Origin of the sequence: Corynebacterium neomassiliense, assembly GCF_900626215.1 — a bacterium.
Taxonomy (GTDB): domain Bacteria; phylum Actinomycetota; class Actinomycetes; order Mycobacteriales; family Mycobacteriaceae; genus Corynebacterium; species Corynebacterium neomassiliense.
In genome coordinates, this window is the sequence record NZ_LR131106.1 from 629515 (window position 1) to 744857 (window position 115343).

Here is a 115343-nt window from a genome sequence, read left to right on the forward strand (position 1 = left end):
GCTGCGCTACGGTCTCGACGACGGCATGCCGCGGACCCTCGACCAGATCGGCAGGAGTTTCGGGCTTTCCCGTGAGCGGGTGCGCCAGATCGAGCGGGAGGTCATGGCGAAACTGCGGGAGGGCGAGCGTGCGGACAAGCTCCGTGAGTACGCGGTGTAGCGACTGCGGAGACACGGTGTAGTTTTGACGCAGGGACCTTCCGGCAAGCCCGGTCCCGACCATATTTCCGTCCTGTCCGGTGCCGGTGCCGGACCGGTGCACCCGTCGGTGGCGTCTCCGTTGACGGAAGGACGCCAACGGAAACCAGGGGAATTCTGCGCCGCGGTGTCCCTCCCCGGCACCGGTGACGCCGGTGAAGCCCCTGAACCGTGTACCTTATGGGTGATCGCCAGTTCTAGTCAGTACGACTATCAGAGAAAGGCCGTTGTCGAGTGAAGGATCTCGTCGATACCACTGAGATGTACCTCCGGACCATCTTCGAACTGGAGGAGGAGGGCATCCCGCCGCTGCGTGCGCGCATCGCCGAGCGGCTGGAGCAGTCCGGACCGACGGTCAGTCAGACTGTTGCCCGGATGGAGCGTGACGGTCTGCTCTGGATCGCCGACGACCGTTCCCTCAAGTTGACCGAGAAAGGCCGGGCCCATGCGACTTCGGTCATGCGTAAGCACCGCCTGGCAGAACGTCTGCTGCTCGACGTGATCGGACTTCCCTGGGAGTCCGTGCACGAGGAGGCGTGCCGGTGGGAGCACGTCATGGGCGACGAGGTGGAGAAGAAGCTGCTCAACGTCCTCTCCGACCACGAGACCTCGCCGTTCGGAAATCCTGTTCCCGGGCTCGAGAAGATCGGGGCGGCTTCCGTCCAGAATCCCCCGAACTCTCACCGCGCCTCTGATCTGGATCTGAGCACCCCGACCACGGTGCGGATCGTGAGTTTCAACGAGATCGTCCAGGTCGAGCGCAAGATCATCACCCGCCTCGGCCAGTACGGTATCCGTCCCGGATCTGTCGTGACCGTGCAGGACACCCCTGACGGGCTGTCCATCACCTCGGAGGCGGGTACGGTGACGGTCCCTGACGAACTCGGTCACGCTATCCGGGTCATCGTCGAGGAAGGCCTGAACTGACATGCCGTTGAGCAGCGGAGCTCATGTTCTTGTCACAGGTGGCGCCGGCTATGTCGGCAGTGTCTGTGCCACGGTCCTGGTGGAGAAAGGGTACCGGGTGACCGTGGTCGATGATCTGTCGACCGGTAACCGTGAGGCTGTACCGCCTGCCGCGGAGTTCATCGAGGGCGACGTCCTGGACGCCGCGCCGGGTGTGCTTGCTGACGACTGTGCCGCCGTCTTCCACTTCGCGGCGAAGTCCCTCGTCGGCGAATCGGTGGTCTCCCCCGCGAAGTACTGGTCGGGCAATGTCGTCACTACGTTGCGTCTGCTCGACCTGATGAGGGCGGCGGGGGTGGACAACCTGGTCTTCTCCTCGACTGCGGCGTGCTACGGAGAGCCGGAGACTGTTCCCATCACAGAGGATGCCCCCACCGCTCCGACGAACCCCTACGGTGCCTCGAAGCTGACGATCGACAACATCATCACCTCGTACGCGAACGCCTACGGACTGGGCGCCACCAGTCTGCGCTATTTCAATGTTGCCGGGGCCTACGGCAGTGTCGGTGAGAACCGTGCCGTGGAGACCCACCTGATTCCCCTGGTGCTCCAGGTGGCCCTCGGTGCCCGTGACAAGATCCTGATTTTCGGCGACGACTGGCCCACCGCTGACGGCACCTGTGTGCGTGACTACATCCACATCCGCGACCTGGCAGATGCACATCTTCTTGCTGCATCCTCGAACATCCCCGGGGTGCACCGGATCTTCAATCTCGGGTCCGGTGACGGCTTCAGCGTCCGCCAGGTCGTCGACACGTGCCGCGAAGTGACAGGCCGTCCCATTCCTGCTGAGGTTGCCCCGCGACGTGGCGGAGACCCCGCGACCCTGATCGCCTCCTCCGCCCGGGCAGTCTCGGAACTGGGCTGGAATCCCACCAGATCCGATATCACCACGATCGTCTCAGACGCATGGGCGTTCACCTCCGCACTCGGCGATCGAGCTCATTTCGCACGTCGTTGACCTCCTGACGGTCGAGGACACGATCGAGCACACCCGCCAGCTCCTCCAGCGCGCTTCCCGGGCACCTGGACGCTGCCCGGTCAACGAGTTCGATACCCCTGTCCAGCATCTGGGACACCACAGGGGACGGACCGCCCCTCTCCGCCGCCTCCATGACCGGCCCCGCCAGCGCCAGGGTCCGCTCAGCCCGCCTCAGACCGTGACGCAGATCTCTGCCCCGTCCGGTCATCCACCGGTAGCGGTAACGGCCCGTGATCTCGGCGACCGCCCTGTGTGACGCACGGTGTGCCAGCACTCCACCCGAACTGCACCACGCTGCGACGGCGAGCAGAGCCAGCGCACGCTGTCGCAGCAGCCCCCGGGAAAGTCCCGCGGTGACGGTGAGGAGAGTTCTCACCGCCGCTCCGCGCGGCCCTGCCGCCAGAACCGCGAACACCGGATACATGTCGTCGCGGTCACATGCCGCGGCAACGAACGTCGCGACACCCTCAGTCTCCAGCAGGCTCACGACACATCCGATCTGTTCCGCCACGGCCTCCCCCGGGTTTTCCCGGTCAGTCACCCCGGCCCCGGTCCCGCCTGCTTCCGCCCCCGGGGCTGCCTGCTTCCGCCCCTGACCCCGCTGTGCCCCGCGGTGCGTACCTCTTTTGGGCGTCCGGTCGCTGCAGTGTTGCTCGAGAAGCTCACCGAGATCATCGACAAGAGAACACAGACCGGCGATGTCACGGTAGCCGGAGGTGTCCGCCGGGAACTCCTCCCAGCGGGGTTCGTCGACCCAGCTGGCCGGGAGTCTGTCCACCAGTGTCACCGGAATCTCCCGTGTATCCAGCTGCTCGTTGAACTCCTGTTGTCCCGGAACCCGGGACCGGCCGTCACCGACAGTCGGGCTGTCAGCCGGATCCGGGAGCCTTCCCCCTGCCCCCCGTCCAGGCGAGCAGGCTGCCCCGTTCCCGGCCCCGTCGAGAGGTATCTCCCACCACAGTGCCCCCGCGCACAGGTCGGTGGCGACAAACCCCGCGACGACCCGGATCCCCGCCTCCCTGAACCTCTCCGCCGCAGCGTCGACGAGCGGTCCGGCGTCTCCACCGACGACCGCGATGACGACCCCGCACTCCGACCGCCCCCGGTTTGCACGTTCCAGGGCCACGGTCGCCGACAGGACCGATTCTTCAGTGAGGTCCGCCCGGATCACCGGCCCCACCTCCGATGAACTCCCGCAACGCTCCGGGGTGTCCCCGGCGTCCCCCTGTGGTCGGCTCAGCCCCAGGAATATCATCGAGTTCTCCGGCCGGAATCCCAGCATGCCGGGTACCGCGGCAAGCAGTGCCCCGCTGTCACCCCCGAGGTCGATGTTCCTGGCGGGGCGTCCACCGGCGCCGGGCGGACGAGGTGGAATAGCATCCGCGTCGTTTCTGTTGTCAGATGTGTAGGTCATGGGGCGATCATCCCCGACCGACAGGCCCCTTTTCTCCGGCGCCGCTGCATTCCCGCAGGGCCCTGTGGACAATCGGGTTCCTGTGGACTGAGGACTGAGGTTGGTACGCTTGGCGGGCCATCACCGGCACAACCGCCGGGTGACCGCCGACGGTAACCGAGCGAAAGGAGCAGCGGACAATGTCCGAGAACAACCGCATGTACGAGCTTGAGTACCCCGCACCCGGCGCCCGGGACGAGGCTGCCGGCGGAGTACCGCTCATCATCGCCCTCCAGGGCTACGCCGACGCAGGTCAGGGCGTCTACCAGGCCTCCCAGCATCTCCTGCAGGCGCTGGAGCACAGGCAGGTGGCGACCTTCGACGTCGACGAGCTGATCGACTACCGCTCGCGGCGTCCCGGTGTCACCATCGACAGAAGCAGGCTGACCTCCTCGGAGGACCTGTCGCTGACCCTGCACCGGCTCGAAGATTCCGCCGGTGAACCCTTCCTCCTCCTCGAAGGCCCTGAACCGGACCTGAGGTGGAACGCGTTCAGCAGGGCGGTCACCGAACTGAGCTCGCACCTCGGTGTGAACCGTGCAGTCGCCCTCTACTCGGCACCCATGACGGTCCCGCACACCCGCCCGCTGGTCATTTCCGCCCACGCCTCCGATCCTGCACTGGTCGCCGAACTCCAGCAGTGGGAGGCACGGATGATCATACCGGGGTCCGCGGCGCTCAGGATCGAACTGTCCCTGGGCCGTGCCGGTGTGGACGCCGTGGGCCTGACCGCCCATGTCCCCCACTACATCGCCGCCTCCGACTACCCGGAATCCGCCTGGGCACTGCTGCACACCGTCGAACAGGTCGCGGGTCTCCAGCTGCCGTTGCGGTCACTGCAGGCGGACATGGAGAAGGTCCGGGGCCAGCTCGCGGAGCAGGTCGAGGAGTCCGGTGAGATCGCCACGGTGGTCGCCGCGCTGGAACGTCAGTACGACAACGAGATGGCACGGCTGCGCCGGCGCCGGGAGAACAGTCTCCTTGCCCCCGGTCAGGACGTCCCCTCCGGTGACGAGATCGGCGCGGAGGCCGAACGTTTCCTCGCCGGTATTGCCGGTGACGGAAACGAGGACGGAGCCGGAGACGGGGACGCCGACGGCTCCGACATCAACGGCGTCAACGGCGACAGGCCCTCCGGCGACGACGGTGACGACGCAGGCGACGGCCCGCGGGACAGCTCCGGGTCCTGAGAGACGTCGGCGGTCGGGGAAGGGCCGGAGTGTGGCGTCCTTCCCTTCCCTCCCCTTCCCTCCCCCCCCGGAGCGCTCCCACGAAGGACGGCCGAGGAAGCTGTCCTGTCCTGACTGTACGGTGGTGACCGTGAACCCCGTGAACTCCGACTCCACCGTTCCCGCCACTCTCGCCGATCTGCTGCCGGACCTGGCGGAGGTTCCGGAGTCCCTGCTCGACGATGTGACGTTGGAGTCCTTCCTGGGATGGGCCCAGGACAGGAGCATCACCCTCTACCCCGCACAGGAAGAGGCCGCCACGGCGCTCGCCGCCGGGGACAACGTGATTCTCGCCACCCCCACCGGGTCGGGGAAGTCCCTGGTCGCCACGGCGGCCCACTTCATCGCCCTGGCGCACGGGAAGAGAACCTTCTACACGGCCCCGATCAAGGCTCTGGTCAGCGAGAAATTCTTCTCCCTGTGCGAGATCTTCGGGCCCGACAAGGTCGGGATGATGACCGGTGACGCCACAGTCAACGGCAGAGCTCCGATCATCTGCGCCACCGCGGAAATCGTGGCGAACATCGCACTGCGTGACGGTGCGGACGCCGACATCGACCAGGTGGTCATGGACGAGTTCCACTACTACTCGGAGCCGGACCGCGGCTGGGCCTGGCAGGTGCCGCTGCTGGAGCTGCACCGAGCACAGTTCCTCCTCATGAGCGCGACCCTCGGGGACACGACCTGGCTCGAGAAGGACCTGGAGAAGCGGACGGGCCGCACCAGTACCACCGTCTCGAGTTCCACCCGGCCGGTCCCCCTGGACTTCCACTATGTCTACACTCCCGTCCATGAGACCGTGGAGGAACTTCTCGCCGACGGTAAAGCCCCCGTGTACCTGGTCCATTTCTCACAGCGGGAGGCCGCCGAACGGGCACAGTCGCTGACCAGTCTCAGCCTTCTGGGCGACCGGACCCGTTCGAAAGAGCGAAAGGCCGCGATCGCGGCGGCGATCGGCGACTTCCGGTTCTCATCCGCTTTCGGTAAGACGCTCTCCGGCCTGATCCGCAAGGGAATCGGCGTCCACCATGCAGGCATGCTGCCGAAATACCGGAGGCTGGTCGAGCGCCTCGCCCAGCAGGGACTGCTCACCGTGATCTGCGGCACCGACACCCTCGGCGTCGGTATCAACGTCCCCATCCGTACGGTGCTGCTCACAGGACTCGCGAAGTACGACGGCGTGCGCCACCGGGTCCTGAAGTCACGGGAGTTCCACCAGATCGCGGGGCGTGCCGGACGTGCAGGTTACGACACCGAGGGCACCGTCATCGTCGAGGCTCCCGACCACGAGATCGAGAACTACCGTCTCCGCCAGAAGGCCGGTACCGACCCGAAGAAGCTGAAGAAGCTACGCAAGAAGCACGCCCCCGAGGGGAGAGCGACCTGGTCGGAGTCGACTTTCACCCGCCTGACCACCGCCGAGCCCGAAGAGCTGGTCAGTCAGTTCCGCATGACCAATGCGATGCTGATCAACGTCATCGCGCGCGAGCAGTGGACGTACGCGGCTCTCAGAGACCTGCTGCGGGGCAACCACGACACACGGGCGAAACAGAACCGTGAGATACTCACGACCGTTGACCTCTACCGGGGTCTGCTGAGGGCCGGCATCGTCGAGGAGTATCCGGCGGACACCCCGTCAGGCAAGGACGCCAGACTGACCCGTGACCTGCAGAGAGACTTCGCTCTCAACCAGCCGTTGTCTCCGTTCGCCCTCGCAGCTCTCCAGCTGCTCGACCCGGAGTCCCCCACCTACGCCCTGGACGTGATCAGCACCTTCGAGGCTATCCTCGACGACCCGGGCCAGATCCTCCAGGCCCAGCAACGGGCCCGCCGTGGTGAGGAGATCGCTGCACTCAAGGCCGAAGGGGTGGACTACACCGAGCGCACCGCGATCGTGGAGGAGATCACCTGGGACATGCCGTTGAGGGAGGAGCTGGAGCAGGCCTACGAGATCTTCTGCGGGACAAACCCCTGGGCCCGGGATTTCCGCATCTCACCGAAGTCCGTGCTCCGTGAGATGGTCGAGAAGGCGATGACGTTCTCCGACCTCGTCGCGACCTATTCACTGGCCAGGTCCGAAGGCGTCGTCCTGCGCTACCTCACGGACGCGTGGAGAACCCTGACCCACAGTGTGCCCCCGGAACGCAGGTCGGAGGAGCTGGAGGACATTCTCGTCTGGCTCGGTGAACTGCTCCGCCAGGTGGATTCGTCACTGGTCGACGAATGGGCGGCGATGTCCGACCCGGACGCGCCCGTGTCCGCCGAACAGGTCGCCGAACACGCTTTCGGTGTGGGCGAGACTCCCCGGCTGTCGTCGAATCCGCGGGCGCTGCGACGGATGGTGCGCAACCACATGTTCCGGCATGTGGAACTGTTCGCCCTCGAGCGGGAGGAGGAACTTGCGGAACTGGACAGTTACCTGGAGTTCGCGCCGGACTGGCCCGCCGAGCTGGACGCCTGGTTCGACGAGTACGACGACCTCGGCACCGGACAGTCCGCACGCTCCGGTGACCTGGTCATCATCACTGAAGGTGCGGAGCCGCGCACGCTCGCGGTCCGGCAGATCCTCGATGATCCCGCCGGCGACCACGGCTGGGCCTTCCTGGGGACAGTCGACCTGGACGCCACCGACGAGGCCGGGGAGGTACGGCTGCGCAGCCTCGAGGTCATACGCGGCTGAGTCGGCGTTCGAGGATCCGTCGACTCTCCGTCACCGAGTCGGTGAACGCCTTCCCGAGGCAGTCCGCGATGACCTTGAAGTCTTCGGTTCTGCTGGAACTGGCCCGGTAGCACAGTGAGACTGACCGGCCGGCAGCAGCCGCGCCACCGGCGAAGGTCGCCAGCTCCAGTCCCGGTCTGTCGCACTCGGCGGCCACCGCACTGAGCGGGACGAGGGTGCTGCCCAGCCCCCCGATGACACACTGGACGATCGTCGACAGGCTGGCTGCCCTGGTCACCGCCTGGGCGGGGTCCCGGCGCAGTGCAGCGGTCCGGCACAGGTCGAGGATCTGGTCCCGGAGACAGTGGCCGTCATCGAGCAGGAGCAGGTCGAGCCCGTCAAGGTCGTCGACGGTCAGGTCGCGGCGTCCTGCCAACGGGTGTCCCGCAGGCACCACGAGGACAAATTCTTCGTCGTAGACGTGGATGCTCTCGGTGCCCGACGAGGTGATCTGGCTGGCGACGACCGCAGCGTCCAGGCCACCGTAGCGGAGAGAGTCGACGAGGTTGTCAGTCTTCTCCTCGACGATGCGGAGCTGGAGTTCTGGGGCGACCTCCGGCATTCGTCTCAGCAGGGCGGGAAGCAGGAAGGGAGCGACTGTGGGGATCATGCCGAGGTTCATCGGGCCGACCAGACCACCCTGGGCTCCTCTGGCGTGACTGACGAACGCCTCCAGGCTGTCGAGCGTCGCCTGGGCGTAGGGCAGGAGAGTCACGCCCACGGGGGTGACGATCACCCGTCTGGTGGACCGTTCAATGAGTTGCACCCCGAGCCCCTGTTCGAGTGCGGCGAGAGCCTGTGACAGCGACGGTTGGGAGATGCCGAGCTTCTGTGCCGCGGTCCCGAAGTGTCCGTTCTCCGCGATGGTGACGAAAGTGCGCAGCTGGGAGACCGTGGGGCGATACTCTCTATTGGCCATACCTATGAAGTTACCCTCCCCCGCAACTGACAACCTATCCGCACCAACATATAGCCACCTCTTATTTACGAACATGTGAAATATCGGGTTTGCCTTTGCATGAGGCGGTGTCCCGTGGCATAATCGGAGTCGGTTCAAGATCAAGCGTCTTACGCCTTAGGAGGCAAATACCGTGTCCATCCTCACCGTCGGTGAAAAGTTCCCGGAGTTCGAGCTCACCGCCCTCAAGGGCGGCGACCTCCACGAAGCCAACGCCCAGTCCCCCGACGACTACTTCGAGACCGTCAGCCTCGGCAAGTACCAGGGCAAGTGGAAGGTGATCTTCTTCTACCCCAAGGACTTCACCTTCGTCTGCCCCACCGAGATCGCCGCCTTCGGCAAGCTTGACGAGGACTTCCAGGACCGCGACACGCAGATCCTCGGCGGCTCCACGGACAACGAGTTCGCCCACTTCAACTGGCGCGCCACCCACCCGGACCTGAAGACGGTCCCGTTCCCGATGTTCGCCGACGTCCGCCACGACCTCATCCGCGCACTCGGTGTCGAGAACGCCGCCGGTGTGGCCGACCGCGCGACCTTCATCGTCGACCCGGACAACGTGATCCAGTTCGTCTCCGTCACCCCGGACGCTGTGGGCCGTAACGTCGACGAGGTCCTCCGCGTGCTCGACGCCCTGCAGTCCGAAGAGGTCTGCGCCTGCAACTGGCAGGCCAACGACCCCACCAAGAACATCGACAAGCTCGAGGTCGTCCAGGAGGCTCTGAAGTAATGTCCGTCGACAACCTGAAGTCCGGCCTCCCGGAGTACGCCAAGGACCTCAAGCTGAACCTCGGCACCCTGGTGCGCTCCACCGAGCTCAGCGAGCAGCAGCTCTGGGGCACCTTCGTCGCCACCGCTGCAGCCACCCGCAACGACCAGGTCATCTCGGAGGTCACGGAGGAGGCGAAGACCCACCTCTCCGACGAGGCCTACAACGCCGCACTGGCCGCCGCGTCCATCATGGCGATGAACAATGTCGCCTACCGTGCCCGCGGCTGGCTCGGCGACGACTACTCCCAGGTCCGGATGGGCCTGCGGATGAACGTCATCTCCAAGCCGGGTATCGAGAAGGCCGACTTCGAGCTCTTCTCTCTGGCAGTGTCCACCATTAACGGATGTGAGCACTGCACGGTGGCACACGAGCACACCGTCCGCGAAGAAGGACTGACCAAGGAGCAGGTCTTCGAGGCAGTCAAGATCGCCGCGACCGTCGCAGGTGTCGCACAGGCACTGCAGATCGCCGACGCCAGCTGACCTCCTGACCTGCACAGGTCCACCGGGCCGGACACCACCATGGTGTCCGGCCTCTGTCATGCCCGGACCTCCTGCACCACAGCCTGGAGCATTTCCGGTCAGTCCACACAGCAGGTTCACCGGTTGTTCCCGGGGCATTTGTTCGCCGTCCTCTTCCCCGTCGGCACACGGCAACCCGGGGTCCGTAGTCTCCGGCAACGGTTCACGACGACCTGACAGAAGACGTGACGACTGCACGACCGACGACTGCACGACCGACGACTGCACGACCGACGACTACGGGAAGAGAACGCCAGTGGCACTGCTCCGACGAAACCTGCTCGCCAAATTAGACTTCACCTCCGGCAGGTCCCACCGCACCTGCGTCTACAAATGCGGGGACGCCTGCTCGAAACCGGTCCCCAACACATCCGACAACCCTTACTTCCGCGACATCGTCCGCCGCGAGTTCGACCGGCGCGCCCTGCTCCGGGGATTCGGGGCCGCCGCCGTCGCCCTCGGCGGTACCGGTTTCCTCGCCGCCTGCGGACAGGAGACCTCCTCGGCGACGGCAACAGCTCCGGGGACGGCCACGGGCAGCGGCGGTACCCCGACCCCCGCCGGACTGAGGTTCGACATGGTCGCCCCGAACACCAGGGACGCCGTGACAGTACCGACCGGGTACAGCAGTGACGTCGTGATCCGGTGGGGTGACCCGGTACTCCACGGTGCCGCCGACTGGTCTGTCGACAACCAGACCCCGGAGAATGCCGCGAAGCAGTTCGGCTACAACTGCGATTTCGCCGAACTCCTGCCTGTCGACGGTGAGAAGAACAGGTTCCTGCTGGTCTCCAATCACGAGTACACCACCCCCCAACAGATGTTCCGCGGCTATGACGCGGACAACCCGACCAGGGAGCAGGTCGACATCGAACTGGCCAGCCACGGACTCTCTGTCGTCGAGGTTGCCGGCAACGACACCGACGGACGACTGCGTCCGGTCATCGGCCGGTACAACCGGCGGATCACCGGGACCACCGAGTTCCTGATCACCGGGCCGGCAGCAGGTTCGGACCTGCTGAAGACTTCAGCCGACCCCACCGGGACCAGGGTCCTGGGGACCCTCAACAACTGCGCAGGAAGCGTCACCCCCTGGGGCACGGTGCTGTCCGGCGAGGAGAATGTCGACCAGTACTTCGCCGGTGGTGGACGAGCGCAGGGGAAGGACGCCAGAGAGCGCTTCGCCCGCTACGGCATGGAGGACGATGAGACCGCCCGCAGGTGGGAGCGCTTCCACAGCCGGTTCGACATCACCAGGGAGTCCAACGAGGCCCACAGGTTCAACTGGGTCATCGAGGTCGATCCCTGGGACCCGCAGTCCACACCGGTGAAGCACACCGCACTCGGCCGTTTCAAGCATGAAGCGGCGGCGGTGCATGTCACCGACGACGGAACTGTCGTCGCCTACTCCGGCGACGACTCCCGCTTCGAGTACATCTACAAGTTCGTCTCCTCCCGCAGGTACATCGCAGGTTCCGGTCCCGGGGACACGGCGGCACGCAGGGAGAACATGAAGGCACTGGATGAAGGCACCCTCTACGTCGCAGTGTATGAAGGCAACTCCGCGGACTTCACCGAGAACACCCTCCCGGAGGACGGTGCCTTCGACGGCACCGGTCGCTGGGTGAAACTGGCCACCTGTCACCCGGATGCAACGGTGACGTCCCACATCGAGGGGATGAGCGGGGAGGAGGTCCTCGTCTTCACCCGTACAGCGGCCGACAGAGCAGGCGCTACCAAGATGGACCGTCCCGAGGACGTCCAGGTGCACCCGTCCAGCGGGAAAGTCTATGCAGCTCTGACCAACAACGCCTACCGCGGTGCCGCCCGTCCCGGTAAGGACGACGAACCTGCCATGGAGTACGCCCCGGTCAAGGAGAACAAGAACGGCTACGTGCTCGAGATGGACGACGACCACGCCGGGGAGTCATTCTCCTGGAACCTTCTCCTGGTCTGCGGTGACCCCGGTGCCGCAGAGACCTACTTCGGAGGTTTCGACAAGTCCAGCGTCTCCCCCATATCCTGCCCGGACAATCTGGCCTTCGACCCCGGAGGAAACCTGTGGGTGTCCACCGACGGCAACGCACTGGAGTCCAATGATGGCCTCTTCGCGGTCGCTCTCGAGGGACCTGCGCGGGGCCTGACCAAGCAGTTCCTCACCGTACCGGCAGGTGCGGAGACCTGTGGGCCGGTCGTCACGGAGCGGCGGGTGCTGGTCAATGTCCAGCACCCGGGGGAGGATGAGGAGGCGACGGTCGAATCCACCACGTCACACTGGCCCGACGGCGGAAACTCACTGGCACGGCCGTCCACTGTGGTGGTGTGGAAAGACGACTACGGCGCGATCGGCCACTGACCCCGGTGGTAGAATCACCGGGTGGTATCCGAGGACAGAAAGTCAGATTCCCCAGCACGCAAGGGTTCCGGGCGGCGGAGGAGACGGCGTCCTTCCGGTGACGGCAGGGCCGGTACTGCGGGGCCGGTCCGCCACAACCTTGCCCGGAACCTGCACTTTCCCGAGCAGCTTCCCGTGTCCGCCCGCCGTGACGAGATCATGGAGGCCATAAAAGACCACCAGGTGGTCATCGTCGCCGGCGAGACCGGTTCGGGCAAGACCACCCAGCTGCCCAAGATGTGCCTGGCCCTCGGCCGTGGCGCCCGTGGCAGAATCGGTCACACCCAGCCGCGCCGCATCGCAGCCCGGTCGGTCGCCGACCGTATCGCCGACGAACTCGGTGAGAAGGTCGGCGAACCGGGGGGCCGGGTGGGCTACAAGATCCGGTTCGACGACACCGTCTCCGACTCCACCGCCGTCAAACTCATGACCGACGGCATCCTTCTGGCCGAGATCCAGCATGACCGGCTCCTCCGTGAGTACGACACGATCATCATCGACGAGGCACACGAGCGCAGCCTCAACATCGACTTCCTGCTGGGCTATCTCCGCGAGATCCTCCCCCGCCGACCGGACCTGAAGGTGATCGTCACCTCCGCGACCATCGACCCGGAGTCCTTCGCGACACATTTCGCCGACGACCGGGGCAGGCCGGCACCGGTCATCGAAGTGTCCGGGCGAACGTATCCCGTGGAGATCCGGTACCGTCCGCTGGTCCGCACCGTCGGTACCGACGGTGACGGTGAAGGGGGCAGGGAGGTCGAGACTGATCCGCTCGACGGACTGCTCGACGCCGTCCGCGAACTCACGGCTGAGGGCCCCGGTGACATTCTCTGCTTCTTCTCCGGGGAGAGGGAGATCAGGGACGCCGCCGACGCCCTGGGGGACGCCGGTTTCCGCAGCACCGACATTCTCCCCCTGTTCGGCCGGATGTCCTCGGCCGAACAGCACCGTGTGTTCTCCACCGGGCCACGTCGCCGGATCATCCTGGCGACCAATATCGCCGAGACCTCACTGACCGTCCCGGGGATCAGGTATGTCATCGACACCGGATATGCGCGCATCTCCCGCTACTCCCACCGGACGAAGGTGCAGCGGCTCCCGGTCGAGAAGATCAGTCAGGCCTCGGCGCGGCAACGGTCCGGTCGGTGCGGGCGTACCGCGGACGGCATCGCGATCAGACTGTATTCCGAGGAGGATTTCGAGGCACGCCCGGAGTTCACTGACCCTGAGATTCTGCGAACCCACCTGTCCAGTGTCATTCTCTCCATGGCGTCACTGGGACTCGGGGACATCGCCGACTTCCCGTTCCTTCAGCCCCCGGACAAGCGCTCGGTCCGCGACGGGGTTCAACTGCTCCAGGAACTCGGCGCTTTCGCGCCCGGAGGCTCGGACCGTTCCTCTGACCGTCCTCTCACCGACATCGGCCGGTACATGGCGAGGATCCCGACTGACCCACGGCTGGCACGGATCCTCGTCGCCGCCCACGAGAACAATGTGCTCGAGCAGATCGCGGTGATCGTGGCCGCCCTGAGTATCCAGGATGTCCGCGAGCGTCCCATGGAGAAACAGGCGCAGGCGGACCAGGCGCACGCCCGCTACAGGGCGGACTCGGACTTCATGTCCCTGCTGATCCTGTGGAACCATCTCCAGCAGAACCGTCGCACACTGTCGGGAAACCAGTTCAGGCAGCTGTGCAGGCGGGAGTTCATCCACTATGTCCGGGTCCGGGAGTGGATCGACCTTGTCCGCCAGTTCCTCACGGTCATCCAGGACCTGCGCTGGAAGGTCCCGAACATCCGGCATGTCCGTGACCTCACATTCGACCTGGACCGGGGCGGGACCACCGCACTGGCGGAGGATGACATCCACAGGTCCCTGTTGGCGGGTCTGCTGACCAACACCGGTATGAGGGAGGGTGCGAGCAGGCAGTACACGGGTACCCGCAGCACCCGGTTCGTCATCCACCCGTCGTCGTATCTCGCGAAGAAGCCTCCGCAGTGGGTGATGGCGGCCGAGCTGGTGGAGACGTCGCAGGTCTTCGCCCGGACTGTTGCGCCCCTGGTGCCCGAGTGGGTCGAGGATGTCGCCCCGCACATGGTGAAGTACACCTATTCGGAACCCCACTGGTCGTCGAAGCGGGGGGCTGCGATGGTGCACGAGAAGGCACTTCTGCTGGGCCTGCCCGTGGTGACTGACCGGCTGGTCCCACTGTCGCGGGTCGATCCTGAGGCCGCCCGGGAGACGTTCATCCGCTCGGCGCTTGTCGAAGGTGACTGGCACACAAGGCACGGGTTCTTCCACCACAACCGGGAGCTCCTGGAGAATGCCACACGACTGGAGGAGAAGGCCAGGCGGCGCGACATCGTCGTCGACGACGACGCCCTCTTCGCCTTCTACGATGCCCGGATCCCGGCGTCCGTGGTCTCCGCGAGGCACTTCGACTCCTGGTGGAAGAAGGCGCGTCACAGCACACCGGACCTGCTGGGCTTCAACGAGGACGCCCTGATCAGTTCGGACCGTGAGGCGGCGGAGGCACGCGAGTTCCCCGACACCTGGCGTCAGGGCGATGTCGAGTACGAACTCGACTACGTGTTCCGTCCCGGTGACCCGGCGGACGGGATCACCATGAAGGTGCCTCTGCCGCTGCTGGCGGGCCTGGACGACACGGACACCAGGTGGCTGGTGGCGGGAATGAGAGAGGAACTGTGCGTCGCGCTCATCCGTACACTCCCGAAACCTCTGCGCAGGAGTGTGGTGCCGGCCGGGGAGTTCGCACGGGCGGCTCTGGCCCGGATGACCCCCTACGACGGTCCGGTGGACCGGGCTCTCGCCGATGCGCTGCGGAGCCTGGGAGGTACGGGAATCAGTGCCTCCGACTTCGACTGGTCCCGGGTTCCGGACCATCTGCGCATGTGCTTCGCTGCCGTGGACCGCAGGGGCAAGATCATCGCCCGGTCGCGGGATCTGTCAGACCTTCAGCAGCAGCTGGCCGGGGACATCACCCGCTCGATCGCTGCAGTCACCTCGAGACGGTCGGGTGCCCACGGTTCGGCTCCCGCGCCGTCGGACGCCGCGACACACCGGCGCGGGAAAGGTGCCGCCCGGGTCGGGGACGGCGGGAAACACAACGGCAGAGGGTCTGCAGGTGGCGGTGCCGGTGTGCTCGCCCATGAGAACCGGTGGAGTGCGGACGGGATCGGTACGGTGCCCGAAACCGTGGACTCGGTGGTTGACGGGCAGCCGGTGACCGCCTATCCCGCACTCGTCCTCACCGACGACGGGGTGGACCTCCGGGCGTTCCCCACCGCGAAAGCCGCTGCGGGGGCGCAGTTCTCGGCGGTCCTGGAGCTCATGTTGCGGGAGTGCAGGGTTCAGCCGAAGCAGATGGTGAAGGGGCTGCCTCTGCGTCAGCGCGTCGCGGTGGAGAACTACCCGTACGGTGGTCCGGAGGCTTTCGTCGAGGACTGCAGGGTTCTGGTGTGCCGGGACCTTCTCACGGAGTTCGGTCCGGTGATCCGTGATCCTGACCGGTGTGCCGGGGCGGTGGCGGCGGCACGGGACCGCGGTCCGGGTCTGGTGCGGCAGACTGTCGTGGCCGTGGCACCGGCTGCGCTGGCTGTGGCGGACATGACTTCGGAGCTGGACGGTTGGGAGGGGGATTCGATCGGGGACATGCGTTCCCAGCTCGAGTTTTTCCTGGGGCCGCACCGGATCGCGCGAAACGGTGTCGCCCGTCTCCGCCACGTGCCACGTTATGTCGAGGCGATGAAGGCACGCCTGTCGATGCTGGAGCATGATCCGGACAGGGAGGCTGACCTCGCCGACCAGATCAGGGAGTGCCAGGACGCCCTGAAAGCGACCCGGGACCGCCTGCCGGACGCCAGGGCCGCGTCACCGCAGATCAAGGATGTGGAGTGGCTGATCGAGGAGCTCCGGGTGGCGTTGTTCGCCCAGAATCTCGGGACCACCCGCACGGCAAGTGTCCAGCGGGTCCACAAGGCCCTGCAGAAGATCCGGTGACGTGGTGACCTTCTCCCCCCTGTGACGGCCGTGTCGGGGTCAGGGTGTTCGCCTCAGCGGAGCTTTCCGCCTGTCACCGGGGTCTGACGTCGGTGGCGGTCTCCGGCGCCCTGTCTTCATCTGCACTGCCGCTGCCGGATCTGCTGTCCGGGTGCCTGCCGGAGTCGCTGTGCTGGTCGCGGAGCATACGGATCTCGTTCTCGAAGTCCTCGGCGCTGCGAAAGGACTTGTAGACCGAGGCGAATCTCAGGTAGGCCACCTCGTCAAGCTTGCGCAGGGGGTCCAGAATCGCCAGGCCGATGTCGTTCGCCGCGACCTGGGATCCGTGGGTTGCCCGAATGGACTGCTCCACCTCATGTGCCAGCACCTTGAGGTCGTCCTCGGACACGGACAGTCCCTGGCACGCCCGCCCGACACCTCTGATGACTTTGTCACGGCTGAACTCCTCGGTGACGCCGTTGCGCTTGGTGACGAGAAGGACTGATCGTTCTATGGTGGTGAACCGGGTTCCGCACCGGGTGCATTCTCGTCGTCGGCGGATGGCTGACCCGGATTCCACGGTCCTCGAATCCAGGACTCGGGAACGCTGGGAACGGCAGGACGGGCAGAGCACTGGGTTGTTCTCCTGGACACTGGAGGAAACTGGCGGACCTGTCCGATCGTAGCGTGGTCCGTCTCCGACGCCCCAGTCCGTCAGCGCCCCTGCGGATTTGTGGAGCCGGACCCTGTTTCAGTGAACACGGCGTTCAGTCGGGAGGATTCCTGGGCGGGTACCGTTCTGACATGACCGGCCGAATCTGCCGGCACCGTGTCCGTGGCAGTGCCGTCCGTTGCCGTGAGCAGCGGGCTCAGACCGATGAGGAGCACCGATGTCAGCCCACCGAGGAGAACCATCCCGGGTGAGGTGAGAACAACCGACGCACGGCGCCGGATACGCCCCGCCAACCCCATGTCATCGAACGGATGTTCCCTACGGCACGTGACCGTCCCGCATGATTCCCCCGACCGACGACGCGGACCGGCGGCCACTCCGTGGCCCGCCGTGTTCGAACCCTCGATCCCGGCTACCGTGGACCATTCCGGACGCGTGACGACTCTGCGGCCGGGCTCTACAACGGCGGGCCTGGTGGTGATCAGTGGTGATGTCATGACTGGCTCTCCTCTCAACGACTGCTGTCCGGGTCTGTACCGCCCGGACTGTGGTGACAGTCGATCATCTCTACCGGACGACAGACGCCATTTTCTTCTCGAACATCGTACATGTGTTCGACTCCGTCCGGACAATCGGAAATCTAGCACAGATGTTCGACATCGTCCAGGTTCGGGGGCACCTTTTCGAACATGTTGGTAGGGAAACAGCAGTTGTTGCTGTAGGGTCGGTATGGTCAGTACCCGAAAGACCACGAGCTTCACGACCTTCACGAAGAGCACGAAGAGCACGAAGAGCACGGAAGGTACGGAGGGTTCCGAAGGTACGGAGACACGGCCGCAGGTACGGAGCCCGCGCGCGAAGCCCCGACGGTGTCACGACCGCGGGGTCGCGGCGGACGGCGTGGCGGTGGCGGTGAACTCACCGGGCCGGACGGGATCGACGGGACACTACGGTGCTCGGTCGGCGGGTGCGCCGGCCGGTACACACGATGCGAGCCAGGAGCGGAACAACGATGGCACAGACCAATCAGTCGGACGGGACCGCGGAGACCGGAGTCCGTCGGGGACGACCCCGGGGCTCCGTGACTGCCAGGGGGACAGACACCTCTGACGGCAGAGGCCGGGAGAAGCTCTCGGAGCGTCAGCGCCGGATCCTCGACGTCATCAAGGACGGCATCCAGTTCCGCGGCTATCCGCCCAGCATCCGGGAGATCTGCGACGCTGTCGGTCTGAACTCCACCTCATCCGTGTCCTACCATCTCAAGGAGCTTGAGAGGAAAGGCTATCTGCGCAGGGAGGGAAACAAGCCACGCGCGGTCGACATCCGCGGCCTCGGTCCGGTCGATTCATCGGCGAAGCCCGGGCCCAAGCCGGCTGCTCCTGTGCCCGGGAGCTTGTCCGAGGACATGCCTGAGCCGAGGTTCGTACCCGTGGTGGGCCAGATCGCTGCAGGCAGTCCGATTCTCGCCGAACAGCACGTGGAAGGCCATTTTCCCCTGCCCAGGGAGCTTGTCGGCAGCGGAGAGCTCTTCCTGCTGCAGGTCATCGGAGAATCCATGCAGGACGCCGGGATCCTCAACGGTGACTGGGTCGTCGTCCGCTCCCAGGCCACCGCGGAACTCGGTGACTTCGTCGCCGCGATGATCGACGGCGAAGCAACCGTCAAGGAGTTCCATCCGAGTGACGGGACCGTGTGGCTGCTGCCGCACAACCCGTACTTCGAGCCGATCCGGGGCGATGAGGCGCAGATCCTCGGACGCGTTGTGGCGGTACTCCGAAAGATCTGATTCCGGTGGCAGGCCGGAAAGTGCCCCGGCAGTGTCCCCGGGGCAGTCCCGGGTTCAGCGTCCGATGACGGCGGCCGCTGCTGTCCGCGCCTCCTCCGCGCCCTCTGCATTGAGTGCGGCAGCAGCCATGTTGCGGCAGGTCACGAAGTCAACCTCGCCCAGCTGCGCGCCCACCGCCGCCAGGGCAGGCGTGGCCGCTGACAGGGAGTTCACCCCCAGGCCGGTGAGAACGCACGCCAACAGAGGGTCCGCCGCCGCTTCGCCGCAGACCCCCACCGCCGTCCGGGTCACAGAACCCGCCCTGCACGTTGTGTGCACCAGGTGGAGCACCGCCGGCTGCCATGGGTCGGTGAGATAGGCCAGCGACGATGACAACCGGTCCGCAGCCATCGTGTACTGGGTCAGGTCATTCGTACCAATCGACACGAAGTCGAGGTAGGACATGATCTTCTCCGCCATCAACGCAGCCGCCGGAACCTCGATCATCGCGCCGGCGGTCAGTCCCCGTTCATGGCACAGCTGGGCAAACCACTTCGCCTCATAGACTGTCGCCACCATCGGCGCCATCACCCAGGTCTGCGCCGTGGAGGAGGTTCTCCCGGACAGCTCCAGACCCCTGGAGATGCCGTCCAGCTGTCTTTCCAGCAGCTGCGTGTTACCCCGGGCGATTCTCAGGCCGCGAACCCCGAGAGCAGGATTGTCCTCGTCCTCAGCGTTGACGAACGGTACCGGTTTGTCTGATCCGGCATCGAGGGTGCGAACTACCACCTTCCCCTCGGGGAAGGCACGGAACACTTCCGCGTACCTTTCAGCCTGCTGGTCGACGCTCGGTTCCGAGGTCTCGCTGAGGAAGCACAGTTCGGTGCGGAACAGCCCTATCCCCTCTGCCACCGACGCCGCGGCCTGCTCGGCGGTCACACCGTCCTGCACGTTGGCCAGCAACTGCACCCGCTGTCCGTCGGACGTCTGTGCGGGTCCGGTCCAGGACCGCACCTTCTCTGAGAAGCGCGCGGCCGCGTCAACCCTGGACCGTGCCTCCTCCGGGTCCACACCTGTCTCGACCGTCCCCTCCCCTCCGTCAACCACGACGGCGGTACCTTCCGTGACCGTCTGAAGGGCAGGTCCGGTGGCGACCACGCAGGGAATGTCCAGTTGCCGGGCGATGATGGCCGTGTGACTGGTGGCGCCACCCTTCTCGGTGACGACCGCGACAATCAGATCGGGATCGAGTGTGGCCGTGTCGGCGGGGGCGAGATCGTCCGCCAGCAGCACGTGCGGACTGTCGACCTGGGGGATCCCCGGCTCCGGCTCGCCCCTGAGTTCGGCGATGACCCGGTCCCTGACGTCGGCGAGGTCGGTCACCCGCTCCGCCATGACACCTCCCGCCTTGCGGAACATGACGATGAAGTCCTCGGTCGCCTGGCGGACCGCGTAGACCGCGGTCTGTCCCGCGGCAACCGACTTCTTCACTTTCCTCGCCCAGGCACGGTCACGGGCGATGGCGACGGTGGCCTCGAGAACCTGTCTGGCGTGACCGTCGACATTGTGAGACCGGGCCGCGAGACGGTCCGCGACGGTGTCGACCGCGGCTGTGAAGGCCTCGAACTCGGAGTCCCTCCGGTCCTCCGGGACAGTCTCGGTCGGCTCCGGAAGTTCAGGACGTTCCGTCACCCATGTCACGGGGGCGTAGACCACCCCCGGGACAACAGACCGGCCGCGGACAGTTCCCTGCCCGGACCCGTCCGGCCCGGTGGACGGGACCGGTGGCTGTGCCGCGGAGGATGCTGAGGAAGCTTCTGTCTGGGTCACTGGCCTATCCCCTTTTCTCTGTAATGACAGGTGCTCATGAGGTGCTGATCGGTTGCTGACAGATTCTGACGGGCGCTGCTCATGTACCGTCCGACGGGTCTTCTTCTCCGCGGCCCGCAGCCGCTACGCACGCCGCCGCGGACGCCACCGGCACCTGCTTCGACCGGAGGCGACCACTCCGCACACTTTGCCGGAGATCCGGTACGGTGCGGCACAGCGCAGTGCTGTCTGCCGCCCAGGGTACCCGTACCCCCGGCAGGTGGTCCCCTACCTGCCCGGTACGCCGGGACCTGCCGTAACGTCGTCACCCCCTGCCACCCCTGTCGTGGGCCCCCGGGGGAATCCTGTGGAGGTCGTCCCACCTATGATCGGGGGCGTCCCAGGGTCTGCCGGTCATCCGAGTCCGCCCGGCGTACACCACCCGCCCCACTCCGCCCATCTCCCATCTCCCAGCGCCCATCTCACAGAACATCTGAATCGAGCACAGTGAACTCCGAAGAACGCCGCCGCCAGATCGCGTCCCTGACCGCCGTCCACGGCCGGGTCACCGTCGTCGAACTCGCCGAACGCTTCGACGTGACCCCGGAGACGATCCGTCGTGACCTCACCGTCCTCGACGAGGACGGGGCACTGCACCGGGTCCACGGCGGGGCTGTCCCGACCAACACCTTCCAGACCCGCGAGACGGCCATCGAGGAACGCAGGGGTGCCGCCACCGAGGCGAAGATCCGCATCGGTCAGGCCGCAACCACCCTGCTTCCGGAGGAGGGCACGGTATTCCTTGACGCCGGCACGACCACCGCCATGCTAGCCAACGCCATCGCGGAGGACCCGCGGCTGGGCCGGCGGATCACCTTCATCACCAACTGTCTTCCCATCGCGGTACGGCTGGGCGGCGCGGGGATACGCGACGTCCAGCTTCTCGGCGGTCATATCAGGGCGATCACCCAGGCCGTGGTCGGTGACATCACCCTGAGGGCGATCGGGATCAACCACGCCGACATAGCGTTCATCGGCACCAACGCCCTGTCCCTGGCACACGGTCTGTCCACTGCGGACGCCCGTGAGGCGGCGGTGAAGCGGGCGATGATCGCCAACGCCGACCGGGTGGTGACGATGTGTGACTCGACGAAGTTCGGCCGCGACTACCTCGTCAGCTTCGCCCCGGTGTCCGAGATCGATGCTGTCGTCACCGACTCCGGCATACCCTCCCAGTACCTCGGGGCCCTCGAACGTGAGGAGATCGACGTCATCAGGGCCTGAGAGCCGGGCCCCGGTGCCGTCTGTCCCGACGGAGCAGAGTCCGCCGGCGTGTCAGGGCCGCTCCCGGCACGCGTTGGAAGTCCCGGCGGCAGATCCGGTATCCGTATACCCTGGTTGCGTCATCTTCCCACACCTACAGAGAAGGACCCTGAGCACATGGCATCCACCACCGTCACCGTCGGATCGACCGTCGGGCTCCATGCCCGCCCCGCCACCGTCATCGCTGAAGCGGCCGCAGCCTACGACGACGAGATCCTCATCTCCCTCGTCGACGGTGACGAGGACGACGAGCCGGCCGACGCCACCTCGTCACTGATGATCATGGCGCTCGGAGCCGAGCACGGGGACTCCGTCACCGTGTCCTCCGACGACGCCGACGCCGTCGCAGCGATCGCCGCCCTCGTGGAGAAGAACCTCGACGAGGAGTGACCTCCGTTCCCTGCGGGGTCCTTTCCCCGGCTACCGGTCCAACGTGTATCCCCGGACCCCGGTGTCCCGTCCTTCTCCGAGGTGCTCGTAGAGCCACTTCAGCAGAGGGTAGCCGACGAGGATGCCGACGGACCCCCAGGCGATTCCCTCCAGTTCCAGACCACCGACGGTGAGGGTGAGATTGCCGATTCCTGCGATCATCGCCACCGCCGCCGTGGTCAGGTTCAGCGGATGGGAGAGGTTCACCCTGTTCTCCTGCCAGATCTTCACCCCGAGCAATCCGATCATGCCGTAGAGCACCATCGCCGCACCCCCGAGGACACCGGTGGGGATGGTCTGGATCACAGCCCCGAACTTCGGGACAAATGCCAGTACCGCCGCGGTGAGGGCAGCGACCCAGTAGGCCGCCGTCGAGTACACACGGGAGGACGCCATCACCCCGATGTTCTCGGCGTACGTCGTCGTTCCCGATCCGCCGAATCCTCCGGCCAGCGCCGTGGCCACACCGTCGGCCATCAGGGCCGGACCAGCCTGGTCGTCGAGGTTACGGCCGGTCATTCCCGCCACCGCCTTGACGTGGCCCACATTCTCCGCGATGAGCACGATGATCACGGGCAGGGTCAGCAGCAGGGCATCCAACTGGAATGTCGGGTGGTGGAACTCGGGCAGACCCACCCAGGAGGCCCGGGACACCCGGTCGAGCGCGTCGGAGTCCACCGCACCGGTCAGCGCGGCGAACACCCAGCCGACCAGGACCCCCACCAGGATCCCGAGACGGCCGAACATTCCCCGGCCCCCGATGCTGACCACCAGTATCGCCACCATCGTCACTGCGGCCACCAGCGGCTGCTCCTGGAAGTTCCCGGTGGCACTCGGTGCCAGGTTGAGTCCGATCATCGCGACAACGGCGCCGGTCACCGCCGGGGGCATCACTGCATCGATGATGCCGCGTCCCACCACTGTCACGAGCAGTCCGATTCCGAACAGGACCAGACCCACCACGATGATCCCGCCGAGCTGCACTGCGAAGCCGTCGGCCTGGGTGGCGGTCAGCGGGGCGATGAAGGCGAAGGAGCTGCCCAGGTAGGAGGGAACGCGGTTGCGGGTCATCAGCAGGAACACCATGGTGCCCACCCCTGAGAACAGGAGCGTGGTCGTCACCGGAAAACCTGTGATGGTCGGCACCAGAAGGGTGGAACCGAACATCGCGATCACGTGCTGCATCCCGATGCCGATCGTGCGCGGCCAGTTCAGCCGCTCATCCGGGGCCACCACCGCTCCGGGACGCACATGGCGTCCGTCACCGTGGAGTGTCCAGCCGAAGGGACTCCGGCGCACCGGTGCCTGTCCCACGGATCCACGGGTGTGTGGGGCGTTACCGGACCCACTTCGACCGTCGGCGGGTTGTCCGGATACCGGGTTCACGGGGCCGGAGGAATCCCCCGACGGTGTCTCGCGTGGTTCATTCACGCACGACAGTCTATGACCCGACCACGAAGGGGGCGAGTTCAGCCGCGAGAACCTGCGGCAGTCGGACATCCAGCACGGTCCCCTCCCCCGTGTACTCCTCGCCCAGTACCGTCCCCAGTTCATGGACCCTGGCGACCACGTCGCCCCGGGAGAACGGCACCGACAGTGTGACCCGACGGTCCATTGCATTGAGGTGGAGTTCGAGACTGCTCTCCAGTTCCGCGACACCCTCACCGGTGGCGGCCGAGACGAAGACGACGTCGTCGAGCCGGTTGCGCAGGTCCGCCAGTACCAGCGGGTCTGCGGCGTCCACCTTGTTCACCACGAGAATCTCAGGGGGTGCGTCCTCACCTGTCTCCACGGCGATCTCGCCGATGACCTTGTTCACGGCGGCGATCTGCTCCATCGGGAACGGGTCTGACCCGTCGACGACGTGCAGGACGATGTCGGCGGCCATGACCTCCTCCAACGTGGAGCGGAACGACTCGACCAGCTGCGTCGGCAGGTAGCGTATGAAACCGACCGTGTCAGAGAAGATCACCGTCCTGCCGTCGGCGAGAGTGGCCCTCCGGGTCGTCGGGTCGAGGGTGGCGAACAGGGCGTCCTCCACCAGAACTCCGGCACCGGTGAGTGCGTTGAGGAGGGAGGACTTTCCCGCGTTCGTGTAACCGGCGATGGCCACCTGCGCCACCGCGGAGGAGTCACGCCGGCGACGCTTGATGTCACGGGCCTTCTTCATTCCGGCGATGTCCCGCCGCAGTTTCGCCATGTCATTGCGGATTCGCTGACGGTCTGCCTCGATCTTCGTCTCGCCGGGACCGCGCAGTCCGACACCGCCGTTGGATCCCGCACGACCTCCGGCCTGGCGTGACAGTGCACCACCCCAGCCGCGCACCCTGGTGATCAGGTACTCCAGCTGTGCGAGCTGGACCTGGGCCCGGCCTTCCCTGGACTTGGCGTGCTGGGCGAAGATGTCGAGGATCAGCATGGTCCGGTCGATGACCTTGACGTCGAGGAGCTTCTCCAACGCGATCATCTGGCCGGGGCTGAGCTCGCCGTCGGCGACGACCGTGTCCGCACCGGTCTCCACGACCACCTGTCTGAGCTCCTCGACCTTCCCCGAACCGATGTAGGTTCCGGAGTCCGGCTTGTCCCGGCGCTGGTAGAGCATGTCAACCACCTCGGACCCGGCGGTCTCCGCCAGGGCACGCAGTTCGGAGAGCCGGGCCTCGACCTGTTCGACACTTCCCTGGGTCCACACTCCGACGAGGACGACCCGCTCCAGACGGAGTCTCCGGTACTCGACGTCGTAACCGTCCGACTGCTCGGTGGTGTGATCCTGGTTACCGCGGGTAAGCCGACGCAGGCTCGTCCTCTGCTCCAGGTCAAGTTCGCCCACCGTCGGGGCACCGGAGGTCGCCGTGTGTTCACTGCTGCTCATATCGTTCATTACCCACCATCTTTGCACGGATCACCCCGGGGGCGGTCGGAGGTGCCTGTGCCCGCCTGCGCAGCTCCGACGCCCCGGCACCGGATGCGGACTCCCCGGGCGGGCGTAGGGGGGGTTACTATATGCTGCATGATTCCGGAACTCAGAAGTGTGGGGATGGACTTCGCCCGCTGGCAGGATGCCCTGGAGGCCGCTTACGGCACCGGTGCGCTGCGGGTCACCGGCGAAGTCCGTGACGGTCAGGTCCTCCAGTACGACGACCCGAGCGGAGCCCGCCTGGTGATCCTGGCTACGCCCCCCTACGGTTCATTCGCCAGCTTCAGCGGTGGCGTCACAGCCACCTCGCATCTGTCGATGGTCAACGACATCATAGGGCTGGTCGATGTCGTGGCGGACAGTCCCGTCCTGCAGATCAGTGCCCGGGAAGCTCCCGTGCTGTCGACCGTGACCGCCACTGTCGCCCAGGGGCCGATGCTCGCCGAGGAGGGTGAGCTGCGCTACCGGCAGGTCCAGCTCACCGCTCTGGCTGCCCGGGTCGGTGTGTACCGGACACGTGATGAGGCGGTCCGTGCCGGTATCCTCACTGTCGGACAGGTGGACTCGACCGGGGCCTCCGACCTCAGTTCGGGTGCCGTCGCCCCCCACGCCGGGGCCAGGGTGACCGTCGAGATCACCGGCTCCGAGCTGCGGACCACCGCCCTGACCGGACAGCCGTTCTGGGTGTGCACGGTCTCCGCACCGTTCGACTTCACCGTGGTGGTACCTGCGGACCGGGGGTCCACCGCACAGGATGCTCCGCCCGCAGGCACTGTCCTGTCCGGTGACGTGCAGTTCACCCTCACCACCGTCGACCCTGTCACCTGCGGGGGAGGATGCGGAGACGGTTGCGGTGGAGGCTGCGGAGGGTCGTGTGGCTAGAAGGCGTGTCCCCGTTGTTCCGGTGGTCGTGGGCGCGGCGGCCGGAATGCTGCTGCTCATCAACAACTACGGTTACCAGGGGATCCTGCTGTCGGTGACTCTCGGAGCCTTCCTGGCTTTCCTGCTGTTCCGCAGGGACTCGGAGCGGGAACTCGAGTCGCTGCGGAACTCCATCGGACATTCCGCCACCGACATCTCACGGATCCTCGGACAGTGGCATGACTTCCACCTCTCCAGGGCCCCTGAGCATGTCCGCGACAGGGTGCTGCACCGTCCCTGTCTGCTGGACAGGGACTGCGGGGTGGAGAGCGTGCAGCGGTTCCACGATGCCGTGAAATCGGCCGAGGAGTTCCTCCACGGGCTGCCCGCACGGGTGCAGCAGGCGACCTCGGTCTCCTCCCTGACCGCCGTACTCAGGGAGGCTGACCACCAGGCGGACCGCCTCGCCGCCCTGTGGTCCCGGGCCCGGAGGGACACCGGCATCGCCGACGTCGGCTGACCCGTATCAGTGGAACGGCAGGTCCGTCGTCTCCACGGTGCCGCGGAACAGCAGTCGTGACGGCCCCCGAAGCTCCGATCCCTCCGGAGAGACGGTCACCCTGACCTCCCCGCCGGGGACGTGGACGGTGACCTGTCCCTCTCGACGTCCGGCATCGTGCAGCGCCGCAACCGCCGCCGCAACCGTCCCTGTACCGCAGGACAGGGTCTCCCCCACCCCCCGTTCGTGGACCCGCATGTGCACCTCGTCACCGGACAGCGGGGTCACCAGCTCCAGGTTGACCCCGTCCGGGAAGAACCCGGCGTCCCACTCCGGCATGTCCCCGACCGGGAGCGAGGCCAGCCGGCCGGGGGTGAGCCCCGCGACGACGCAGGCCAGATGCGGATTACCCATGTCCACGCCCGTGCCCCGGTACTCCACCCCCGCCAGGGTCGCCGTGGACCCCCCGAGAACGACCGGTGCCCCCATGTCCACGCTCACGTCGGCCGCTGACCCCCGGACATCATGCAGCTGCAGTTCCCGTCGCCCCGCGCGAGTTCCTATCACTGTCCGGTCCGCCTGGGTCAGTCCCAGGTCGGCGAGCACATGGCCGAACACACGGACGCCGTTCCCGCACATCTCGGCGACCGAACCGTCGGCGTTGCGGTAGTCCATGAACCAGTCCTCGCGGCTGACCCCGTCGGGCACGGCGTCGATGACACCGGCGTCCAACAGTGCACCGGTGGTCGCCACCCGGATCACCCCGTCGCCCCCGATCCCACGGTGCCGGTCCGCCAGACCGCGGACCAGATCGGCCGTGAGATCGACGGCCACCCCGGGGTCGGGGACGATGACGAAGTCGTTGCCCGTGCCGTGGCCTTTGATGAAGTCGAGTGCACCCATGGCGTCGATCCTACGTCGCCCGGCACCGGCAGCTCATCCGGGGATCCCCGCCTGTTCCACCCTCAGCCTGGCCTGTCCGACCGGGTCAGGTCCGGACGCGTCGATCCACAGGATGCGCGGGTCACGTCGGAACCATGCCCGCTGGCGGCGGGCGTAGCGTCGCGTCCCGGTGACCGTGGCGTCCACCGCCTCGTCGAAGGTGAGCTCCCCGGCGAGGTGGCCGAGCATCTGGGAGTATCCGATCGCCTTCCCCGCCGTGGATTCGCGGTGCAGTCCCCGGTCGACCAGATGCCGGACCTCGTCGAGCAGGCCGTCCTCCACCATCGTCCGGACACGCGCCTCCAGACGCGGGTTGAGCCAGTCCGCGTCCGCCCTCATCCCGAGCAGCAGGGCATTCCACCTCGGTGGCCTGCTCCTGGCAGGCTGGGACGCCGCGAACGGCCTGCCCGTCAGTTCGATGACCTCCAACGCCCGCACGGTGCGCCGCGGGTCCTTCCTCTCGATGACCTCCGCAGCGGCAGGGTCCCTCCGGGCAAGCTCGTCGTGCAACGCCTCCACGCCGACACGTTCCAGTTCCCTCTCCCACTTCGCGCGCACCACCGGATCAGTGGGAGGCAGGTTCCAGTCGTCGAGCAGTGCCTGCACGTACATCATCGACCCGCCGACAATGACAGGGGTACGGCCCCGCCGCCGAATATCCTCCACCACCTCGACGGCGGCGTCCCGGTAGGCTGCGACCGACGCCGTCTGCGTCACCTCGAGAACGTCGAAGAGGTGGTGGGGGATGCCCCGGCGCCGGTCGACGGGCAGCTTCGCTGTCCCGATGTCCATGCCCCGGTAGAGCTGCATGGAGTCGATGTTCACGATCTCACCGTCGTAGTACCCGGCCAGGTCCAGCGCGGCAGCGGTCTTTCCGCTGCCGGTGGGACCGGTGACCACCACGGGCCGGGGGCCCCCGTGTGACTCTGCGGCGGACCCTGCGGGCACTGCCCCGGCCGGTGGTACCTGGACGCCGTCGGTCGCCTCGACTGCTGGGGACGCTGGTTCGTGGAGAGGCCCGGACATGCCCCCGACTGTACAAACAGTCCCGCCGTGGACCGGAACCGGGGCACCGGGGTCGTATCCCCCTCTGACATAATGACGGTTGTCCCGTGGATTCCCGGACGGGGCCTGCGGCCCCGGGCCTCCCCCGTTGCCGCAGGCCCCGTCCGTCGGTCCACTTCCCAGAACTGTGGAGGCTCTCACCATGAACGCACCCAAACCCGGAGCACGACCGACTCCCGGGGCCATGCCGGGCGCCGGTCGCCGGGTCACCGCACGTCCCTCCGGACGTCCCGGTTCCACCGACCCCGGCAGGTTCGGCAGGATCGACGACACCGGCGCAGTCTGGGTCCGCACCTCCGACGGCGAACGAAAGGTCGGGGAATGGCAGGCGGGCACGCCCTCGGAGGGCCTCGCGCACTTCGCCCGTCGCTTTGACGACCTCCTCGCCGACGTGCAGCTCCTGGAGGCGCGCCTGGCGTCCCACCCGGAAGAGGCCGACCGTCTCGCCGCGGACGCCCGTGCCGTCAGGGAGAGCCTGTCCACCGCGGCCGTGGTCGGCGACCTCGACAGTCTGGCGGCCGGCCTGGACGAGTTCATCTCACGTGCGGACGCCACCGCCGAGCGGAACACGGTCGACGAGCAGGTCCGCCGGGAATCCGCGGCACAGCGTAAGGAAGAGCTGGTCGCTGAAGTCACCGCGCTCGGCACCGGCGACAATCCCGACTGGAAGGCTGCGGGCGACCGAATCCACACCGTGCTCGACGAGTGGAAGTCCCTGCCGCGCACGGACAGTGCCACCGATGACGCACTGTGGGACCGGTTCCGCGACGCCCGTGACGGTTTCCACGAACGACGCAGCGCACACTTCGCGGAACTGGACAGGAACCGGGACCGGGTCCGCAGGGTCAAGGAAGACCTCGTCGCCCGCGCCGAAGCACTCCAGGATTCGACCGACTGGGCGGAAACCTCGCGCGCCTACCGGGATCTCATGGCCGAGTGGAAAGCCGCCGGCCGTGCGCGCCGGGCCGACGACGACCGGCTGTGGGAGCGCTTCCGGACTGCCCAGGACAGGTTCTTCGGCGCCAGGGACGCTGACAGGGCAGAGAAGGACGCCGAGTTCGAGGAGAACGCCCGCATCAGACAGGCACTGCTGGACGAGTATTCCCCGCGGATCGACCCGGCCACCGGTCTCGACCGGGCACGGGCCCTGCTCCGTGAACTGCAGGACAGGTGGGACGCGACCGGTTTCGTGCCCCGTGACAGGATCGCGGAGTTCGACGGCAAGATCGCAGAGATTGAGGCCCGCGTCTCCGACTACGTCGACCGGCAGTGGCGGGCCACGGATCCCGAGGCCCTCGCCCGGGTCGGTCAGTTCCGCAGGAAGGCCGAGGAGTTCGCCGCGGACGCCGACGCCGCGGAGAAGGCGGGGAAGACCGCCAGGGCAGCAGAACTGCGGACTCAGGCCGACCAGTGGTCAGAGTGGGCGGACGCCGCCGCCGCGGCAGTCTCAGACTGACACACGGGCGCGGACGGCGTCAGGCCGGGTCAGCTCCCGGCTCACCTCCGGCAGGCGCCGCGGCGTCCCCCTTCCTGTCCTCCCCGCTGTCGCGCCTTTCCCCGCTGTCCCCGGCGGCAGCCGCGCGGCGTTGCCGCCTGACCGCCGCCCTCTTCCGCCGGTCGTCGACCAGACGGTCGGCCGGGACCGGAGGCTGTCCGACCCTCAGCACCTGCTGTGCCGCCTTCGACTTCTCGTCCCGGTCCGCCTCCCGCCGACGCCGGGCGTTGAACGCCGCCTGGACGGCAGTCCGGCGGAACAGGCGGGTCGACAGTGCCACGACGATGACGAACATTCCCAGACCTGCCAGGAACATGCCCACCGACGGGCCCGAGCCCGGTTCCTCCGGCCCGCGGGAGTTACGCATGCCCACCGCGAGGAAGCAGTAGAAGGTGCCCACCCCGCAGATCACCCAGTTGACCCAGGCCACCAGAGAGGATCTCGATATCGCGGTCGCCGGTGCCAGCAGAAGCCCTCCGACGAAGTAGAGCCACACGAAGACCCGCTCCGGCATTGTCGTGAGGAACTCGTCGGAACGGTCGGAGAACAGCAGCACGTCGAATCCGCGTACCTGCCCCGAGTGGGGAAGAAACAGGGCGACGAGAACGAGCACCACGCCGAAGAACAGTGGAGCGGTAGCCGACCCCAGCACGATGGTGCCCGCAGCCTGCCGTTCCGCCTTGGCGAGGTCTCCGCCGGCGGCCTCGGTGAGACTGTCGACCCTGGCAGCGACCGCCTCATCACGGCGTCGCTGCCGCTCCTCGACGGACAGTTTCTCCACGTCACTCACAACCGCACCCTCCTTCAGACCCTGAACAGCACATGTCCCCGACGCTACCCTGTCCGGCCGACTGCCCGACCGGCACGGCGGCCGGCGCGCCGATGCGCGGCAACCCCAGTCCCACCCCCACCGGGGCGGTGGTCGGTGTACGGCCGGCCTCGGACATGTCACCGGCCCGGGTGCGGCGGTGGGTCAGGACGCCACCGTCAGCGGTGAGGAAGTGGGGTGCCGATCCGGTGACCGTCACCTCCACCACATCTCCGGGGCGTATCCGACCGTCACCGCCCGTCGGGATGAAGTGCACCAGGCGTCCGTCCCTGGCCCTTCCGCTCATCCGCTTCGTGCGGTCGTTCTTGCGTCCGCCGCCCTCCTGCACCAGCAGTTCGACGGTCCGTCCGATCTGGGCGGCGTTCTCCTCGGCACTGATACGTTCCTGGAGGGAGATCAGCCTCTCGTACCGGTCCTGCACCACCGCCTTGGGCACCTGCGCGTCAAGCTCTGCTGCAGGTGTCCCGGGCCGCGGGGAGTACTGGAAAGTGTAGGCACTGGTGAAACGCGCTTCCTCGACCACCCGGAGAGTGTCCTGGAAGTCCTCCTCGGTTTCTCCGGGGAACCCGACAATGATGTCGGTGGTGATCGAGGCGTCCGGGAGTCTCTGCCGGACCTTTTCCAGGATCCCGAGGAACCTGCGGGTCCGGTAGGAACGCCTCATCGCCTTCAGCACCCGGTCCGAACCTGACTGCAGTGGCATGTGGAGCTGGGGGCAGACCACAGGAGTCTCCGCCATCGCGTCGATGACGTCGTCGGTGAACTCCGCGGGGTGGGGGCTGGTGAAGCGCAGCCGTTCCAGGCCGTCGATGTCTCCGCAGGCGCGCAGCAGCCGGGAGAAGGCACTGCGGTCACGCTCCATCGACGGGTCGGAGAAGTGCACACCGTAGGCGTTGACGTTCTGCCCCAGCAGGGTCACCTCTGTCACGCCCTGGTCGACGAGGGCCCGGACCTCGGCGAGGATGTCGCCGGGGCGGCGGTCCTGTTCCCTGCCCCGCAACGAGGGAACAATGCAGAAGGTGCAGGTGTTGTTGCACCCCACCGACACACTCACCCATCCCGCGTAGGCGGACTCCCGTTTGGCGGGCAGCACGGAGGGGAACTGCTCGAGTGAGTCGGCGATCTCGACCTCGGCACGCCGGTTGTGGGCGCTGCGGGCCAGCAGGGCCGGAAGTGAGCCCATGTTGTGGGTGCCGAAGACGACGTCGACCCACGGAGCGCGGGAAACCACCGCCTCCTTGTCCTTCTGTGCCATGCAGCCGCCCACGGCGATCTGCATTCCCGGATGGGCGTCCTTGACTTTCCTGAGCTGACCGAGGGTCCCGTAGAGCCGGTTGTCGGCGTTCTCCCTGACCGCACAGGTGTTGAAGACGATGACGTCCGGGGTACCGTCACCGACCGGGTGCGCGGCGCCCTCCCCGGCTGCCCCGCCTCCGTCCGGGCGGTCCACGTTGCGGGCGGCGGTCAGCGGGACATAGCCGCTGTCCTCCAGCAGACCGGACAGCCGCTCGGAATCGTGCACGTTCATCTGGCAGCCGAAGGTCCGGACCTCGTAGGTTCTCGGGCGCGAACCTGCCGCCGGTTCCGCCGGCGTCACCGGCGTCGAAGTGTTCTGGTAGTCAACCACGACCAGCCATCCTAGTGCAGGTCGAGCCGCGGTCCGAACGGCAACGACGGACCCTGCATGGTGTTTCACACTCGTTAAAACTGATGGGTTGCATCACATGTCAGAAGGCCGTCGGTAAACTACACCTATGACAGCAACAGAGAATGCCCACAGCATGATCCGGCTGGCCGGGGTGAACAAGTACTTCGGTGACTACCATGCCCTCAAGGACATCAACCTCGACATCCCTGCGGGACAGGTCGTCGTTCTCCTCGGACCCTCGGGATCCGGGAAATCGACACTCTGCCGGACCATCAACCGCCTCGAGACCATCGACGAAGGCGAGATCTACATCGACGGAGTACTGCTGCCCGAGGAAGGTCGGCAGCTCGCCCAGCTGCGCTCCGAGGTCGGCATGTGCTTCCAGCAGTTCAACCTCTTCAGCCACATGACGATCCTGGACAATGTCACCCTCGCACCGATGAAGGTCCGGGGTGAGTCCCGCCGGGACGCCGAGAAGCACGCCAGGGAGCTGCTCACCCGGGTCGGCATCGAGGCCCAGGCGGACAAGTACCCCGCCCAGCTCTCAGGTGGCCAGCAGCAGCGCGTGGCCATCGCCCGGTCCCTGGCGATGAAGCCGAAGGTCATGCTCTTCGACGAGCCGACCTCTGCCCTGGACCCCGAAATGATCAACGAGGTCCTCGACGTCATGGCGTCACTGGCCCGGGACGGCATGACGATGGTGTGCGTCACCCACGAGATGGGATTCGCGCGGAAGGTCGCCGACCGGGTGCTCTTCCTCGCTGACGGTGCCATCGTCGAGGACACCACGCCCGCGAAGTTCTTCTCCGATCCGGAGAGCGACCGTGCCCGGGACTTCCTCGCGAAGATCCTCGGCCACTAGGAGGAGTGCACATGGCTACCCATCCGGCTCTGCGCAGGATCGCGGCCGCTGTCATCGTCGCCGCTTCGGCGGTGGGACTGGCGTCCTGCGGATCCTCGGAACCCCGTTCCCTCCTCGACGACATCCGTGACGGACATGTCACACTCGGCACGAAGTTCGACCAGCCCGGCCTGGGGGAACGGACCCCGGACAAGCAGTACGTGGGCGTCGACACCGACGTCTCCAGGTACGTCGTGAACTACATCGCCGAGAAGAACGGCTGGGACGAACCCGAGATCACCTGGCGCGAGACACCCTCGTCCCAGCGTGAGACCCTGATCAACAACGGCGAAGTCAACATGATCGCCGCAACCTACTCGATCAACGCCGGCAGGCTCAAGGCGGTCGACTTCGGCGGCCCGTACCTGGTCACCCACCAGGCACTGCTGGTCAGAGGGGACACCGGGATCAACGGCCTGGAAGACCTCGCCGACGGTACCCGGCTGTGCTCGGTCTCGGGCTCGACCCCCGCCCAGAAAGTCAAGGAGGCACTGCCGAAAGTCCAGCTGCAGGAGTTCGACACCTACGCCGCCTGCGCCGAGGGTGTGAAGCAGGGAGTGGTTGACGCCCTGACCACCGACGCCACGATCCTGGCCGGATTCGCCCACCGCTACCGGGAACGGTACGGAGACGACTTCAAGGTCGTGGAACTGAAGAACCCCGACGGATCCTACTGGACCGACGAGAACTACGGCATCGGCATCCCCAAGGGGGACGGTGCGGACAAGGAGGCCGTGAACGAGGCGCTCAGCGAAATGTGGAACTCCGGTGAGTTCCGCCGGATCGTCGACAGGAACCTCGGCGGGGACTTCGATCCGGGTACCCGGCCGGACATCGGCGATCTCTCCTTCGTGGACTCGAAATAGAAAGGGAGGTGACGTAAACAATGAATTCCGAACTATGGGCGGAGATGGCCCCTCAGCTGTGGCCGGTGTTCTGGATGACCATCAAACTCACGGTGGTTTCCGCGGTCGGGGCGCTGATTCTCGGCACAGTCCTCACCGCGATGCGGGTATGCCCCGTCGGCATCCTGCGCACGGTCGCGACCGTGTACATCAACGTCGTCCGTAACACCCCGCTGACGCTGATCATCCTCATCGTCTCGCTGGGCCTCTACTACAACCTGAACCTCCTGCTCGCCAACAATTCGAGCCCGAAGTTCATCGAACAGCAGAACTTCCGTCTGGCTGTGCTGGCGTTCGTGGCCTACACCTCGACCTTCGTGGCGGAATCTCTGCGCTCCGGCATCAACACAATTCCTTTCGGGCAGGCCGAGGCGGCCCGTTCGCTGGGGCTGACTTTCATGCAGAACTTCCGCTACGTGATCCTCCCCCAGGCGGTGCGGGGATCTATTGTCCCGCTGGGCAACACACTTATCGCGCTGACGAAGAACACCACCATCGCTTCGGTGATCGGCGTGTCGGAGGCGTCACTGCTGATGAAGACCATGACCGAGAACTACGCCAGCGACATCCTCTGGATCTTCGCGATCATCGCTGCCGGGTTCATGATTCTCACCCTGCCCACCGGACTCATCTTCGGCTGGGCGGGCAAACGATGGGCGGTGAAGCGCTGATGTCAACCACCCGCGCAACAGTTCTCTATGACGCTCCGGGGCCCCGCGCAGTCCGGGTCAACCGGATTCTCACCGCGGTCGTGTCGGTGGTCCTGGTCGCACTGCTCGTCGCCGTACTGTGGGCCCTCGGCAACAAGGGGCAGCTGGACGGCGACAAGTGGGACATCTTCCTCAAGGGCAGCTCCTGGACGACGTACATCATCCCGGGGCTGTGGGCGACTGTGAAGGCCGCCGTTCTCTCCATCATCTTCGCTCTCATCGTCGGTGCCGTGCTCGGAATCGGACGGTTGTCCACTCACCGGTCTGTCCGTGCGGTCTGTTCGGTGATCGTCGAGGTGTTCAGGGCCATTCCGGTCCTGGTTCTCATGCTCTTCGCCTACACCGTCTTCGGCGAGTGGGGGCTGTTCCCGTCCTCACAGCTCGGTTTCGCCGCCGTGGTGTTCGGGCTGACCATGTACAACGGGTCCGTCATCGCCGAGACTCTGCGCTCCGGAATCGGTTCGCTGCCGAAGGGTCAGTCGGAGGCCGCCTACTCGCTCGGACTGACCTGGGGTCAGACGATGACGAAGATCCTGCTGCCGCAGGCGGTGGCTGCGATGATGCCCGCGATCATCTCCCAGATGGTCATCGCACTGAAGGACTCCGCACTCGGCTACATGATCGGGTTCGTCGAGGTCGTCCGGTCCGGCCGCCAGCTCGGAGAGTACTACGGGGCGATGCTTCCCTCGCTGCTCGTCATCGCGGCGATCATGATCTTGATCAACTTCGGTCTCACGAAACTCGCCGAACGTATCGAGCAGCAGCTTCGTGCGGGACGGGCGCGGCGTAACCCGATCGCGAAAGTTCCCCACCAGCACGCGCACCAGGGCATCGAGACCAAGGACGAAGCTTTCGTCGACTGGCACGACCCTGCCCACAAGGACCTGCGAAACACCTCCGAGTAGGGGCAGGTCACCGGTGAGGACCCCGCGTTCGCGCGCGGGGTCCGTGTCCCGTCAGCTCCACGCCTCTGTCTGGTCCGCACCCCGTGAGCTCACTGTCCGTTGTTCCTGTCCTGGCCGCGCAGCTCACGGATCCGCGAGTCGAGCGCGGACCGGGCCGCAGTGAGGCTCTCCCCCTGCGGGAAACCCCGCCGTGCCGCGACTCCTACAATGCGTCGCAGCATCCTGTCGTAGTCCGCTCTGTCTGCGGGTGCTGTCCTGATCGTCGCCGCCTTCTTTCCTACGAGCGCGTGGAGGATTTCCCGTTGGTCGTCGACAGTGATCTGCCCCAGTGCCTCCTCGATGACCGTGGAGGACACCCCTTTGTCCCTCAGCTCCCGACGTAACACCGCGATCGACCGCTGGCGGGTGTGCGCGCGTTGGCGAACCCACTCGGTTGCGAAACGACGGTCATCGAGCATCCCGTTGTCGAGACAGCGGCGGATCACGGTGTCGACAAGTCGCGGATCCTCCCCCGGTTCCAGTGCGTCCGTGAGCCGGTCCCTCAGTTCCGCCTCCGACCTGTCACGGTGACTGATCAGTCGGTTGGCTTTGGACACCAACGGTGCCAGCCTCTTCTCCAGACCGGTGTCCACCAACGGGGCACCACGGCCCACGGCCGCCACCGCTTCTCGAAGGCGACTCACCAGTTCCGGGTCGGGACCGGTCCCGGAGCCTGCAGCGGGGCCGGTACTCCCCCCGACTGCGCTTCCTCTCCCGTCATTCCCCTTCTCCACGGTGAGGTCGTCCCCCTTCTAGTCGTCGTCCTCGTCGTCGAAAGTCGGAACGACGTTGATCGGCTCGTCCTCGGAAGGATCGAGACCCGGTACATCCTGGGGCACGTCCGGATCATCCGTGGTTCCCGCATAGGGGCCGACCTTCAGCGCCCTCATGATCCCGTCCTCAAGTTCAGCGGAAAGATCCGGATTCTCCTTGAGGAACTCGCGCGCCTTCTCCTTGCCCTGCCCCAGCTGGTCACCTTTGTACGTGTACCAGGAACCTGACTTCTTCACCAGGCCGTTCTCCACGCCGAGATCGATGATGGAGCCCTCGCGGGAGATCCCTTCGCCGTAAAGGATGTCGAACTCGGCGATCTTGAACGGCGGCGAGACCTTGTTCTTCACGATCTTCATCTTCGTGCGGTTACCCACGGCATCCTGACCGTCCTTCAGGGTCTGGATCCGCCGGACATCACACCGGACCGAGGCGTAGAACTTGAGTGCCTTGCCACCGGTCGTCGTCTCCGGGGAACCGAACATCACACCGATCTTCTCACGCAGCTGGTTGATGAAGATGGCGGTGGTGCCGGTCTGGTTGAGGGCACCCGTCATCTTCCGCAGCGCCTGGCTCATCAACCGCGCCTGGAGACCGACGTGGCTGTCTCCCATGTCGCCCTCGATCTCAGCCTTCGGTGTCAGTGCGGCGACAGAGTCCACCACGATGATCGCGATGGCCCCGGAACGCACCAGCATGTCAGCGATCTCGAGGGCCTGTTCACCCGTGTCCGGCTGGGAGACCAGCAGATTGTCCGTGTCGACTCCGAGCTTGCGGGCATACTCCGGGTCGAGCGCGTGTTCGGCGTCGATGAACGCAGCGATGCCACCGGCACGCTGTGCTTCAGCGATGGCGTGAAGCGCGACCGTGGTCTTGCCGGACGATTCCGGACCGTAGATCTCGACGATCCTTCCCCGCGGGAATCCCCCGATCCCCAGGGCCACGTTGATCGCGATGTTGCCGGAGGAGATGACCTGGATCGGCGGTCGCTCATCATCACCGAGGCGCATCACGGCACCCTTGCCGAAGTCCTTCTCTATCTGCGCCATCGCCAGATCGAGAGCCTTCTGCCTGTCGGCGCCCGTGCCACCCGGACTCTTCTTCTTTGCAGCCATGTTTCTCCTTCAGTGTGTGGGGGCACGGACCGTGAGGACGACCCCGGGTCTGCCCGGTCGGGCCTGGCCCACCTTCTCCAGACTCCGTGGAGCCCGTCGTGGTTCACTCCGGTTCTACCGACGTCCCCGGACCGGTACCGACATTACACGAACTCCTGTTCGAATGTCACACCTTCGTCAGTCGTCGTCGCCGAGACGCCTCTCCTCCGGGACATCGAAGTCCTCGCACAGCGCCCACCACACCTCGCGGAGGTCATGCCCCTGTTCCATGAGCCGGGCCGGAGTGTCCCCGAGGCCGGTGAGGACGTGTGACCGGGCGATCCAGGAACCGAAGGAGTCCCCGAACTCCCCGGTGACCAACCGGTCGAATTCCGTACGACGCATACCCCCACGCTAACAGAGAGGGACCGGCAGGCGGACCGCATGTCCCGGACCGGCGCGGTCGGGGAAACTTGAACGGTGTACAAGACCCGGGTTACACTGCTCTGCATGTCAAGAACACAAGCTCCCTCCCGGCGTATCGGAGCCGCGGATATCGCTGTCATCGCAGCTTTCGCGGCCCTGATCATCGTGCTCGGCGGCGTCACCGTCCCGGTCGGCAGTGCAGGTGTACCCATCGTCCTGCAGAACATGGGCGTGGCCATGGCCGGAATGATCCTCGGCCGGCGGCGCGGCGGGCTGGCCGTTCTCCTCTTCCTCGCCGTCGGATTCCTCGGCGTCCCGAACATGGCGGGGTGGACCCCCGCCCTCACCGCCGTGGCAGGACCCACTGTGGGCTACATCGTCGGCTACGCCGTCATCGGCTTCGTCGTCGGTGCCCTGTGCGATCTCGCACCCCGGCGCCCCGCGGGTGTCCGGCTCGCGTGGTTCACCGCCGCCGGCGCCGTCGGTGTGGCGATCTCCTACTTCTGCGGTGCCGTCGGCCTCACCCTGCGTACAGACGTCGACTTCTGGTCAGCTTTCGTCTCCAACGGTGCCTTCCTCCCAGGGGACATCGCCAAGACCGTCGTCGCCGCCCTGGTGTCCACCGCTGTTCTGCGTGCCGTCCCGGACCTCGACCGTGGCCGTCGACCCCGGTCCTCCCGGACGGAGAGTCGGGAGGACGCCACCGCCGACGCCGCCCCGGCCGTCTGAGATGGACAACTCCCCCGCTGTGCCGTCCCCTCCCGCTCTCAGAGAGCCGGTGACGTTCTCCGCCGCCGGAGTCACCGTCGACGACACCGTCCTGCTACACCCGGTGACCTGCACCCTGGCCGAACGCCGCATCAGCATCATCGGGGCGAACGGGTCCGGGAAATCCACCTTCATCAGGCTCATCAACGGTCTCACGACGGCAACCACAGGACGTGTGACCGTCGACGGTCTCGACGTGGCACGCAGGGGCAGGCAGGTTCGGCGGAAAGTGGGATTCCTCTTCTCCGACCCCGACAACCAGATCATCATGCCCACAGTCGCCGAAGACATTGCCTTCTCACTGCGGGGTACCGGACTTGACCGGAACGCAACCAGACAGGCGGTCTCCGAGGCCCTGGCCGACGTCGGCCTCTCCGGAAAAGAGGAACAGTCACCACACCTGTTGTCCGGAGGAGAGAAGCAGATGCTCGCACTGGCGTCCGTCACCGCGTTGCGGCCCGCCGTAATCGTCGCCGACGAACCTACCGGGCTGCTCGACCTGGTGAACCGGAACCGGCTCCGCGAGAAGTTCCGGGCGCTTCCCCAGCAGCTCATCGTGGTCACGCACGATCTGGAACTCGCCGCCGACGCTGACCGCACCCTGTGCATCGACGACGGTCGTGTCATCGACGACGGCGCCCCCTCCGATGTCATCGCCGCCTACACCGCCCGGATGGACATCCGGGCGCGGGAGGTCGGGAACCGGTGATCAGCCCCTCACGCGTGCCGCTCGGGCTCTACGTCCCCGGGGACAGCCCGGTCCACAGGACACCACCCGGGGTGAAGATCGCGGTGCTCACGGTCTACCTCATCGCCACGGCAGTGCTGGTGGACTCCTGGCCTGTCGCCGCAGGATGTCTGGCCGCCGTGGCGGTGGCGGCGACAGTTGTCGCGGGAATTCCGGCGCGCATCCTGGTGCGTCAGATGTCCGGGGTGCTGCCGGTACTGGCCGCGGTAGGTCTGCTGCTGTGGTGGCGCAGTTCCGGCCCGGAGGCTGCGACCACCGTACTCGTCCTCGCGGCATCGGTGTCCGCTGCCGTCCTCGTCACCCTCACCACGCGGGTCACCGCCATGCTCGGGACCTTCGACCGTGTCCTCGCCCCGCTCGCCCGCGTCGGCGTGCCCGTGGACCAGATCAGTCTGGCACTCACACTGACTCTCCGGCTGATACCCCTGCAGGTCCAGATGGTCGGTGAAGTCCTGGACGCCAGGAAGGCGCGGGGATCCCGGTCGGCGGCGTTCTCCCCCGTCGCCTTCGGTGTGCCGGTCATCGTCCGGACCATCCTGAGGGCCAGGGGTGTGGCGGACGCCCTGAGGGCCCGAGGTGCCGCCGACTGATCTTCCCCGGCGTCCATCCCTCCTGAACTGCACCGGCAGGTCCGTTCAACGACCGGGCCGGTTCGGCCCGGGTAGTCTCACTCGCCCCGCAGCTGGCGCATCCGCTCGGCCACGGCGTCCGCGCTGACGTTCTGCGCCGTGGGCTGGGCGGGATCGGACTGGGCCTGGCCGATCGCCTGACGGTCTGCGCCGCCTACAGCACCGGGGGTTCCGGTCGAGGAGTTCATCTCGGCGCGCAGCTGTTCCAGCCTGGAATGTCCGGCCATCTGGACTCCTGCCTGCTCGACCTCCGCCATACGTCCCTGCACGGAGTTCTGCGCGAGCTCCGCTTGACCGAGGGCGTTGGCGTAACGACGTTCGATCTTCTCCCGGACCTGGTCGAGGTTGGGGGTGTCTCCCCCGGCGACCCGGTCCATCGTCTGAAGCGACTCAGCGACCTTCTCCTGCATCTTGGCCTGCTCCAGCTGGCTGAGCAGCTTCGTACGCTCCGCCGCCTTCTGCTGGAGCTGCATGGCGTTGCGTTCGACGGCCTTCTTGGCCTGGGCTGCCTGCTGCAGAGCCTGGTCGTGGAGGGTCTTGAGATCCTCGACGGACTGCTCGGCGGTGACCAGCTGGGCGGCGAAAGCTTCAGCGGCGTTCTCGTACTCGGTCGCCTTCTGCGCGTCACCTGCGGCCCTCGCCTTGTCCGCGAGTGTCAGTGCCTGCTTCGTGTTGGCCTGAAGCTTCTCCACGTCCGCAAGCTGACGGTTCAGCTTCATCTCGATCTGACGCTGATTCCCGATCACCGCCGCGGCCTGCTGGGACAGGGCCCGGTGCTGGTTCTGGGCCTCCTGGATGGCCTGTTCGATCTGCACCTTGGGATCGGCGTTCTCCTCGATCTTCGAGTCGAACAGGGCCATGAGGTACTTCCAGGCCTTGGTGAACGGGTTAGCCATCGGTTACTACGTCTCCTTCGGGGGAATACTCACAGGTCACAACGGGCAGAGTATATCAGTGCACCCGGTCGGCGCGGTTGCTGTCCATACCCGCGGCCAGCTCGGCGGCCGCGACATCGAAGGCCATCATCTCCGCGGCCTCGAGGATCACCGTGGAGACCTGCACACCGAGAGCGTGGCAGATGCTCGCCAGCAGCTCGGAGGAGACCTCCTTTCTGCCGCGCTCCAGTTCCGAGAGATACCCGGGGCTGACGCTGGCGGCGACCGCAAGGTCACGGAGGGTCCGGCGGGAGTCTTCACGGAAGGCCCGGAGTGTGGTCCCCAGGGCCTCCCGCAGCAGCGGCTCGGTCACTGCAGGGGCCACAGCGGGGTTCACCTCCGGAGCAGCGCCGGTGACAGGCCGGCGCTGTGCCGCGACGGTGGTGACGTGGTGGGTGGTGGCTCCGGACCTCAGTTCCGGACGCCTGGGCTCGAGTAGTGTCGTGTGGTTTGCCATCACAACCCCCAACGGACGATGGAGCGATTATGTTCCCGCGATACTACCAGTCCACCGGGAGACCGCAGCACGGAGCACACAGGTGTGTGGCGTCCGCCCCCTGCCGCCATGTCCACGCTCTCCACCCGGTCCGGCCCGTCCGGCCGGTCGACCCTCTCCCCGGTGACCGTCCGCCGGCAGTCACTGTCAGGAACGACCGTCAATGTCACCGACCGCCTGCACAAGAGCCTCAAGGGCTCGCAGCACCGTGTACCACCGGACCGCGGACCTGAGCTCACGGGAGGACGCCCCGCCGGCGGCCTTCCGCCACTGTCCGTCAAGCGCGGTCACCCGGGGGACACCGCCGACGAGAGCCCGGGACCACACCGCGATCCAGACCTCGCCGACCGGATGGCCGTCCTGCGGATCCGGACCGGCGACACCGGTCACCCCCACCCCGACATCGGCCCCACACTGCGTCGCCGCGCCTTCAGCCAGCTGACCGGCGACATCCGGGTCAACCGGACCCCGCTGAGCCAGGAGACCGGGGTCCACCCCGGCCAGAGACTGCTTGAGATCCGTGGCGTAGACAACCAGGCCTCCACGGAGCACCAGGGACGCACCCGGGACGCTGGCGACCGTGGCTGCCAGGAGACCTGCGGTGAGCGACTCAGCAGTGGCCACGGTGAGCCCGAGGCGGGTACACCGCAGCACCAGGTCCTCTGCGACGACCGCGGACTGCTCCTGTACCGCCATCTCAGGCCGCCGGACGGTTCCGCGAATCCAGGAGGTACTGCACGCCGGTCACGACGGTGACGACGACGGCCAGCAGAATCAGGGGGACAGTGATCCAGTCGGTCCAGACCGGCAACGGGGCGATGACGAGAGCGACAGCCAGGGTCTGCAGGACGGTCTTGAGCTTGCCTCCCTTCGATGCCGGGACCACTTTCCCCCGACGCGCCAGCACCATCCGCCAGACCGTGATGCCGAGTTCCCGGACCACGATGACGATGGTGACCCACCACCACAGGTCGCCGAGGATGTTGAGAGTGACCATCGCAGAGATCATCAGGGCCTTGTCCGCCACCGGGTCGGCGAGCTTGCCGTAGTCGGTGATCACCTCGTAACGGCGGGCGAGGAACCCGTCCAGCTGGTCGGTGCCCATCAGGAGACAGAAAGCCACCAGCGACCACCACCTCAGTGCCGTGTCGAGGTGACGGTCCCCGTCTCCGCTGACGGGGCCGGCGGCGACCAGAAGCCAGACGAACACCGGGATGAGCATAATCCGGAACGTGGTGAGGACATTGGGCACGTTGTAGCGGTACACGGCTTTCCCGACGGTGGACCGGGGCCTCGTCCGGGTGGGTCGCCCGCCGTGATGGGCCTGTCGCTCTGTCTCCTGCACGAACCCCACTTTACCCGCACTCCCCCCCGGGGGCGTTCCCCGAGGGTCACGCCGGGTCGGGGCCGGGTCAGTTGTCGGTCAGTTGTTGTCTGCACCTTCGAGAACGTGCCGCTCCGGCCGGGCCGGCTGCGTACCACGGGACTTGATGAGGCTGGCCACCACCGTGACCACCAGCACACCCACGATCACGATCAGTGACGTGACGGTGGTGATCTCCGGGGCTCCGTGCACACCCTCGCCGCCGTTGACGAAGGGCAGATTGTTCTCGTGGAGGGCGTGGAGGACCATCTTGACGCCGATGAACGCGAGGATAACGCCCAGACCGTAGGGAAGGTAGACGAGGCGTTCGAGGAGGCCGCCGAGGAGGAAGTACATCTGCCGCAGACCCAGCAGGGACAGGGCGTTGGCGGTGAACACGATATAAGGCTCCTGGGTGATGCCGTAGATGGCGGGGATCGAGTCCAGGGCGAACATCAGGTCGGTCGCACCGATGGCGATGAGACACACGAACAGGGGGGTCAGTGCGATCTTGCCGGAGTGACGGACCACCAGCTTGTCCGAGTTGTACCCTTCGGTGACCGGAATCACCTTGCGGATGAACCGGATGATCCTCATGTCGTTCGGGTCCGTCTCGGGCTTGTCCCGGACCTCGTCGAGGACGGTCTTCAGCGCGATCCAGAGCAGGAAGATACCGAAGAGGTAGAACACGTCGGACCAGGCTTCAATGACCGCAGCACCGAGGGCGATGAAGACACCACGGAAGACCAGCGACAGTGCGATACCGATGAGCAGCACCTTCTGCTGGTACTGCGGCGGAATCTTGAACGCACCCATGAGCAGGGCGAAGACGAAGAGATTATCGACGCTCAGCGCCTTCTCCGTGACATAGCCGGAGAAGAACTCCATGCCGTGGGCGTGCGGATCACCCGGCTCACCCCACGTCAGCCAGAGGAAAATACCGAAGGCAATGGAGAGGACGACGTAGAAGAGGGTCCAGAACCCGGACTCCTTCATCGAGGGGGCGTGCGGTTTACGCACGTGGGAGTAGAAGTCGAAGACAAAGAACCCGGCGATCACTGCAATGGTGATAACCCAGGTGAGGGCATTTACTTCCATGACGGAACTATCCTCCGGTCGCGATGAGACGGTGACCGGAGGTCTCCCCCACCACAGAGCCCGACCCTGACGGTGGATGCTGTGGCCGGCACGACCGGGCGGCTGTATCTCCCCGCTACGGAGCGGGGACACTGTCCACCGTGTTGACGATCGGTGCCGTGAGCGGGGTACTCCCCTCCATGACAGGGGCCGAGTGTAGCAGAGCATCAACCCGACGACGGCACAACGGTGCACTCACGGGACCCGGACCGGGCGGCCTTCATGGGACGCGGAGCGGCACCCTGGCGGGCCTGAGGTGACGTCAGAACGCTCCGCCGCTGGTCCTGGGGTCGGCGCTGACGATCTTCGTCGCGGGATCCCCGGACGCCGCGGCGTCCTCCGCCCCTTCATCTCCCGAACCTGCGTCGTCGAGCAGCTCCTTGGGCGCGTCGGCGGGGTCGGCTCCCCTGATCATCCACAGGATGGTCTCCAGTTCCTCCGGCTTCACCAGCACCTCGCGGGCCTTGGAACCCTCGGACGGGCCGACCACCCCACGGCTCTCCATGAGGTCCATGAGCCGGCCTGCGCGCGCGAACCCGATGCGCAGTTTGCGCTGCAGCATGGACGTTGAACCGAACTGACTGCTCACCACGAGTTCCACAGCCTGCAGGAGGTCGTCGAGGTCGTCTCCGATGTCGGCGTCGATCTCCTTCTTCGCCTCCACGCTCCGGTCCTCGGTGACTCCGTCGGTGTACTCCGGCTCAGCCTGCTCCTTCGCCGCCTCGACGACAGCTTGGACCTCCTCGTCAGTGACGAAGGCTCCCTGCAGACGGCGGGGCTTGTTGGCGCCCTGGGGGATGAACAGACCGTCGCCCATGCCGATGAGCTTCTCTGCACCACCCTGGTCCAGGATCACACGGGAGTCCGTCAGCGACGAGGTCGCGAACGCGAGACGCGAGGGAACGTTGGTCTTGATCAGACCGGTGACCACGTCGACCGAGGGCCTCTGGGTGGCGAGCACCAGGTGGATGCCGGCGGCGCGGGCCTTCTGGGTGATCCGGACGATCGCGTCCTCGATCTCCTTCGGGGCGGTCATCATCAGGTCGGCGAGCTCGTCGACGACACAGACGATGTACGGGTAGGGGCGGTACTCCCGCTCAGAGCCGGGGGGCGTCTCAAACTCTCCGGAAAGCACTTTCCGGTTGAAGTCCTTGATGTGACGGACCCGGGCAGACTTCATGTCCATGTACCGCTGTTCCATCTCCTCGACCAGCCAGGTCAGCGCGGACGCCGCCTTCTTCGGCTGGGTGATGATCGGGGTGATGAGGTGCGGGATTCCCTCGTAGGGGGTCAGTTCCACCATCTTCGGGTCGACGAGGATGAGCCGCACCTCCTCGGGAGTGGCCCGGGTCAGCAGTGAGACGAGCAGGGAGTTGACGAACGCGGACTTACCCGAACCGGTGGAACCGGCGACAAGCAGGTGCGGCATCTTCTGGATCGAGTGGGCGACGAACTCTCCCTCGATGTCCTTGCCCAGACCGATGAGCATCGGGTCCGGGTCCTGGGCCACCTGCGGGGCGTGGAGGACGTCACCGAGGCGGACCATCTCCCGGTCAAGGTTCGGGACCTCGATACCGACGGCGGACTTGCCGGGGATCGGCGTCAGCAGACGAACATTGTCGGTGGCCGCGGCGTAGGCGATATTGGACTGGAGGTTCGTGATTTTCGACACCTTGACGCCTGGGCCGAGTTCGACCTCGTAACGGGTCACCGTCGGACCACGGGAGAACCCGGTGACGTGGGCGTCGACCTTGAACTCCGTGAAGACTTCGGTGATTGCGTCGATCATGTGGTCGTTGGCGGCGCTGTGGAGCGTCGGAGCTTCCCCCGGGATGAGCAGGTCGGCGGAGGGCAGTTCATAGTCACTGTCCGAGTGACGTTCCGCGAGCACCACCGGGGCCTTCTCCGGGGCGGGGCCCTTCACAGCCGTTTCGGCGGCACCGGAACGGGCCGCGATACGGCGGCGGGCCTCCTCCATCGCAGCGGAAGGACGGGCAGCGGCCGCGGCCTCCGGTTCCTCCGGTGCCCCGCCGTCGCGTGTGTTCCGCGAACCCTGTCCGGGGGTCTGCGCCTGACTGCCCGACTGCGCGCCAGGGTGGACTGCGCCGTCGGCGGCGGGTCGTACCGGCTCCACTGTCCGCGTCGGGACCACGGCGGGACCGAGGTCCTCGGTACCGTAGTCGTCGTAACCCGCCGGATCAGAGTCCGGTACCGGGAACCCGGAGGCACCCGCAGAACCGTCAACGGGATCGGAGTCAGCCTGCACCGCCTCCCCCCGGTCCCGGGAAATCTGGAAGGACAGCTGTCCACGGTCCGGAGACTGTTCCACCGGATAGTTGTCCGCGGGGGTACGGTCTGCGGGAGTACGGTCCGCGCGTCGTGCACCGGCATCCCCTGAGTGCCCGGGACGCGGCAGTCGGCGCGACACGGCACGGTCCCACCGGTGTGAAGGGGCGGAGGAACGGTGGACCGGTGAGAACTCCGGGTCTGCGTCGCCGTATCCCTCACCGTGGTCTGCCCCGTACTCCTCCCGGTACTCTCCCCGACGGGTGCTGCCGGAGTCCACCGGGCCCGCCGTGTCATCCGGGTGGTCGCCGTAGCCTGCGTCACCGTCGGCGAAGCGCCGGCGGTCGCGACGCCGGCGCGGGAAGGTGACCCCGAGCCAGCGGGTCAGTCCGCCGACCAGTTCTGCCACGGTCATGCCCGACAACTGCAGGGCCCCGTACACCACGACGAGCAGCAGCAGCGGCACCGCGAGGAAGGGGCTGAACCCGACAGCGGCCGGCGTACCGACAAGGTTACCGAGCATGCCGCCGGCCCTGGCGCGCCCGTCGACGGTCTCCGGCTGTCCTGCGAGGATGTGGAAGATGCCGAGGACGCCGAGGACGACCAGTGCCAGACCGATCCCGAGACGGGTGTGGGAGCGCTGAGTGGTCCGGACCCCGACCATGAGGACCCAGGCCGAGCCTGCGGTGAGGACGGGCACCAGGTGTGCCCCGGCGCCGATGAGCCATGTCAGAGCGAAGGCGACCGCGGAGCCGACGGAACCGCCCACACCGAACCAGAGGGCTGCGGCGAGGACGACAGTCAGTGCCACGGCTGCGAGGGCCGGACCGTCGTACCCTCCGCCGACGCGGTGGGTGCCGGCTGCACCGCCACCGGCCCTGTCCGGGGAACCGGCTCCCTGTGCCTGTGCCGCCCGGTCACGGTCACGCCCCCGGGCGCGGTCGAGCATGGTGGTCGGCATCGAGTCCGGGTCTGCCGCTGCGTCATCGACCCTGGCATCCGCCCCCGTCGTACTCCTGTCTGCGGCGGGCCTGCGGGACTTCTTCTTCCGGCCGGCGGGGCGGCTGCCGTCGCCGTCGCCGCCGGGGCGGACACCGGCGGCAGGCGTACGCCGGCCGGTCCGGTCGTGCCCCTGCGACTGCTGCGCACCGTCACCTGTGTCGAGCAGGAGGTCATCGTCGGGTGACCCCTGCAGGGAGATCTTCCTGACGAAACCTCCGACTCCGCGGGCTGCCCCGCCCATCAGTGACCCCAGCGAGGAACCGACGACGCGGAAGGCGCCGGAGGTGCGTTCGTAGTCGCTGGTGTCGTATCCGGGGGTGCGTCGGGCCGGCCGTGACGAGCTCGCCCTGCCTCCGGAATTCCGGGAGGGAGAGGTTCTGGTGCGACTGGTCGTAGGCATGACAGCGAGTCTAACCCGACTGACACCTCTTCAACAGTTGCAACACGCGTCACTCAAATCACATGAGTCACAGACTGCGCCTGACCACCCGCTCGACAGGACCTGTCACTGTCACGTCACAGGCCTTGTCCCTGCCGAATATCCACAGGAGAAGCTCCGAGGCAGGACCAGTGACACCAACCTCCGGACCACCGCTGCCGACCGTCAACTCCTCCACCGCGCCAGCCGGCCCGTCAGTGCGTCCCAAACGCACGGCAGGACCCGAGGGGACGATGAAACCCCGGGCCGAAAGCCGGACAGCCTTCCACAGTGCGTCCCTCTCCCCCGCGTCGAGATCACGCAGCGACCACTCCCCTCCCCCACGGCGGACATCCTCGTGATGGATGAAATTCTCGGTGAAGTTGACCACCGGGTCGAGCAACCGCATGGGGTTCCAGGGTGGCGGCCCACCACGGTACCGTTCCACCAGCTCCGGATAGGGCAGCTCCCGGTAACTGCGTGTCACCGACCGCAGCCGGCCCTCCACCGGAGAGAAGAACATGCCGGCGGCGGCGTCCGGACGGTACTCCCTGAGAACCAGGTGCACTACAAGGTCCCGGGTCGACCACCCCTCACACAACGTGGGGGCGTCCGGCCCCACCGACAGCAGAAGGTCCGCCAGGGCGACACGCTCATCTCGGGAGAAACTCATGCTTCCCGATGCTACGCGTCAACCCCGACGGACCGCGCCGTTTCCGTGACCGTCCGCCCCCCAACTGACGGTCACCGGACCACGGCCGAACCCTGCGGCAGTCCCGCAGACAGGGAGCCCGCCTGCAGGCCCGCCGCCTCCTCCCTACAGGGACGGAGCGTGGTCCTCCGGCTCGAGTTCCTCGACGACCTCACTGGTCATCGGGACGATCGTCGGAACGATCAGCGGCTCGCGCTTCCACTTGTCCTTGACGAACCTGGCGACCTTGCGCCGAAGTGCCTGGGCCATCCGGTACGGATCGTTCTCACCCTGACCCGCCAGGTCGAGCATCGTGTTGTCCACGACCTCCGCGACCTGCTTCATCATCGACTTCGAATCGTCGGAGAAGCCCTTCGCCACGACCTGGGGATCCTCCAGGGGCCGTCCGCTGCGGTTGTCGATGACGACCGTCACAGAGATCAGGCCACCTTCGGACATCGCGGTACGGTCCTCGATCTCCTCGGCTCCGACATCACCCATGGTGACACCGTCGACGTACAGGTTGCCGACGGGAATCTGCCCGACAACCTTGGCCTGACCGTCGACGAGGTCGACGACCACACCGTTCTGCGCCAGGACGGTGTTGTCCGGGTTCACACCGGTGGAGATGGCCAGCTGACGGTTGGCCCGCAGGTGACGCCACTCGCCGTGGACCGGCATCGCATTGCGCGGACGGGCCGCGTTGTAGAGGAAAAGCAGTTCCCCGGAGTAACCGTGACCGGAGGTGTGGACGTTGGCGTCCTTGTTGGTGATGACCGTTGCACCGATCTGGGCCAGCATGTTGATCACACCGAACACCGCCTCCTCATTGCCGGGAACCAGCGACGAGGACAGGATGATCAGGTCACCCGGGCGGACCGTGATCTGCCGGTGCTCGCGCCGCGCCATCCGGGACAGGGCCGCCATGGGCTCACCCTGGGTACCGGTGGTGACCAGCAGCACCTTGTGCGGGGCCAGGCGCGCCGCCTCGTCCATCGAGACGATGGTGCCGCGCGGGGCGGTGAGGAGACCGAGCCTCTCGGCGATCTCCATGTTCCGGATCATCGAACGGCCGTTGAAGGCCACCTTGCGGCCCGCCTTGACCGCCGCGTTGACGGCCATCTGGACTCGTGACACGTTCGAGGCGAAGGACGCCACGAGAACACGCTGCTTGGCCTCGCCGATGAGCCGCTCCAGTGTCGGGGCGATACCCGCCTCCGACGAGGAGACACCCGGGATAGTGGCGTTGGTGGAGTCGCAGAGGAACAGGTCGATGCCCTCATCCCCGAAACGGGACAGTGCCGGCAGGTCGGTCGGACGACCGTCAGCCGGAGTCTGGTCCAGCTTGATGTCACCGGTGTGCACCAGCAGACCGGCCGGGGTCTTCAGCGCGATACCGAGGCACTCGGGGATGGAGTGGCCCACGTTGAAGAAACGGATGTCGAAGGGCCCCCGGTTCTCGTGGGAGTTCTCGTCGACCTGGATGAGCTTCGGACGCTGCCTGTGCTCCTGGCACTTCGCGGCGATCAGCGCACAGGTGAAGCGCGACGCGATGATCGGAATGTCCGCACGCTGCTTGAGCAGCCACGGGATCGCCCCGATGTGGTCCTCGTGGCCGTGGGTGACGACCAGAGCCTCCACCCGGTCCCACTTTCCCTCGAGGTAGGAGAAGTCGGGGAGGATCAGGTCCACCCCCGGTTCGCCGGAGGACGGGAAGAGAACACCACAGTCGATGATCAGCAGTCGTTCGTGGTACTCGAAGACGGTCATGTTGCGGCCGATCTCCGAGATGCCGCCGAGCGCGACGAGACGCAGCCCGTCCCTGGGTGCCTTCGGAGGCGCCGGCAGACGCTGGGTCAGGTCCGCGCCCTGCATGGTCTGCACGGCGTTGCGGCGCCGGTCACCGGCACCTCCGCGGCCTGCACGGTTGCCCTCACGGGAACCGGAGGAGCCGCCGTTACGGCCGTGGCCCCGCCCACCGCCGTCGTTCTGGTTCTGGTGGCTGCCCTGGGAGCGGCCGCCCCTGCCGCCGCGGGAGCGGCGGGACCTGTTTCGGCTGCCCGAGCCGCCGGAGGAGTTCCCTCCCCGGTCGCCGCGGTCGGAGTCCTCCGCACGGTCGGCGGAACCGCCGTCGACAGTCACGTCAGCACGCCCGGAGCCTTCCCCGGGGTTGTCCCCGGAATCGTGGGAGGACGCCGCCCGTGCGGCAGCCCCCCCGTCGTTGAACGCCGGCGCCGCGGCAGCCGCAGCGGAGTTGGCGGGGGCGTTCTGGTCGGTCGAAGGCCGGTTCACGGCCTCCGCAGCCGCTGCTGTCTCAGCACTCGGCGGAGCAGCCTTACGGGTCACTTTCCGTGCCCGGGAGCGGTTGTCAGTCATATGTTTCCTTACACGCCTGCTGAACGCAGGTCTTCTTCAAGCCGGGAGTACTCTTCCGGCGTCGGTTCGATGATCGGCAGGCGCGGTGCGCCCACCTCGATCCCCCGGAGCTTCAGCGCCGCCTTCGCGAATGCCACACCACCCAGACGTGCCTGTGCCGCCATCAGCGGGCGCAGGCGGTTGGAGATGGCACGGGCACCGGGGATATCCCCGGAGACCGCGGCCTCGCGCATGGCGCGCAGCTGGGCGGGAGCGGCGTGGCCGATCACTGAGATCAGACCGGTGGCGCCGACTGCCAGCCACGGGACATTGAGAGGGTCATCCCCGGAGTACCACGCGAGATCCGTCTCCTCCATCAGCTGCATGGCCGCCGGAACATCACCTTTGGCGTCCTTGACAGCCCGGATGTTCGGATGCCCGGCCAGTCGGCGCATCGTGTCCGGTTCGATCGCCACGACCGAACGGGACGGGATGTCGTAGAGGCAGACAGGGGTATCTACCGCGTCAGCCACAGCGGTGAAGTGCCGGTACAGGCCTTCCTGGCTGGGGCGGGAGTAGTAGGGGGTGACCACGAGCAGGCCGTCCGCACCGGCCGCCTCGGCGGCCTTCGACTGCGCCACGGATTCCGCGGTGCTGTACGTACCTGAACCGGCGACCAGTTTCACACCGGTCCCCAGTTCGGCGCGGATCGCCTTGAGCAGGTTGAGCTTCTCCCCGGGGGAGACGGTCGGGGATTCCCCGGTCGTTCCGCCGATGACCAGGGCGTCAAGTCCTTTGTCCACCAGGTGCCCCGCAAGGGCCACTCCGGCGTCGGTGTCGAGGTCTCCGTCTTTCGTGAAAGGGGTGACCATGGCCACAGAGACCGTACCGAAGAACTCAGCGCACTCTGTCGCTGCATTACCTGTGCTCATGACCCCCCAGGTTACCGTCCCGGACCCCGGAAGTGTGTACCGGGGCTCCGGTGGGTCGCGTCAACCTTTCCACCGGTCTGACTCCCGGCGAACCTCACCCCGCCACCGCGGAGCCCCGGGGAGGTCGACCGCAGTGCCCCGGGGAGGTCACATGTCGGCGACGTAGGGGCTTGTCGCCGTCTCCGAACCGTCACGCAGCCGGGTGACGGTGAAGTCGGAGAAGATCCCGGGACTCAGCTCATTGAGCAGGTGGAGGCAGGCCACCGCCACGCCCCTGATCTCCGGGTCGGCGTGCTCCGCGGCACGCATCGCGATGAAGTGCCGCCAGGACCGCAGGTTCCCGGTCATCACGAACCGGGTCTCCGTCGCATTCGGCAGCACCGAACGCGCCGCCTGACGTGCCTGCTTGGCACGCAGCACCGTGTTGGACTCACCGGCGAACTTCTCCTCCAGGGCCACCAGAAGCTCCTCGTAGGCGTCCCTGGCAACACCGGTGGACCGCAGGAACAGTTCCTCCAGGTCCGGGTCGCCGGCGATGCTGTCGGGAACCACGACCCGGGAGTCGCCCGAGGGGACGTACCTCTGCGACAGCTGGCTGAACGAGAAATGCCTGTGACGCATGATCTCCTGGGCGCAGGACCGGGAGACACCGCGCAGGTACACGGAGGCGGAGGCGTGTTCGAGCAGGCTGAGGTGACCCACGTCCATGATGTGGCGAACGTAGGCGTCCGCGGTGGCGGTGTGGGGGTTGGGCCGGTCCCAGGTCTCGTAGCAGGCCCGCCCCGAGAACTCCACGAGAGATTCGGCGTCACCCGCCGACGGGTCGGGCCGCCAGTCCACGTCCTCCGGGGGTGTGAACGTCGTGTGTGCGATGAGCCGGACGGAGAACTCGGCCGGTGTTGCGCTCACGGTCCTCCCCCTATTCTGCGTCGGAGGTGGGGCCGGCACCCGTGTCACCGGACAAGCCCGGCCCGTCGAGTCCGAGGAACTTCTCCAGGCCGACGGTCAGTCCCGGGGCGCCCGCGACCTTGTCGATCCCGAGCAGGACGCCGGGAACGAAGGATTCACGGTCGTAGGAGTCCTGCCGGATCGTCAGGGTCTGACCCGCCGCACCGAAGATCACCTGCTCATGGGCGACCATGCCGGTCATGCGCACCGCATGGACCGGGATGCCGTCGACATCGGCTCCCCTGGCCCCGGGGAGCTCCTGCTCGGTCGCGTCGGGCTGTGCCCCCAGACCCGCCGAACGTCGGGCCCGGGCGATCCCTTCGGCGGTGTGCACCGCGGTACCGGAGGGGGCGTCCTTCTTGTTCGGGTGGTGCAGTTCGATGACCTCGGCGGAATCGAAGAACGGGGCGGCGATCTCCGCGAGCTTCATCGTCAGGACCGCGGACACGGCGAAGTTCGGTGCCACGAGGACGCCGACCTGCGGATTCTCCGCGAGCCATCCGCGCAGGCGCCCGTAACGCTCCTCGGTCCAGCCCGTCGTCCCCACCACGGCATGTATCCCGTGGGAGACGCAGAACTCCAGGTTCGCCATCACGGCGTCAGGCACGGTGAAGTCGACGACGACCTCGGTACCGGAGGACACCAGTTCCTCCGGGTCGTCTCCGTGGCCCAATGCGGCCGAGAGTTCCAGTCCCGCGGTGCGTTCCACTGCGGCGACCACCGCTGCACCGACCCTGCCCCGGGCACCCAGGACACCAACCTTCGTCATTGTCTTCAGCTCCTCACGTGTTGTGGTGGTGACGGGTCCCGACTAGTCCTCGACGAGGACCAGCGAGATCTTGCCACGGTTGTCGATGTCCGCGATCTCGACCTCGAGGGCGTCACCGACATGTGTCTCGTCCTCGACCTTCTCCACCCGGCGGTCGCCGCCGAGGTTGGAGATGTGCAGCAGCCCGTCCCGGCCCGGCAGGAGTGAGACGAAGGCACCGAAAGTCGTGGTTTTCACGACAGTTCCCAGGAAACGGTCACCGACTTTCGGGAGCTGGGGGTTCGCGATGGAGTTCACCTTGTCGAGGGCGGATTCCGCGGCCCGACCGTCTGCGGCGGAGACGAAGACCGTGCCGTCGTCCTCGATGGAGATGTTCGCCCCGGTTTCCTCGGTGATCTGGTTGATCGTCTTGCCCTTCGGGCCGATCAGCTCACCGATCTTGTTCTGGGGGATCTTCACGGTGGTGATGCGGGGGGCGAACTCGCTCATCTCCTCCGGTCCGTCGATGGCCTCCGCCATCGTCGAGAGGATCTCCAGGCGGGCTCCGCGGGCCTGCGTCAGGGCGTCCGCGAGGACCTTGGCGGGGATGCCGTCGACCTTGGTGTCGAGCTGGAGCGCGGTGATGAAGTCAGCGGTTCCGGCGACCTTGAAGTCCATGTCGCCGAAGGCGTCCTCCGCCCCGAGAATATCGGTGAGGGTGACGTAGGTCTCCTTACCGTCGACCTCCCCGGTGACCAGACCCATGGCGATCCCGGCGACAGGCGCCTTCAGAGGCACGCCGGCATTGTAGAGGGACAGGGTGGAGGCACACACCGACCCCATCGAGGTTGAACCGTTGGAACCCAGCGCCTCGGAAACCTGCCGGATGGTGTACGGGAACACCTCACGTGACGGGATGACCGGCAGCAGGGCACGCTCTGCAAGCGCACCGTGCCCGATCTCGCGTCGCTTCGGGGAACCGACCCGTCCTGTCTCGCCGGTGGAGTAGGGCGGGAAGTTGTAGTGGTGGATGTAACGCTTGTGGTCCACCGGGCCGAGGCTGTCGATCTGCTGCTCCATCTTGAGCATGTCGAGGGTGGTGACACCGAGGATCTGGGTCTCCCCCCTCTCGAACAGGGCGGAACCGTGTGCCCGGGGAACCAGGTCGATCATCACGCCCAGATCCCGGATGGCGGTCGTGTCCCGGCCGTCGATACGGAATCCGCTGGTCAGGATGCGCTCACGCACGATCTGACGGCTGACCTCGTTGTGGGCGTTGCGGATCTCGGCCTCACGGCCCTCGTAGTCGCCGGAGAGAGCCTCGACCGCGGCGTCCATGTTCGCCGCCAGTGCCTCGTCCCGCTCCTGCTTGTCGGCGATCGCCATGATCCCGCGCAGTGCCTCGGCGGACTCGGATTCGACGGACGCGAAGACGTCCTCCCCGAAGGCGGGGAAGAGCTCGAACTCACGGGTGTGGTCCGAACCCGCGGCGTCCACCAGGGCAGCCTGTGCACCGCACAGTTCGGCGATGAACGGCCGCGCCGCCTCGATACCCTCGGCGACCACGGTCTCGGTCGGGGCCGGGGCTCCCTCGGCGATCCTCTCGACGACGTTCTCGGTGGCTCCCGCCTCCACCATCATCACGACGACATTGTCACCCGGGGTCGGGCGACGGCGTCCGCGGGGCTTCTTCACCTCGGAGATGCGGCCGGCGACAACGAGTTCAAAGACAGCCTGCTCATGCTGGGAGCGGGTCGGGAAAGCCACCCACTGGCCCTCCGGGTGAGCCTCGTCGACGACGAGTGCCATACGCACACCGCCGACAGGGCCGGACACCGGGAGACCGGAGAGCTGGGTGGAGGCGGACGCCGCGTTGATCGCGACGACGTCGTACATGTCCTCGGGGTCCAGGGACATGACCGTGACAACGACCTGGACCTCATTGCGCAGTCCCTTGGCGAAGGTCGGACGCAGCGGACGGTCGATGAGGCGGCAGGCGAGGATGGCCTCTGTACCGGGGCGTCCTTCCCTGCGGAAGAAGCTGCCGGGGATCCTCCCTGCGGCGTACATCCTCTCCTCCACGTCCACAGTCAGGGGGAAGAAGTCGAGGTTCTCACGGGGGTGCCTTGACGCTGTCGTGGTCGACAGCAGCATGGTGTCGTCGTCAAGGTAGGCGGTGACGGAGCCGTCGGCCTGCCTGGCGAGCAGGCCCGTCTCGAAGGTCAGGGTCCTGGTACCGAAGTCGCCGTTGTCTATCGTGGCGACAGACTCCCACACTCCGGAGTCAGGGTCGATCAGTTCGGCGGTATGGGTGGGCGCCGGGGTGTTCTTCTTTTTCGTCGTCATGACGGTGTTGTGTGACCTTTCGGGTCTTCTCTCCGTGGTCCCGCAGTTACGGGCACCGATCATCGATGTCGGCGTCGGAAATATCTCGGACAATTACCGCACTAGACAGTACACCAGTGAGACGACAGAACCCCGCACCACCGTGACGGTGGTGCGGGGTTCACGACGTACGACGCCGGGACGGTCGGACCGCCCGGCACACGGACTAGCGGCGCAGACCGAGTCGCTCGATCAGGGACCGGTACCGGGTGACGTCGTTCTCCTGCAGGTACTTCAGCAGACCCTTACGACGACCGACCAGCAGCAGCAGTCCACGACGGGAATGGTGGTCGTGCCGGTGGAACTTGAGGTGCTCGGTCAGCTGACGGATACGGACCGTCAGCAGGGCGACCTGCGCCTCGGGGGAACCGGTGTCGGTCTCGTGGAGGCCGAACTCCTTGAGGGTCTCGGCCTTCTGCTCCTTGGTGAGAGCCATGGTGAATCTCCTGGAAGTTGTTTCAGTCCGCGCTGAACAAGGGATGGAACGTCAGTGACTACCGCAGACCACAGTCACGCAACCGCAAGAGAATATCACTCCGGTTCGCGGGGAACCAAACGCCGGGTCTCCGAGACATCCCGGTCGATGGCGGCGATGAGGGAGTCCAGGTTGTCGTAGGTCTCCATGCCACGAATACGGTCGGTGAAACTGACCGTCACCTTCCGCCCGTAAAGGTCAGCCTCATGATCGAGGACATAGGCCTCGACACTGCGGGTCTCGTCACCGAATGTCGGGTTGGTGCCCACGGAGATGGCGGCGGGAAGGTGGACGTCGACGGCCATGTCCCCCACCAGAGCTCCGGCCGGGTCCTTCCTCGTGGGCAGTATCCGGAGGTCTCCGGCGTAGACCCCGTCCGCCGGCAGTGCCTGGGTGTCCGGGAAGTACAGGTTCGCCGTGGGGAACCCGAGGGCGGCACCGCCACGCCCGGCTCCCCGGGTGACGACGCCGCGGACGGTGAAGTTCCTGCCCAGGGCGTGTCCGGCTGCCGCGACATCTCCTTCGGCGAGCCGCTGCCGGATCCAGGTGGAACAGATCACGTGCTCCTGTGCCGCGGCTCCCGTCCTGTCCGGGTCGCCGGGGTCCTGCAGCAGGCCGTGGACGACCACGTCCACCCCTGCTTCCTCACCGAGTTCACGCATGGTCTCGGCGGTACCGGCGGCCAGGTGTCCGAAGGTGAAGTTCTCCCCGATGACCACGGCTCTGGCGTGCAGAACCCCGCGGATCACCCGGTCGAAGTAGGTCCGGGGGCTCCAGCCCGCAAGCTCCCGGTCGAAGTTGATCACGAGCATCGCGTCGATGCCGTACTTTGCGGCACTGACGGAACGCTGTTCCAGCGACGCCAGGGCAGGCGGGACGGCGTCCGGGCGGAAGAAGACGGTGGGATGGGGGTCGAAGGTCACCATCACCGCCGGCACTCCGAGTTGACGCGCGCGCTGTACCGCCGACGCTATGAGCTGCTGGTGCCCCCGGTGGACGCCGTCGAAGACGCCGATGGTGACGACGGAGCCCGTGAGGTCGTCGGGCACCTGTTCCAGTCCGTTCCAGATATCCACGGGCACCACACTACGACATCTGCGGCCCCGGCCTAGACTGTGCTCCATGCCGAGAACCGACCCCCGCCCCGTCCTGGACCGTTCCGGACTCGTCATCGTCGACAAACCGGCCGGCATGACCAGTCACGATGTCGTCGGCCGGATGAGACGTATCTTCCGTACCCGGCGCATCGGCCATTCCGGGACACTCGATCCCGCCGCCACCGGGGTACTGGTGGTCGGGGTGGAACGCGGCACCCGCTTTCTGGCGCATGTCGTGACCCATGACAAGCGTTATGCGGCGACGGTCCGGTTCGGAGCTTCCACGCTGACCGACGACGCCGAGGGCGAGGTTCTCTCCACCGCGGATCCGTCGCAACTGGCGGCACTGACCGCAGACCGGATCCGTGCCGCGTTCGCGGAGCAGACCGGCGAGATCATGCAGAGGCCGAGTTCGGTCAGTTCGGTGAAGGTCGACGGTCGTCGTGCCCATGAGCTTGTCCGGGAGGGGGTGGAGGTGGTGCTGCCGGAGCGCCCGGTCACAGTGTTCTCCCTCGAGGTGGACGAGGTGCGTCTTCTGCCCCGCTCCGCTTCAGGTGGCCGGGGTACGGACGGAGGGGAGGACGCCACTCACGCCGGGCTGTCCGGACTGTCCGGGGAGGCTGTCGTCGAGGCGGATATCCGGGTGCACTGCTCCTCGGGCACGTACATCCGGGCGATTGCGCGGGATGTGGGCGAGTCGCTCGGGGTCGGAGGTCATCTCACCGCTCTGCGCCGCCTGTCCGTCGGCCCCTTCGACGTCACCGAGGCACGGACGCTCCCCCTGCTCGAAGGTTCGGGCGATCCCGCCGGAACAGGTTCGGCGGAGACTGCCGCCGCCGAGAGGTCCGGTTCTTCCCCGGTGCCGGCCCTGTCGCTCACCCTGGACGAGGCGATGGTCCGGTGCTTCCCGGTGCGTGCGGTCTCCGAGGAGGAGGGGGACGCCCTGGCCCTGGGCAAATGGCTCGACCCCGTCGGTGAGGACGGGGTCGTCGCCGCGGTCACCCCGTCCGGGAGAGCTGTGGCCCTTCTGGAGGAGAGTGGCGGACGGGCGCGGAGTGTCTTCGTCGCCCGGCCTGCGGGGATGCGTTGAGTTTTCCGGGTACCCTGTTCCCGCTGTCGGGGAGGACGGTACCCGGGCCGCGTGTCACGGCCTCGGGTTGATCACCCTGCCCCAGGTGGACTTGTTGCCCCAGACGTTCTGCCTCAGCCCTTCGAGCTGCAGAATCTGGGAGTGGTCGACGAAGAGATTGCACTCGTTGCCGTAGTTCTTGACATACCACTCGAACACGGGGCCGTCGGCGGCCTCGAACATGACGTTCTCGAGTCCGAGCCCGTTGATGATGGACGCCGCTGCGGCGGTGTTCCATTCCACGACATTTTCCGTGATGCCCTCCGACTCGATCATGATGATCGAGGCTCCGGCGTCGAGTGCCCGCTTTCCACGGTCGACGAGATCACCGATGTCTTTCGCGGATTCGGCGGCGAGCTCTGCCTCGGAGGAGTCTCCACCGGATCCGATCTGGATGCCGAGTTCCGGTTTCGCCTTGAGCCCTGCCTTGACGACCTTGTCGACGAGACGCTCGAGACCGCTGGTGGGAAGCATGATGAAGCCCGTGGAGATCTCGATGACGTCGAAGCCGACGTCCTTGGCTTCGCGCAGGTAGTGGTCGACGGCGTCGTCACCGTAGCGCAGGACGGTCTCGATCCACCCGCCCGAGGAGACGTAGGCGTCGTTCTCGTGGGCGATGTCGCTGAACTTCCTGACCTGCTCAGGCGGGACAAGGGAGAAGGAACCGCCCGCCCACTTGATGCCGTCCACCCACTGGCCTGCGACGTCGAACACATCCTGCAGGTGACGTGTGCCGAAGGTGTTGTAGTACGGCGCCCGGATCTCGGTCATGCCGAAGGACCTGGGCTTGGCCGGCCGGTAGGCACGCGGGACGAAGTCGAAGGACACGTTGAAGCCGGTGGCGTTGCTGTTCTCGCTCATGGGGAGCCTCTCTGGTGGTGGTGTGGTGTGGTGTGGTGGTGTGCCGGGGAGTCAGACGGTCGCGGTCACGGCGTCGCGGGTGGTGCTGACCTTCGCCAGGGCGGCGGTCAGCTCGCTGACGCGGTGGTTCTCCAGGTCGTGGACGATGCCGGCGATCTCGTCCCGCAGCGCGGAATCGGTGAACGGTGTGGTGAGAGCGTCGAACTTACGGCGTGCGCCCTCCCAGTCCAGCGGCTGGGTGAAGAAGCCGTCGTAGGCGGACTCTTCACGGGTGTAGGAGGTACCGTCGTCGAGGGTGACGGTCACGACTGCGGGCATCTCATCCGGGAAGCGGTCCGACAGCGCCTGGTCAGGGGTGATGGTGACCTTCTTCATCAGTGACTGGACATCGTCGGCGACGATGCGCTCAGGCGCGTACTGCGGCGGGTTGAGTTCACCGTCCAGCAGTGCGACGGCGAGCATCCAGGGAAGCGAGTGGTCCGCCTCTTCCTTGGTGCGGACAGTCTGTTTGTCACCCTCCTCACCGCCTCCGATGATGGAGTAGGCGACGTCGAAGGTGGTGAGTGCGATCGAGGCGATCTTCGACGGGTCGATGCCGTGCTCGGCGCGGAGCTTGAGTGCGGCGTCCAGTGCCGACTGTGAGTGGATCTCCGCGTTGTACTTCTTGATGATGCTGCGCGTGACCCGCTCGAGGTTCTCCTTCGACCAGTCCAGTTCATAGTGACCGGCGAGGTCCTTGAAGCCCTTGTTGCCCTCGAAGACCTCTTCAGGCCCGGTGATGCCCCGGGACGCCAGCAGTGCCGACCATGTGCCCTCCTTGGAGACGTGGGGGTAGGCCAGTCCCTTCCAGTTCGAGAGGTTGCCGGTCCTGGTGACCCTGAGTGCCACGTTGGCGGTGCCCGCCATCGCCACAGCGTTGGCGATCTGCTCCGCGGGCAGTCCCATGGCCTTGGCGGCAGCGGCCGCGGCGGCGAAGGCACCCTGCGTGGTGTGGTCGAATCCGAGGGCCCTGACCGGTGCGACGTCCGAGAGACGTGAATGCACCTGGTAGGCGACAGCGAAAGCGGTGAGGAGTTCGGCTCCGCCGGCGTCGACGGACTCTGCCGACGCGAGGACTGCGCCGAAGTTGTCGGACGGGTGGTTCGTCTCCCCCTTGGCGAGGTAGGCGTCCATGAAATCGAGGTACCGGCTCAGTGCGCTGTTGAAGAAGGCCGCCCGTTCCGGTGTCGTCTTCCCGCCTCCGATGAGGGTGGACTGTTCGGTGCCGCCGAGGTCCTCGAGCAGTCCGCGGATCGCCACGATGGGTTCGGCGTCCAGTGCTCCGACGGCGACGCCCAGGGTGTCGAGGACCCTGATCTTGAGCTGTTCCAGCGCCTCAGGGCTGAGATCCCGGAGGGTCGCCTTCTCGACGAACTTGGCCAGTTCCTGCACTTCTGTCACGTGGTGCTCCTTACGGGGTGGTGAGGTGAGGATATTGTCATGTGGTTAGGCTCCCCTTTGTTTTCAGGGGCCGTGGCTGAACGGTCCCGCGATTTGGAACGAAAAACAAGATGTTTGTGATGTATTGCACATTCGACGGAGTGGAGTACAGCACCGCGCCCCCGATTCCGCGGCGTGTCCGCCGATGCTCTACAATGCCAATCAGTGAGACGTCGGCTCCCGACCTGTGAGACGGCGTCCATCCCCGACAACAACGAAGGATGAGTGAGGAACCCCCATGGCCAGCAACCAGATCACCTGGAACGGCGGACTCCAGCAGGAGGCTGTCGAGCTGCTCAGCACCCCCGGGCACATCGTCGTCACCCCGACGAAGGTCGGGTACATCATCGCCACGAGCGACAGGGAGGGCCTGGAGCGCAAGTTCGCAGTGAAGCACCGCAGGCGCAACAAGCCCGGAGTGGTGCTCTGCGGTTCCCTCGAACAGCTCGAGGAACTCGCCCAGCTGACCCCGGAGATCAGGAAGTTCTACCAGACCTGCGTCGACCGTGACATCCTCATGGGCTGCATCCTGCCCTGGAAGGACGGGGCCCGCGAGAAGTACATGCCGGAAGGCGCCGAAGAGCTGGCCACCGACGTCCGCGGCACCTCCTGCTTCGTCCTCAAGTTCGGCGTACCCGGCGAACTGCTGGCCCGTGAACTGTGGGAGAAGGACCGCCGGCTGATCTTCGCGTCCTCAGCCAACCCGTCCGGAAAGGGCAACCGCGGGGTCGTCGAAGGCATCGGCGAGGAGATCGCCGAGGAAGCCGACCTGGTTATCGAAGGCGACAGCTACGTCGCCTCCATCCAGCCCGACAAGACCGTCGAGACCCGCTACGCCCAGGGCGTCATGGTCTCCATGGTCGACGACGAGGGCAATCTGGTCCCGGAACAGAACGGTGAGCGTGGCATCACCCCCTGCCCCACCCTGATCCGCAAGGGCCTCTACAACGACGAGATCGTCCTGATCCTCTCCGACCAGTTCAACTCCTGGGACTTCCGTCAGGGCGGATACTACTGACCCGTCCGCGGTTCAGGGCTCCGCGCGCAGGCTCCCCGCCTACGCCCGGACGCCGCACACCGTGGCGACGTAGCCGCCCCGGACCACCCACGACCCGTGGATCTCATCCACCGGCGTCGGACTGGTGAGGAGACGGGCGCGCCACGATCCGCCGACATACCCCTGCCCCGCCCCACCCGCGGAACCGGCGGACCCCACGTCGCCCCGGCTCATATCCAGGGCGACCTCCGCCTCGTCAAAGTCGAGGAAGCGGCCGGCGAGCGGGAACCAGGACTTGTACACCGTCTCCTTGGCGGAGAACAGCACAGTGCCCAGGAGCCGTTCCCGCCCGGTGTCACCGACCAGGCGGGACAGTGCCCACCTCTCCGACGGCGAAGTCACCGCATTGAAGACCCCCGCCGGCAACGGCACGGCCTGTTCGACGTCCAGACCGACACTGCGCCACGTCACGGCGTCCCCCACCAGCGCACCTCTGATGCCCTCGGTGTGCGAGAGCGTGCCGACCACACCGTCGGGAAACAACGGCATTCCGCTGTCCCCACGCAGAATCGGAATGTCGCACGCCTCTGTCCCCCACCGTCGCAGCGCCTCGTGGGCGCACCACCGGGCGTCCCCGAAGTCGGACCTGCGGGACGCCACCGCTCTGGCCACGAGGTGCCGTTCCCTGGGGTGCAGAGCTTCGTAGCGCTCCAGGTCCGGTGTTCCGTCGGTGTGCAGTTCCACCACCGATGTTCCGGAGGGCAGTTCCAGGTGTGACAGCAGAGAGGGGTGGTCGTTGCCGTGCCGGTCGACCGCCGTGACGCGGGAAGATGAGAGGATCATTCGGGAACCTCCGTGAGAACAGGGTAGGGCCAGAGTTGACGTTCGAGGCGTGGGGGAAGGGACACCGCCTGTTCGCGGGGGTAGCCCAACGACACCTCGACGTGGGTCACCCCTCCGATCTCCCGGACGACAGGAATGTGGAGATGTCCGTAGACCACCGTGGACGCCCGGAACCTCACCGGCCAGTCCTGGGTGTCCCGGGTACCTGACCACAGTGCGATCTCGGGGATGTTCAGACGGTCAGTGACCTCCCGTACCAGCGGCCAATGGTTGACCAGTACGGTCGGCCCGGTGGTCCGGGACAGCCGACGCACAGTGTAACCCAGTCGTTGCCTGCACCATGCGGGAACGTCGACGTACGGGGAGATCGCCACCTGGTCGGTGAACACCACGCCCTTCTCGGCGGCGGCGTCCAGCGCCTGTGCCGCGGTGAGGGAGGGGTCCCTCCACGAATGGTCGTAGAGCGTGAACATCGGTACCACTGTATGCCCCCCGAACTGCGGGTAGGCGTCCTCCGGGGTGACGACGCCCAGTTCGCGGCAGCCACGGACCAGCTCCCGGTACCTGTCTTCGCCGCGGAAGCGGTCTCCGGGGCGGCTGAACAGTTCATGGTTGCCGGGGACCCAGATCACCCGGCGGAACCGGTCAGCGAGCATTCCGAGGGTGTCGAGGACGGTGGCGGTGTCTTCTGCCACATCGCCGGCGACGATCAGCTCGTCCCCCGCAGTCCCCGGATGGACGAGCCGGTCGACAAGGTCCCGGTTTCCGGGGACTGCGACGTGCAGGTCGGACACTGCCCACAGTGTGCGGTGCTCAGACGCCACAGTTCGTCCCTTCAGCAGGCTCCGGATAGCTCAGAAAACTCAGACACTTCAGTCAGTCTAACAACATCTGTCACTCCTGTAACAGGCGGCGGATTTCTGTCCCCCCTACACCCCGGTCCTGGCCCACTTCCCCGACCGGTAACGCAGAGCCACCGCAACCAGCCTGAGCACGAGGAAGAACAACAGTCCCACCCACACCCCCGTCAGTCCGGTGCCGGTCAGTCCCGCCACAGCCACCCCGGGGATGAAACCCAGCACCAGCGACAGGATCGTCGCCGTGCGCAGGAAAGCCACGTCCCCCGCCCCGAGCAGCACACCGTCCAGGGCGAAGACGACCCCACCGGTCACCGCCATCGCCACAAGAATCCACCACGGTCCCGCCATGGCCTGTCTGACCCCCGCGTCAGCCGTGAAAACCCCGGGTACCACGCCGGCCCCGCAGGCCAGCACAACAGCCAGCACCAGCCCCGCACCGACCGAGAACCGCAGCACCGTCCGGGCCACCTCCCGGGACGCAGCCACGGAGCCCGCGCCGAGCGCTGCCCCGACCAGTGCCTGCGCCGCCACCGCCACCGAATCAAGCAGCAGGGTCAGCAGGTTCCACAGCTGCAGCAGAACCTGGTGCGCCGCCAGCGCAGCCGCCCCCGAACGGGCCGCGACGACAGCCGCACTGACAAAGGCGACCTGGAACCCCAGGGAACGCAGGACAAGGTCACGCCCGTCGGCCAGCTGGGGGCGGATGACCGACCAGGTGGGCCGCACGGACCTGCCGTCACCGGTATGCCGCCAGGTCACCACCAGACAGGCCAGGAACAGGCAGGCGGTCACCGACTCCCCCACGACCGTCGCCCAGGCGGAACCGACGACACCGTGGCGGGACACCGCCCAGGGCACGAGGAATGCGGTGGGCACCACGCCAGCCAGAGTGAACCACAGGGGACGCCGCGTGTCCGACATCCCCCTCAGCCACCCGTTACCCGCCATCACCGTCAGCGCGGGGGCCACCACCAGGGACGCCACCTCCAGCCACCGCGCGGCAGGCACCGCCACCTGACTGTCCCCCGCCAGCCAGGCGGTCACCGGTCCGGCGGCGAAATGCACGGTCACGGCGAGGACGGTACCGACGGCGACGGCCACCCAGGTCGCCTGGATTCCCTCGTAGACGGCCCCCGCCCGGTCACCCGCCCCGTAACGACGGGCGGCCCGCCCGGTCGTCCCGTAGGACAGGAACGTCAGCTGGGTGGTCACCTGGGAAAGCACGGTGGTCCCGGTGGCCAGTGCCGCCAGCTCCACGGGCCCGAGACGTCCCACCCACGCGGTGTCCCACAGCAGGTACAACGGCGTGGCGGAGAGCACCGCGAGGGCGGGCAGGGCCAGGCCCAGCACCGACCGGACGTCCGCGCGCACGGGTGGAGCGGCAGACCCCTCCGGCACCGGCCCCGCTGACACCGGCCCCGCAGAGTCAGTCGTCGGAGCCGTCGGGCTCTCCTTCCCTCCGGTAGGGGTCCGGCTCCCCGGCCGGAGCGGCCCCGGCCGCCTGCGAACGGACCCTCTCGTCGATCTCCCGGGCTTTCGCGAGAAGCTCCTCGAGGTGGGCGGACGCCTCCGGCACGGTGTCCAGGGAGAAACTCAGGGTGGGGGTGAACCGCACCGACAGCTGGTCGCCGACAATCTTGCGCAGCTGACCCCGGGCCCGGTTGAGGGCTTCCTCCGCGGCTGCGGTGTCCGGCTCCTCGTCGATGGTACGACCCCGGACCGTGTAGAAGATCGTGGCGTCGTGCAGGTCTCCGGTGACCCTGCAGTCGGTGACCGTGACGTACTCCAGTCTCCGGTCCTTGACCTCCCGCTCGATCGCGGTGGCGACGATGGTCATGATGCGCTTGGCCATTCGGGCGGCGCGTGCGTGGTCTGCCATGGGTGGAACCTTATCTGTCTCGGAACGCTGTGGGTGACAACGGGGGTGTGAAGCTGGGGGTTTCAAGTTGGGGGTGTGAAGCTGGGGGTGTGAAGCGGTAGGCGCCGGGCATCCGTCCGTGGCGGCAGAAGACCCCGCGGCCTGTGGAGGGGTTCCTCCGCCGCGGGGCCTCAGTCAGGACAGTGGACGGCTACTTCCGGTCCTTCTTGTCCTTGTCGTCCTTCTTCGCCTGGTCGCGGGGGACCTCGACCAGCTCGTACGCCTGGACGATGTCACCGACCTGGATGTCGGGGTAGGACAGCACCATACCGCACTCGTAGCCGTGGCTGACTTCGGTGACGTCGTCCTTCTCCCTGCGGAGTGAGTCGATGGTGGCCTTTTCCGCCACGACCCTTCCGTCACGGACCAGGCGCACCTGCGCATTGCGCCGGACCTTCCCGGTCTGGACCATGCAGCCGGCGATGAGACCGACGGAGGACGCCTTGAACAGCTGACGGATCTCGGCGGTACCGATCTCCCGCTCCTCGAAGACCGGCTTCAGCATGCCCTTCAGGGCTGCTTCCACCTCGTCGATGGCGTCGTAGATCACGGAGTAGTAGCGGATCTCGACGCCCTCGGCGTTGGCGACCTCGGTGGCCTTGCCTTCGGCACGGACATTGAACCCGATGATGATCGCGTCCGCGGCTACCGCCAGGTCCACGTTCGTCTTCGTCACCGCACCGACACCACGGTCGACGATGTTGAGCTGAACCTCGTCGTCGACGTCGATCTGCAGGAGCGAATCCTCCAGCGCCTCGACGGTACCGGCGTTGTCACCCTTGAGGATGAGGTTGAGGGTACTGGTCTCCTTGAGTACCTCGTCGAGGTCGGCGAGACTGATGCGCTTACGCGACCGGGCCTGCATGGCGTTACGGCGACGTGCGTTGCGCTGGTCGGCGATCTGCCGGGCCGTACGGTCGTCGTCGACGACGAGGAGGTTGTCGCCGGCGCCGGAGACACTCGTGAGTCCGAGGACCTGGACGGGACGTGAGGGCTCGGCGTCATTGACGTCAGCGCCGTTCTCGTCCACCATGCGACGGACACGCCCGTGGGCGTCCCCGACGACGATCGAGTCACCGACGTGGAGGGTACCGCGCTGGATGATGACGCTGGCGACCGGACCACGGCCACGGTCGAGGTGGGCCTCGATGGCGACACCCTGGGCTGGCATGTTCGGGTTCACCATCAGCTCGTCACCGAGCTCGATGTCTGCGGTGAGCAGCACCTGCTCCAGCAGCGCCCCGACGTTGGTGCCCTGTTTGGCGGAGATGTCGACGAACTCGGTGTCCCCGCCCCACTCCCGTGGGGTCAGACCGTACTCGGTGAGCTGGCCGCGGATCTTCTCCGGGTCTGCCCCCTCCTTGTCGATCTTGTTGACCGCCACGACGATCGGTACACCGGCCGCCTTGGCGTGGTTGACGGCCTCCACGGTCTGCGGCATGACGCCGTCGTCCGCCGCCACCACGAGGATGGCGATGTCGGTGGCCTTCGCACCACGGGCACGCATGGCGGTGAACGCCTCGTGACCGGGGGTGTCCAGGAGCGTGATCTTACGATCGACCCCGTCAACCTCGAGGGTGACCTGGTAGGCACCGATGTGCTGGGTGATGCCGCCTGCCTCGCCGGAACCGACGTTGGTCTTGCGGATCGTGTCCAGCAGCCGGGTCTTACCGTGGTCGACGTGGCCCATCACGGTCACCACCGGGGGACGGCGGACCAGGTCTTCCTCGGTTCCGGCGTCCTCACCGAAGGTCAGGTCGAAGGACTCCAGGAGCTCGCGGTCCTCGTCCTCGGGGGACACGACCTCGACCTTGTAGTCCATCTCGTCGCCGAGCAGCTTCAGGGTGTCGTCCGGCACGGAGGCCGTCGCAGTGACCATTTCACCGAGGTTGAACAGCGCCTGAACCAGTGCCGCCGGATCAGCGTTGATCTTTTCGGCGAAGTCGGCCAGGGAAGCGCCACGACGCAGGCGGATTTTCGCGCCCTTGCCGTTCGGCAGCTTGACGCCACCGACCACGGACGGTGCCTGCATCGCCTCGTACTCGTTGCGCTTCTGCCGCTTCGACTTCCTTCCCCTGCGGGGGGCGCCGCCCGGACGCCCGAACGCACCTGCGGTACCTCCACGGCGGCCACCACGTCCACCGCGGGGTCCGCCTCCGGTGGAGGGGCCGGAACCGCCGGGGCCACCGTGCCCGCCACGGCCACGGCCACCGCCGGCGTTGTTCGCGGACTTGGCCGGCATCTGTCCCGGTGAGGGATGGTGCGGCATGTTCGCCGGCGAGGGACGACGTCCACCCGGCTTGCCGGTGCCACCCGGACGGGGTGCAGCTCCCGGACGGGGCGCGCCGGAACGACCGGCACCCGGACGGGGCATGTCGGACTTCGGGCCCTGTCCCGGACGGGGACGGGGTGCCGGGCGTTCGGTGCCGGAAGAGAAGGGGTTGTTGGCCACACGGGGCGCACGGGCGCCGGGCTTCGGCCCCGGGCGCGGCGCTGAACGGTGACCGGTCTCGCCGGAGGGACGTGCTCCCGGGGTGGGACGCCCGCCGGCGGCACGCGCCGCGGTACCCGGGGTCGGTCGTGCACCCGGCCCTGCTGCGTTGCCCGGGGTCGGGTGTGCACCCGGGGTGGGTCGACCCGACTGGGCGGGACGCTCACCGTGGGCGGCCGGGCGTGCACCCGGACGTGCGGTGGTACCCGGGGTGGGACGGTGCTTCGGGGCACCTGCCGGAGTATCTCCGCCTCCCCGGTGCGCGGACGTGCCCTCCTGGGACGGACGCTGCGCGGGGCGGGCCTGTGAGCCGGGCTTCGGGCCCTGACGGTGGGTGTTGCCCGGGGTCGGGCGGGCGCCCGGCCGGGGGCCGGGTCGTGCGGAACCGCCGGGGACCGGGCCCCGGGTGGTGGACGCCGCATCGGTGTCCTTCGCCGGCTGACCGGCACCGTAGTGGTTCCGCATCTTCTTGACGACCGGCGGTTCAACGGTCGATGACGCGGACTTGACGAACTCGCCCTGCTCCTTGAGCGTGGCGAGAAGTTCCTTGCTGGTTACGCCGAGCTGTTTCGCCAGCTCGTGGACGCGTAGCTTTCCGGGCACTGCTCTCCTTCGTGATGGTCGGAGCCGCAGGCCGGGACACACCGGGGACAGTCCCCGTCGGCGTGTGTCTGACTACGTACGACTCCTGGTCGTGTGGACACTCATCGCTGATGCTGCTTCATCGTGCGCTCATCAGTAATCGGTTTCCTTTTCTTTCGCGGCCCCGATGTGTTCGAGGACCAGCTGCGTATCCGCATCAGCGGGCACATGCAACGCCCGGGCGAATGCCCGACGTTGTACCGCGGTCTCGTAGGCTTCCACGGTCGGGGTGATCCATGCACCACGGCCGGGAAGTCTGCGCCGGGGATCAGGGACGACGCGGACGGTGGCGTCCGCCCCGTCCCCGTCCCGGACCGCGACACACCGTAGCAGCCGTTGGACCGGCAGCGTACGACGTGAAGCGATACAGGTCCTGACAGGACCCTGGGACGGGACGGAGGTACAGGTGCCTTCCGACAAGCTGCTCCTCCGGTTCCCTCAGTTCTAAGACCGTATGACAGTCTAACGCCTGACCGGCCCCCACGGCCAACCGGGAGGTCCGGTGCGCCGCAGCTGCCGGCGACGACGGCCGCGTTCCCGCCGGGTTCTCAGAGTTTCGCGCGCTCCGCCGTGCCGCCACCGGCGGTGCCGGCGGTGCCGGCACTGTCGTCACCGGCACTGTCGTCACCGGCACTGTCGTCACGGTCTCCGCGGTCGTCATCCGCCGGATCGGACTCGGGGCGGATGTCGATCTTCCATCCGGTGAGCCGCGCAGCAAGGCGGGCGTTCTGCCCCTCACGACCGATCGCCAGCGACAACTGGTGGTCGGGGACGATCGCGCGGGCGACCTGCATGTCATGGTCGGTCACGTCCACCCGGACAACCTTGGCGGGTGCCAGGGCGTTTCCCACGTAGGTCGCCGGATTCTCGGAGAAGTCGACGATGTCGATCTTCTCGCCGCCGAGCTCCTCCATGATCGCCGAGACCCGCTGACCGCGGGGGCCGATGCACGCACCCTTGGCGTTGAGGCCGTTGACCGTCGAACGGACGGAAACCTTGGACCTGTGGCCCGCCTCCCGGGCGATCCCGGAGATCTCGACAGCTTCGTCAGCGACCTCCGGGACCTCCAGTGCGAACAGTCCACGGACCAGTTCAGGGTGTGTACGGGACAGCAGGATCTGGATACCCCGCGGCCCCCGGTGCACCGCCGTGACATAGCATTTCACCCGGTCACCGTGCTCCAGCTTCTCCCCCGGGATGTGCTCCGCCGGGAGAATGAGACCGTCATGGCCCTCTGCTTCGGTGCCGAGGCGGACGACGGTGATGCCCCGTTCATTTGCCCGGGCGTCCCTGTTCACGATGCCGGAGACCACGGATCCCTCGAGAGTGGAGTACCGGTCGTAGCTGGTCTCTGCACGGGCGGCGACGACCTGGCCACGGATCGCGTCCCTGACGGTACGTGCGGCGTCCCTGCCGAAGTCCTCGGGCGTGTCGTCGAATTCTCCGGTGACGTTACCGTCCTCGTCGGTTTCGGTCCGCAGCACCCGGACGCTGCCGTCGACAGGGTCGATCTCCACCCTGGCCCGTCCCTCCACCTTGGTCAGCTCCCGGTAGGAGTCCAGCAGGGCAAAGGAGATGGCCCTGATCAGGGCATGCTCCGGGACATGCTCGATGTCCTCCAGGGCTTTCAGGGCACTCAGGTCAATTTTCACTTGTCGTCCTCCTGCGCGGTCAGCGCACGGTACTTCTCGGGGTCCAGTCCCACCAGAGCCGACTCGGCGGCGGGAGCTTCGGAAAACTCAACTTCTACCAGGGCACCTGCCGACTCCGCCAGTTGCCGTGGCACCACACCCGGAGAGCCCTTCTTCTTCGCCGCCGGGCGGATGAACCAGACGGTGTCCCCGTCCACCGCCGCGACGCGCAGCTTCTCCCCCCTGACGAGTACGAGCCGGCCCACATTGCGCCGGAAGTGACGCTCCGCGGTCAGCGGTGTGTCCAGCCCGGGGGTGGACAGTTCCAGGGTGTAGCCGGGACCGAAATTCAGCCGACCCGCCTCCTCCAGGGCATCGAACTGTCCGGACACCGCCTGGCTGAGCTCCTCCAGCTGGTCAAGTGAGGGGCGGACGTCACCGTCCACCGCGATCTTCACCGCGGACTTCGCACCTGCCCTGGTGACGGACACCGCCTCCACGTCGAATCCGAGTGCCGCCGCCAACGGCTCCGCGGCAGCGCGGAGCTCCTGTTCAGAGGGAAAAGCCATGCCCAGAACAGTAGCACCGGCACCGGATGGCACTATGGGAGCGTGCACGAGACCCCGACCCGCCGACTCTCCCGACGCCGTTTCCTCAACCGTTCCCTGCTCGCGGGTCTCGGAGTCGCCTCACTTCCTGCCCTGACCTCCCTGGCCGCCTGCTCCCCCACTCCTCCGGAACCGGACGCCCGGCTGACAGACCTGCTCGGCCAGCTGCGCGCACTCGACCGGGACGGAGTTGACGGCGGCGCCGGAATGTTCGCCGGTCAGGCGAAACGGATCTCCGCCGAGATCATCCGGCAGTGCGGGACCGAACCGGATGCCGCCTGCACCACCTCGGTCGACACCGTCGGCCCCTCGGCCACCACCCCGCTGGTCCGCGACGTCCGCACGACAGTGACCGGGATCCTCCCGGACGCCGCCGACAGTGGACAGGCGTCACTGCTGACCGGGGTGTACGCCGCCCTCGCGACAGTCGACGACGCCACCGCCGGTGCCCCCGCGATCGACACCGCGGTGGTGGACCGGGAGCTGACCGGAGACATCCCGGGGGAGCTCGGTGAGGCGACCTCACGGATCCACGAGGCGGTGTGGCTGACCGGGAGGGTGCTCCCCACCGCAGGAACGTCAACCTCCACGGTGACCACGGTCGCCGACCGCCTCCGTCTCATCCGCGACGCCGCCGTGGATGCGACAGGGGTCGCCGCCGCAGCCGGGTACACCTTCCCCGACGGATCCGCTGCCGGCACAGGCACCGCCGACAGCCGGGGCGCCGTGTCCGTCCTGCTGGAGGCCGTCCACGCGGTCACCGTGGACCTGCGCCGGGCCGCATCCCGGGCCGACGGTGAGGACCGGGTGACGGTGGCGTCATGGTGCGCCGTGGCCGCCCGGTGTGAGGCGGCCCTGGAGGACAGGACAGGCACCGATCCCCTGTCGGTACCGGTACGGGGTGAGTAGCCGGATCGACCGGCCCCCGCCCCGTCCCCAGACTCCAGGCCCTACCTGGAGACCATGCCGCTGATCGTCCCGACGGCTCCGTCGTAGGCGATGTCCGTGGTCTCACCGGTCAGACGGTTGCGCAGTTCGACCTTCCCCTCGGCGAACCCGCGGCCGACAATGACCACGAGGGGAATGCCGAGCAGCTCGGCGTCCTTGAACTTCACACCGGGGCTGACCTTGGGACGCTCGTCGAAGAGGACCTCCAGTCCCGCGGCGTCCAGCCCCTCGACGAGCTCCTGCGCGGCCTCCCCGGCCGCGGCGTCCTTGTTGGCGATGACGACATGGACGTCGAAAGGTGCGACACCGGCCGGCCAGCGCAGACCCTTCTCGTCGTGCATCTGCTCGGCGAGGACGGCGACGAGACGGGACACCCCCAGGCCGTAGGACCCCATCGTCGGGACGGAACGCCGGCCGTCCTCGTCGAGGATCTGAACGTCGAAAGCTTCGGTGTACTTCCGGCCCAGCTGGAAGATGTGCCCGATCTCGATGCCGCGCTCCAGCGTCAGCGTCCCCATACCTTCAGGGGCAGGGTCGCCCTCCCTGATCTCCGCGGCCTCGATGTACCCGTCGACGGTGAAGTCCCGTCCGGCGACCATGTTGGCGACGTGCCGGTTCTTCCGGTCCGCGCCGGTGATCCACGAGGTTCCGGTGACGACCCGTGGGTCGGCGAGGACGCGGACGCCGTTGTCCGCCAGACCCTTCGGCCCCACGTACCCCTTGACGAGGAACGGGTTGTCGGCGAAATCCTTCTCCCCCGCCAGCTCCACGGTCGCGGGCTCCACCGAGGCCTCCAGGCGCTTCATGTCCGCCTCCCGGTCACCCGGCAGCAGAATTCCGGTGAGCTCCGGTTCTCCCCCGGGAGGGGTGATCTTCACGACCAGACACTTGAGCGTGTCGGACAGCTCCACGGGACGACCGTCGACGGTGAGGTTCTCCGAACGTGCCCACTCCAGCAGAGCGTCCATGGTCGTGGCGTCCGGGGTCTCGTAGACCTTCGCCGCGGGAAGTCCGTCCACCGGGCGCTCCGCCGGTGCCGGGGTGACGACAGCCTCCACGTTTGCCGCGTAGTCGCCGTCAGTGGCACGCACGAAGGTGTCCTCCCCTGAGGGGGAGACCGCCAGGAACTCCTCGGAGGCCGACCCACCCATCGCTCCTGATGTGGCGGCGCAGATCGCGTACTCCACACCGAGGGAATCGAAGATCCTCCGGTATGCCCGGCGGTGCAGCTGGTACGCCTCCTCGAGGCCCTCGTCGTCCATGGTGAAGGAGTAGGAGTCCTTCATGATGAACTCGCGTCCCCGCAGGATGCCGGCGCGGGGACGTTCCTCGTCACGGTATTTCGTCTGGATCTGGTACAGGATGACCGGGAAGTCACGGTAGGAGGAGTACTCACCCTTGACCAGGTCGGTGAACATTTCCTCGTGCGTCGGGCCGAGGAGGTAGTCCGCCCCCTTGCGGTCCTTGAGCCTCAGGAGGGAATCCCCGTACTCCGTCCACCGGCCGGTCTTCTCGTAGTACTCGCGGGGCAGCAGGGCGGGCAGCCGGATCTCCTGGGCGCCGATGGCGTCCATCTCACGGCGGACGATCGCCTCGATCCGGTGCAGGACGCGCAGACCCAGCGGAAGCCAGGAGTAGACACCGGGGGCGACGCGCCGGATGTAGCCGGCTCGGACGAGAAGCTTGTGGCTGGGAACTTCCGCATCAGCGGGATCTTCGCGCAGCGTGCGCAGGAAGAAGGTGGACATCCGGGTGATCATGACCGGTACTCTAGTTCATCGCCTCCGGCCCGCCCGATAGGGTGTCCCCCATGCTGATTCTCCTGCCTCCGTCAGAGACGAAGGCCACCGGTGGCACCGGTGGGCCACTGGACACGGCCGCACTGTCCTTCCCCGGACTCACCCCGGTCAGGGAGGCCCTCATCGACGATCTCGGCGCCCTGGACGTGGACACCGCCATGCAGGTGCTCGGCGTGCGGGAGAGCCTCCGCACCGAGGTGGAGGCGGACCGTGAACTGCGCCGTTCCCCCACCATGCCCGCCCTACTGCGCTACACCGGGGTACTCTACGACGCGCTCGACGCCCCGTCCCTGACCCGGGAAGACCCGGACGCGTGGTCCCGCCTGGCCGTGGGCTCGGCACTTTTCGGAATCCTCAGGGCCGGCGACATGATCCCCCGGTACCGGCTCTCCTCCGCGGTGAAAGTTCCCGTGCGCGGAGCCTCCCCCGGGTCCTCGGCGCCGACGCTGCGGAAACGCTGGGGCGGGCTGATCACCGCTGCGGTGGAGTCCACGCCGGACGGCCGGGGGCAGGGTGTCGTCGTGGACCTCAGGTCCGGCGGCTACCGGGCACTGGGAAAAGTGCCGGGAGCGGTCACCGTCCGGGTCGAGTCGGTGCGGCCGGACGGAGGCAGGAAGGTCGTCAGCCACTTCAACAAGCACTACAAGGGGGTGCTGGCCCGTGTCCTCGCCACAGCGGGGACGGACGCCGAGAGCGCACGCACAGCGCACGATGTCGCCCGGATAGCCGCCGGGGCGGGCCTCCGGGTGGAGACCGGTACGCCGGATTCGCCGGCCTCCTCCCGCAACGAGCTCACCCTGGTCGTGTGAACTGCACCGGCCGGGGCAACGGACCCCGGCTAGCAGAGGTGAGCTGTCCGGCCCGCGGCGTCCCCGATGACGATCACCGCCGGCGACCGGACGCCTGTGCTGCGGACGGTCTCCCCCAGAGTCCCGAGTGTCGCGGTGGTGACCCGCTGGGACGGGGTCGACGCGTTCTCCACCACCACCGCCGGGGTCGCGGCGTCCCTCCCCCTGTCGATCAGGGTCGCGGCAATCGCCCCGGCGTTCTTCACCGCCATGATCAGCACCAGGGTTCCCGTCATTTTCGCGCACGCGTCCCAGTTGACCAGTGACTTCGGGGAGTCCGGGGGCACGTGCCCGGAGACCAGGGTGAGATCGTGGTTGAGTCCCCGGTGTGTCAGGGACAGTCCCGCGGCCGCCGGTGCTGCGGTCATCGAGGTCACCCCGGGGATCACCCGCACCGGTATCCCGGCCGCCGTACAGGCCTCGATCTCCTCGAAACCGCGGCCGAAGATGAACGGGTCACCGCCTTTGAGACGGACGACGGTCCGCCCTTTCCGGGCGTTGTCCACCATCAGCTCGTTGATACGGTCCTGGCTGACCTGACGTGAGTACGGGATCTTCGCCACGTCGATGAGCTCGGCACCACGTCGGGCAGCCTCCTCGGCCAGGCTCACCGGGCCGAGATGGTCGGCGAGGATGACGTCGGCCGATTCCAGGGCACGTGCCCCGGCGACGGTGATGAGGCCCGGGTCCCCCGGCCCTCCGCCGACGAGGATGACCTCGCCCGTGGTCCCGGCAGGTTCCTCCGCCCCGGCGTCTTCACCGTGGGCCCCGGGCGTCTCGGGGGCTGCGTGGGCCCCGTGGGCCCCGTGGTCCTGCACACCCCGGCGGTCGTCCACGGGGACGCCGTGACGTCGGGCCCGCTCCAGCGCTTCCGCGGCACGGTCCGCCGCGGCTCCTGCGGGGATGCGCACCAGGCCGATTCCTTCCGGGCCGTCCGTCCCGTGACCACCCCAGTTCACGGGTACCGCCCCCTGTTCACGCAGCAGATCGGCGGCAAGGGCCGTCTCCGGCCCGTCCACCAGCAGCACCGTCACCCCGGCAAGTACAAGACTCATGGACACAGAGTGTAGTGCCGCAGCCCCCGCCCGGCCTGCCCAGGGACGGTACTGTGCCCGTCACACCACCGTCAGGCGAGCTTGAGCGCCTTTTGGCTGCGGTCCCACTGCTCGCGGTAGAGGGCGTGGTCCTCGGAGAGCCGGCGACCGTAGGAGGGCACCATCTCCCGGAGCTTCGGGGTCCAGGCGTCCATCTTGTCGGAGAAGCAGGCCTGCAGGACCTCGATCATCGCCGAGGGGGCGATGGAGGCTCCCGGGGACGCACCCATCAGGCCGGCGATCGAGCCGTCGGCGGAGTTGATCAGTGCGGTACCGAACTCCAGGGAACCGAACTTCGGGGCCTTGGCGGGCTTGATCACCTGCACGCGCTGGCCGGCGGTCACCAGCTCCCAGTCCTCGTCGCGGGCGTCAGGCATGTACTCGCGCAGGGACTCCACCCGCGCAGCCTGGTTCTTCAGCACCTCGGTGACGAGGTACTTCGTCAGTCCCATCTCCTGGACGGCGACGCCGAGGTAGGAGGGGATGTTGCCCGGGCGCAGGGACTTGAACAGGTCGAGGTAGGAACCCTGCTTCAGGAACTTCGGGGTCCAGCCCGCGTACGGGCCGAACAGCAGGCCCTTACGGCCGTCGATGACACGGGTGTCCAGGTGGGGCACGGACATCGGCGGGGCACCGACGGCGGCCTTGCCGTAGACCTTCGCGGCATGCTGGTCGATGAGTTCCTGGTTGGTGCAGCGCAGCCACTGGCCGGACACCGGGAAGCCTGCGTAGCCCTTGATCTCCGGGATCCCGGCCTTCTGCAGCAGGGGCAGGGCCATTCCGCCGGCACCGATGAAGACGAACTTGGCGTGCACGGTGGTGGTGTCACCGTTGTGGAGGTTCCTGACGGTCAGCTTCCAGCCCTGACCCTCCCGGGTGACGTCGTTGACCTGGGAGCCGTAACGGATGCTGACTCCGTGGGAGGTCACGGCACCGAGGTACTGGCGGGTCAGTGCACCGTAGTTGATGTCGGTGCCGGCGTTGATCCAGGACAGTGCGACTCCTTCGGAGTAGTCGCGCCCCTTGTCCATCAGCGGGACCTTCGAGGCGAAGACCTCCGGGTCGTCGGTGAACTGCATGTCCGGGAAGAGAGGGTTGTCCTTGAGCGCCTCGTAGCGCGCCCTGATGTAGGCGACGTCCGCGGCACCGTGTCCGAAGGACATGTGCGGGGTGGCGTTGATCCACTCGCGGGGGTCCCCCAGTGTGCCGTTCTCGACGAGGTAGGACCAGAACTGTCGTGAGACCTGGAACTTCTCGTTGATGTTGACAGCCTTGGTGGTGTCGATCTTGCCGTTGACCTCGGGCGTGTAGTTCAGTTCGCAGAGGGCGGAGTGACCGGTACCGGCGTTGTTCCACGGGTCCGAGGATTCGGAGGCCGGGACGTCCTGGCGTTCGAGGATGAGCTGGCTCCACTCGGGCTGGAGCTCTTTCAGCATCACGGACAGGGTGGTCGAAATGACGCCGGCGCCGACCAGGGCAACGTCGACGTGGTCGTTCTTGGAGGGTGACACGTTAAGCACAATCCTTTTCTTCGCTGCTGTTCCGCCGTCGCGGCCCGACTGTCCCGGCACCGGGGTACGGTGTGCGGACCGGCCGGGCCGGGGCTTCCACAATCAGGCAATAGTACGCGGTGACGTGCCGTGTTGACTATCCGACCCCGTGCCCACCCCGTGCCGACCCCCGAGCCCGNGTGCCCGACCCGTGCCCGACCCCGCCTGCAAGGGTGGCACGACGGGTACAGTGGGAGTCCGTGAATGAACCCGGGAACCCTCTCCGCACCGTCCCCGAGCCTGCGTCGGTCCACCTGGACCTCGCCGCGGTTCTGTCCCATCCCCTGGGACTGAGTATCCATGACCTGGACTTTGTTCCGGATATGCTCGGCGAGGGCTACGAGCACACCACGGTGTCCCTCGGTGACGACCCTGACGGGGAGACGCCCGGCGTCCCGGTGGTGTGCACGGTCATCCGCCACCGGCCCGCAGGGGTGGACCCCGGGAAGTTCGCGTCCCGCCCCGCGCTGCTCTTCGTCCACGGGATGACGGACTATTTCTTCCAGACACATGTCGCCGAGCACTTCACCGCACGGGGCTACGCCGTCTACGGGATCGACCTGCGCAAGTGCGGACGCTCCCACCGCCCAGGGCAGACCTGGCACCACGTGACCAGCCAGTCCGTCTACGACGAAGACCTCTCCGTCGCCGTATCCCTGCTCGGCGCCGGCCACCCGTACGTCATCCCCGTCGGGCACTCCACCGGTGGCCTGGACGTGACAATGTTCGTGTCCCGTCTGCACGCCGCCTCCCGGCGCGGGGACCCCGCCCGGGAGACCCTCTACCGCAGCGTTGCCGCGGTGGTGCTCAACAGTCCGTGGCTGGACCTCCAGTTCAACGCGCTCACCAACGCCGTCATCCGCGGCGTCTTCCCTGTGGTGTCCCGTCACGCCCCCACCCTGCCGGTCCCCGGGGGCATCGACCCCACCTACGGACGTACCCTGCATGTCTCTGAGTTCGGTGAGTGGGACTACGACCGCCGGTTCAAGCCGTTGAGGCCCCGGTCGAAGCAGGTCAGCTGGCTGGTGGGGGTCGCCCGGGAGATCGGCAGACTGCAGTCCGGGGGGTTCTCCACCGGTGTTCCCACCCTGCTGGTGTGTTCGGACGCCGACGGTTCCGGGCGCAGTGTCGACGACGGTTCCGGGGTGAAGGTGCCGGCACCGGAGGCGTTCCGTTCCGACACGGTCCTGAAGCCCTCGCAGATGCGTCGGGCCGCCCGTCTGGTCGACCCGGGGTGCGTGGTGGTCACCGTCCCCGGTGCCGTGCACGACGTCTTCCTGTCCCGGGAGGACGCCAGGGACGCCGCCTTCGCCGCGGTCGACAGGTTCCTCGCGCAGGTCGTCGCGTCCCGGGGCGGAGCGGGCGCGAACTGACACCGGGACGGTCGCAGGAGCGCGCGGACCCGTGGTGCCGATACGATCGGGTCCATGACTGACAGCACGGCGGTACAGGACGACGCGGTACAGGACGACGCGGCACGGGCATCACACCCCGGCACGGAGCACACAGAGCACTACGACCTCATCATCATCGGCACCGGATCAGGCAACTCGATCCCGGAGGAGCTCGACGACCGGCGGATCGCCCTGGTCGAAAAAGGCATTTTCGGCGGCACGTGCATCAATGTCGGGTGCATACCCACGAAAATGTACGTCTACACCGCTGACGTCGCCGCCGAGCTGGCGGAGGCGGGGCGCTACAACCTTTCCCCGGTGAATCCCGGGACCGGGGAGCCGGAGGAACCGCCGTTGTGGCGGGTGGACTGGCCTGCTCTGCAGGAGCGGGTGTTCGGACGCCGTATCGACCCGATCTCGCGGGGCGGGGAAGAGTACCGGCGGGGTTCCCGCACCCCGAACATCACCTACTACCCCGGTGTCGCCCGGTTCACCGGTGAGCGCACGTTGCGGATCGACACGGGTGGACAGACCGTCACGGTGACTGCGGACCAGGTGGTCCTGGCGACGGGGACCCGTACGCGTGTTCCCGCGGTGATCGCGGAGTCCGGGGTACGCTACCGCACGAATGCCGATGTGATGCGGATGGAGAAACTGCCTCGCACCATGGTCATCCTCGGTGGCGGCATCATCGCCGTGGAGTTCGCCCACGTGTTCTCTGCGCTGGGGGTGGAGGTGTTCGTGGTCAACCGGTCGGACACCCTGCTGCGCCGCTTCGATGCCACGGTGCGCTCCCGGTTCACCGCCGCCGCCGGTTCGCAGTGGACCAACCTGCTGGGCCGTACGGTCACCTCCGCCCGGGAGGAGGGGGGCCTGGTCACGGTCACACTGGACGACGGCAGGGAGATCGACTGCGACGAACTGCTGCTCGCACAGGGCAGGGTCCCGAACTCTGACCTGCTGGACTGTGCCGCCGGCGGGGTGGACCTCGACGCCGCGGGCAAGATCGTGGTGGACCGGTTCGGCCGTACCTCCGCGCCGGGAGTGTGGGCCCTGGGGGACGCCGCCAACGATTTCGAGCTCAAGCACGTGGCGAACCAGGAGGCCCGCGCGGTGTTCCACAACGTGGCCTGTTCTGACGAGCAGGAGATGGTCCCGTTCAAGCTCGACAATGTTCCCGGCGGCGTCTTCTCCCGTCCTCAGATCGGTTACGTGGGGATGACCGAGGACGAGGCACGCGAGTGGGCACGTGACAACGGTCGTACGCTGACGGTGAAGGTGCAGGAGTACTCCGATGTGGCCTACGGCTGGGCGATGGAGGATTCGACGGGTTTCTGCAAGCTCATCGCGGACGCCGGGTCGCGGCGGCTGCTCGGTGCACATATCATGGGTCCCCAGGCTGCAACGCTGATCCAGCTGCTGGTCACGGCGATCGAGTTCGATCTTGACCTGGTGGAGTTCGCCCGGAAGCAGTACTGGCCCCACCCCGGCCTGTCCGAGCTTGTGGAGAACGCCCTCCTCGGTCTCGAGTTCGAGTGACGCGACCGGCACCGGCCTGCTGAACCACTGCCCCCGCTGACACGCTGTACCCGCTGACCTCTGAACAGGAGACCTGCCCGTGCCCCGTCCCCGCCTTTTCACCGCCTCCGCCACAGCAGCGACTGTGGCCGCGGCGGCCGCTGTGGCCACGGTTGTCTCCGTGGCGTCGCCCGCCGTGGCCTCCGCCGCCCCCGGTCTCTCTGCCCCGGGTCGCACCCAGGTGTCCGTGGACGGTACCTGGACCGGCCTTCACGTGGGCACCCCCAACGAGAACGAGGCACGGTACAGTCTGTCGCTGACGAAGCTGCTCATCGCCGACTATGTTTTCGAGCACGGCGGTGCGCAGGACAGGGAGAAGGCCCGGAACATGGTCAGGTACTCCGACGACAACCTGGCCACCGAACTGTCGCAGAAGTATCCGCAGGCGATCCCGTCGAAGGTGGAACAGTACGGGATGACCTCGGCGGTTCCGGCGTCCACGTGGGGAAACTGGAAGTTCTCCAGTGCGGACTGGTCACGCTACCTGTCGGCGAAGCACCGGGAGGATCCCACCGCGACCGGGCCGCTGCTGTCGGCGATGCGGGAGAGCAGTACAGTCGCCGCCGACGGGTACGGCCAGCGCTACGGTGTTGCCCTGCTGCCGGGGGTCCTGGGGTGGAAGTCGGGGTGGTCGGACGACCGCACCACCTATCACGCGTCCACGGGTTTCGGAGGCGGGTGGACTGTCGCCGTACAGACCACGGGCACCCGGGGGGACCTCGACGCCGACCTGGCCGCCGCACTCTCGCCCGCGGGTCTGATCCCGGACCCGGGCTCCCTGGCGACCATGACACGGTGGCCGGCGCGGGAGGTCGCCAGGCAGGGCGTGCAGGCGACGGCCGACTGGGTCGGTTCCGTGGTCGGCCCGGTGGACCCGGCGACCGCGCGCGCCATCGCCGACAGCATCACCGCCGCCGGGGAACCGGTCGTCGCCGCAGTGCCGGAGACAATCCCGCTTCCCGGCGTCATCGCCGCAGCACTGCCCGGTGCCCGGGCCTGACAGTCTCCACCGGGGGTAACGGATCCGGTCCGGCGGACCCCGCCGTCGGGCACCTGCGGTGACGACGTAGTACACCGGAGAGCGTGAATGACGCCGCCCCACCGCAGCTGCCGGACCGTCCCTGGACCGAGGACGCCGGCGCCCTGGCCACAGCACTCGGTTCCTCCCCCGCCGGACTGACTTCGAAGGACGCCGCCGCCCGCCTGGACGCCACCCGCGCCCGCGCCGTCGACGCCGGTGGAGCGAACTCCCCCTGGCGACTGCTCGCCCGGCAGTTCACCAGCCCGATCATCATCATCCTGGTCGTCGCGACGCTCATCGCCGGCGTCCTCGGTGACTGGCTGGACTCGGTGATCATCCTCGTGATCGTGCTGCTGTCCGGACTGCTGGACTTCGTGCAGGAGCGCGGGGCCCAGGCTTCGATGGACCGGCTGCTCGGCGCGGTCCGGTTGACCGCCACCGTCCGGCGCGACGGCACCGCCACCGAGGTTCCCTTCGACGCCGTGGTCCCCGGTGACGTCATCGAGGTCAGCGGTGGTGACGTCCTTCCCGCCGACGCCGTCGTCCTCACCGCCACGGACCTGCAGCTCGACCAGTCGTCCCTGACCGGCGAGACTTTCCCGGTGGACAAGCGGCCCGGCCCTGTCGCCGCGGACACTGCCCTGGCAGCCCGGTCGAACCTGCTGTACTCGGGCACCCATGTCGCCTCGGGCACCGGCACCGCCGTGGTCACCGCCACGGGACGGGACACGGAGTTCGGGCGGGTGAAACAGTCGCTTGCCGCGAAAGAGAAGCCGACGGGTTTCGAACGGGGCATGACGAAGTTCGGCCTGCTGCTGACCCGCATCATGGTCCTCCTGGTCATCGTGATCTTCATCGTCAACCTGGTCCTGGACCGCCCCGTCGTCGATTCGGCCCTGTTCTCCCTCTCCCTTGCCGTGGGACTGACCCCGCAGCTCCTCCCCGCGATCGTGGGACTGTCGCTGGCCCAGGGTTCCAAGGTCATCGCCCGCCACCGGGTGATCGTCAAACGGCTCAACGCCATCGAGGACTTCGGGGCGATGACGGCACTGTGCACGGACAAGACCGGCACCGTGACCGCCGGTGAGATCCACCTGTCCGCGCCACTCGACCTGAACGGCAGGACTTTCCCGGGCCTGCTGCGCACCGCCGCGCTCAACGCGATGCTGCAGACAGGCAAGACCAACGCCATGGACCAGGCCATCACCCGCGCCGCCCACGGCGCGGGCACGGACCTTGCGGGTGCCCGTGCCCTCGACCAGCTCCCCTATGACTTCACACGCAAACGGTTGTCCGTCCTCGTCGAGGACCCCGCCTCACCGGAGGGGCCCTTGCTGGTGACCAAGGGGGCTGTCGAGAAGGTCCTGGAGGTGTGCACCCACGCCACCGTCGACGGTCGTACCGTGCCCCTGTCCGAGGTTGTCGACACCGTCCGGCGGGTGGTCGACCAGCTCGGCTCGCAGGGTTTCCGGGTACTGGCCGTCGCCTCAACCCCCACCGGCACCGCCGTCGAGGACAACCTCACCCTGGTGGGACTGCTGAGCTTCGCGGACCCGGTGAAGCCGGACGCCGCGACCACCATCTCCGACTTCGCCGACGCGGGGGTGACGGTGCGGATGATCACCGGCGACGCCCGCCCGGTCGCCACCCACATCGCCGGGCAACTGGGCCTGGACCCGGCCGCGGTACTGTCCGGGTCGCAGATCGACGCACTGGACGACGACGGTCTGGCCCGGGAGGCCCGACGGACCCGCGTGTTCTGCGAGACCACCCCGAACCACAAGGAACGCATCGTGCGTGCCCTGGGCCACGACGGGGAGACGGTGGGGTACATGGGTGACGGCATCAACGACGCCCCGGCGCTGCGGGCCGCCGATGTCGGGATCTCGGTGACGGGCGCGGCCGACGTCGCTGCCCAGTCCGCCTCCATCGTCATGCTCGACAAGGATCTGCGGGCCCTGCTCGACGGGATGCGCGCAGGCCGGCGGACCTTCGCGAACACCATGAAGTACATCCAGATGACCACCAGTGCCAATGTCGGGAACATGATCTCCATGGCGGTCGCCTCGGTGGTGCTGCCGTTCCTGCCGCTGCTGGCGTCCCAGATCCTGGTGATCAACCTTCTGACGGACCTGCCGGCCACGGCGATCGCCACCGACCGTGTCGATCCGCGGCAGCTGCGCCACCCCCAGAGGTGGGACATGCGCCTGATCCGCAACTACATGCTGGTCTTCGGGATCCTGTCCTCGGTCTTCGACCTGATCACCTTCGCGGTGCTGCGCTGGGGCTACGGTGCCGGGGAGTCCGAGTTCCAGTCGGCCTGGTTCCTCGGTTCGGTCCTGACCGAGGTACTGGTGCTGTTCAGTCTGCGTACCCGGGGTCCGGCGTGGCGGTCCCGGCCGTCGCCGATCCTGGTGCTGCTGTCGGTACTTGTCGCCGTGGTCGCGTTCACCATCGTGCTCTCCCCCGTCGGGGTGCTGTTGCATCTTGAGGTCATCCCCTGGTCTCTGGTGGGCCTGACCGTGCTCGTCGCTGTCGTGTACGTCATCGTCACGGAGATGGTCAAACCCGTGTTCTGGCGGAGCCCGTCCCACCGGGTCAACCGTCTGAGGTGGCCGGTGTCACGACACACCGTCGTACCTGCCACCACCCGGAAGTGACCGGGGCAGAGTGACCGGGGCAGGGTGACCGGGGCAGAGTGAGCGGGTCAGGGTGACCGGTAGGGCAGGTACCTCGACGCGCGGGGAGGCCGCAGGGCTACCTAAGATACACACATGGTCTACTCCACCCGCCACACCACGGCTGTGAGGACCTGCGGCGCCGCAGTACTCCTCTCCGCCCTCACCCTCACCACCACCGTCACACCGGCCACCGCCGATCCCGCAACACCTGCGACATCCGGGCAGGTCCCGGGCGTCCCCCCGGCTCTGGTCGCAGCAGACCCCACCCTCGCCGAACCCGCCGACGACCCCTTCTACACTCCCCCGGCGACCGTGCCTGACGCCCCGGGCACCCTGATCCGCAGCCAGTTCGCCCCGCACCTCCTCGACGCCCTCGACATCGCCGGCGCCCCCGGAAGGGCGGACAAGCTTCTCTACACCTCGACCGCCCAGGACGGGAGCACCGTCGCCGCCAGCGGATTCGTCATTGAACCGGCCGGACAGTGGGCGGGGAACGGACCCACCCCCACCATCGTCTTCGCCCCCGGGACCCGCGGCACAGGCGACGAGTGCGCCCCTTCCCGCGCACCGGGGCTGCTCGCCGGCGTCGACCGGGAGAAGGGGTCGGTCAACATCAACTACGAGTACCCGGTGTTCCTCGCCGCGTCCGCCGCCGGGATCCGGGTCATCGTCACCGACTACATCGGACTGGGTACACCGGGGCAGCACACCTACGTCAACCACACCGAGGAGGGACACGCCGTCCTCGACGCCGCCAGGGCCGGCCTGTCCCTGGCCGGTGCCCCGGAGAACTCCCCCGTGGCACTGTACGGCTACTCGCAGGGTGGCGGTGCCGCGGCAGCCGCAGCAGAACTCGCGGCGTCCTACGCCCCGGAGCTCAACATCAGGGGGACCTTCGCCGGAGCCCCGCCGGCGGGGCTCCTCTCCGTCGCCGACACCGTCGACGGAACCACGATGGGTTCGGTCCTCGGCTTCGCGTTCAACGGTGCACTGGTCCGGTACCCGCAACTGCAGTCCACGGTGGACCGATACTTCAACGACGAGGGACGGAAGTTCCTCGACAGCACGAGGGACACCTGCACCGTCGCCGGAGGTAGCGGTGATGACACGGACACCACCGGAAGTACCGCGGGAAGCTCCGGCGGCTCCGGAGGCGCCCCCGCGGCAACGACCGGATTCGACTCCCGGAAGTTCACCGTGGACGGGCGCTCCTTCAGCGACCTCATCCGCGACGACAGCAGTCTGAGCAGTGTTCTCGGCAACGAGCACTACACGCTGGGCAACAGGACCCCGGACGCACCCGTGTTCATCCTCAACGGCCGCAACGACGACACCATCCCCTGGTCGCAGAGCCGCCAGCTCGCCGCCGACTACTGTGCCGCCGGTGGCACGGTGAAGTTCGTCACCGACGAGACCCCGCCGATCCTGCCGGGTACGGGCCTGGGCCACATGGTGCCCCAGCTGGCGAAGTCCGGGGAGGCGGTGTCGTGGATCATCGACAGGTTCAACGGGGTGGAGGCACCGGACAACTGCGGGAGCTTCTGAGCGGTGCGGGCGACCGGCGGTCAGTAGATGACCACCACGGCATTGTCACCGCCGGCGCAGCGCACACTCCGACCCGTCGAGGAACTGCAGTACATGGTGTAGGTCCCTCCCGTGACAGGTGAGGTGACCGTCAATGTGGGACTGTAGTTTCCCGTCGTCGCGTAGGTGACGGTGAATGCACTGTAGACCGCGGCTGCGAAAGCGCCCGAGGTATTGGCACTGGCCGGGTAGTAGCCGGTGTAACGCATTCCGTAGCCCGCTGTGCCGGCGGGGACCTGCCACGCCGGAGCGGACCGGGGCACCCCGGTGCGGCCGGCGTGGGTGCCGGAGCCTCGGCGGGAGCCTGTGACGACACGGCAGGTTCCCTGATCACGACCGTGGTGACCGGGGAGGGGGTGCCGGATCCCCCGGAGCTGCAGGCGGTTGTCGCCACTGCCGGAACAACGGCGCAGGTGGCCGCCACCGCCCTGAGAAATTCCCTGTTTCTTCTTTTCTTCACGGTGCTTTCTCCTCCACGCCTAAGACTGTGACCTTCAGCATAGTCTGAGAAAAAGCTGACCCGCGAACGGAGCAGAGGACCCACCGCCCCGGAGGGCGGGGGCGGGGACGGTCAGACCTCGAAACTGCCGAAGAGGACACTGGCCAGCAGAAGGCCGAGCACCAGATTGAACACGGTAGCCAGCCCGAAGACCGCCACCGGGCGGACCCCCGCCTCCCGGAGTGACTTCACCTCGAATTCGAGTCCGATCGAGACGAAGGCGAGGATGAGGAAGTAGTCACGGAATCCTTTGACCGTGGCGTCCAACCCGTCCAGTCGTCCCCCGTCCAGGAATTCGGCTGCCACGGTGACGATCACGGACGCCGCGATGAAGCCGAGGACGAACTTGGGGAACCGCCGCCAGAAGTCCCGGGCACCCGGCCGCGGGGCGTCGGCGTCCCGCTCCACCTTCACCGCGAACCAGGCGGTCAGGGCGACAGCGACGACACCGATGAGGGCGTTCTGGGTGAGTTTGACGATCGAGGCGATCTGCAGGGCGTCCTCCCCCGCCAGTGCCCCAGCCGCACTGACAGCTGCGGTGGTGTCGATGTTCCCGCCGATCCAGGCGCCGGCGACGGCGTCCGACAGTCCCAACTGTCCGGCCAGCCAGGGCAGCAGGAAGATCGAGGGCAGGGCGAAGACGATGACGAGAGTCGCCGTGTACGCCAGGTGTTCCTTCTTCGCCTTCACGGCTCCGGCCGCCGCGATGGCGGCGCTCACCCCGCAGATCGACACCGCGGAGGACAGGAGGGCCCGCAGGTGGTCGTCGAGGCCGAACCGGCCGGCGACCCACCAGGTGAAGAAGAACACCCCGGTGATCAGGACCAGTGCCTGGACAATCGCCGGGCCGGCGGCGCGGACGATCACCGACAGCACGACCGTGCCTCCCAGCAGGACCAGCCCGGTCTTGATGAAGAACTCGGTGCGGAAACCGGAAGCCAGCCGGGCGCGGACGCCGAGTGCGGAGAGCACGGCGTTGAGCAGCAGTCCGATGACGATGGCGTACACGGGGTATTCGACGGCACCACCGAGTTTCTCCAGGGAGGTGCCTTCCGACCATTCCGGTACATGCTCGGTCAGGTACCTGGTGAGGGCACCTCCTACGAGGACGACGGCCACACCTGCGACGGCCCACCGGAGGTCGAGGTGTGTACCGTCCTGGAGACTTCCCTGGTCGAGTCCGAGCTCCGGTGGCGGAGACTGCACAGCCGCATGTTCCGCCTGGTGGGACGGCTGCGGGGAGGGCTGCTGGGACGACTGCGGGGTGCTCACAGGATCAGCCAGCTCTCCGTGATCACGCCGGCAAGTGCCAGCAACAGGACGGCTAGTCCCACCACCACCGACAGCCAGTCCTCGGACAGGGTGAAGGAACTGATCCGGGTGATGTCCTGGCGGTCAGTCCGGGTGTCTTCTTCTCGGGCATCGTGAACGGTCATGCCGGAAATATAGACCGCTCTGTCTATACAGGGGAAGGGTTCGTTCCACGGTGAACAGTCCGGGAGAACTCAAGCACCTGCGCCCTGACCCGTCAGCTGCCCCCTCCTGCTTCTCCCTGTTCCCCTACATCCACAGTTTCTCCAGGACCTCCACCGCCTCCTGGTCACTGCGGTGCCGGAATCTCGAGAGGATCTTGCGCCGGGGCGCGTCCGGGGCCAGGCCGAGAGCTTCTGCGACCACGGAGCAGCGGGCGTCCTCCGGCGTCGACGGATCAGCCCCCACATGGTGGGCGAGCCAGGCCATGTCACCGTCGCCGTCGCCGTCGCCGTCGCCGTCGCCGGAGAACTGTGCCGGCCAGGGAGCTGCCGGTGTCACCGTGAAACGCTCGCCGTCATGCAGGTCAATCCACACCCTGTCTCCGGCTCGGCAGCCGAGTTCCTCAAGGTGTCTCCTGATCGACCCGACAGAACTGTTGCCGATCCCACCCCAGGTCACGCGGTGCTCCCCGAGGTCTGAAGGCAGCATCAGCGGCTCATTCCAGGCCAGGTCCAGTCCGGCGGTCAGGCCGTTGGGGACGGTGAATCCGGACCCCCTCAGATGGTCCGCAGTCACCGTCAGCAGCAGGCACCACCTGCCGTCACGCATGTACAGGCCGTTGGACTCCGCAGGGTCGGCGGAGTTGACCACCGGTTCGGTCCTGCGTCGCACGGTTCCCCCGGTGGAGGTGAACTCCCCGCTCGCCGCGTAGGTCCGAACGGAGCTGGCTGAGACGCCGAACTCCCGGGTGAGGTCGTCGATCAGGTCGTCGACGGCCACGCCCTCCCGGCCGGCGGCGACGGCGGCATCCACCCGGCGGCCGATGAGGTCGGCGATGCCGGTGTACTCCTCCAGCCCCCAACGCTTCAGGGCCCAGGAGTCCATCCCGACACGGACCAGGTCCCCACCCCGTGCCAGCCCGTTACGGAAGGATCTCTCGGTCTTCGCGTCATTGAGGCGGGTGTACATGTCTGCCACGGTCATGGGATGTCCCACCACGGACAGCAGCGCTGCGGCTCGGGCCGCCTGGGATCCCACCCTGGTGAGCACATGCCCGTCCGTGACGAGGTATCCGCAGGTCGTGAGCCAGTTCTCGAGGATGTCGGGAGAGTCGATACTGGATTTGGCCAGGACCGCCGACACCTCGGCGACACCTTCAGCATTGACCATCGTCGCCAGGAGACTGCCGGTCCGCTGCGCCGCGGTCTGCAGGTCCGGGAAGCACACCCACCCGTCGTCGACGCGGAAGTCGTCGTCGAGGGCATCGAGGATCTGCCACAGGGGTACCTCCCAACCCGGGAGTGTCTCCGCGAGTTCCGGGAAGACCGTCGTCACCGCCTCCAGAGTGTTCACCGGGTGTGCATGGGCCCGGATCCCTGCGAGCAGGTCTGCCACCGGGCCGGACGCCGAGATTTCCGTGAGCTTCCCGATGAGCCGGTTCTGGACCTGCCGGACCCGTTCACGGGTCACGCCGACCAGGTCGGCTATCTGAGCCAGCGTCGCCCTGTCCGTCGCGACGATCCGTTCCCGCAGGATCAACCGGTCACGGTCACCGGTTTCCCGCCAGAAGGCCCCGAGTATGCCCGCGACTGTTCCCCTGCGTTCCCCCACCACCCGCCGGAAGCTGCCGGTCGGGTCCCCGGCGCGGGACAGGAGTGCCTCGACATGGGAGGGGAGTTCCCCGTCCACCGCCGACACTCCCCCGTGTTCCACCGCGGCGCGGAGACTGCCGTGGGTCCGTGCGAGGAATCCGAGGAGCCCCAGGGCAGTGTCGAGGGCAGCATCGACGGCTGTGCCGTCGGGGACCGCGGACGGCGCCGCTGTGTCCGGCAGTCCCGAGGACACCGGCCCCGGAGTCACGGGTCCGGGAACGGGGACGCCGGGGTCGGCGGGGTCACCGGGCTCTCCGTAGAAGGTGGTGGTGAGGTCCCCGGCCGTGCAGTCGTCGCCGGCCGGGAGGTCACCGTCGGCCGCCGGGTGTGAGACGGAGATGACCCGGCGCGGGTCAATGTCACCGCTGCCGGTGTTCTCCAGCTCGCCGAGCAGCCGGGCGAAGCCCGACTCGGTGACCACCGGCACTCCGAGACCACGGGCCTTCGTCGCCTTCGCGCTGCCCGTGTCCGGGTCAGCGGCGACGAGCAGGACCGACCTGCGGGTCACCCCGCCGACATCGAGGCCCGCCTCCCGGGCCCTGGCCTCCCAGGTGGCCCGGGGGATCTCCGTCTCCCCGGTGAAAGTGACCCGGTCACCGGGCTGCAGGCGCAGTTCGGGCAGCGCTCTCCCCTGGGCCGTGGCGTCCGGCGAATCCAGCCAGCGGTCCACCTCGGACCGGTTGACCCCGAGGGCCTTCGCCGCCGAGTGCAGTTCCTCCCGTTCCTCCGGTGTAACCGTCCCGTCCGCCCAGGCCAGGACCGCGAGCTGGCGGACGAACCCGGTGTGGACGGCGACCGCCTCCTCCCGGCCGATGCCCAGGTCATCCGCGCAGGCGGTGAGCGCGGTGATCTCGTGGACGGACAGTTCACGGTCCAGCATCGCCGCAGCCAGCAGGTCGAGGTAGTCGTCGACGTTCGGTTCCCCGACCACCGGGACACCGGTGGCGAGCTGGTTGAGCCACCCGCCGTCGCGGGCGGCGGTGACCGGTGCGGAGGCGAGGTCCCGGGTGAGGAGCGGGACCGGGTGGTCGTTCCCGGGCGTGACCCCCGCCAGCACTGCGGCGTCCTCACCGGTGAGTGTGACAGGGTGCAGCGGGTGCAGCATCTCCGCCACCACCGACGGGGAGCGGTGCAGGTAGTGGCGCAGGAGACGGGCCGTGGCGACGGCGTCACCCTCGGCGGCGTGCGCCCTGTCGTTGGTGATCCCCGCTGCCGCCAGCGCCGCGGAAAGTCCACGGCCGGACGCCGGGGACAACCGGCCCGTCAACGCCAGGGTGCACAACGCGGATCCTCGTAGCAGGTCCGGGGCGAGCCCGAGGCGGCCGAACTCGGCGGTGAGGAGGCGGGAGTCGAAAGGAGCGTTGTGGGCGACGAAGATCCTGCCCTCGAGCTGTCCGACCAGTTCGGCGGCGATGTGCGAGAACAGGGGCGCGGCGGCGACCCGGGCGGCGGTGATGCCGTGCACGTGGGTGTTGGGGATGTGGCAGCGGGGGTTGACCAGGGTGGACCACCGTCCGGTCACCGTGCCGTCGCCGTCAGCGTGGACGACCGCGACCTCGAGGACACGGTCACGGTTGGAGAAGCCGGTGGTCTCCACGTCAACGACAGCGAAGGGCAGGCCCTGATTCTGATGAGTCACAGGGAAGAACTGTACAACCGGTACCGGACACGGCTCTCACACTGCCGCCTGGATCAGCAGCACCACCCCGGAGACCACGGAGAAGACGATCACCGCCGTGCGCAGGTCAAGGTGCGGGAAGCGACGGACGACCAGCGTGCTCGCCAGGGTTCCCAGCACCACGGCGGGCAGGAGCAGCAGGGAGTCCCCCAGCCACCCCCGCGGCGCGGAGCCGGTGAGAGTCAACGCCACGAGGGACACCACCTCACCGACGAAGAAGCATGCGGCGACGGTCGACCGCAGCACCGCCGGGCGACTGTGCTGGTAGACCAGTCCCATCGGCGGGCCCCCGACCCCGGTCGCCGTCTCACTGACACCGGTCAACGCCCCTGCGACCAGGAAGGACGCCGGGGTCGGGGTGAACGGCGGGGCCATGAGGCTGACCAGGGCCGCACCGATCGTGACCAGGGCGACCAGCACTGTCAGGCCGGTGGCCGACAGCACTGTCACGAGCAGCAGTCCGACCAGGGTGAACGCGATCCGTGCGACGCTGATCCACGCCGCCCCCCGCCAGTCGACCGACCGCCGTTCCCGTACCGTGACGAAGGCGTTGAGCGGCAGCATGAGCAGCAGGACGACGGTGGGGACGAGCTCCGGGGCGAGCAGGGTCGCCGCCGGGGAGACGATGAGTGCGAATCCGATTCCACTGGTGCCCTGCACCAGCGCCGCGACGAAGACGACGAGGGACAGGACGACGGCGGTGGTGGCTGTCACCGTGGGACCTCCCGGCCGCCGAGTCCCGCGCGCGTGCAGGCTGCCGCGGAGGCTGCCCGGGCGTCCTCGATGAGAGTGCCGAGGTCGCTGTCGAGCAGTTCTCCGTCGAGGACGCGGGTCGTGCCGTCGGTGATGACGGCGTGGATCTGGCCCCGGTGGCCGAGTCGGACCAGCTGCCAGGCCAGGTCGACGGTGCAGACGAAGTCCGGTGTGTCCAGCCGCAGTACCAGCAGGTCTGCACGGTATCCGGCGGCGAGGGTCCCCACCTCGTCGCCGAGCCCCACCGCGTCGGCTCCCCCGGACGTCGCCGCGCGCAGCCAGAGGTCACCGCCGCCGGCGACCGGGTCGCCGGCTGCCATTGCGGAGGTGAGACGTTGTGCGGTCTCCGCGGCGTCCATGAGGCGGAAGGCGTCGCAGCGGGTACCGTCCGTCCCCAGGCCGGTGCGCGCGCCCAGGGCTGTCAGTGTGAGGGCGTCGGCGACGGCGTTGCCCTTCCATGCGCTGGCGACTGGGTTGTAGGACCATGCAGCACCGGAGCGGGCCAGCTGTATCTTCTCCCGGGCGGTGAGCAGGGTGGTGTGTGCGGCGAGGAGGTGCCGGTCGAGCGCCCCGGCGTCCCTGAGCAGTCCCAGGGGGCGTTGCCCGGTGGACAGGAGGGTGCGTTCCACCCCGGCGAGGTGTTCGTTGACGTGGGTCTGGAGCACGGCTCCGGTGTCCCGGCACAGGTCGGAGAGCCGGGCCAGTGTGGACTGTGTGGCCATCTCCGGGGTGGCGACGGCGACTGAGCCGTGGACCCAGGGGTCGGCGGCGTAGCGGTCCAGGTGCGCGGCCGCCCCGGCGAGGACCTCGTCAGGGCCGGTGCCCTGCCCGCCGGCGTCGACACCGACGTCGTGGCTGATCTTCCCCAGCACCAGGCGGACGCCTGCCTGACGTGCCTGTGCCGCGATGATCTCCGGGTCATGGCGTGAGCGGGCCCCGGCGTCCGCCACGGTGGTGAACCCGCCGAGCAGTGCGTCGACGAGTCCGAGACGGGCACTGACGGCGAGTTCGTCTGCGGTGAGTGCCTCCTCGAGAGGGACCCACACCCGACGGAAGATCTCCGAGGGTTCGCCGAAGGCGTGGGGCCGTCCGAGTGTCTGGGCGAGATGTTGGTGGCAGTCGACCATGCCCGGGACGACCGCGTACCTTCCTAGGTCGACGGTCTGCCAGCCGGAGTACGCGACCGGGAGGTCTGAGGCCGGGCCGACCCAGCTGAAACGACCTGCAGCGACGGCGAGTGCCTGTCCCGTCAGGAATCCTGACGGCGTCCAGGTGTGTCCCGGGGTGAGGACGCAGTGGTCCGGAAGTGTGCGCAGGGTCATCGGGTCACCTTTCTCCACAGCAGGATGAGTCCGGCGACGGCCATCCCGGTCAGCGCGGACATGGTCACCCCGTTGCCGAGCAGCAGGCGAAGGTCGGTGGGCAGGCTGAGGTAGAGCGAGGGGGCGAGGATCGGCAGCAGGCCTGCGGCGAATCCGGCTGTGGCGGTGAGGAAGTTGCCGTCCTCGTTCATGTCTGTGCCCTGGAACATGCGCAGGCCGGAGACGACGATCATGGTGAACGCGTAGACGGCTGTGCCCCCGATGACGGGGGCGGGGATGGATTGGATGAGGTCGGCGACCGGGCCGACGAGCGCGATGAGGATGAGGAGGACACCCGCCAGGGCGGTGACGAAGCGGCTGGTCACTCCGGTGGCTCGGACGATTCCGATGTTCTCGCCGCTGGTCAGCATCGTCTGCCCTCCGAAGGGGGCGGCGATCAGTGAGGTGAGGGCGTCGCCGCGGACGGTGGCGGCGACGGTGGCGCCCTTGTCGACGGTCTTGCCCACGATGTCGGCGTTCAGGGTCGTCTGTCCGGTGGCCTCCGCCATGGAGCCGATGCTGAAGACGATGAGGGGCACGGCAGCGGCGAGGTCGAAGGTGACCGACCCGTACGGCAGCCAGGCGGGCAGGCGCAGCAGGTCACCGGAGCTGACGGCGTCGAAGTGTCCGGTGAGTGCTGCCAGTCCGGTGCCGGCGGCCATGCCGAGCAGGACTGCGACGGACCGGTAGCGGCGGGGAAGGACGATCTGGAGGACGACGATGACGGCGACGGTCGCCGCCGCCAGTCCCACAGCCCACAGCGGGGCCCTGTCGTCGTCGGAGATGAGTCCGCCGGCGATCTTGACGACGTTGACGCCGATGACGGTGATCATCACCGCGAGGACGACCGGCGGGATCGCCCTGACGATGACTCCCGCGACCGGGGAGAGGAGGAGGCAGACGGCGGCGGCGATGATGACCGAGCCGGTGGCCACGGACGGAGAGTGTTCGGTGGCGATCTGGATGAAGATCGCGACGGCGGCGCCGCCGGGGAGCATGACGAAGGGGAGTTTCGCTCCGAGGCGGAGCCAGCCCATGGACTGGAGGACGGATCCGACTCCGCAGGCGAGGAGGGTGATGCAGAGGATGCTGCGGGTGGTGGTCGTGTCGAGCCGGAGGGCGCCGCTGATGAGGAACACGGATGCGACGGGGGTGGAGATCATCACGATGACGTGCTGGAGGGCGAGGATGACCGCCCGGGGCCAGGGAGGCATGGTGTCCACGGGGTGCGGCCGGTGGTTCTGCGGTGCGGGTCGGTGGGGGGCGGTGGGTGTGGCGGACATGGTGGAGCTCCTCTCGGTGGTGCTCTGTCCTGGTTTAAATCGATTGAAGTTTAAATCGATTGAAAACCATGCCGGCGGAAAGCGCCACACCGGGGAGGAGAGTTTTACCGGCCCGAAACGGAACCCGGGACGACGGTCCCGGAGACCGACGGCGACGTCGACTCCCGCACCACCAGACCAGGACGCGGAACCGTACGCCGCAGAACCCCGGCCCCTGCACCACCGGCCACACACTCGACAATCAGCCCGGCACAGGCCTCAGCCACCGCAGTCATGTCCAGGTCCAGGGCAGTCAACGGCGGAACAGCGCCCAGGGCACGCGGCCCGTTGAAGTTCGTGGCGACGAGCAGGTCCCCGGGTACCGACCGTCCCAGATCCCGGGCGGCGGCGAGGACGCCCAGAGCCAGCAGATCAGTCGGCGCATAGACCGCATCCGTCTCCGGACGGGCGGTCAGCAGATCACGGGCGGCGGACCTGGCCGCGTCCCCTCCCCTGTCCACGTCGGCGGTGACGACCACGACATCCTCCCCCGACCTGCGCACATGATCGCGCACATGATCCCGCACGTTCACCGTCACCGAGTTCTCCTCCCGCCCCAGGACAACAGCGATGTGCCGGGCCCCGGCGTCCCGCAGATGGGCGAGAACCACATCCGCCCCCGAGGCACCCCGGTCAACCACCGCATCCACCTCCAGCCCCGGAACATCCCCCACAACGACAGTCCTCACCCCACGGCGGTGCAGTTCAGCGGTCAACGGCTCATCCCGCCGGGGCTCGACAATGACCGCGGCGTCCATGTCGAGCTCGTCGAGCTGCCGGACATCCTGCAACGGCGGGACCAGCAGCATCGAGTACCCTCGGGCCAGCAGAAGACGGGACAGGGGCACAGCCAGGGCGATCTGGAAACTGTACCCGGATTCGTCACCGGCGACCGCCTCCGGAACCGTGGTCAGCAGCGCGACACAGTGCGACCGCGCGCCCCGCAGCCGGCGGGCACGCACGTCCGGCCGGTAACCGAGATCCTCCGCCACCGCACGGACCTTCGCGACCGTCGCCGCACTCGGCCCGGGACGGCCGTTGAGCACCAGGGACGCGGTGGAGCGGGACACCCCGGCAGCAGCCGCGACATCGGCGAGAGTGGCGGGAAGATTCACGGTCGCCCAGTGTAATCAGCGCACGACCGCCCCGCGTCACGGTCGCGGAAAGGTCACGGCACCGGCCGGAGACTGCAGGCCCCCGGTCACCCACTCACCTGTTCGACCGGGCACCCCGGGCGTCCGACCCGTCACTAACGTGACCGGGTGTCACCCTCCCCGGACCGTAGGAGACCCCCGTGACCACCGCCCTCTCTCCGACCCGACGCCTGTCCTCCCCCAGTCCCGCGGGCATGCCCCGCCGCAGACAGTGCAGCCCGGTCACAGCCCAGCCCTTCCCTGTCACGCAGACAAGCCTTCCGGTCGACGTCACGGTACGCACACTCGCGGACTTCTTCCGGCCCGGCCACGCCACCTACCTCGCCTGCGCGAGCGTGCACGGAACGCATTCCCCGGTGGTCGCCGGCACTCGGCCACAGGTGGTGCAGAGCCTCGCCCAGTGGATCTCCCGGCGTCCGGAACTGGTCCGCTCACCACGGCCGGTGCAGGTGCGTCTGCACCCGAACTCCTCGCGCAACAACCGGTTTCCCGTGGACGCCCGATATCTGGAGACCGGATTTGCCTCGGCAGGTCTCATCGTCCCCGGCGTCCTCACCAGCGGGGAGTACGACACGACAACCTTGACGGCACTGGCCGGCGGGGTGCCGGACACTGTCACACTGGTGGGAACCTCGGGACGCATCCCCGCACCACCGAAGTTCCGTAAAGTCCTGGCCGGCCGGGTTCGCCGGACCGAGGCCGAACGCCACCGACACCGGTTCAGTATCCGCGCCCGCTACACCGGTAAGTGGTGGTCTGACCCGCGGCGTCCCCTCCTGGTCTCCGACTACCCTGACCTGGACGAACGGCCCGAACACATTGACGTCTACACCGACGCTTCCTGCGTGCCGGGATCCCCGTGGTCGGCGGTCGGTATCTCCTGCCCGGACCTCGGCGTTGTCGCCTCGACGGTGCTGGCGCGTCCGTTCATCAAAGATTCCGCGTACATCCGTGTCGCAGAGACCGCCGGGATCGCCGCCGGGGTGATGCTGTTCTGCGACTCGGCCCGCTCAGTCACCGTCCATTCGGATTCCCGTCCCGCACTGCGGTGGTGGGCGGACACCGGGAAAATTCCGGGCTGCTGGTCAGAACTGCGGACATTCACCGCCCACGAGAAGGACAGTCACCGCAACGTGGACGCCAGGTGGGTCAAAGGACACGCCGACTGTGTGGGCAACCTGTGGGCGGACCGCGCCGCCCGACTGTCCCTGCACTCCGCCCGGTGGGGAGAAGATGAGAGAGTTCGCCGGCAGAAGTTCGGGAACCTTGCGGCGGAGTTCCGTCAGAGGTGAGGATGCCGGGCGTGTGACCACACAACAATGTCGAAGACACGAAGGTCACTGAGCTTAACTATCTTGATGTCTCCTGTTGCCTCGTAAGCCTCGCGACGAATCGCATCGAGATGAACCGGCAGCCGAAGTTCGGTATCACTCATGATCTTCCACATGCTTTCGTAGAAGTTCACTCTGTCACGTTTATACCGTAGTGTCTGGGAAACCTGATGAGACGGCGTGTGAGTCAATAGGAACAGTCTTCGCTTCGGGGTAGTCGCTGAAGTTGGTGAACCCGAGGAATCGTGACTGACAGACTCTCAACGGCGACAATATCCTCAGCGGTGATGACGTTAGCCACTTCCGGGCGGTCACCTCCGCCACCCAGTTCATTGAAGCTCGCACCAGTCATTTTGTCGCACGCTCCCGTCGTCGCGAAGTATCCGACGAGACTTGCCACCACCTTCCCTGATGCTGAAGAGACGCAAAGTAGACTTCATCTCCATGGCTTCCGTGCACGAAGTGATTGACGCATTCCGTAGTTCCCGCTCCACCTCAGAGCAGGGCACCCAGTTTGAGCAGCTCATGGTGCGCTGGTTCGAGCTCGATCCGACTTTGAGTGAGCAGTACGACAGAGTCTGGCGGTGGCCTGAGTGGCCGGGGCGTCACAATCACGGCGACAACGGCATCGACCTCGTCGCTCACATCGCCGAGACCGGCCCGGACTTCGGGGTTCCGGACGAGTACGCGGCAGTCCAGTGCAAGTTCTACGATCCGGAGCACCGTCTGGCAAAGGCGGTCAAGTCCTGGGAAGTGGTGTATTTTCCTTCCGCTGAAACAATGCGCGTGACACCAGGTCAAGGACCATCACGGGCCTGATACCGCGCCCATCTCATGCCGCCTCCTGCACCCGGTCGTCGCCGTCGACGTCGATGACGTTGGCGCCCATCACCGCCCGGGTCTGTTCCAGGCTCGTCAGCGACATATACCGCTTCTGCTTCGATCCAGTCGTCATGCTGCTCCGCCAACACCGCCCCGACCAGACGGATCACCGCATCCCGGTTAGGGAAGATCCCCACGACATCGGTACGCCGGCGAATCTCCCGGTTAAGACGTTCGGTGGGGTTGTTGGACCAGACCTTGGTCCACACCGCCTTCGGCGCGGCGGTGAACGCCAACAGCTCGTCGAGAGCTTCTTCCAGGTAGTCGGCGACGTGCGGGAACTTCTGTTGACAGAACCCGACAACCTCACGTGCCTGGTCCCACACCGCGGCAGCATCGGGCTGCTGGAAGATCGTCTGGAACATCGCCGACAGTGTCGGCCACTGGGTCTTCGACACCATGGACGACAGGTTCTTGGCGAAATGCGTCCGACAGCGCTGCCACGACGCGTTCGGCAGGACCTCGCCGATCGCATGCTGAATGCCCAGATGAGCGTCACTGGTGACCAGGAACACCTGGTCCAGGCCACGGGCCTTCAGGTCGGTAGAAGAACCCGGTCCAGGACGTCACGGATTCTGCCGTGGCGACCTGCATGCCGAGCAGTTCACGGTAGCCTTCCGCGTTGACCCCGCAGGCCAGCAGCACCGAGGTTTTCACGACCCGGCCACCTTCGCGGACTTTCATCGTCAGCGCGTCGCAGGACACATACAGGTACGCTCCACCGTCGAGTGGGCGGTGGCGGAAGTCGGCGACCATGGAGTCGAGGTCCTTGGCCATGTCGGACACCTGGGATTTCGACAGGTTGGTGATCCCCAGGCTGGCGACCAGATCGTTCATCCTCCGGGTGGACACGCCTTTGAGATAACACGTCGCGATGACGGTGGTCAGGGCTCGTTCAGCCCGGCTACGGCGTTCGAGAAGCCAGTCGGGGAAGAACGAGCCGGAGCGGAGTTTGGGAACGGCGACGTCGACGGTGCCGACGCGGGTGTCGAGGTTGCGGTGGCGGTAGCCGTTGCGAGTGTTGGTGCGGGACTCGCTGGTGGTGGCGTAGTCCGCGCCGCAGACTTGGTCGGCCTGGGTGGACAGGATCTGGTTGATGAAGCTACGGGCGCATCTGACGCATCAGGTCCGGGGAGGCCTGGGTGAGCAGCTCGTCGAGATAGGTCGACGGGTCGATATGATGAGGGCTGGTGGCCATCGTGGAGTCCCTTTCGAGGATATGTAGGAGTTGAGTCGAAAGGTACCTGCGGTGGTCGCCGTCGTCGTTGACGGGGCGGTCACCGGCAGTTACAGATACACCACGCTAGAGGACGTAACCCGCCGGGCAGGCGGTTCGGGTCCTACGGACCTGGATCAGCTGTCTGTTGAGCGGAAACCTCGTGTCCTCATCCGCCAGTTGCAGGACCTTAGTGGTGCGGGTGTCCCGCCGACCGTGCCCGAACTCGGTGACCAGGGTCGGCGGGAGGTCCCTCCAGTTCTTCGACCTCGCCCCCTCGGCAGGCCCGACTGGTTGCCTTTCACTGCTAGCAGGTACGCCCCGCCGGCGGTGACGATGTGGTCGGCGGCGGTCTCCTGGCAGTGCAGTGCATCGGCGGTGACCACACAGTCGGTCAGGCCGAACTGGTCAAGCAGGCCCCGTAGGACGGGGATCTCGTTAGACTTCTCGTCGCCGACGAGCTATCCCAGCACGGTGCCGGGGGGTGTGGCCGAAGGCGGCATCCAGGAGCGGAGCATGGGTGATCGGGCCTGGGGGTGTCCCTATGTAGTTCGTCAACCCTCAACTCGTCTTTTCTCCGACCTGTGACACCCACCCGGGGTGAGGGTTGTCGATCACGCGGGTGTAGGCGTTCCACCGGTTGCTACCGGTGGAACGCCTGACCTGCGGGTGGTGAGGATTCAGCTCGACAACCTAGGCAGCGAAGGCCTCCCCGGCTGGCCGGGCGGGCAACTCCCGGAAGAACTCACCGCGGGTGAGCATCGCGAAGATGACATTGCACCGCCACCGTGCCAGGCACATCACCGCCGCATTGTGCCGCTTCCCCTCAGCCCGTTTCTTCTCGTAGTACGACTTGGACTCGGCGTGGCAGTTCGATGCGACCCACGCGGATCTGAACAGGGCGTTCTTGAGTCTCTTGTTGCCTGACCTGGCTGGGAACTCACCTCTGATCGACGTACCCGAGCGCCTCGTCACCGGCGCGATTCCGGCATAGGCGGCAAGGTGAGCGGCATCAGGGAAGTCGGAGCAGTCACCGACAGCCAGGAGGATGTTCGCGGCGGTCTTGATGCCGACTCCCGGCATGGACATCAAGACCTGGGCAAGAGGGAACTGGTCGAGCATCTCCTCGACCTGGCCGGCGATGGACTCCCGCTGAGCCTTCAACGACTTGATGTTGGTCGCCAGCATCGGGATCGCGACTTCCGCGGCGGCGGTGCCGGGTACCGTGACGGCCTGTGCGTCCAGGGCGGTGAAGATGTCCTCGACCAGCCGGTCCGGATTCTTCTTGGCGTGGTTGCGCGCCCAGGTCAGCACCCGGTTCTTGCCTGACTTCTTCAGCTTCGTCGGTCCGCCGTAGTGGATCAGCAGCTCCAGGACGAACGGGCGCTGGATGACGTCACCGGGCAGGACCCGCTCCAACGAGGGGTAGATCTGCACCAGGATGCTGCGCAGCCGGTTGATCGTCCGGGTGCAGTCCCGTGCGATGTCGTCGTCGAGCCCGGACAGCATCTTGAGTGCTGACAGAACCTCGTCGTTGCGGTCGACGGCACGCAGTGTGTGCGGCATCGTTCGGGCGGTGTCGGCGATGATGAACGCATCGCGTGGGTGGGTCTTGGCCTGGCCGGGGTACAGGTCGGCTGCCTTGCGCATCGCCAGGCCGGGTAGGTAGGCGACTCCGCAGTCGGTGGCGCGGGCTACGGCGACGGGAAGGGCGCCGATGGTGTTGGGCTGGTCGACGATCAGCAGGACCTTTCCGTGGGTCTTGAGCTGGTCGAACAGTGCGGTCAGCTGTGCTTCGTCCTGGGGCAGAGGCTTGTCGTGCACCTTCGTGCCGTCGGCGAGCAGTGCGCAGCCGTGGTGGGCGGTCTTGCCGACGTCTAGTCCGAGGTAGACGTCGTATGCGGTGGTGTCTTCCATGATCGTTCCCCTCCTTGGGTTGGGGAGGTCGTGGTCGGTTGTGGTGGAAGATCACTGGTCGAGACACTCGTCGCGGGCACCCACGTTACGAAGAGACTTCACCTGGTCGTGCTGGTGAGCCACGTCCCTATTAGCCGTCATCGTTTGTCCTGGTACCTCAGCGGCAACACCCCGTGGGACTCATGTCGAACAACAGGGCGAGTAAGCCATACCGAGGCCAGTGACCTGTCCCCGATCTTATGGGGACACGATCAAGGTAACGGGGAGGGCGGCGCATGAGTACGGCGGCCGCGATCGCTGCCCTCGCCACGGCGATTGTCGGCGTGATCGGAGGGATCTGGCGGATTCGCAAGGAGCAGCGCGAGCTGGTCGCCGCCAGGATCGCCGCGGAAGCCGACCAGAGGAGTGTCGCGGTACAGGCAACGGAGGCGGCAGTCGGCGTGGTGAAGTCGTCGATGGACACTCAGGGGGAGACAGTCACTTCGCTCCAGCGTCGTGTCGACGGCCAGGGCGTCCGGCTCAACGAGTCGGAGCGACAGATCACCCGACAGGCCGAGCGGATCACTGACCTGGACCAGCGGCACGGCGTCGCCATCGGCCACATCGCCGAGCGGGAGGACGACGCGGCCGACAACCTCGGCCCCGACCGCCCCGTGTAGCTACCGCGCATCCCCGACCTGATCCGCCCCGATGTCGAGGCGGCACGGCGGCCCCGATAGCATGCTTCGTGAGTTGCTGTTTGGCTAGATGGTCCGTATCATGGCAGAAAAGAGCTGTTAGCTAAAATGACGCCTGTCAGCCAAAAAGTCGCTGCACAGACCTATTGATTGAGGTGTAACTCCATGGCAACTACGTTCGCATCCGGCGCAGCCGTGACGCGCTTTTCCGCCTCAGCGGTTACTCGAGTTGTCAAGGCCCTATCCCGGCCCACGAAGTCAGCCACTCGGCAATGCTGGCTCCAGGCCGTTGCGGCGCGGACGCTAGCTGAGCGCCCCGATCTGGAGGAGGGGTTGACTCAGGTCCTCGGCTGCGAGCCGGCGGAGGACGACATCCTCGAGGGACTGTCGATCGGTGAGGTTGGCGTGTGCTACGAAGCGCTTATGGCGTCAATGGATGCCGGGGCCCGCAGGATCGAGGGCCAGTACTTCACTCCGGACGATGCTGCCCAGTTCATGGCCCACCAGTCCACGGACTTCCCTGAGGGTGTCTGGCTAGATCCTTGCTGTGGGGTGGGAAACCTCGCGTGGTACCTGGCTGCAAGGCAGCCCGATCCGGATGTCTTTGTGTCCAACTACCTCACCCTGATCGATAAGGACAGTGTGGCACTGAGCACGGCGGTGGCCTTGATCGGTGCCGAGTTCTTGAGCTGTAGCAACGCTCAAGGATTAGTTGACTTGGATAGACGCGCACATTGCCGAGACTTCCTTTCTCGTGGGAAACTTCCTGCTCACGACTACGTGATCATGAACCCGCCGTATTCTCGCGCAGAGGCGCGGAGTGACCTGCGAAGCGGACATACGCGCGACCTCTTCGCGTTCTTCATGGAGCGGGTGGCGTCTACCTCTTCCGGATTCATCTCGGTTACCCCAGCCTCGTACCTATCGGCTCCCAAGTTCCGGGTTCTGCGTGAGGTTATTGCGTCAGAAACCAGCGGAGGTAGCGTGTATGTCTTCGACAACGTGCCTGACACTCTGTTTAGAGGGTACAAGTTCGGATCGTCGAACACCTCCAAGACCAACTTCGTTCGCGCTGCGGTTACCGTATGCAGGCCGGACGCCACGAGCTGGGAAATAACCCCGATCCTTCGCTGGCGTTCTGCGTCTCGCGCTCGTATGTTCGACAGGTGCGCGGGCCTGTTGGCACCGCTTAACGTGGGGCCCGCTGGAGAATGGGCGAAGCTGACTCCCGGAATGGGGGGGCTGTGGAAACGCCTCATGAGCGCCGAGCAGACGCTGGGGGACCTTCTAGTACCTGTCGAGACCGAGTTTCAGCTCACAGTCGCTACGACACCCCGCTACTACATCTCTGCTACTTATCGTACTCTCGATCGAAGATCTAAGGCGATTCTCCACTTTGCCAATGCCCGTGATCGCGATCGAGCAGCCGTGGTGCTGAATTCCTCCCTGCCGTACATGTGGTGGCGCGCACTAGATGGGGGGGTCACCTTGCCTCGGCGCGTGCTTCGCTCGCTACCAGTGCCTCGCTTTGAGTATGCCCCCGGTCTCATAGACCTACTCCAACGCGACGAGGCCGAGTCGTTGGTCACCAAGCTCAATGCGGGCCGTGTAAACGAGAACGTAAAGCGGCCTAGGGCGCTAGTCTCGCAGTTGGATGACCTCGTCCTGCCTGACGCTCCCCGACTCGACCTACTATATGCCGATGACATGTTCCCGTTATGATGTGATCTAAAGTGTCTGCTAAGCTGCGCGCAACTGTAGCGTGCACACCAACGCGGCCACCCGTCTAGCAGAAAGTGGAACATGTCCAGCGGCTCAGCAGATTTCGACAAGCTTAAGAAAACCATAGATGCCAGTCCCGCCTTACGTCGCGAGATAGAGTTTGCTTTCTCTAGCCTCCTTACTGCCGCGAACCCTTCTGATCGAGGGCTTAGGTTTCTATTCGGAGGCGGGGCCGAGTGGATCATCGCTTCTGCTGCATGGTCTGCGGGAGTTCTTACTGCGCCCGCCGGTCATAACGCCAACGGATTCGACCTCGGTGACCTACTCGACAAGTCTCGGGCGCTGTGGAGTGTTAAGGCCAGCGCATCCGACAAGGCGGGGCAGATACGGCTAAAGAACTTCATGGGCGACGGGCGCGATGCGAATTGGGTCGAGCCCACATTGTTCGTCGGCCCCTACCTCGATGGCGCTGTGCTAATCGACCCACGCGGCGACGCTGCTATGCAGGCGCAGACCCGGCACACCAAGGATGCGTTGGTGCTTCCCGGGGGTGTTCCGAAGAGGTATGCGGTCGAGCATCCCGACAATCACATCCAGTTTGACGTGGAGGTCAACCATGGAAACACCTCCGCGGACCCGCACACGTTCATCAAGTCGATTTTGGACCCAGCGCACTTCCCCCACCTGGCCAAGCCGTTTCTCGCGGCCGCGCCGCTGACAAGCGGCAGCCGAGTGGACGAGATACAGCAACTGGTTGACCTGCGCGATAGCGGTGTTCTGGACGATGCGCAGTTCAAGAAGGCTGTCGACGGCCTTCTCTCATAGCTGTCTGATACTGGGTGTCTCACGCGCCACCCATACAGAGGAGAGTCCCCGCCACCAGCGGGGACTTTCTTCTGTATTAGAGCACGGGTCTGCTGCACGGTGAGGTGACATCTGATCTGGCTTGCCCGGGAGGGCTGTCTGGAAAGATGGCATTGTGCCTAAGCCCTATCCCACTGAGTTCCGTGACGATGTCGTGCGCGTCGCGCGGAATCGCGAGCCCGGAGTGACGATTGAGAAGATCGCGAAAGACTTCGGGGTTCATCCGATGACGCTCACGAAGTGGATGCGTCGCGCCGATATCGACGAGGGCAACAAGCCAGGTCAGACTCGAACGGAGACAGCCGAGTTGCGGGAAGCACGCAAGCGGATTCGGTTGCTCGAGCAAGAAGTCGAGGTGTTGCGGCGGGCGGCCGCGTATCTGTCGCAGGCGAATCTGCCGGGAAAATGATGTACCCGCTCGTTGCCGAGCTCGCCGCTGACGGGGTTCCTGTCGCGGTGTCGTGCCGGGTCTTGAAGCTCGCTCGCCAGCCCTACTACCGGTGGCTGGCTGCCCCGATCACCGACAGTGAGGTGGTGGAAGCGTATCGCGCGAACGCGCTGTTCGACGCGCATCGTGATGACCGAAGAGTTCGGTCACCGTCTCCTCGGACGACGAAGCCCGAGACGCCGGTGAGCCGATGGCTGACCGGACCGCGTGGCGGATCACATCGAGCAATGGGTGGTGGTCCGTGTTCGCCGAAGAAACGGGGCACGAACGGGAGAAAGCCCGGCCCGTCCGTCCACGACGATCTCTGCGCCGTTGTGGACGAACACGGCCGCACCCGGCATGTGTTCGCCGCGACGAGAGCGAACGAGCTCTGGCTCGTGGACATCACGGAACACGAAACCGCGGAAGGCAAGCTCTACTGCTGTGCGATCAACAACGCCTTCTCCGGGCGGATCGTCGGGTATTCGATCGACTCCAGGATGACGTCCCGCCTGGCCGTGCAAGCTCTCGAGAACGCGGTCCGGATGCGTGGTGACGTGGCCGGATGCGTGATCCATTCGGACAGGGGATCTCAATGTCGAAGCAGGAAGTTTCTGGCCGCTCTGACCCGTCACCGCATGGTCGGATCGACGGGCAGAGTCGGGTCCAGCGGCGATAACGCCGCCATGGAATCGTTCTTCTCGCTCCTGCAGAAGAACGTCGTCGACCGACGCTCTTGGACCACCCGCGAGCAATTGCGGATCGCGATCGTGACCTGGATTGAGAGGACCTATCACCGCCGACGACGGCAAGCCCGTCTGGGGCGTTTGACCCCGATCGAGTTCGAGACCATCATGACCAAGGACATCGCCCTCGCGGCGTGACTACAAACTGTCACCTATCCGTGCAGCAGACCCCTAACGTAGTTCCCGTCCCTCAATGTCTTCGAACGACGCCTCATCACTTGTACTGACCAGGTCCGCGCCCAGAATGCCAGGTTGCCTGGTCCGATCGGGATTCCACCTGGTTGACGGCTCACGGGGTAGTCCCCGCGTTCTGGACCTTTTCTGTTCTCCAGAGGACCAACAGACTCCCTACCGCACTCCCCAGTCCCACCCTGCCGTCGCCGACCGCAGGTGGGCGTAGGAGCGCACTGTCCTGCCGTTGAAGGGGGCGAACGCCGGCGAGGTTCCGGGGACCCGCCACACGGGTGGTTCCTCCGCGCCTGACAGCACCCACGCCGCCTGGCGTGCCGCGCCCAGTGCCACGTACTCCGCCGGGTCCGGGACCAGGACCTCGACTCCGAATATTGACGGGGCGATGGCCCGCACTGCGGCGGACCGGGCACCGCCGCCGATGAGAAGCACCCTCTTCACCCGTTCTCCGGTGGCTCCGACGAGGGCTTCCACGGCATCCTTCATGGAGCAGAGGAGGCCTTCGACGGTCATCCGGGCGAAGTCCTCGCGGGTGGTGGAGGTGGTCAGTCCCTGGATGATGCCGGTGGCGTCCGGCCGGTTGGGGCTGCGTTCCCCGTCGAGGTAGGGCTGCAGGATCAGTCCGCCGGCACCCGGCGCGGCGGCGAGGGCGAGACGGTCGAACTCCTCGTGGTCCACGCCGAGCAGGCGGCGGCCGAGGTCGAGGACACGTGCCCCGTTGAGGGTGGCGACCAGCGGCAGGTATTTTCCGGAGGCGTCGGCGAATCCGGTGACCATTCCGGCGGAGTCGTGGACGCTGTCGTCGACCACCGCGGAGGCGACTCCTGAGGTTCCGATGGAGACGCACACGTCGCCGGGGCCCAGGGCCAGTCCGAGGGCGGCTCCCTGGTTGTCACCGGTGCCGGGTGCGATGAGGGTTCCGCGTGCCGCGGCTGCGGGGGACACGGATGCGGCGACGGTTCCGACGGCTTCGTCGGGGTCGGCGAGGTGGGGCAGTTCCACGGCGTGTCCGAGTGCCCGTTCTGCCAGTTCGGGCAGCCAGCGGCGTTCCCTGGTGCTGTAGTAGCCGGTGCCGGACGCCTCACCGTGGTCGGTCGCGCTGACCAGACCGCCGGACAGGTACCGGTTGAGGTAGTCGTGGGGCAGCAGGACCGAGGCGGTGCGGGCGGCGTTGTCGGGTTCATGGTCGCGCATCCACCGCATTTTGGTGGCGGTGATGGACGCCACGTAGCGGCTGCCGGTGAGGTCGACGCAGGCTGCGGGTCCGCCGAGTTCGGCGATGAGGTCTTCGGCGGCGCGAGCGGAGCGGGTGTCGTTCCAGAGCAGGGCGTCGCGGACGACCTCGCCGGAGGCGTCGAGAGCGACCATGCCGTGCTGTTGTCCTGCGACGGAGACGGCGTCGGCACGGTCGAGGAGGCCGTCCGTGGCGGTTCTGAGTGCCTCGATCCAGGCGCGGGGGTCAACTTCGGTGCCGTCGGGGTGGGTGGCGCGTCCTTCGTCGACGACGTCACCGGTCTCTGCGTCGACGAGCAGTGCCTTGCAGGACTGGGTGGAGCTGTCGATTCCGAGTACCAGTGCCATCAGTTTTCCTCTCCGCCGTGGACGGCGCTGCGGGTGCCGCCGTGGTCGGCGCTGTGGGTGCCGCCGGTGATGTGCAGTGCCGCTCCGGATGCTGCCAGCCGGGCGCGTTGTTCGGGGGTGGTGGCGGAGTCGGTGACGATGTGGTCGAAGTCTGTCAGGTCGGCGACCTTGAACAGTCCGGGGGCGTCGAATTTGGTGGCGTCCACGACGAGGACTTTCGTCTGTCCGATGTCCAGCAGTGCCTGTTTGGTGTCGGCGGCCTCGATGTCGGGGTGGAACAGGGCGGTGCCGGTGGAGGTGGCCCGCAGTGAGGTGGTGGAGACGAAGGTGAGGTCCGCGGACAGTCGTCTGATCTGTTCGGTGGTCCCGGCGCCGAGGAAGGAGTCGGTTTCGGGGATGTAGCGTCCGCCGCAGGCGATGAGCCGGATGGTGGATGCCCCGCTGCGGCGGCTGTGGTTGTACATGGCTGCCAGGGAGTGGGTGACCAGGGCGGAGGGGTTGCGGTCGGGCAGCAGTCCGATGAGTGGTTCGAGGGTGGTGGAGTCGTCGACGGCGACGACTGCCCCGTCTTCGATGAGTTCGGCGGCGAGGGCGCACAGGGCGGTCTTGGTGTTGCGGTGGAGCTGTCGGCGTTGTCCCACCGCCAGTTCGCTCATGGAGGGGGTGACGGACCGGGCACCCCCGCGGATTCTCTCGACGAGGTGCCCGGCGGCGAGGGCGTCGAGGTCGCGGTGGACGGTCATCTGGCTGACGTCGAAGTGCCGGGCGAGTTCTTCGACGCGGGCGGTGCCGTGCCTGGTGACGTAGGCGACGATGCTTTCGCGTCGGCGGTCGGGCCCGGTGACCGAGGTGGGCTGTGGCATGCGGTTGAGGCTAGCACGGGAATGGGAGAGGAAGGACGCCACGCAACATTGAACTGTTATTTTCCGTGACTTTCTAACACAGTAACGGTAAATTCATCCGCGTCGCGCATCACGCGCTGTGACGCGCACCCCCTGACTCTTCCAGATGCAACGGAGAACACATGAGCTCACACGCTGCTCCTCCACCGCCGGCGTCCGGCGACACCACCGCCGCCTCCTCCCCCGGCGACACCACCTCCACACCCGGCCCCCTCCTCGACAGACTCGGCATCCCCCGTGCCCTGATCTGGGGCTTCATCGGACTCGCCCTGTTCATGATCGGCGACGGTGTCGAGACCAACATCCTCGAACCGTTCCTCCACGACGAGCACGGCTTCTCCACGTCACGGGTCGGCACCCTGGTCACCGTCTACGGCGTCGCCGTGGCCGTCGCCGCCTTCTCCGCCGCCGCACTCTCGGACCTGTGGGGCCCTCGACGGGTGATGGTCATCGGCGCCGCCGTGTGGATCGTCTTCGAACTCGGCTTCCTGCTCGTCGCCCTGACCACCTCGAACGCCGTGCTCATCTACGTCACCTACGGCCTGCGCGGATTCGGCTACCCCCTGTTCGCCTACAGTTTCCTGGTCTGGATCAGCGCCGTGTCCCGCCCGGAGGACCGGGCCACCGGGGTGGGCTGGTTCTATGTCGCCTTCTCCGCGGGCCTGCCCACCCTCGGTGCCCTCGTGGCGACGATCTCCCTGTCGGTGTTCGACCTCGACTTCTACCAGACCCTGTGGGTCTCCCTGGCGCTCGTGGTACTCGGCTCGGCGTGCGCGTTCCTGGGCGTGAAGGAACGCCGCGGACGCCGCCCCCTCGTCGACAACCCCCACGAAGTCACCGCGACTCTGTCCCGGGGTTTCCGTCTGCTGGTCACCGACCGCCGGGCCCGCTACGTCACCTACATCCGGACCATCAACTCCGTCCCGACCTACGCCATGGCCGTGTACTTCCCCTCCTACTTCACCGATGACCTGGGGTGGCGGCTGGGCTGGTTCCTCATCCTCACCACGGTCATCTACGCGGTCAACCTGCCGTTCAACCCGCTGTTCGGCAGGATCGGCGACCGGGTCGGCTGGGCCCGCACCATGTTCTGGTGCGGTGCGGTCCTCTGCGCCGTCGCGCTGGCACTGGTCTACTTCACCCCGCTGGCCGGCACCGCACTCGGTCTGCCGGACGCGGTGACCTACGGCGTCACCCTCGCCTTCGGCGCGGTGTTCGGCATCGGCCTGGCCGGATACGTGCCCCTGTCCGCCATTGCGGTCTCCCTCGACCCCGAGCATCCGGGGGCTGCGATGGCGACCTACAACCTCGGCGTCGGAGCGGCCGTGGCCGTCGGCCCCCTGCTCGTCGCCGTCTTCCTCCCTCTGGTCGGTGCCACCGGCCTCACTCTCGTCATGATCGGCCTGTACTTCGTGTCCGCCTGGCTGTCGACACAGCTCAAGGGCACGCAACCCGGGTTCGACGGTGTCCCCGCCGAGCCCTCCCCCGCAGGTACCCCTGCTCTCGCCAAGGAGAATTCACTGTGACTGTCCCCACCGGAACTTCCGCCGCCCCCACCCCCGCCGCACCGGTCCGTCTCGGCACCACGTCACTGGACGACGTGGCCTCCACCGGTGCCGCGGTCCCGACCTACGACCGTTCCGTGGTGACCCCCGGCATCGTCCACATCGGCGTCGGCGGTTTCCACCGCGCCCACCAGGCCATGTACCTCGACCGGCTGATGAACCGCGGTGAGGCCCTGGACTGGGGAATCGTCGGTCTCGGCGTCATGCCTTCGGACGCCCGGATGCGTGACGCCCTCGCCGGCCAGGACCACCTCTACACCCTGACGACCAAGGCACCGGACGGCACCGAGGATCCGCGGGTCATCGGCAGCATCATCGACTACGTCTTCGCCCCTGACGACCCCTCCGCCGCGGTGGCACTGCTGTCCGACCCCCGCATCCGGATCGTCGGACTCACCGTCACCGAGGGCGGCTACAACATCGACCACGTCACCGGGGACTTCCTCCACTCCTCCGTGCATGTCGCCCACGACCGTGCGGAGCTCACTGCCGGCCGTACCGGGGACCTGCGTACCTTCTTCGGACTGGTCACCGCCGCACTCGCCGCCCGACGTGCCGCCGGAACCGCCCCGTTCACGGTGATGAGCTGCGACAACATCCAGGGCAACGGTGACACCGCCCGGCGTACCTTCCTCGCCTTCGCGGACTCCGTCGACCCGGATCTGGCGTCCTGGATCAGCACCGACGTCTCCTTCCCCAACTCGATGGTCGACAGGATCACCCCGGAGACCACGGACGCCGACAGGGATGACGTCGCCGCCCACGGGTACACGGACGCCTGGCCCGTCGTCGCCGAGGACTTCGTCCAGTGGGTCCTCGAGGACGCCTTCCCCGCCGGACGCCCGCCCTACGAGAACGCCGGTGTGGAGGTCGTCGATGACGTCGTCCCCTTCGAACTGATGAAACTGCGGCTGCTCAACGCCTCCCACCAGGGACTGTGCTACTTCGGACGCCTGGCCGGTCACCGTATGGTCCACGAGGTGATGGCGGACCCACGGTTCGGACGGTTCCTCCTGGCCTACATGGAGACCGAGGCAACCCCGACCCTGCGCCCGCTTCCCGGGGTGGATCTGGACGCCTACCGCCACACCCTCATCGAGCGTTTCGGCAGCGTCGCCGTCAAGGACACGGTCGCCCGGTTGTGCGCGGAGAGTTCCGACCGGATCCCGAAGTGGCTGCTCCCGGTGGTGCGGGAGAATCTCGCCGCGGGGCGTTCCACCCGGCTTTCCGCCGCGATCGTCGCTTCGTGGGCCCGGTACGCCGAGGGTGTTGACGAGCAGGGTGAGCCGATCACGGTCGTCGACCGCATGGCCGACCGGTTGCAGGAGTCCGCCTCCCGCAACCACGAGGATCCCCTGGCGTTCCTCCGCGACCGTGAGGTCTTCGGTGACCTGGTCGAGTCCGAGCAGTTCACCGCGGACTACCTGCACGCCCTCGACTCCCTGCACAGTGCGGGCGCCGAGGCGACACTGGACATGCTGCTCGCCGAGGTCGCCGCCGATCCCGGCACCGGCCGGCACTGACACCGGCACTTCCCCGGTACCGGCCGGTAGTTGCCGGCACTTCCCCGGCGCACGGCTCAGCGGATGATCAGTCCCTGGGCGTCACGGGCGTAGGTGCGGGCACCGACGAGAACCATGATGAACTCCACGAAGGCCCAGATCGCCACGGCGGTGAGGGTGAGGGATGCGGCGACCAGGAGCAGGGCCCCGAAAACTGCCGTGCCGTCACCGCTGTCCGAGGAGGAGTAGTAGCCCTCGGAATCGTAGGAGAGCTGGGAGTCCACACCTGCCGCCAGTGCGATGACGCCGACGACCAGTGCAGCCCAGCTGCCCAGTGTGAGGACCAGCTGCGTGACGGCCCGGTTCTTCAGTCCGAAGTAGAAGTTGTGGGCGCCGAAGGTTCCGAGGAAGAACGCCAGCAGTGCTCCGACGGCCTTCGACTTCGGGGAGTACCCGTACCCGGGGTACCCCGGGTAGCCGACAGCTCCCGGATAGCCCGCCTGGCCGGCGTACCCGGGGTAGCCCTGAGTATCCTGGTAACCCGGGTAGCCCGGGGTGGGCTGGTAGCCGGGGTAACCCTGATAGCTCTGGTGGCCCTGGTAGCCGGAGTAGCCCTGGTAGCCGTCCTGGCCGGGGTACGTGTCCCCTGGGTACGTGTCCCCGGCATAGGGGTTGCCGGCATAGGGGTTGCCGGCGGAGGAACTGCCGGAGCCGGAGCCTCCCGACTGCGCACCCGCGGTGTACGGGTTGCCGGTGGTGCCACCGGACCCGGAGTTCTCCGGTGCCGGCCCTGCCCCGGTGGTGTCCTCCCTGTCGGCACCTGAGGGTTCCCTGTCCCGTCCGCCCTGTTCTCCCGGTCCGGTCATGCGCAGCTCCTCGGTCGTCATCGGCCATGTGCGCCGACGTGATGACCTGATCCTAGCCGACCCTCCCCCGCCCCGGTCGCCGGTGATCTTCGCGCTGGAAAATCTCCCGGGAGGCCGGGGGCCTACTCGGGCATCACCAGCACGGCCTTGACCGCGCGGCCGGAGCCGGTGTCGGCGATCGCCTGGTCGATCTGGTCGAAGGGGTAGGTGGTGACCAGTTCGTCAAAGGGGAACCTGCCGGCCTTGTACAGTTCCACGAGCTGCAGGATGAAGGTCTGGGGGATCGAGTCACCTTCGATCGCGCCGACGATGCTCTTCCCGGATGCGGAGATCAGTCCCAGGTCGAGGGTCGCGCCGGGCTTCGGCACTCCGACGAGGGCGAGCTTTGCCCCGAAGGCTGTCGCCTCGATGACCTGCTGGACGACCGCGGGGACCGCAGTGGTGTCGAGTGCGAAGTCAGCGCCGCCTCCGGTGATCTCCCGGATCTTCGCCACCGGGTCCTCGTTGCGGGAGTTGACGGTGTGCGTCGCACCGAGCTTGCGCGCGAACTCCAGCCGCTCGTCGATGATGTCGACCGCGATGATGGTGGTCGCACCGGCGACCACCGCACCCATGATGCCGGACAGTCCCACTGCGCCGGTACCTGTGACGACGATGCTGGCACCGGCAGGGACCTGCAGGGAGTTCAGGACCGAGCCTGCCCCGGTCTGGATTCCGCATCCCAGGGGGCCGGAGAGTTCCACGGGCGCACCCTCGGGGAGGACGACGACATTGCGCGCCTCCGCGATGGCGTAGGAGGCGAAGGAGGACTGTCCGAAGAAGTTGCCGTGGACGTCGGTGCCGTCGGCGTCCTTCAGTGCCAGGGTCCCGTCCTCACGGGAGCCGCCGAAGTTGAGCGGCATGAAGTTGACACAGTAGGCGGGCTTTCCCGCCAGGCAGTTGCGGCAATGGCCGCATGCGGCGAAGGACATCGCGACCGCGTCGCCGACCTTCACATCGCTGACGGCCTCCCCGACCTGCTCCACGTAGCCGGCTCCCTCGTGTCCGAGGACGAAGGGGAAGGCGCCCGGGATGTCACCGTGCTGGACCGCGAGGTCGGTGTGGCAGAGTCCGACCGCCGAGATCCTGACGAGGACTTCGTCGGGGCGGATGTCACGCAGGGTGAGGTCCCGGAAGGTGAAAGGCTGGTCGACGCCGTCGAGTACCGCTGCGCGAACTGGTGTGGTCATGGTTCTGCTCCTCTGACGATCTGTTCGGATCTTTTAGTTGACTCGTCAACTGTATAGCGACCGTCAGCTCACCGCACGCAGTATGTGATATTTGCCATAGCTGCTGCGGCGTCCGGATCCCTCACCCCTCCACACAGACCGGGGACGCCCCCGGAGACCCGGAGAACCTACTTCTTCGACCGGTCGACCTCGCCCTCACGCAGGGTGAGGACGTCCACGCCGTCGTCGGTGACGACCATCGTGTGCTCCCACTGGGCAGTCCACCGGTGGTCGGTGTTCTGTACCGTCCACCCGTCATCCCAGATCGTGTAGTCCAGTGAACCGAGATTGAACATCGGCTCCACGGTCAGCGTCATCCCCGGCTCGAGCACCGTGTTGTACGCCTCCTCGTCATGGTGGACGATGATCAGCCCGTTGTGGAAGGTCGGCCCCACCCCGTGGCCGGTGAAGTCCCGGACCACGTTGTACCCGAAACGCCGGGCGTAGGCCTCGATCACACGGCCGATGACGTTGACCTCCCGACCGGGCCTGATGGCCCGGATGCCCCGCCACATCGCCTCATAGGTGCGCTCGACGAGAAGACGGTGTTCCTCGGTCGCTTCACCGGCGATGAACATCGCGGACGTGTCACCGTGCACACCGTTCTTGTAGGCGGTGATGTCGATGTTGACGATGTCGCCGTCCTGTATCACCGTCGAATCCGGGATGCCGTGACAGACGATCTCGTTGAGGCTGGTGCACACGGACTTCGGGAAATGCCGGTAGCCGAGGGTGGAGGGGTACGCACCGTGGTCACACATGTACTCGTGGGCGATCCTGTCGAGCTCGTCGGTGGTGACCCCCGGGGCGACCGCGGCCCCTGCCAGGGACAGGGCGTCCGCCGCGATCTTCGAGGACTCCCGCATCGCCTCGACAACCTCCGGAGTCTGCACCCACGGCTCACCGACGTTCTCACGGACCTCGTCCTTCCACACGTACTCCGGCCTCTCGATACCGGCGGGGACGTGACGGACCGGCGACTGTGTACCCGGCTTCTGAGGTGCTCTGTTCTCGGTGCTCATGAGCCCCCACCGTACTCCGCGCAGGTACCGGTACCGTCGACCTACCGCCCCTCAGGCGTCGCATCCAGTTCCGTGAAGAACTGCTGCGTCACCGCGACCGAGTGCTCCGAACCTCCGCCGCCGACGATGAGGGTCGCGAAAGCGAGGTCACCACGGTATCCGGCGAACCAGGCGTGGGACCCGCCGTTGTACTCCGCCTCGCCGGTCTTGGCGTAGACCTCTCCCGCCCCGGAGATCGCACGCCCGGAACCACTGGTCACCACCGCCCTCATCATGTCCCGCAGGTTGTCGAGCACCGCCGGGTCCAGGGGGGTGCCCGGCTGCGCGGCGGCACCGTCACCGTCAAGGGTCTTCCCCGTCTCGGTCTCGAGCAGGGTCGGTACCGGCGTCCTCCCGTTGGCCGCGGTCGCCGCCACCAGCGCCATGCCGAACGGGCTCGCCAGGTCAAGTCCCTGACCGTACCCCGCCTCCGTCCGGTCCAGCATGACCTCACCTTCCGGCACGTCACCGGTGACCGTGGTCAGCCCGGGGATCTCGTAGTCCCGGCCCAGACCGAACTGTTCCGCGATCTCCTTGAGCCTGCCGACGGGAAGGTCCGTGGAGATCTCCGCGAAAGTGGTGTTGCACGACTGTGCGAAAGCGTTGCGCAGTGTGGTCGTCCCCAGGGAGAAGGAGTTGTAGTTCGTCACAGTCCTGCCACCCAGGTTGATCGTCGACGGACAGCCCACCATGCTGTCCGAGGACAGGCCCCGGTCCTGCACCCCGGCGGACGCCGTGATCATCTTGAACGTCGATCCGGGCGGATACTGGCCCGACAACGCCAGGTCACCGTCCTTGTCCGCCTCCGCTGTCTGTGCGACCGCCAGGATCTCACCGGTGGACGGGCGGATCACCACCATCATCGCCTGGTCCCCGTCTCGGGTGTCCACCGCATTCTGGGCGGCGGTCTGCACCTGCTTCGACAGGCTGACCTTCACCGCCGGTGCCGGCGTCGCCGGGGCGGAGTCCACCGAACCGACCGAGGCACCGTTCGAGGTGGCCTTGACGACCTCCCAGCCGTCCTGCCCGACAAGGTCGTCACCGACGAGACTGTTGACCCTGGACAGGATGTCGGGGGCGAAACCGGGGTCCGGGCGCACCATCGTCGGCTCGTCGGTGAAACTGACCCCCTCAACGTCGCCGAGAATGCTCCTGACCTGCCCCA

The 115343-nt window shown here is 67.0% G+C and carries 94 protein-coding genes and 4 pseudogenes (2 of these 98 only partly in view); 39 read left to right on the forward strand and 59 right to left on the reverse strand.

Translation table 11 applies throughout. The annotated features are described in order from the left end of the window. From E0E18_RS02750 to galE, 3 genes are all read left to right on the forward strand, one after another. A protein-coding gene (locus E0E18_RS02750) for a sigma-70 family RNA polymerase sigma factor (protein ID WP_419866057.1) crosses the window boundary here: on the forward strand, positions 1–160 show its 3' portion. 881 nt of this gene lie to the left of the window's left edge; 160 of the gene's 1041 nt are visible here — the last part of the coding sequence; its start codon lies off the left edge, out of view; its stop codon occupies positions 158–160. Positions 161–432: 272 nt separating this feature from the next. Continuing rightward, on the forward strand, positions 433–1125 hold the full coding sequence (locus E0E18_RS02755) for an iron-dependent transcriptional repressor DtxR (RefSeq protein WP_130839278.1): 693 nt from the start codon (positions 433–435) through the stop codon (positions 1123–1125). A gap of 1 nt (position 1126) precedes the next feature. Beyond that, positions 1127–2125 (forward strand): UDP-glucose 4-epimerase GalE, encoded by a 999-nt coding sequence (gene galE / locus E0E18_RS02760; RefSeq protein WP_066582842.1) that lies wholly within the window; start codon positions 1127–1129, stop codon positions 2123–2125. Here galE and E0E18_RS02765 read toward each other — a convergent pair. Beyond that, on the reverse strand, positions 2082–3560 hold the full coding sequence (locus E0E18_RS02765; protein ID WP_110481351.1) for a DUF4192 family protein: 1479 nt from the start codon (positions 3558–3560) through the stop codon (positions 2082–2084). The two genes, galE and E0E18_RS02765, sit on opposite strands and share 44 nt — an antisense overlap. 179 nt (positions 3561–3739) lie before the next feature. Here E0E18_RS02765 and E0E18_RS02770 point away from each other — a divergent pair, with 179 nt between their 5' ends. Together E0E18_RS02770 and E0E18_RS02775 are read left to right on the forward strand one after the other, a co-directional pair. After that, complete coding sequence (locus E0E18_RS02770) at positions 3740–4789, forward strand: PAC2 family protein (RefSeq protein WP_130839279.1); 1050 nt, start codon at positions 3740–3742, stop codon at positions 4787–4789. Positions 4790–4919: 130 nt separating this feature from the next. After that, entirely contained in the window at positions 4920–7508 is a 2589-nt protein-coding gene (locus E0E18_RS02775) for a DEAD/DEAH box helicase (protein WP_130839280.1), read from the forward strand. Here E0E18_RS02775 and E0E18_RS02780 read toward each other — a convergent pair. Then, on the reverse strand, positions 7495–8466 hold the full coding sequence (locus E0E18_RS02780) for a hydrogen peroxide-inducible genes activator (RefSeq protein WP_130839281.1): 972 nt from the start codon (positions 8464–8466) through the stop codon (positions 7495–7497). The two genes, E0E18_RS02775 and E0E18_RS02780, sit on opposite strands and share 14 nt — an antisense overlap. A gap of 172 nt (positions 8467–8638) precedes the next feature. Between E0E18_RS02780 and E0E18_RS02785 the strand changes: the two genes are divergently transcribed. From E0E18_RS02785 to hrpA, 4 genes are all read left to right on the forward strand, one after another. Then, positions 8639–9235, forward strand: coding sequence for a peroxiredoxin (locus tag E0E18_RS02785; protein ID WP_066582850.1), 597 nt, complete (start codon positions 8639–8641; stop codon positions 9233–9235). Beyond that, entirely contained in the window at positions 9235–9759 is a 525-nt protein-coding gene (gene ahpD, locus E0E18_RS02790) for an alkylhydroperoxidase, AhpD family (protein ID WP_066582852.1), read from the forward strand. The genes E0E18_RS02785 and ahpD overlap by 1 nt, the downstream gene beginning before the upstream one ends. Before the next feature lie 295 nt (positions 9760–10054). Further along, positions 10055–12154: a PhoX family protein gene (locus E0E18_RS02795; RefSeq protein WP_130839282.1), complete on the forward strand. Its 2100-nt coding sequence runs from the start codon at positions 10055–10057 to the stop codon at positions 12152–12154. 21 nt (positions 12155–12175) lie between these two features. Beyond that, positions 12176–16216: an ATP-dependent RNA helicase HrpA gene (gene hrpA / locus E0E18_RS02800; protein ID WP_130839283.1), complete on the forward strand. Its 4041-nt coding sequence runs from the start codon at positions 12176–12178 to the stop codon at positions 16214–16216. A gap of 73 nt (positions 16217–16289) precedes the next feature. On the opposite strand, the gene nrdR is transcribed toward hrpA, so the two are convergent. Beyond that, complete coding sequence (gene nrdR / locus E0E18_RS02805) at positions 16290–16829, reverse strand: transcriptional regulator NrdR (protein ID WP_130839284.1); 540 nt, start codon at positions 16827–16829, stop codon at positions 16290–16292. A gap of 1051 nt (positions 16830–17880) precedes the next feature. On the opposite strand from nrdR, the gene lexA reads away from it, so the two are divergent. Continuing rightward, positions 17881–18654 (forward strand): transcriptional repressor LexA, encoded by a 774-nt coding sequence (lexA, locus tag E0E18_RS02815; RefSeq protein ID WP_130839286.1) that lies wholly within the window; start codon positions 17881–17883, stop codon positions 18652–18654. A gap of 54 nt (positions 18655–18708) precedes the next feature. Here lexA and ptsP read toward each other — a convergent pair whose 3' ends face one another. Continuing rightward, positions 18709–20463 carry a phosphoenolpyruvate--protein phosphotransferase gene (gene ptsP, locus E0E18_RS02820; RefSeq protein ID WP_110481347.1) on the reverse strand — a complete coding sequence of 585 codons (1755 nt, stop codon included), beginning with the start codon at positions 20461–20463 and terminating at the stop codon, positions 18709–18711. Between the two features lie 486 nt (positions 20464–20949). Here ptsP and E0E18_RS02825 point away from each other — a divergent pair, with 486 nt between their 5' ends. Together E0E18_RS02825 and E0E18_RS02830 are read left to right on the forward strand one after the other, a co-directional pair. Continuing rightward, complete coding sequence (locus tag E0E18_RS02825) at positions 20950–21726, forward strand: DeoR/GlpR family DNA-binding transcription regulator (protein WP_066582859.1); 777 nt, start codon at positions 20950–20952, stop codon at positions 21724–21726. 156 nt (positions 21727–21882) lie between these two features. Next, positions 21883–22155 (forward strand): HPr family phosphocarrier protein, encoded by a 273-nt coding sequence (locus E0E18_RS02830; RefSeq protein WP_066582861.1) that lies wholly within the window; start codon positions 21883–21885, stop codon positions 22153–22155. A gap of 30 nt (positions 22156–22185) precedes the next feature. Here E0E18_RS02830 and E0E18_RS02835 read toward each other — a convergent pair whose 3' ends face one another. Next, a complete protein-coding gene (locus E0E18_RS02835) occupies positions 22186–23430 on the reverse strand; it encodes a uracil-xanthine permease family protein (RefSeq protein ID WP_404827182.1) in 1245 nt (414 codons plus the stop codon). Positions 23431–23635: 205 nt separating this feature from the next. Further along, positions 23636–25066 (reverse strand): GTPase HflX, encoded by a 1431-nt coding sequence (hflX, locus tag E0E18_RS02840; protein ID WP_227871230.1) that lies wholly within the window; start codon positions 25064–25066, stop codon positions 23636–23638. Positions 25067–25204: 138 nt separating this feature from the next. On the opposite strand from hflX, the gene E0E18_RS02845 reads away from it, so the two are divergent. Together E0E18_RS02845 and E0E18_RS02850 are read left to right on the forward strand one after the other, a co-directional pair. Next, on the forward strand, positions 25205–25993 hold the full coding sequence (locus tag E0E18_RS02845; protein ID WP_066582864.1) for a hypothetical protein: 789 nt from the start codon (positions 25205–25207) through the stop codon (positions 25991–25993). After that, the gene (locus E0E18_RS02850) at positions 25986–26492 is read left to right on the forward strand and encodes a hypothetical protein (protein WP_227871229.1); all 507 of its coding nucleotides are present in this window, start codon (positions 25986–25988) and stop codon (positions 26490–26492) included. The genes E0E18_RS02845 and E0E18_RS02850 overlap by 8 nt, the downstream gene beginning before the upstream one ends. Positions 26493–26498: 6 nt before the next feature. Here the strand turns inward: E0E18_RS02850 and dapF are convergent, their stop codons facing one another. Together dapF and miaA are read right to left on the reverse strand one after the other, a co-directional pair. After that, a complete protein-coding gene (gene dapF / locus E0E18_RS02855; protein ID WP_130839287.1) occupies positions 26499–27374 on the reverse strand; it encodes a diaminopimelate epimerase in 876 nt (291 codons plus the stop codon). A 33-nt stretch (positions 27375–27407) separates the two neighbouring features. Further along, entirely contained in the window at positions 27408–28439 is a 1032-nt protein-coding gene (gene miaA / locus E0E18_RS02860; RefSeq protein WP_130839288.1) for a tRNA (adenosine(37)-N6)-dimethylallyltransferase MiaA, read from the reverse strand. A gap of 181 nt (positions 28440–28620) precedes the next feature. Here miaA and E0E18_RS02865 point away from each other — a divergent pair, with 181 nt between their 5' ends. Further along, positions 28621–29934: a DUF349 domain-containing protein gene (locus E0E18_RS02865; protein WP_066585627.1), complete on the forward strand. Its 1314-nt coding sequence runs from the start codon at positions 28621–28623 to the stop codon at positions 29932–29934. 19 nt (positions 29935–29953) lie between these two features. Here the strand turns inward: E0E18_RS02865 and E0E18_RS02870 are convergent, their stop codons facing one another. Together E0E18_RS02870 and miaB are read right to left on the reverse strand one after the other, a co-directional pair. Beyond that, a complete protein-coding gene (locus E0E18_RS02870) occupies positions 29954–30763 on the reverse strand; it encodes an Rv2732c family membrane protein (RefSeq protein WP_237559604.1) in 810 nt (269 codons plus the stop codon). Then, positions 30756–32330, reverse strand: a complete 1575-nt coding sequence (gene miaB, locus E0E18_RS02875; RefSeq protein WP_237559786.1) for a tRNA (N6-isopentenyl adenosine(37)-C2)-methylthiotransferase MiaB — start codon at positions 32328–32330, stop codon at positions 30756–30758. Before miaB ends, E0E18_RS02870 begins: the two co-directional genes overlap by 8 nt. 253 nt (positions 32331–32583) lie before the next feature. On the opposite strand from miaB, the gene E0E18_RS02880 reads away from it, so the two are divergent. Genes E0E18_RS02880 through E0E18_RS02895 form a run of 4 tightly spaced genes read left to right on the forward strand, consistent with a single transcriptional unit; the run spans position 32584 to position 35871 of the window. Beyond that, a complete protein-coding gene (locus E0E18_RS02880) occupies positions 32584–33312 on the forward strand; it encodes an amino acid ABC transporter ATP-binding protein (RefSeq protein ID WP_066585630.1) in 729 nt (242 codons plus the stop codon). 11 nt (positions 33313–33323) lie between these two features. Then, the gene (locus tag E0E18_RS02885; RefSeq protein ID WP_130839289.1) at positions 33324–34217 is read left to right on the forward strand and encodes a glutamate ABC transporter substrate-binding protein; all 894 of its coding nucleotides are present in this window, start codon (positions 33324–33326) and stop codon (positions 34215–34217) included. 20 nt (positions 34218–34237) lie between these two features. Next, positions 34238–34927 carry an amino acid ABC transporter permease gene (locus tag E0E18_RS02890; protein ID WP_066582873.1) on the forward strand — a complete coding sequence of 230 codons (690 nt, stop codon included), beginning with the start codon at positions 34238–34240 and terminating at the stop codon, positions 34925–34927. Next, complete coding sequence (locus tag E0E18_RS02895) at positions 34927–35871, forward strand: amino acid ABC transporter permease (RefSeq protein WP_227871226.1); 945 nt, start codon at positions 34927–34929, stop codon at positions 35869–35871. The genes E0E18_RS02890 and E0E18_RS02895 overlap by 1 nt, the downstream gene beginning before the upstream one ends. A gap of 89 nt (positions 35872–35960) precedes the next feature. Here E0E18_RS02895 and E0E18_RS02900 read toward each other — a convergent pair whose 3' ends face one another. The 3 genes from E0E18_RS02900 to E0E18_RS02910 form a co-directional block, all read right to left on the reverse strand. Further along, complete coding sequence (locus E0E18_RS02900; protein WP_237559605.1) at positions 35961–36554, reverse strand: regulatory protein RecX; 594 nt, start codon at positions 36552–36554, stop codon at positions 35961–35963. 108 nt (positions 36555–36662) lie between these two features. Next, positions 36663–37796, reverse strand: coding sequence for a recombinase RecA (gene recA, locus E0E18_RS02905; protein WP_066582875.1), 1134 nt, complete (start codon positions 37794–37796; stop codon positions 36663–36665). 177 nt (positions 37797–37973) lie between these two features. Next, the gene (locus E0E18_RS02910; protein WP_110481342.1) at positions 37974–38180 is read right to left on the reverse strand and encodes a DUF3046 domain-containing protein; all 207 of its coding nucleotides are present in this window, start codon (positions 38178–38180) and stop codon (positions 37974–37976) included. Between the two features lie 105 nt (positions 38181–38285). Between E0E18_RS02910 and E0E18_RS02915 the strand changes: the two genes are divergently transcribed. Genes E0E18_RS02915 through E0E18_RS02925 form a run of 3 tightly spaced genes read left to right on the forward strand, consistent with a single transcriptional unit; the run spans position 38286 to position 40307 of the window. Next, complete coding sequence (locus E0E18_RS02915) at positions 38286–38930, forward strand: biotin transporter BioY (protein WP_202616687.1); 645 nt, start codon at positions 38286–38288, stop codon at positions 38928–38930. Between the two features lie 19 nt (positions 38931–38949). Continuing rightward, positions 38950–39678 (forward strand): energy-coupling factor ABC transporter ATP-binding protein, encoded by a 729-nt coding sequence (locus E0E18_RS02920; RefSeq protein WP_237559606.1) that lies wholly within the window; start codon positions 38950–38952, stop codon positions 39676–39678. Next, on the forward strand, positions 39675–40307 hold the full coding sequence (locus E0E18_RS02925; protein WP_130839291.1) for an energy-coupling factor transporter transmembrane component T family protein: 633 nt from the start codon (positions 39675–39677) through the stop codon (positions 40305–40307). Before E0E18_RS02920 ends, E0E18_RS02925 begins: the two co-directional genes overlap by 4 nt. Positions 40308–40384: 77 nt before the next feature. Here the strand turns inward: E0E18_RS02925 and E0E18_RS02930 are convergent, their stop codons facing one another. The 14 genes from E0E18_RS02930 to E0E18_RS02995 form a co-directional block, all read right to left on the reverse strand. Further along, on the reverse strand, positions 40385–41242 hold the full coding sequence (locus tag E0E18_RS02930) for a PspA/IM30 family protein (protein WP_130839292.1): 858 nt from the start codon (positions 41240–41242) through the stop codon (positions 40385–40387). Between the two features lie 55 nt (positions 41243–41297). Beyond that, positions 41298–41738, reverse strand: coding sequence for a helix-turn-helix domain-containing protein (locus E0E18_RS02935; protein WP_130839293.1), 441 nt, complete (start codon positions 41736–41738; stop codon positions 41298–41300). Positions 41739–41924: 186 nt separating this feature from the next. Continuing rightward, positions 41925–42473, reverse strand: coding sequence for a CinA family protein (locus E0E18_RS02940; protein WP_130839294.1), 549 nt, complete (start codon positions 42471–42473; stop codon positions 41925–41927). A gap of 1 nt (position 42474) precedes the next feature. Beyond that, complete coding sequence (pgsA, locus tag E0E18_RS02945; protein ID WP_337189527.1) at positions 42475–43122, reverse strand: CDP-diacylglycerol--glycerol-3-phosphate 3-phosphatidyltransferase; 648 nt, start codon at positions 43120–43122, stop codon at positions 42475–42477. Positions 43123–43200: 78 nt separating this feature from the next. After that, the gene (locus tag E0E18_RS02950) at positions 43201–44238 is read right to left on the reverse strand and encodes a TerC family protein (protein ID WP_130839296.1); all 1038 of its coding nucleotides are present in this window, start codon (positions 44236–44238) and stop codon (positions 43201–43203) included. Positions 44239–44539: 301 nt separating this feature from the next. Then, complete coding sequence (locus E0E18_RS02955) at positions 44540–47965, reverse strand: DNA translocase FtsK (protein ID WP_130839297.1); 3426 nt, start codon at positions 47963–47965, stop codon at positions 44540–44542. A gap of 67 nt (positions 47966–48032) precedes the next feature. Beyond that, entirely contained in the window at positions 48033–48656 is a 624-nt protein-coding gene (locus E0E18_RS02960) for a TIGR03085 family metal-binding protein (protein WP_130839298.1), read from the reverse strand. A 144-nt stretch (positions 48657–48800) separates the two neighbouring features. Then, entirely contained in the window at positions 48801–51050 is a 2250-nt protein-coding gene (locus E0E18_RS02965; protein WP_130839299.1) for a ribonuclease J, read from the reverse strand. Between the two features lie 8 nt (positions 51051–51058). Further along, positions 51059–51961 carry a 4-hydroxy-tetrahydrodipicolinate synthase gene (gene dapA, locus E0E18_RS02970; RefSeq protein WP_066582889.1) on the reverse strand — a complete coding sequence of 301 codons (903 nt, stop codon included), beginning with the start codon at positions 51959–51961 and terminating at the stop codon, positions 51059–51061. Positions 51962–52108: 147 nt separating this feature from the next. Continuing rightward, positions 52109–52870: an FAD-dependent thymidylate synthase gene (thyX, locus tag E0E18_RS02975; protein ID WP_110481333.1), complete on the reverse strand. Its 762-nt coding sequence runs from the start codon at positions 52868–52870 to the stop codon at positions 52109–52111. A gap of 10 nt (positions 52871–52880) precedes the next feature. Next, positions 52881–53678 (reverse strand): 4-hydroxy-tetrahydrodipicolinate reductase, encoded by a 798-nt coding sequence (gene dapB, locus E0E18_RS02980; protein WP_066582892.1) that lies wholly within the window; start codon positions 53676–53678, stop codon positions 52881–52883. Between the two features lie 42 nt (positions 53679–53720). Further along, positions 53721–56003, reverse strand: a complete 2283-nt coding sequence (locus E0E18_RS02985; RefSeq protein WP_130839300.1) for a polyribonucleotide nucleotidyltransferase — start codon at positions 56001–56003, stop codon at positions 53721–53723. A gap of 205 nt (positions 56004–56208) precedes the next feature. Next, positions 56209–56478, reverse strand: coding sequence for a 30S ribosomal protein S15 (gene rpsO / locus E0E18_RS02990; protein WP_066582894.1), 270 nt, complete (start codon positions 56476–56478; stop codon positions 56209–56211). Positions 56479–56573: 95 nt separating this feature from the next. Then, complete coding sequence (locus E0E18_RS02995) at positions 56574–57593, reverse strand: bifunctional riboflavin kinase/FAD synthetase (RefSeq protein ID WP_066585657.1); 1020 nt, start codon at positions 57591–57593, stop codon at positions 56574–56576. Positions 57594–57639: 46 nt separating this feature from the next. On the opposite strand from E0E18_RS02995, the gene truB reads away from it, so the two are divergent. After that, positions 57640–58704 carry a tRNA pseudouridine(55) synthase TruB gene (gene truB, locus E0E18_RS03000; RefSeq protein ID WP_066582897.1) on the forward strand — a complete coding sequence of 355 codons (1065 nt, stop codon included), beginning with the start codon at positions 57640–57642 and terminating at the stop codon, positions 58702–58704. A gap of 54 nt (positions 58705–58758) precedes the next feature. Here truB and E0E18_RS03005 read toward each other — a convergent pair whose 3' ends face one another. Both E0E18_RS03005 and E0E18_RS03010 read right to left on the reverse strand, forming a co-directional pair. After that, complete coding sequence (locus E0E18_RS03005) at positions 58759–59604, reverse strand: phosphosulfolactate synthase (RefSeq protein WP_066582899.1); 846 nt, start codon at positions 59602–59604, stop codon at positions 58759–58761. A gap of 51 nt (positions 59605–59655) precedes the next feature. Beyond that, positions 59656–61044 carry an MmgE/PrpD family protein gene (locus E0E18_RS03010; protein ID WP_066582901.1) on the reverse strand — a complete coding sequence of 463 codons (1389 nt, stop codon included), beginning with the start codon at positions 61042–61044 and terminating at the stop codon, positions 59656–59658. Between the two features lie 277 nt (positions 61045–61321). On the opposite strand from E0E18_RS03010, the gene E0E18_RS03015 reads away from it, so the two are divergent. Continuing rightward, positions 61322–62101 carry an L-threonylcarbamoyladenylate synthase gene (locus E0E18_RS03015; protein ID WP_066582902.1) on the forward strand — a complete coding sequence of 260 codons (780 nt, stop codon included), beginning with the start codon at positions 61322–61324 and terminating at the stop codon, positions 62099–62101. Positions 62102–62140: 39 nt separating this feature from the next. Here E0E18_RS03015 and E0E18_RS03020 read toward each other — a convergent pair whose 3' ends face one another. From E0E18_RS03020 to rimP, 8 genes are all read right to left on the reverse strand, one after another. Further along, a complete protein-coding gene (locus E0E18_RS03020) occupies positions 62141–62923 on the reverse strand; it encodes a 4'-phosphopantetheinyl transferase family protein (RefSeq protein ID WP_066582903.1) in 783 nt (260 codons plus the stop codon). After that, positions 62920–63717: a metallophosphoesterase family protein gene (locus E0E18_RS03025; protein ID WP_237559607.1), complete on the reverse strand. Its 798-nt coding sequence runs from the start codon at positions 63715–63717 to the stop codon at positions 62920–62922. Before E0E18_RS03025 ends, E0E18_RS03020 begins: the two co-directional genes overlap by 4 nt. A 135-nt stretch (positions 63718–63852) precedes the next feature. Next, positions 63853–65154 carry an MATE family efflux transporter gene (locus E0E18_RS03030; RefSeq protein ID WP_202616688.1) on the reverse strand — a complete coding sequence of 434 codons (1302 nt, stop codon included), beginning with the start codon at positions 65152–65154 and terminating at the stop codon, positions 63853–63855. Between the two features lie 55 nt (positions 65155–65209). Continuing rightward, positions 65210–65662, reverse strand: a complete 453-nt coding sequence (gene rbfA, locus E0E18_RS03035) for a 30S ribosome-binding factor RbfA (RefSeq protein WP_066582910.1) — start codon at positions 65660–65662, stop codon at positions 65210–65212. 190 nt (positions 65663–65852) lie between these two features. Next, the gene (gene infB / locus E0E18_RS03040; protein WP_130839302.1) at positions 65853–68795 is read right to left on the reverse strand and encodes a translation initiation factor IF-2; all 2943 of its coding nucleotides are present in this window, start codon (positions 68793–68795) and stop codon (positions 65853–65855) included. A 132-nt stretch (positions 68796–68927) separates the two neighbouring features. Beyond that, entirely contained in the window at positions 68928–69254 is a 327-nt protein-coding gene (locus tag E0E18_RS03045) for a YlxR family protein (RefSeq protein ID WP_066582915.1), read from the reverse strand. 128 nt (positions 69255–69382) lie between these two features. Beyond that, on the reverse strand, positions 69383–70486 hold the full coding sequence (gene nusA, locus E0E18_RS03050; protein WP_237559608.1) for a transcription termination factor NusA: 1104 nt from the start codon (positions 70484–70486) through the stop codon (positions 69383–69385). Continuing rightward, positions 70483–71034, reverse strand: coding sequence for a ribosome maturation factor RimP (gene rimP, locus E0E18_RS03055; RefSeq protein WP_066582917.1), 552 nt, complete (start codon positions 71032–71034; stop codon positions 70483–70485). Before rimP ends, nusA begins: the two co-directional genes overlap by 4 nt. A 42-nt stretch (positions 71035–71076) precedes the next feature. Between rimP and E0E18_RS03060 the strand changes: the two genes are divergently transcribed. Next, positions 71077–71982, forward strand: coding sequence for a hypothetical protein (locus E0E18_RS03060; protein WP_130839303.1), 906 nt, complete (start codon positions 71077–71079; stop codon positions 71980–71982). A 41-nt stretch (positions 71983–72023) separates the two neighbouring features. On the opposite strand, the gene E0E18_RS03065 is transcribed toward E0E18_RS03060, so the two are convergent. Continuing rightward, positions 72024–73781 carry a proline--tRNA ligase gene (locus E0E18_RS03065; protein WP_130839304.1) on the reverse strand — a complete coding sequence of 586 codons (1758 nt, stop codon included), beginning with the start codon at positions 73779–73781 and terminating at the stop codon, positions 72024–72026. A gap of 50 nt (positions 73782–73831) precedes the next feature. Between E0E18_RS03065 and yaaA the strand changes: the two genes are divergently transcribed. After that, positions 73832–74629, forward strand: coding sequence for a peroxide stress protein YaaA (gene yaaA / locus E0E18_RS03070; RefSeq protein WP_130839305.1), 798 nt, complete (start codon positions 73832–73834; stop codon positions 74627–74629). Positions 74630–74658: 29 nt separating this feature from the next. Here yaaA and cobA read toward each other — a convergent pair whose 3' ends face one another. Then, on the reverse strand, positions 74659–75723 hold the full coding sequence (gene cobA / locus E0E18_RS03075) for a uroporphyrinogen-III C-methyltransferase (protein WP_130839306.1): 1065 nt from the start codon (positions 75721–75723) through the stop codon (positions 74659–74661). Positions 75724–75794: 71 nt separating this feature from the next. Continuing rightward, positions 75795–77273, reverse strand: a complete 1479-nt coding sequence (gene mqo / locus E0E18_RS03080) for a malate dehydrogenase (quinone) (protein ID WP_066582926.1) — start codon at positions 77271–77273, stop codon at positions 75795–75797. Between the two features lie 239 nt (positions 77274–77512). Between mqo and E0E18_RS03085 the strand changes: the two genes are divergently transcribed. The 5 genes from E0E18_RS03085 (at position 77513) to E0E18_RS14300 (ending at position 85531) form a co-directional block, all read left to right on the forward strand. Next, entirely contained in the window at positions 77513–78685 is a 1173-nt protein-coding gene (locus E0E18_RS03085; RefSeq protein ID WP_237559609.1) for an alpha/beta hydrolase, read from the forward strand. A gap of 54 nt (positions 78686–78739) precedes the next feature. Then, on the forward strand, positions 78740–80245 hold the full coding sequence (gene mtr, locus E0E18_RS03090; RefSeq protein WP_130839307.1) for a mycothione reductase: 1506 nt from the start codon (positions 78740–78742) through the stop codon (positions 80243–80245). Positions 80246–80324: 79 nt separating this feature from the next. After that, complete coding sequence (locus tag E0E18_RS03095; RefSeq protein ID WP_130839308.1) at positions 80325–81284, forward strand: hypothetical protein; 960 nt, start codon at positions 80325–80327, stop codon at positions 81282–81284. 83 nt (positions 81285–81367) lie between these two features. Next, entirely contained in the window at positions 81368–83965 is a 2598-nt protein-coding gene (mgtA, locus tag E0E18_RS03100) for a magnesium-translocating P-type ATPase (RefSeq protein WP_130839309.1), read from the forward strand. Positions 83966–84079: 114 nt separating this feature from the next. Further along, positions 84080–85531 carry a lipase family protein gene (locus E0E18_RS14300; protein ID WP_130839310.1) on the forward strand — a complete coding sequence of 484 codons (1452 nt, stop codon included), beginning with the start codon at positions 84080–84082 and terminating at the stop codon, positions 85529–85531. A 20-nt stretch (positions 85532–85551) separates the two neighbouring features. Here E0E18_RS14300 and E0E18_RS03110 read toward each other — a convergent pair whose 3' ends face one another. The 8 genes from E0E18_RS03110 to E0E18_RS03140 all read right to left on the reverse strand — a co-directional run bounded on the left by E0E18_RS03110 (position 85552) and on the right by E0E18_RS03140 (position 95423). Beyond that, on the reverse strand, positions 85552–85779 hold the full coding sequence (locus E0E18_RS03110) for a hypothetical protein (protein WP_130839311.1): 228 nt from the start codon (positions 85777–85779) through the stop codon (positions 85552–85554). A gap of 362 nt (positions 85780–86141) precedes the next feature. Continuing rightward, complete coding sequence (locus E0E18_RS03115; protein ID WP_237559610.1) at positions 86142–87341, reverse strand: YeiH family protein; 1200 nt, start codon at positions 87339–87341, stop codon at positions 86142–86144. Beyond that, positions 87338–87505, reverse strand: coding sequence for a hypothetical protein (locus E0E18_RS13955; RefSeq protein WP_202616771.1), 168 nt, complete (start codon positions 87503–87505; stop codon positions 87338–87340). The genes E0E18_RS03115 and E0E18_RS13955 overlap by 4 nt, the downstream gene beginning before the upstream one ends. Positions 87506–87629: 124 nt before the next feature. Then, positions 87630–90833: an exonuclease domain-containing protein gene (locus E0E18_RS03120; protein WP_130839312.1), complete on the reverse strand. Its 3204-nt coding sequence runs from the start codon at positions 90831–90833 to the stop codon at positions 87630–87632. 36 nt (positions 90834–90869) lie between these two features. After that, positions 90870–91586, reverse strand: coding sequence for a sulfite exporter TauE/SafE family protein (locus E0E18_RS03125; RefSeq protein ID WP_110481316.1), 717 nt, complete (start codon positions 91584–91586; stop codon positions 90870–90872). Next, positions 91583–92947 (reverse strand): amidohydrolase family protein, encoded by a 1365-nt coding sequence (locus tag E0E18_RS03130; RefSeq protein WP_130839313.1) that lies wholly within the window; start codon positions 92945–92947, stop codon positions 91583–91585. Before E0E18_RS03130 ends, E0E18_RS03125 begins: the two co-directional genes overlap by 4 nt. Then, positions 92944–94269, reverse strand: coding sequence for a uracil-xanthine permease family protein (locus tag E0E18_RS03135; protein ID WP_130839314.1), 1326 nt, complete (start codon positions 94267–94269; stop codon positions 92944–92946). The genes E0E18_RS03130 and E0E18_RS03135 overlap by 4 nt, the downstream gene beginning before the upstream one ends. 104 nt (positions 94270–94373) lie before the next feature. Beyond that, the gene (locus tag E0E18_RS03140; protein ID WP_130839315.1) at positions 94374–95423 is read right to left on the reverse strand and encodes a LacI family DNA-binding transcriptional regulator; all 1050 of its coding nucleotides are present in this window, start codon (positions 95421–95423) and stop codon (positions 94374–94376) included. 179 nt (positions 95424–95602) lie between these two features. Here E0E18_RS03140 and E0E18_RS03145 point away from each other — a divergent pair, with 179 nt between their 5' ends. Further along, positions 95603–96754, forward strand: a complete 1152-nt coding sequence (locus E0E18_RS03145; RefSeq protein WP_130839316.1) for a ribonuclease H family protein — start codon at positions 95603–95605, stop codon at positions 96752–96754. Here the strand turns inward: E0E18_RS03145 and E0E18_RS03150 are convergent. Further along, positions 96745–96927, reverse strand: coding sequence for a hypothetical protein (locus E0E18_RS03150; protein ID WP_130839317.1), 183 nt, complete (start codon positions 96925–96927; stop codon positions 96745–96747). The two genes, E0E18_RS03145 and E0E18_RS03150, sit on opposite strands and share 10 nt — an antisense overlap. 53 nt (positions 96928–96980) lie before the next feature. Further along, positions 96981–97196, reverse strand: coding sequence for a DUF6308 family protein (locus tag E0E18_RS14120; protein WP_337189529.1), 216 nt, complete (start codon positions 97194–97196; stop codon positions 96981–96983). A 41-nt stretch (positions 97197–97237) separates the two neighbouring features. Here E0E18_RS14120 and E0E18_RS03160 point away from each other — a divergent pair. Continuing rightward, positions 97238–97528, forward strand: a pseudogene (locus tag E0E18_RS03160) (restriction endonuclease); the annotation flags it as partial. A gap of 97 nt (positions 97529–97625) precedes the next feature. Here the strand turns inward: E0E18_RS03160 and E0E18_RS03165 are convergent. From E0E18_RS03165 to E0E18_RS03175, 3 genes and pseudogenes are all read right to left on the reverse strand, one after another. Next, positions 97626–98873: pseudogene (locus E0E18_RS03165) on the reverse strand (IS256 family transposase). A 155-nt stretch (positions 98874–99028) separates the two neighbouring features. Then, positions 99029–99334: pseudogene (locus tag E0E18_RS14370) on the reverse strand (hypothetical protein); the annotation flags it as partial. A gap of 250 nt (positions 99335–99584) precedes the next feature. After that, a complete protein-coding gene (locus E0E18_RS03175) occupies positions 99585–100808 on the reverse strand; it encodes an IS110 family RNA-guided transposase (RefSeq protein ID WP_130839319.1) in 1224 nt (407 codons plus the stop codon). Between the two features lie 275 nt (positions 100809–101083). Here E0E18_RS03175 and E0E18_RS03180 point away from each other — a divergent pair, with 275 nt between their 5' ends. The 4 genes and pseudogenes from E0E18_RS03180 to E0E18_RS03195 all read left to right on the forward strand — a co-directional run bounded on the left by E0E18_RS03180 (position 101084) and on the right by E0E18_RS03195 (position 105382). Next, a complete protein-coding gene (locus E0E18_RS03180) occupies positions 101084–101467 on the forward strand; it encodes a hypothetical protein (RefSeq protein ID WP_130839320.1) in 384 nt (127 codons plus the stop codon). A gap of 351 nt (positions 101468–101818) precedes the next feature. After that, complete coding sequence (locus E0E18_RS03185; protein WP_202616689.1) at positions 101819–103207, forward strand: N-6 DNA methylase; 1389 nt, start codon at positions 101819–101821, stop codon at positions 103205–103207. Between the two features lie 81 nt (positions 103208–103288). Further along, positions 103289–104032, forward strand: a complete 744-nt coding sequence (locus tag E0E18_RS03190) for a hypothetical protein (protein WP_130839322.1) — start codon at positions 103289–103291, stop codon at positions 104030–104032. Positions 104033–104186: 154 nt separating this feature from the next. Next, a pseudogene (locus E0E18_RS03195) lies at positions 104187–105382 on the forward strand (IS3 family transposase). A gap of 210 nt (positions 105383–105592) precedes the next feature. On the opposite strand, the gene xylB reads toward E0E18_RS03195, so the two are convergent. Further along, positions 105593–107014, reverse strand: a complete 1422-nt coding sequence (xylB, locus tag E0E18_RS03200; protein WP_066582943.1) for a xylulokinase — start codon at positions 107012–107014, stop codon at positions 105593–105595. Continuing rightward, on the reverse strand, positions 107014–107877 hold the full coding sequence (locus E0E18_RS03205; RefSeq protein ID WP_066585667.1) for a DeoR/GlpR family DNA-binding transcription regulator: 864 nt from the start codon (positions 107875–107877) through the stop codon (positions 107014–107016). The genes xylB and E0E18_RS03205 overlap by 1 nt, the downstream gene beginning before the upstream one ends. Positions 107878–108038: 161 nt before the next feature. On the opposite strand from E0E18_RS03205, the gene E0E18_RS03210 reads away from it, so the two are divergent. Further along, positions 108039–109442 (forward strand): RbtT/DalT/CsbX family MFS transporter, encoded by a 1404-nt coding sequence (locus tag E0E18_RS03210; protein WP_078057000.1) that lies wholly within the window; start codon positions 108039–108041, stop codon positions 109440–109442. Between the two features lie 74 nt (positions 109443–109516). After that, entirely contained in the window at positions 109517–111004 is a 1488-nt protein-coding gene (locus E0E18_RS03215; RefSeq protein ID WP_237559789.1) for a mannitol dehydrogenase family protein, read from the forward strand. A gap of 56 nt (positions 111005–111060) precedes the next feature. Here the strand turns inward: E0E18_RS03215 and E0E18_RS14125 are convergent, their stop codons facing one another. From E0E18_RS14125 to E0E18_RS03235, 4 genes are all read right to left on the reverse strand, one after another. Further along, positions 111061–111849: a TM2 domain-containing protein gene (locus E0E18_RS14125; protein WP_130839324.1), complete on the reverse strand. Its 789-nt coding sequence runs from the start codon at positions 111847–111849 to the stop codon at positions 111061–111063. A 122-nt stretch (positions 111850–111971) separates the two neighbouring features. Then, positions 111972–113078: an NAD(P)-dependent alcohol dehydrogenase gene (locus tag E0E18_RS03225; protein ID WP_066582946.1), complete on the reverse strand. Its 1107-nt coding sequence runs from the start codon at positions 113076–113078 to the stop codon at positions 111972–111974. A gap of 167 nt (positions 113079–113245) precedes the next feature. Continuing rightward, entirely contained in the window at positions 113246–114139 is an 894-nt protein-coding gene (map, locus tag E0E18_RS03230) for a type I methionyl aminopeptidase (RefSeq protein ID WP_066582952.1), read from the reverse strand. 41 nt (positions 114140–114180) lie between these two features. Continuing rightward, positions 114181–115343, reverse strand: the 3' portion of a protein-coding gene (locus E0E18_RS03235) for a penicillin-binding transpeptidase domain-containing protein (RefSeq protein WP_130839325.1). The gene runs 682 nt beyond the window's last position; only the last 1163 of its 1845 coding nucleotides appear in the window; the start codon falls outside the window, past its right edge — the gene reads right to left on this strand; its stop codon occupies positions 114181–114183.

Excerpts from the sequence above, each read along its gene's own strand:
- E0E18_RS02880 (WP_066585630.1), top strand. The coding sequence starts at position 32,584 with ATGATCCGGCTGGCCGGGGTGAACAAGTACTTCGGTGACTACCATGCC.
- cobA (WP_130839306.1), bottom strand. The coding sequence starts at position 75,723 with ATGAGTCTTGTACTTGCCGGGGTGACGGTGCTGCTGGTGGACGGGCCG.
- xylB (WP_066582943.1), bottom strand. The coding sequence starts at position 107,014 with ATGGCACTGGTACTCGGAATCGACAGCTCCACCCAGTCCTGCAAGGCA.
- E0E18_RS02765 (WP_110481351.1), bottom strand. The coding sequence starts at position 3,560 with ATGACCTACACATCTGACAACAGAAACGACGCGGATGCTATTCCACCT.
- E0E18_RS02865 (WP_066585627.1), top strand. The coding sequence starts at position 28,621 with ATGAACGCACCCAAACCCGGAGCACGACCGACTCCCGGGGCCATGCCG.
- E0E18_RS14300 (WP_130839310.1), top strand. The coding sequence starts at position 84,080 with ATGGTCTACTCCACCCGCCACACCACGGCTGTGAGGACCTGCGGCGCC.
- miaA (WP_130839288.1), bottom strand. The coding sequence starts at position 28,439 with ATGTCCGGGCCTCTCCACGAACCAGCGTCCCCAGCAGTCGAGGCGACC.
- hflX (WP_227871230.1), bottom strand. The coding sequence starts at position 25,066 with ATGAGCAGCAGTGAACACACGGCGACCTCCGGTGCCCCGACGGTGGGC.
- E0E18_RS02780 (WP_130839281.1), bottom strand. The coding sequence starts at position 8,466 with ATGGCCAATAGAGAGTATCGCCCCACGGTCTCCCAGCTGCGCACTTTC.
- E0E18_RS03065 (WP_130839304.1), bottom strand. The coding sequence starts at position 73,781 with ATGATCACCCGGATGTCCACCTTCTTCCTGCGCACGCTGCGCGAAGAT.
- E0E18_RS03135 (WP_130839314.1), bottom strand. The coding sequence starts at position 94,269 with ATGTCCGCCACACCCACCGCCCCCCACCGACCCGCACCGCAGAACCAC.
- mtr (WP_130839307.1), top strand. The coding sequence starts at position 78,740 with ATGACTGACAGCACGGCGGTACAGGACGACGCGGTACAGGACGACGCG.
- E0E18_RS03205 (WP_066585667.1), bottom strand. The coding sequence starts at position 107,877 with ATGCCACAGCCCACCTCGGTCACCGGGCCCGACCGCCGACGCGAAAGC.
- truB (WP_066582897.1), top strand. The coding sequence starts at position 57,640 with ATGCCGAGAACCGACCCCCGCCCCGTCCTGGACCGTTCCGGACTCGTC.
- E0E18_RS02955 (WP_130839297.1), bottom strand. The coding sequence starts at position 47,965 with ATGCCTACGACCAGTCGCACCAGAACCTCTCCCTCCCGGAATTCCGGA.
- lexA (WP_130839286.1), top strand. The coding sequence starts at position 17,881 with ATGGCACAGACCAATCAGTCGGACGGGACCGCGGAGACCGGAGTCCGT.
- E0E18_RS03130 (WP_130839313.1), bottom strand. The coding sequence starts at position 92,947 with ATGACCCTGCGCACACTTCCGGACCACTGCGTCCTCACCCCGGGACAC.
- E0E18_RS02935 (WP_130839293.1), bottom strand. The coding sequence starts at position 41,738 with ATGGCAAACCACACGACACTACTCGAGCCCAGGCGTCCGGAACTGAGG.
- E0E18_RS02770 (WP_130839279.1), top strand. The coding sequence starts at position 3,740 with ATGTCCGAGAACAACCGCATGTACGAGCTTGAGTACCCCGCACCCGGC.
- E0E18_RS03110 (WP_130839311.1), bottom strand. The coding sequence starts at position 85,779 with ATGCGTTACACCGGCTACTACCCGGCCAGTGCCAATACCTCGGGCGCT.
- E0E18_RS02895 (WP_227871226.1), top strand. The coding sequence starts at position 34,927 with ATGTCAACCACCCGCGCAACAGTTCTCTATGACGCTCCGGGGCCCCGC.
- yaaA (WP_130839305.1), top strand. The coding sequence starts at position 73,832 with ATGCTGATTCTCCTGCCTCCGTCAGAGACGAAGGCCACCGGTGGCACC.
- E0E18_RS02950 (WP_130839296.1), bottom strand. The coding sequence starts at position 44,238 with ATGGAAGTAAATGCCCTCACCTGGGTTATCACCATTGCAGTGATCGCC.
- recA (WP_066582875.1), bottom strand. The coding sequence starts at position 37,796 with ATGGCTGCAAAGAAGAAGAGTCCGGGTGGCACGGGCGCCGACAGGCAG.
- E0E18_RS03015 (WP_066582902.1), top strand. The coding sequence starts at position 61,322 with ATGGCCAGCAACCAGATCACCTGGAACGGCGGACTCCAGCAGGAGGCT.
- E0E18_RS03210 (WP_078057000.1), top strand. The coding sequence starts at position 108,039 with ATGAGCTCACACGCTGCTCCTCCACCGCCGGCGTCCGGCGACACCACC.
- rimP (WP_066582917.1), bottom strand. The coding sequence starts at position 71,034 with ATGGCTTTTCCCTCTGAACAGGAGCTCCGCGCTGCCGCGGAGCCGTTG.
- E0E18_RS02890 (WP_066582873.1), top strand. The coding sequence starts at position 34,238 with ATGAATTCCGAACTATGGGCGGAGATGGCCCCTCAGCTGTGGCCGGTG.
- E0E18_RS02985 (WP_130839300.1), bottom strand. The coding sequence starts at position 56,003 with ATGACGACGAAAAAGAAGAACACCCCGGCGCCCACCCATACCGCCGAA.
- E0E18_RS14125 (WP_130839324.1), bottom strand. The coding sequence starts at position 111,849 with ATGACCGGACCGGGAGAACAGGGCGGACGGGACAGGGAACCCTCAGGT.
- E0E18_RS02940 (WP_130839294.1), bottom strand. The coding sequence starts at position 42,473 with ATGGCGGTACAGGAGCAGTCCGCGGTCGTCGCAGAGGACCTGGTGCTG.
- E0E18_RS02910 (WP_110481342.1), bottom strand. The coding sequence starts at position 38,180 with ATGCGTCGTACGGAATTCGACCGGTTGGTCACCGGGGAGTTCGGGGAC.
- E0E18_RS02930 (WP_130839292.1), bottom strand. The coding sequence starts at position 41,242 with ATGGCTAACCCGTTCACCAAGGCCTGGAAGTACCTCATGGCCCTGTTC.
- miaB (WP_237559786.1), bottom strand. The coding sequence starts at position 32,330 with ATGAACGTGCACGATTCCGAGCGGCTGTCCGGTCTGCTGGAGGACAGC.
- E0E18_RS02960 (WP_130839298.1), bottom strand. The coding sequence starts at position 48,656 with ATGAGTTTCTCCCGAGATGAGCGTGTCGCCCTGGCGGACCTTCTGCTG.
- dapF (WP_130839287.1), bottom strand. The coding sequence starts at position 27,374 with ATGGGTGCACTCGACTTCATCAAAGGCCACGGCACGGGCAACGACTTC.
- E0E18_RS03175 (WP_130839319.1), bottom strand. The coding sequence starts at position 100,808 with ATGGAAGACACCACCGCATACGACGTCTACCTCGGACTAGACGTCGGC.
- E0E18_RS03225 (WP_066582946.1), bottom strand. The coding sequence starts at position 113,078 with ATGACCACACCAGTTCGCGCAGCGGTACTCGACGGCGTCGACCAGCCT.
- map (WP_066582952.1), bottom strand. The coding sequence starts at position 114,139 with ATGAGCACCGAGAACAGAGCACCTCAGAAGCCGGGTACACAGTCGCCG.
- E0E18_RS03020 (WP_066582903.1), bottom strand. The coding sequence starts at position 62,923 with ATGATCCTCTCATCTTCCCGCGTCACGGCGGTCGACCGGCACGGCAAC.
- rbfA (WP_066582910.1), bottom strand. The coding sequence starts at position 65,662 with ATGGCAGACCACGCACGCGCCGCCCGAATGGCCAAGCGCATCATGACC.
- E0E18_RS13955 (WP_202616771.1), bottom strand. The coding sequence starts at position 87,505 with ATGACCGTTCACGATGCCCGAGAAGAAGACACCCGGACTGACCGCCAG.
- rpsO (WP_066582894.1), bottom strand. The coding sequence starts at position 56,478 with ATGGCTCTCACCAAGGAGCAGAAGGCCGAGACCCTCAAGGAGTTCGGC.
- E0E18_RS03180 (WP_130839320.1), top strand. The coding sequence starts at position 101,084 with ATGAGTACGGCGGCCGCGATCGCTGCCCTCGCCACGGCGATTGTCGGC.
- E0E18_RS02830 (WP_066582861.1), top strand. The coding sequence starts at position 21,883 with ATGGCATCCACCACCGTCACCGTCGGATCGACCGTCGGGCTCCATGCC.
- dapB (WP_066582892.1), bottom strand. The coding sequence starts at position 53,678 with ATGACGAAGGTTGGTGTCCTGGGTGCCCGGGGCAGGGTCGGTGCAGCG.
- galE (WP_066582842.1), top strand. The coding sequence starts at position 1,127 with ATGCCGTTGAGCAGCGGAGCTCATGTTCTTGTCACAGGTGGCGCCGGC.
- E0E18_RS02965 (WP_130839299.1), bottom strand. The coding sequence starts at position 51,050 with ATGACTGACAACCGCTCCCGGGCACGGAAAGTGACCCGTAAGGCTGCT.
- E0E18_RS03005 (WP_066582899.1), bottom strand. The coding sequence starts at position 59,604 with ATGAGCGAGAACAGCAACGCCACCGGCTTCAACGTGTCCTTCGACTTC.
- E0E18_RS02845 (WP_066582864.1), top strand. The coding sequence starts at position 25,205 with ATGATTCCGGAACTCAGAAGTGTGGGGATGGACTTCGCCCGCTGGCAG.
- dapA (WP_066582889.1), bottom strand. The coding sequence starts at position 51,961 with ATGAGCACAGGTAATGCAGCGACAGAGTGCGCTGAGTTCTTCGGTACG.
- E0E18_RS02885 (WP_130839289.1), top strand. The coding sequence starts at position 33,324 with ATGGCTACCCATCCGGCTCTGCGCAGGATCGCGGCCGCTGTCATCGTC.
- E0E18_RS02915 (WP_202616687.1), top strand. The coding sequence starts at position 38,286 with ATGTCAAGAACACAAGCTCCCTCCCGGCGTATCGGAGCCGCGGATATC.
- E0E18_RS03190 (WP_130839322.1), top strand. The coding sequence starts at position 103,289 with ATGTCCAGCGGCTCAGCAGATTTCGACAAGCTTAAGAAAACCATAGAT.
- ahpD (WP_066582852.1), top strand. The coding sequence starts at position 9,235 with ATGTCCGTCGACAACCTGAAGTCCGGCCTCCCGGAGTACGCCAAGGAC.